Origin of the sequence: Thermus brockianus, from assembly GCF_021462505.1 — a bacterium.
GTDB lineage: Bacteria > Deinococcota > Deinococci > Deinococcales > Thermaceae > Thermus > Thermus hydrothermalis.
Map to the genome: position 1 here is coordinate 108,917 of NZ_JAKEDV010000001.1, position 105,881 is coordinate 214,797.

The 105,881-nt window shown below is 68.2% G+C and carries 126 protein-coding genes, 2 tRNA genes, 2 other RNA genes and 1 pseudogene (2 of these 131 running past the window's edge); 71 read left to right on the forward strand and 60 right to left on the reverse strand.

Annotated elements, in window-relative coordinates; genetic code table 11:
• The 16 genes from LXN00_RS00565 to LXN00_RS00640 form a co-directional block, all read right to left on the reverse strand.
• Positions 1–1,223 carry the 5' portion of a peptidoglycan D,D-transpeptidase FtsI family protein gene (locus LXN00_RS00565; protein WP_234504109.1) on the reverse strand. It extends 97 nt beyond the left edge of the window, so the window shows 1,223 of its 1,320 coding nt (coding positions 1–1,223); the start codon lies at positions 1,221–1,223; its stop codon lies off the left edge, out of view.
• The gene (locus LXN00_RS00570) at positions 1,220–1,465 is read right to left on the reverse strand and encodes a hypothetical protein (protein ID WP_234503215.1); all 246 of its coding nucleotides are present in this window, start codon (positions 1,463–1,465) and stop codon (positions 1,220–1,222) included. The genes LXN00_RS00565 and LXN00_RS00570 overlap by 4 nt, the downstream gene beginning before the upstream one ends.
• On the reverse strand, positions 1,462–2,322 hold the full coding sequence (gene rsmH / locus LXN00_RS00575; protein ID WP_234503218.1) for a 16S rRNA (cytosine(1402)-N(4))-methyltransferase RsmH: 861 nt from the start codon (positions 2,320–2,322) through the stop codon (positions 1,462–1,464). Before rsmH ends, LXN00_RS00570 begins: the two co-directional genes overlap by 4 nt.
• Positions 2,323–2,328: 6 nt before the next feature.
• Complete coding sequence (gene mraZ / locus LXN00_RS00580; RefSeq protein ID WP_234503219.1) at positions 2,329–2,763, reverse strand: division/cell wall cluster transcriptional repressor MraZ; 435 nt, start codon at positions 2,761–2,763, stop codon at positions 2,329–2,331.
• Between the two features lie 1,035 nt (positions 2,764–3,798).
• Positions 3,799–4,050 carry a hypothetical protein gene (locus LXN00_RS00585; RefSeq protein WP_124104457.1) on the reverse strand — a complete coding sequence of 84 codons (252 nt, stop codon included), beginning with the start codon at positions 4,048–4,050 and terminating at the stop codon, positions 3,799–3,801.
• An 8-nt stretch (positions 4,051–4,058) separates the two neighbouring features.
• Positions 4,059–4,475, reverse strand: a complete 417-nt coding sequence (locus LXN00_RS00590; RefSeq protein WP_234503234.1) for a hypothetical protein — start codon at positions 4,473–4,475, stop codon at positions 4,059–4,061.
• An 11-nt stretch (positions 4,476–4,486) separates the two neighbouring features.
• Positions 4,487–5,899: a DUF2586 family protein gene (locus LXN00_RS00595; protein WP_234503236.1), complete on the reverse strand. Its 1,413-nt coding sequence runs from the start codon at positions 5,897–5,899 to the stop codon at positions 4,487–4,489.
• Between the two features lie 14 nt (positions 5,900–5,913).
• Entirely contained in the window at positions 5,914–6,117 is a 204-nt protein-coding gene (locus LXN00_RS00600) for a hypothetical protein (RefSeq protein ID WP_054391861.1), read from the reverse strand.
• Position 6,118: 1 nt separating this feature from the next.
• Entirely contained in the window at positions 6,119–6,610 is a 492-nt protein-coding gene (locus LXN00_RS00605) for a hypothetical protein (RefSeq protein WP_234503238.1), read from the reverse strand.
• Positions 6,607–7,104, reverse strand: coding sequence for a phage virion morphogenesis protein (locus tag LXN00_RS00610; protein WP_071677764.1), 498 nt, complete (start codon positions 7,102–7,104; stop codon positions 6,607–6,609). The genes LXN00_RS00605 and LXN00_RS00610 overlap by 4 nt, the downstream gene beginning before the upstream one ends.
• The gene (locus tag LXN00_RS00615; protein ID WP_234503240.1) at positions 7,104–7,541 is read right to left on the reverse strand and encodes a gp436 family protein; all 438 of its coding nucleotides are present in this window, start codon (positions 7,539–7,541) and stop codon (positions 7,104–7,106) included. The genes LXN00_RS00610 and LXN00_RS00615 overlap by 1 nt, the downstream gene beginning before the upstream one ends.
• On the reverse strand, positions 7,538–8,446 hold the full coding sequence (locus LXN00_RS00620) for a Mu-like prophage major head subunit gpT family protein (protein ID WP_234503242.1): 909 nt from the start codon (positions 8,444–8,446) through the stop codon (positions 7,538–7,540). The genes LXN00_RS00615 and LXN00_RS00620 overlap by 4 nt, the downstream gene beginning before the upstream one ends.
• A complete protein-coding gene (locus tag LXN00_RS00625) occupies positions 8,447–8,830 on the reverse strand; it encodes a capsid cement protein (protein WP_054391865.1) in 384 nt (127 codons plus the stop codon). It lies immediately after the preceding gene.
• Positions 8,830–9,843: a phage protease gene (locus LXN00_RS00630; RefSeq protein ID WP_234503245.1), complete on the reverse strand. Its 1,014-nt coding sequence runs from the start codon at positions 9,841–9,843 to the stop codon at positions 8,830–8,832. Before LXN00_RS00630 ends, LXN00_RS00625 begins: the two co-directional genes overlap by 1 nt.
• A gap of 71 nt (positions 9,844–9,914) precedes the next feature.
• Complete coding sequence (locus LXN00_RS00635) at positions 9,915–10,184, reverse strand: hypothetical protein (protein WP_054391867.1); 270 nt, start codon at positions 10,182–10,184, stop codon at positions 9,915–9,917.
• A gap of 94 nt (positions 10,185–10,278) precedes the next feature.
• Complete coding sequence (locus tag LXN00_RS00640; protein ID WP_071677768.1) at positions 10,279–10,911, reverse strand: helix-turn-helix domain-containing protein; 633 nt, start codon at positions 10,909–10,911, stop codon at positions 10,279–10,281.
• A 113-nt stretch (positions 10,912–11,024) separates the two neighbouring features.
• Between LXN00_RS00640 and LXN00_RS00645 the strand changes: the two genes are divergently transcribed.
• The 26 genes from LXN00_RS00645 to LXN00_RS00770 all read left to right on the forward strand — a co-directional run bounded on the left by LXN00_RS00645 (position 11,025) and on the right by LXN00_RS00770 (position 25,786).
• The gene (locus LXN00_RS00645) at positions 11,025–11,249 is read left to right on the forward strand and encodes a helix-turn-helix domain-containing protein (RefSeq protein ID WP_267962501.1); all 225 of its coding nucleotides are present in this window, start codon (positions 11,025–11,027) and stop codon (positions 11,247–11,249) included.
• Positions 11,227–13,176, forward strand: a complete 1,950-nt coding sequence (locus tag LXN00_RS00650; protein ID WP_234503248.1) for a DDE-type integrase/transposase/recombinase — start codon at positions 11,227–11,229, stop codon at positions 13,174–13,176. The genes LXN00_RS00645 and LXN00_RS00650 overlap by 23 nt, the downstream gene beginning before the upstream one ends.
• Before the next feature lie 10 nt (positions 13,177–13,186).
• Positions 13,187–13,981 (forward strand): AAA family ATPase, encoded by a 795-nt coding sequence (locus tag LXN00_RS00655; protein ID WP_071677771.1) that lies wholly within the window; start codon positions 13,187–13,189, stop codon positions 13,979–13,981.
• Positions 13,978–14,313, forward strand: coding sequence for a hypothetical protein (locus LXN00_RS00660; protein ID WP_234503250.1), 336 nt, complete (start codon positions 13,978–13,980; stop codon positions 14,311–14,313). Before LXN00_RS00655 ends, LXN00_RS00660 begins: the two co-directional genes overlap by 4 nt.
• The gene (locus LXN00_RS00665) at positions 14,300–14,725 is read left to right on the forward strand and encodes a hypothetical protein (protein ID WP_234503252.1); all 426 of its coding nucleotides are present in this window, start codon (positions 14,300–14,302) and stop codon (positions 14,723–14,725) included. The genes LXN00_RS00660 and LXN00_RS00665 overlap by 14 nt, the downstream gene beginning before the upstream one ends.
• Entirely contained in the window at positions 14,725–14,910 is a 186-nt protein-coding gene (locus LXN00_RS00670; RefSeq protein ID WP_039456870.1) for a hypothetical protein, read from the forward strand. The genes LXN00_RS00665 and LXN00_RS00670 overlap by 1 nt, the downstream gene beginning before the upstream one ends.
• A complete protein-coding gene (locus tag LXN00_RS00675) occupies positions 14,900–15,181 on the forward strand; it encodes a hypothetical protein (RefSeq protein WP_039456873.1) in 282 nt (93 codons plus the stop codon). Before LXN00_RS00670 ends, LXN00_RS00675 begins: the two co-directional genes overlap by 11 nt.
• Positions 15,178–15,462: a hypothetical protein gene (locus LXN00_RS00680; RefSeq protein ID WP_126170797.1), complete on the forward strand. Its 285-nt coding sequence runs from the start codon at positions 15,178–15,180 to the stop codon at positions 15,460–15,462. The genes LXN00_RS00675 and LXN00_RS00680 overlap by 4 nt, the downstream gene beginning before the upstream one ends.
• A 388-nt stretch (positions 15,463–15,850) precedes the next feature.
• Positions 15,851–16,231, forward strand: coding sequence for a helix-turn-helix domain-containing protein (locus LXN00_RS00685; protein WP_234503255.1), 381 nt, complete (start codon positions 15,851–15,853; stop codon positions 16,229–16,231).
• Positions 16,228–16,611 carry a hypothetical protein gene (locus LXN00_RS00690; protein WP_039456885.1) on the forward strand — a complete coding sequence of 128 codons (384 nt, stop codon included), beginning with the start codon at positions 16,228–16,230 and terminating at the stop codon, positions 16,609–16,611. The genes LXN00_RS00685 and LXN00_RS00690 overlap by 4 nt, the downstream gene beginning before the upstream one ends.
• Positions 16,595–16,810, forward strand: coding sequence for a hypothetical protein (locus LXN00_RS00695; RefSeq protein WP_039456887.1), 216 nt, complete (start codon positions 16,595–16,597; stop codon positions 16,808–16,810). Before LXN00_RS00690 ends, LXN00_RS00695 begins: the two co-directional genes overlap by 17 nt.
• Positions 16,783–16,974 carry a hypothetical protein gene (locus tag LXN00_RS00700; RefSeq protein ID WP_234503257.1) on the forward strand — a complete coding sequence of 64 codons (192 nt, stop codon included), beginning with the start codon at positions 16,783–16,785 and terminating at the stop codon, positions 16,972–16,974. The genes LXN00_RS00695 and LXN00_RS00700 overlap by 28 nt, the downstream gene beginning before the upstream one ends.
• Positions 16,971–17,210 carry a hypothetical protein gene (locus LXN00_RS00705; RefSeq protein WP_234503261.1) on the forward strand — a complete coding sequence of 80 codons (240 nt, stop codon included), beginning with the start codon at positions 16,971–16,973 and terminating at the stop codon, positions 17,208–17,210. The genes LXN00_RS00700 and LXN00_RS00705 overlap by 4 nt, the downstream gene beginning before the upstream one ends.
• Positions 17,210–17,470 carry a hypothetical protein gene (locus LXN00_RS00710; protein ID WP_126204410.1) on the forward strand — a complete coding sequence of 87 codons (261 nt, stop codon included), beginning with the start codon at positions 17,210–17,212 and terminating at the stop codon, positions 17,468–17,470. Before LXN00_RS00705 ends, LXN00_RS00710 begins: the two co-directional genes overlap by 1 nt.
• A complete protein-coding gene (locus LXN00_RS00715; protein ID WP_234503263.1) occupies positions 17,467–18,267 on the forward strand; it encodes a helix-turn-helix domain-containing protein in 801 nt (266 codons plus the stop codon). Before LXN00_RS00710 ends, LXN00_RS00715 begins: the two co-directional genes overlap by 4 nt.
• The gene (locus tag LXN00_RS00720) at positions 18,260–18,706 is read left to right on the forward strand and encodes a hypothetical protein (RefSeq protein WP_234503266.1); all 447 of its coding nucleotides are present in this window, start codon (positions 18,260–18,262) and stop codon (positions 18,704–18,706) included. Before LXN00_RS00715 ends, LXN00_RS00720 begins: the two co-directional genes overlap by 8 nt.
• Before the next feature lie 60 nt (positions 18,707–18,766).
• Positions 18,767–19,015 carry a hypothetical protein gene (locus tag LXN00_RS00725; RefSeq protein WP_126201468.1) on the forward strand — a complete coding sequence of 83 codons (249 nt, stop codon included), beginning with the start codon at positions 18,767–18,769 and terminating at the stop codon, positions 19,013–19,015.
• 10 nt (positions 19,016–19,025) lie between these two features.
• Entirely contained in the window at positions 19,026–19,355 is a 330-nt protein-coding gene (locus LXN00_RS00730) for a hypothetical protein (RefSeq protein WP_126170215.1), read from the forward strand.
• A 2-nt stretch (positions 19,356–19,357) separates the two neighbouring features.
• On the forward strand, positions 19,358–19,540 hold the full coding sequence (locus tag LXN00_RS00735; RefSeq protein WP_071677781.1) for a hypothetical protein: 183 nt from the start codon (positions 19,358–19,360) through the stop codon (positions 19,538–19,540).
• Positions 19,537–20,070 carry a phage protein Gp27 family protein gene (locus LXN00_RS00740; RefSeq protein ID WP_052155158.1) on the forward strand — a complete coding sequence of 178 codons (534 nt, stop codon included), beginning with the start codon at positions 19,537–19,539 and terminating at the stop codon, positions 20,068–20,070. Before LXN00_RS00735 ends, LXN00_RS00740 begins: the two co-directional genes overlap by 4 nt.
• Entirely contained in the window at positions 20,060–21,343 is a 1,284-nt protein-coding gene (locus LXN00_RS00745; RefSeq protein ID WP_234503278.1) for a terminase large subunit domain-containing protein, read from the forward strand. Before LXN00_RS00740 ends, LXN00_RS00745 begins: the two co-directional genes overlap by 11 nt.
• A complete protein-coding gene (locus LXN00_RS00750; RefSeq protein ID WP_234503280.1) occupies positions 21,343–22,842 on the forward strand; it encodes a phage portal protein family protein in 1,500 nt (499 codons plus the stop codon). The genes LXN00_RS00745 and LXN00_RS00750 overlap by 1 nt, the downstream gene beginning before the upstream one ends.
• Positions 22,826–24,013, forward strand: coding sequence for a phage minor head protein (locus LXN00_RS12600; RefSeq protein WP_326491115.1), 1,188 nt, complete (start codon positions 22,826–22,828; stop codon positions 24,011–24,013). Before LXN00_RS00750 ends, LXN00_RS12600 begins: the two co-directional genes overlap by 17 nt.
• Positions 23,992–24,264: a hypothetical protein gene (locus tag LXN00_RS00760; protein ID WP_234503282.1), complete on the forward strand. Its 273-nt coding sequence runs from the start codon at positions 23,992–23,994 to the stop codon at positions 24,262–24,264. Before LXN00_RS12600 ends, LXN00_RS00760 begins: the two co-directional genes overlap by 22 nt.
• Positions 24,265–24,496: 232 nt before the next feature.
• An RNA gene (rnpB, locus tag LXN00_RS00765) (RNase P RNA component class A) lies at positions 24,497–24,868 on the forward strand.
• A 15-nt stretch (positions 24,869–24,883) separates the two neighbouring features.
• The gene (locus tag LXN00_RS00770) at positions 24,884–25,786 is read left to right on the forward strand and encodes a hypothetical protein (protein ID WP_234503283.1); all 903 of its coding nucleotides are present in this window, start codon (positions 24,884–24,886) and stop codon (positions 25,784–25,786) included.
• On the opposite strand, the gene LXN00_RS00775 is transcribed toward LXN00_RS00770, so the two are convergent.
• The 4 genes from LXN00_RS00775 to LXN00_RS00790 all read right to left on the reverse strand — a co-directional run bounded on the left by LXN00_RS00775 (position 25,746) and on the right by LXN00_RS00790 (position 27,638).
• Positions 25,746–26,216, reverse strand: a complete 471-nt coding sequence (locus LXN00_RS00775) for a DUF488 family protein (protein WP_234503285.1) — start codon at positions 26,214–26,216, stop codon at positions 25,746–25,748. The two genes, LXN00_RS00770 and LXN00_RS00775, sit on opposite strands and share 41 nt — an antisense overlap.
• 267 nt (positions 26,217–26,483) lie before the next feature.
• On the reverse strand, positions 26,484–27,059 hold the full coding sequence (locus LXN00_RS00780) for a hypothetical protein (RefSeq protein ID WP_234503287.1): 576 nt from the start codon (positions 27,057–27,059) through the stop codon (positions 26,484–26,486).
• A 10-nt stretch (positions 27,060–27,069) separates the two neighbouring features.
• Positions 27,070–27,294, reverse strand: coding sequence for a helix-turn-helix domain-containing protein (locus LXN00_RS00785; protein WP_234503289.1), 225 nt, complete (start codon positions 27,292–27,294; stop codon positions 27,070–27,072).
• A 110-nt stretch (positions 27,295–27,404) separates the two neighbouring features.
• Positions 27,405–27,638 carry a helix-turn-helix domain-containing protein gene (locus LXN00_RS00790; RefSeq protein WP_234503291.1) on the reverse strand — a complete coding sequence of 78 codons (234 nt, stop codon included), beginning with the start codon at positions 27,636–27,638 and terminating at the stop codon, positions 27,405–27,407.
• A 119-nt stretch (positions 27,639–27,757) separates the two neighbouring features.
• Between LXN00_RS00790 and LXN00_RS00795 the strand changes: the two genes are divergently transcribed.
• From LXN00_RS00795 to LXN00_RS12770, 13 genes are read left to right on the forward strand one after another with little or no spacing between them, the layout of a single operon-like run.
• Positions 27,758–28,039, forward strand: coding sequence for a hypothetical protein (locus LXN00_RS00795; RefSeq protein ID WP_234503293.1), 282 nt, complete (start codon positions 27,758–27,760; stop codon positions 28,037–28,039).
• Complete coding sequence (locus LXN00_RS00800; protein WP_234503294.1) at positions 28,026–28,787, forward strand: hypothetical protein; 762 nt, start codon at positions 28,026–28,028, stop codon at positions 28,785–28,787. Before LXN00_RS00795 ends, LXN00_RS00800 begins: the two co-directional genes overlap by 14 nt.
• Positions 28,788–28,839: 52 nt before the next feature.
• A complete protein-coding gene (locus LXN00_RS00805; protein WP_234503296.1) occupies positions 28,840–29,466 on the forward strand; it encodes a M23 family metallopeptidase in 627 nt (208 codons plus the stop codon).
• Positions 29,463–32,285: a phage tail tape measure protein gene (locus tag LXN00_RS12605; protein ID WP_326491116.1), complete on the forward strand. Its 2,823-nt coding sequence runs from the start codon at positions 29,463–29,465 to the stop codon at positions 32,283–32,285. The genes LXN00_RS00805 and LXN00_RS12605 overlap by 4 nt, the downstream gene beginning before the upstream one ends.
• Positions 32,285–32,869, forward strand: coding sequence for a hypothetical protein (locus tag LXN00_RS00815; RefSeq protein ID WP_234503297.1), 585 nt, complete (start codon positions 32,285–32,287; stop codon positions 32,867–32,869). Before LXN00_RS12605 ends, LXN00_RS00815 begins: the two co-directional genes overlap by 1 nt.
• The gene (locus LXN00_RS00820) at positions 32,869–33,537 is read left to right on the forward strand and encodes a hypothetical protein (RefSeq protein WP_234503298.1); all 669 of its coding nucleotides are present in this window, start codon (positions 32,869–32,871) and stop codon (positions 33,535–33,537) included. Before LXN00_RS00815 ends, LXN00_RS00820 begins: the two co-directional genes overlap by 1 nt.
• On the forward strand, positions 33,534–34,181 hold the full coding sequence (locus LXN00_RS00825) for a phage baseplate assembly protein V (protein WP_234503302.1): 648 nt from the start codon (positions 33,534–33,536) through the stop codon (positions 34,179–34,181). The genes LXN00_RS00820 and LXN00_RS00825 overlap by 4 nt, the downstream gene beginning before the upstream one ends.
• Positions 34,182–34,184: 3 nt before the next feature.
• Positions 34,185–34,535, forward strand: a complete 351-nt coding sequence (locus tag LXN00_RS00830) for a hypothetical protein (protein WP_234503305.1) — start codon at positions 34,185–34,187, stop codon at positions 34,533–34,535.
• Entirely contained in the window at positions 34,535–35,575 is a 1,041-nt protein-coding gene (locus LXN00_RS00835; RefSeq protein WP_234503308.1) for a baseplate J/gp47 family protein, read from the forward strand. The genes LXN00_RS00830 and LXN00_RS00835 overlap by 1 nt, the downstream gene beginning before the upstream one ends.
• On the forward strand, positions 35,568–36,218 hold the full coding sequence (locus LXN00_RS00840; RefSeq protein WP_234503312.1) for a hypothetical protein: 651 nt from the start codon (positions 35,568–35,570) through the stop codon (positions 36,216–36,218). Before LXN00_RS00835 ends, LXN00_RS00840 begins: the two co-directional genes overlap by 8 nt.
• An 11-nt stretch (positions 36,219–36,229) precedes the next feature.
• The gene (locus LXN00_RS00845; RefSeq protein WP_234503315.1) at positions 36,230–37,132 is read left to right on the forward strand and encodes a pyocin knob domain-containing protein; all 903 of its coding nucleotides are present in this window, start codon (positions 36,230–36,232) and stop codon (positions 37,130–37,132) included.
• Positions 37,132–37,428, forward strand: a complete 297-nt coding sequence (locus LXN00_RS00850) for a hypothetical protein (RefSeq protein WP_234503316.1) — start codon at positions 37,132–37,134, stop codon at positions 37,426–37,428. The genes LXN00_RS00845 and LXN00_RS00850 overlap by 1 nt, the downstream gene beginning before the upstream one ends.
• Positions 37,421–37,678 carry a phage tail assembly chaperone gene (locus LXN00_RS12770; protein ID WP_418952980.1) on the forward strand — a complete coding sequence of 86 codons (258 nt, stop codon included), beginning with the start codon at positions 37,421–37,423 and terminating at the stop codon, positions 37,676–37,678. Before LXN00_RS00850 ends, LXN00_RS12770 begins: the two co-directional genes overlap by 8 nt.
• Before the next feature lie 38 nt (positions 37,679–37,716).
• Here LXN00_RS12770 and rnpB (LXN00_RS00855) read toward each other — a convergent pair.
• Positions 37,717–38,032, reverse strand: an RNA gene (gene rnpB / locus LXN00_RS00855) — RNase P RNA component class A.
• 43 nt (positions 38,033–38,075) lie between these two features.
• Between rnpB (LXN00_RS00855) and LXN00_RS00860 the strand changes: the two genes are divergently transcribed.
• The 3 genes from LXN00_RS00860 (at position 38,076) to LXN00_RS00870 (ending at position 39,193) form a co-directional block, all read left to right on the forward strand.
• Positions 38,076–38,255, forward strand: a complete 180-nt coding sequence (locus tag LXN00_RS00860) for a hypothetical protein (RefSeq protein ID WP_234503319.1) — start codon at positions 38,076–38,078, stop codon at positions 38,253–38,255.
• Between the two features lie 78 nt (positions 38,256–38,333).
• Complete coding sequence (gene rpmE, locus LXN00_RS00865) at positions 38,334–38,549, forward strand: 50S ribosomal protein L31 (protein WP_026234242.1); 216 nt, start codon at positions 38,334–38,336, stop codon at positions 38,547–38,549.
• A 65-nt stretch (positions 38,550–38,614) separates the two neighbouring features.
• Entirely contained in the window at positions 38,615–39,193 is a 579-nt protein-coding gene (locus LXN00_RS00870) for a thymidine kinase (RefSeq protein WP_234503322.1), read from the forward strand.
• On the opposite strand, the gene LXN00_RS00875 is transcribed toward LXN00_RS00870, so the two are convergent.
• A complete protein-coding gene (locus LXN00_RS00875) occupies positions 39,187–39,594 on the reverse strand; it encodes an Hsp20/alpha crystallin family protein (RefSeq protein ID WP_071677799.1) in 408 nt (135 codons plus the stop codon). The genes LXN00_RS00870 and LXN00_RS00875 overlap by 7 nt on opposite strands.
• An 18-nt stretch (positions 39,595–39,612) precedes the next feature.
• Here LXN00_RS00875 and miaA point away from each other — a divergent pair, with 18 nt between their 5' ends.
• From miaA to LXN00_RS00895, 4 genes are read left to right on the forward strand one after another with little or no spacing between them, the layout of a single operon-like run.
• Positions 39,613–40,521 (forward strand): tRNA (adenosine(37)-N6)-dimethylallyltransferase MiaA, encoded by a 909-nt coding sequence (miaA, locus tag LXN00_RS00880; RefSeq protein WP_234503324.1) that lies wholly within the window; start codon positions 39,613–39,615, stop codon positions 40,519–40,521.
• A gap of 7 nt (positions 40,522–40,528) precedes the next feature.
• On the forward strand, positions 40,529–41,944 hold the full coding sequence (gene gatA / locus LXN00_RS00885) for an Asp-tRNA(Asn)/Glu-tRNA(Gln) amidotransferase subunit GatA (RefSeq protein WP_234503327.1): 1,416 nt from the start codon (positions 40,529–40,531) through the stop codon (positions 41,942–41,944).
• Between the two features lies 1 nt (position 41,945).
• Entirely contained in the window at positions 41,946–42,692 is a 747-nt protein-coding gene (locus LXN00_RS00890) for a PolC-type DNA polymerase III (protein WP_234503330.1), read from the forward strand.
• Between the two features lies 1 nt (position 42,693).
• Positions 42,694–43,746 (forward strand): hypothetical protein, encoded by a 1,053-nt coding sequence (locus tag LXN00_RS00895; RefSeq protein ID WP_234503333.1) that lies wholly within the window; start codon positions 42,694–42,696, stop codon positions 43,744–43,746.
• Here the strand turns inward: LXN00_RS00895 and csaB are convergent.
• The 4 genes from csaB to LXN00_RS00915 are packed head-to-tail and all read right to left on the reverse strand — an operon-like array spanning position 43,721 to position 48,214.
• Positions 43,721–44,713: a polysaccharide pyruvyl transferase CsaB gene (csaB, locus tag LXN00_RS00900; protein ID WP_234503335.1), complete on the reverse strand. Its 993-nt coding sequence runs from the start codon at positions 44,711–44,713 to the stop codon at positions 43,721–43,723. The two genes, LXN00_RS00895 and csaB, sit on opposite strands and share 26 nt — an antisense overlap.
• Positions 44,698–46,398: a DUF5693 family protein gene (locus LXN00_RS00905; protein WP_234503337.1), complete on the reverse strand. Its 1,701-nt coding sequence runs from the start codon at positions 46,396–46,398 to the stop codon at positions 44,698–44,700. Before LXN00_RS00905 ends, csaB begins: the two co-directional genes overlap by 16 nt.
• Positions 46,395–47,030: a uridine kinase gene (udk, locus tag LXN00_RS00910; protein ID WP_234504112.1), complete on the reverse strand. Its 636-nt coding sequence runs from the start codon at positions 47,028–47,030 to the stop codon at positions 46,395–46,397. Before udk ends, LXN00_RS00905 begins: the two co-directional genes overlap by 4 nt.
• Positions 47,031–47,083: 53 nt before the next feature.
• On the reverse strand, positions 47,084–48,214 hold the full coding sequence (locus LXN00_RS00915) for an ABC transporter ATP-binding protein (RefSeq protein ID WP_234503340.1): 1,131 nt from the start codon (positions 48,212–48,214) through the stop codon (positions 47,084–47,086).
• Between the two features lie 129 nt (positions 48,215–48,343).
• Between LXN00_RS00915 and mscL the strand changes: the two genes are divergently transcribed.
• Complete coding sequence (gene mscL, locus LXN00_RS00920; protein WP_234503343.1) at positions 48,344–48,715, forward strand: large conductance mechanosensitive channel protein MscL; 372 nt, start codon at positions 48,344–48,346, stop codon at positions 48,713–48,715.
• Here mscL and LXN00_RS00925 read toward each other — a convergent pair.
• Positions 48,669–49,520 (reverse strand): hypothetical protein, encoded by an 852-nt coding sequence (locus LXN00_RS00925; RefSeq protein ID WP_234504115.1) that lies wholly within the window; start codon positions 49,518–49,520, stop codon positions 48,669–48,671. The two genes, mscL and LXN00_RS00925, sit on opposite strands and share 47 nt — an antisense overlap.
• A 22-nt stretch (positions 49,521–49,542) precedes the next feature.
• Between LXN00_RS00925 and LXN00_RS00930 the strand changes: the two genes are divergently transcribed.
• The gene (locus LXN00_RS00930) at positions 49,543–50,601 is read left to right on the forward strand and encodes a pyridoxal-phosphate-dependent aminotransferase family protein (RefSeq protein WP_234503348.1); all 1,059 of its coding nucleotides are present in this window, start codon (positions 49,543–49,545) and stop codon (positions 50,599–50,601) included.
• Here the strand turns inward: LXN00_RS00930 and LXN00_RS00935 are convergent.
• Genes LXN00_RS00935 through carB form a run of 8 tightly spaced genes read right to left on the reverse strand, consistent with a single transcriptional unit; the run spans position 50,564 to position 59,007 of the window.
• Positions 50,564–51,154 (reverse strand): TIGR01440 family protein, encoded by a 591-nt coding sequence (locus tag LXN00_RS00935; RefSeq protein ID WP_234503350.1) that lies wholly within the window; start codon positions 51,152–51,154, stop codon positions 50,564–50,566. The two genes, LXN00_RS00930 and LXN00_RS00935, sit on opposite strands and share 38 nt — an antisense overlap.
• Before the next feature lie 14 nt (positions 51,155–51,168).
• A complete protein-coding gene (gene mqnP / locus LXN00_RS00940) occupies positions 51,169–52,017 on the reverse strand; it encodes a menaquinone biosynthesis prenyltransferase MqnP (protein WP_234503353.1) in 849 nt (282 codons plus the stop codon).
• The gene (gene panD, locus LXN00_RS00945; RefSeq protein ID WP_234504118.1) at positions 52,014–52,364 is read right to left on the reverse strand and encodes an aspartate 1-decarboxylase; all 351 of its coding nucleotides are present in this window, start codon (positions 52,362–52,364) and stop codon (positions 52,014–52,016) included. The genes mqnP and panD overlap by 4 nt, the downstream gene beginning before the upstream one ends.
• Positions 52,365–52,387: 23 nt before the next feature.
• The gene (locus tag LXN00_RS00950) at positions 52,388–53,938 is read right to left on the reverse strand and encodes an Rqc2 family fibronectin-binding protein (RefSeq protein WP_234503356.1); all 1,551 of its coding nucleotides are present in this window, start codon (positions 53,936–53,938) and stop codon (positions 52,388–52,390) included.
• Positions 53,923–54,687 carry a tRNA (adenine-N1)-methyltransferase gene (locus LXN00_RS00955; protein WP_234503360.1) on the reverse strand — a complete coding sequence of 255 codons (765 nt, stop codon included), beginning with the start codon at positions 54,685–54,687 and terminating at the stop codon, positions 53,923–53,925. Before LXN00_RS00955 ends, LXN00_RS00950 begins: the two co-directional genes overlap by 16 nt.
• 10 nt (positions 54,688–54,697) lie before the next feature.
• Positions 54,698–55,561: a DsbA family protein gene (locus LXN00_RS00960; protein ID WP_234503364.1), complete on the reverse strand. Its 864-nt coding sequence runs from the start codon at positions 55,559–55,561 to the stop codon at positions 54,698–54,700.
• Positions 55,558–55,887 carry a cyclic-di-AMP receptor gene (locus tag LXN00_RS00965; protein WP_234503367.1) on the reverse strand — a complete coding sequence of 110 codons (330 nt, stop codon included), beginning with the start codon at positions 55,885–55,887 and terminating at the stop codon, positions 55,558–55,560. Before LXN00_RS00965 ends, LXN00_RS00960 begins: the two co-directional genes overlap by 4 nt.
• A 6-nt stretch (positions 55,888–55,893) precedes the next feature.
• Positions 55,894–59,007, reverse strand: coding sequence for a carbamoyl-phosphate synthase large subunit (carB, locus tag LXN00_RS00970; protein WP_234503372.1), 3,114 nt, complete (start codon positions 59,005–59,007; stop codon positions 55,894–55,896).
• Between the two features lie 137 nt (positions 59,008–59,144).
• Here carB and LXN00_RS00975 point away from each other — a divergent pair, with 137 nt between their 5' ends.
• From LXN00_RS00975 to clpX, 6 genes are all read left to right on the forward strand, one after another.
• Positions 59,145–59,429, forward strand: coding sequence for a rhodanese-like domain-containing protein (locus tag LXN00_RS00975; RefSeq protein ID WP_234503375.1), 285 nt, complete (start codon positions 59,145–59,147; stop codon positions 59,427–59,429).
• Positions 59,430–59,457: 28 nt separating this feature from the next.
• Positions 59,458–59,534: transfer RNA gene (locus LXN00_RS00980), tRNA-His, on the forward strand.
• Between the two features lie 51 nt (positions 59,535–59,585).
• Positions 59,586–59,670, forward strand: a tRNA-Leu gene (locus tag LXN00_RS00985).
• Positions 59,671–59,710: 40 nt separating this feature from the next.
• Positions 59,711–60,925, forward strand: a complete 1,215-nt coding sequence (tig, locus tag LXN00_RS00990; protein WP_234504122.1) for a trigger factor — start codon at positions 59,711–59,713, stop codon at positions 60,923–60,925.
• Between the two features lie 60 nt (positions 60,926–60,985).
• Positions 60,986–61,570: an ATP-dependent Clp endopeptidase proteolytic subunit ClpP gene (clpP, locus tag LXN00_RS00995; protein WP_234503377.1), complete on the forward strand. Its 585-nt coding sequence runs from the start codon at positions 60,986–60,988 to the stop codon at positions 61,568–61,570.
• A complete protein-coding gene (gene clpX / locus LXN00_RS01000; RefSeq protein ID WP_234503381.1) occupies positions 61,557–62,753 on the forward strand; it encodes an ATP-dependent Clp protease ATP-binding subunit ClpX in 1,197 nt (398 codons plus the stop codon). Before clpP ends, clpX begins: the two co-directional genes overlap by 14 nt.
• A 2-nt stretch (positions 62,754–62,755) precedes the next feature.
• On the opposite strand, the gene LXN00_RS01005 is transcribed toward clpX, so the two are convergent.
• Positions 62,756–64,279: a nicotinate phosphoribosyltransferase gene (locus tag LXN00_RS01005; protein ID WP_234503383.1), complete on the reverse strand. Its 1,524-nt coding sequence runs from the start codon at positions 64,277–64,279 to the stop codon at positions 62,756–62,758.
• Between the two features lie 42 nt (positions 64,280–64,321).
• Here LXN00_RS01005 and metH point away from each other — a divergent pair, with 42 nt between their 5' ends.
• Positions 64,322–67,876 carry a methionine synthase gene (metH, locus tag LXN00_RS01010; protein WP_234503385.1) on the forward strand — a complete coding sequence of 1,185 codons (3,555 nt, stop codon included), beginning with the start codon at positions 64,322–64,324 and terminating at the stop codon, positions 67,874–67,876.
• A 30-nt stretch (positions 67,877–67,906) separates the two neighbouring features.
• On the opposite strand, the gene LXN00_RS01015 is transcribed toward metH, so the two are convergent.
• Positions 67,907–68,764, reverse strand: a complete 858-nt coding sequence (locus LXN00_RS01015; protein WP_234503387.1) for a sulfurtransferase — start codon at positions 68,762–68,764, stop codon at positions 67,907–67,909.
• 253 nt (positions 68,765–69,017) lie between these two features.
• On the opposite strand from LXN00_RS01015, the gene LXN00_RS01020 reads away from it, so the two are divergent.
• Together LXN00_RS01020 and LXN00_RS01025 are read left to right on the forward strand one after the other, a co-directional pair.
• On the forward strand, positions 69,018–69,698 hold the full coding sequence (locus LXN00_RS01020) for a zinc metallopeptidase (protein ID WP_234503388.1): 681 nt from the start codon (positions 69,018–69,020) through the stop codon (positions 69,696–69,698).
• Positions 69,699–69,947 carry a zf-TFIIB domain-containing protein gene (locus LXN00_RS01025; RefSeq protein WP_071677824.1) on the forward strand — a complete coding sequence of 83 codons (249 nt, stop codon included), beginning with the start codon at positions 69,699–69,701 and terminating at the stop codon, positions 69,945–69,947.
• A 165-nt stretch (positions 69,948–70,112) separates the two neighbouring features.
• Here LXN00_RS01025 and LXN00_RS01030 read toward each other — a convergent pair whose 3' ends face one another.
• Genes LXN00_RS01030 through LXN00_RS01060 form a run of 7 tightly spaced genes read right to left on the reverse strand, consistent with a single transcriptional unit; the run spans position 70,113 to position 76,849 of the window.
• Positions 70,113–70,439: a nucleoside triphosphate pyrophosphohydrolase family protein gene (locus LXN00_RS01030; RefSeq protein ID WP_234503390.1), complete on the reverse strand. Its 327-nt coding sequence runs from the start codon at positions 70,437–70,439 to the stop codon at positions 70,113–70,115.
• A complete protein-coding gene (locus LXN00_RS01035; protein WP_234503392.1) occupies positions 70,429–73,458 on the reverse strand; it encodes an AAA family ATPase in 3,030 nt (1,009 codons plus the stop codon). Before LXN00_RS01035 ends, LXN00_RS01030 begins: the two co-directional genes overlap by 11 nt.
• Entirely contained in the window at positions 73,455–73,952 is a 498-nt protein-coding gene (locus LXN00_RS01040; protein ID WP_234503394.1) for a GerMN domain-containing protein, read from the reverse strand. The genes LXN00_RS01035 and LXN00_RS01040 overlap by 4 nt, the downstream gene beginning before the upstream one ends.
• 2 nt (positions 73,953–73,954) lie before the next feature.
• Positions 73,955–75,103, reverse strand: coding sequence for an N-acetylmuramoyl-L-alanine amidase (locus LXN00_RS01045; RefSeq protein ID WP_234503396.1), 1,149 nt, complete (start codon positions 75,101–75,103; stop codon positions 73,955–73,957).
• Entirely contained in the window at positions 75,100–75,534 is a 435-nt protein-coding gene (gene smpB, locus LXN00_RS01050) for an SsrA-binding protein SmpB (RefSeq protein WP_071677982.1), read from the reverse strand. The genes LXN00_RS01045 and smpB overlap by 4 nt, the downstream gene beginning before the upstream one ends.
• Position 75,535: 1 nt before the next feature.
• Entirely contained in the window at positions 75,536–76,243 is a 708-nt protein-coding gene (locus LXN00_RS01055; protein WP_234503398.1) for a carbon-nitrogen hydrolase family protein, read from the reverse strand.
• Positions 76,244–76,849 carry a biotin transporter BioY gene (locus LXN00_RS01060; protein WP_234503400.1) on the reverse strand — a complete coding sequence of 202 codons (606 nt, stop codon included), beginning with the start codon at positions 76,847–76,849 and terminating at the stop codon, positions 76,244–76,246.
• A 173-nt stretch (positions 76,850–77,022) separates the two neighbouring features.
• Between LXN00_RS01060 and gap the strand changes: the two genes are divergently transcribed.
• The 11 genes from gap (at position 77,023) to LXN00_RS01115 (ending at position 87,623) form a co-directional block, all read left to right on the forward strand.
• On the forward strand, positions 77,023–78,018 hold the full coding sequence (gene gap, locus LXN00_RS01065) for a type I glyceraldehyde-3-phosphate dehydrogenase (RefSeq protein ID WP_234503401.1): 996 nt from the start codon (positions 77,023–77,025) through the stop codon (positions 78,016–78,018).
• Positions 78,019–79,188 (forward strand): phosphoglycerate kinase, encoded by a 1,170-nt coding sequence (locus LXN00_RS01070; protein WP_234503402.1) that lies wholly within the window; start codon positions 78,019–78,021, stop codon positions 79,186–79,188.
• Positions 79,189–79,244: 56 nt separating this feature from the next.
• On the forward strand, positions 79,245–79,997 hold the full coding sequence (tpiA, locus tag LXN00_RS01075; RefSeq protein ID WP_234503403.1) for a triose-phosphate isomerase: 753 nt from the start codon (positions 79,245–79,247) through the stop codon (positions 79,995–79,997).
• A gap of 10 nt (positions 79,998–80,007) precedes the next feature.
• Positions 80,008–81,132: a pyridoxal phosphate-dependent aminotransferase gene (locus LXN00_RS01080; protein ID WP_234503406.1), complete on the forward strand. Its 1,125-nt coding sequence runs from the start codon at positions 80,008–80,010 to the stop codon at positions 81,130–81,132.
• Entirely contained in the window at positions 81,122–82,162 is a 1,041-nt protein-coding gene (gene pdhA / locus LXN00_RS01085; RefSeq protein WP_234503410.1) for a pyruvate dehydrogenase (acetyl-transferring) E1 component subunit alpha, read from the forward strand. The genes LXN00_RS01080 and pdhA overlap by 11 nt, the downstream gene beginning before the upstream one ends.
• On the forward strand, positions 82,156–83,151 hold the full coding sequence (locus tag LXN00_RS01090; RefSeq protein WP_234503411.1) for an alpha-ketoacid dehydrogenase subunit beta: 996 nt from the start codon (positions 82,156–82,158) through the stop codon (positions 83,149–83,151). The genes pdhA and LXN00_RS01090 overlap by 7 nt, the downstream gene beginning before the upstream one ends.
• Positions 83,152–83,353: 202 nt before the next feature.
• Positions 83,354–83,947 carry a CBS domain-containing protein gene (locus LXN00_RS01095; RefSeq protein WP_234503425.1) on the forward strand — a complete coding sequence of 198 codons (594 nt, stop codon included), beginning with the start codon at positions 83,354–83,356 and terminating at the stop codon, positions 83,945–83,947.
• Positions 83,948–84,488: 541 nt separating this feature from the next.
• Positions 84,489–85,811: a tRNA (N6-isopentenyl adenosine(37)-C2)-methylthiotransferase MiaB gene (gene miaB / locus LXN00_RS01100; protein ID WP_234503429.1), complete on the forward strand. Its 1,323-nt coding sequence runs from the start codon at positions 84,489–84,491 to the stop codon at positions 85,809–85,811.
• A 9-nt stretch (positions 85,812–85,820) separates the two neighbouring features.
• Entirely contained in the window at positions 85,821–86,153 is a 333-nt protein-coding gene (locus LXN00_RS01105; RefSeq protein WP_234503431.1) for a hypothetical protein, read from the forward strand.
• Positions 86,150–87,037 carry an FAD-dependent oxidoreductase gene (locus tag LXN00_RS01110; protein ID WP_234503433.1) on the forward strand — a complete coding sequence of 296 codons (888 nt, stop codon included), beginning with the start codon at positions 86,150–86,152 and terminating at the stop codon, positions 87,035–87,037. The genes LXN00_RS01105 and LXN00_RS01110 overlap by 4 nt, the downstream gene beginning before the upstream one ends.
• 28 nt (positions 87,038–87,065) lie before the next feature.
• A complete protein-coding gene (locus tag LXN00_RS01115; protein WP_234503434.1) occupies positions 87,066–87,623 on the forward strand; it encodes a molybdenum cofactor guanylyltransferase in 558 nt (185 codons plus the stop codon).
• On the opposite strand, the gene lon is transcribed toward LXN00_RS01115, so the two are convergent.
• Both lon and LXN00_RS01125 read right to left on the reverse strand, forming a co-directional pair.
• On the reverse strand, positions 87,620–90,007 hold the full coding sequence (gene lon / locus LXN00_RS01120) for an endopeptidase La (protein ID WP_234503437.1): 2,388 nt from the start codon (positions 90,005–90,007) through the stop codon (positions 87,620–87,622). The two genes, LXN00_RS01115 and lon, sit on opposite strands and share 4 nt — an antisense overlap.
• Positions 90,008–90,066: 59 nt before the next feature.
• Entirely contained in the window at positions 90,067–90,588 is a 522-nt protein-coding gene (locus LXN00_RS01125; protein WP_234503439.1) for a hypothetical protein, read from the reverse strand.
• Positions 90,589–90,616: 28 nt separating this feature from the next.
• Between LXN00_RS01125 and LXN00_RS01130 the strand changes: the two genes are divergently transcribed.
• Positions 90,617–91,696 carry a quinone-dependent dihydroorotate dehydrogenase gene (locus LXN00_RS01130; RefSeq protein WP_234504125.1) on the forward strand — a complete coding sequence of 360 codons (1,080 nt, stop codon included), beginning with the start codon at positions 90,617–90,619 and terminating at the stop codon, positions 91,694–91,696.
• On the opposite strand, the pseudogene LXN00_RS01135 reads toward LXN00_RS01130, so the two are convergent.
• The 14 genes and pseudogenes from LXN00_RS01135 to LXN00_RS01200 all read right to left on the reverse strand — a co-directional run bounded on the left by LXN00_RS01135 (position 91,642) and on the right by LXN00_RS01200 (position 103,869).
• Positions 91,642–92,107: pseudogene (locus LXN00_RS01135) on the reverse strand (Uma2 family endonuclease). The gene LXN00_RS01130 and the pseudogene LXN00_RS01135 overlap by 55 nt on opposite strands.
• 4 nt (positions 92,108–92,111) lie before the next feature.
• Positions 92,112–93,392: a dihydroorotase gene (locus tag LXN00_RS01140; protein ID WP_234503446.1), complete on the reverse strand. Its 1,281-nt coding sequence runs from the start codon at positions 93,390–93,392 to the stop codon at positions 92,112–92,114.
• Entirely contained in the window at positions 93,389–94,297 is a 909-nt protein-coding gene (locus tag LXN00_RS01145) for an aspartate carbamoyltransferase catalytic subunit (RefSeq protein WP_234503447.1), read from the reverse strand. The genes LXN00_RS01140 and LXN00_RS01145 overlap by 4 nt, the downstream gene beginning before the upstream one ends.
• Positions 94,294–94,839 carry a bifunctional pyr operon transcriptional regulator/uracil phosphoribosyltransferase PyrR gene (pyrR, locus tag LXN00_RS01150; protein ID WP_234503449.1) on the reverse strand — a complete coding sequence of 182 codons (546 nt, stop codon included), beginning with the start codon at positions 94,837–94,839 and terminating at the stop codon, positions 94,294–94,296. Before pyrR ends, LXN00_RS01145 begins: the two co-directional genes overlap by 4 nt.
• Before the next feature lie 195 nt (positions 94,840–95,034).
• Positions 95,035–95,364 (reverse strand): SPW repeat protein, encoded by a 330-nt coding sequence (locus LXN00_RS01155; protein WP_234503451.1) that lies wholly within the window; start codon positions 95,362–95,364, stop codon positions 95,035–95,037.
• 64 nt (positions 95,365–95,428) lie between these two features.
• Positions 95,429–96,175 (reverse strand): sulfite exporter TauE/SafE family protein, encoded by a 747-nt coding sequence (locus LXN00_RS01160; protein WP_234503453.1) that lies wholly within the window; start codon positions 96,173–96,175, stop codon positions 95,429–95,431.
• Positions 96,176–96,180: 5 nt separating this feature from the next.
• Positions 96,181–97,119 carry a 2-hydroxyacid dehydrogenase gene (locus tag LXN00_RS01165; RefSeq protein WP_234503454.1) on the reverse strand — a complete coding sequence of 313 codons (939 nt, stop codon included), beginning with the start codon at positions 97,117–97,119 and terminating at the stop codon, positions 96,181–96,183.
• A complete protein-coding gene (locus LXN00_RS01170; RefSeq protein WP_234503470.1) occupies positions 97,116–98,429 on the reverse strand; it encodes a TldD/PmbA family protein in 1,314 nt (437 codons plus the stop codon). Before LXN00_RS01170 ends, LXN00_RS01165 begins: the two co-directional genes overlap by 4 nt.
• Positions 98,426–99,820 (reverse strand): TldD/PmbA family protein, encoded by a 1,395-nt coding sequence (locus LXN00_RS01175; protein ID WP_234503472.1) that lies wholly within the window; start codon positions 99,818–99,820, stop codon positions 98,426–98,428. Before LXN00_RS01175 ends, LXN00_RS01170 begins: the two co-directional genes overlap by 4 nt.
• 9 nt (positions 99,821–99,829) lie before the next feature.
• Positions 99,830–100,738 carry a DNA polymerase III subunit delta gene (holA, locus tag LXN00_RS01180; protein WP_234503474.1) on the reverse strand — a complete coding sequence of 303 codons (909 nt, stop codon included), beginning with the start codon at positions 100,736–100,738 and terminating at the stop codon, positions 99,830–99,832.
• The gene (locus tag LXN00_RS01185; RefSeq protein WP_234503476.1) at positions 100,739–101,896 is read right to left on the reverse strand and encodes an acyl-CoA dehydrogenase family protein; all 1,158 of its coding nucleotides are present in this window, start codon (positions 101,894–101,896) and stop codon (positions 100,739–100,741) included.
• 12 nt (positions 101,897–101,908) lie between these two features.
• Positions 101,909–102,118, reverse strand: coding sequence for a heavy-metal-associated domain-containing protein (locus tag LXN00_RS01190; RefSeq protein ID WP_234503477.1), 210 nt, complete (start codon positions 102,116–102,118; stop codon positions 101,909–101,911).
• Between the two features lie 4 nt (positions 102,119–102,122).
• Positions 102,123–102,548: a DUF1999 family protein gene (locus LXN00_RS01195; RefSeq protein ID WP_234503479.1), complete on the reverse strand. Its 426-nt coding sequence runs from the start codon at positions 102,546–102,548 to the stop codon at positions 102,123–102,125.
• 7 nt (positions 102,549–102,555) lie between these two features.
• A complete protein-coding gene (locus tag LXN00_RS01200; protein ID WP_234503481.1) occupies positions 102,556–103,869 on the reverse strand; it encodes a vWA domain-containing protein in 1,314 nt (437 codons plus the stop codon).
• A 34-nt stretch (positions 103,870–103,903) separates the two neighbouring features.
• Between LXN00_RS01200 and tsaD the strand changes: the two genes are divergently transcribed.
• Both tsaD and secA read left to right on the forward strand, forming a co-directional pair.
• On the forward strand, positions 103,904–104,875 hold the full coding sequence (gene tsaD / locus LXN00_RS01205; RefSeq protein WP_234503483.1) for a tRNA (adenosine(37)-N6)-threonylcarbamoyltransferase complex transferase subunit TsaD: 972 nt from the start codon (positions 103,904–103,906) through the stop codon (positions 104,873–104,875).
• A gap of 39 nt (positions 104,876–104,914) precedes the next feature.
• Positions 104,915–105,881, forward strand: partial view of a preprotein translocase subunit SecA gene (secA, locus tag LXN00_RS01210; protein WP_234503486.1) — the start only. It continues 2,030 nt past the right edge of the window; 967 of the gene's 2,997 nt are visible here — the first part of the coding sequence; the start codon lies at positions 104,915–104,917; its stop codon lies beyond the right edge, outside the window.

The following is a 105,881-nucleotide window of genomic DNA, read 5'->3' on the forward strand; positions in this document are numbered from 1 at the left end:
TCGCCCTTGGGGTGGTGCACGGCCACCACCACGGTGTAAAGGGGTTCGTCCCCGGGGACGAAGCCCGCGAACCAGGCGGTGAAGACCTCGCGGGAGTACCGCCCGTTCACCACCACCTGGGCGGTGCCCGTCTTGCCGGCCAGGCGGTATCCCGGGAGGTGGGCCCGGGGAGCAAGGCCATCCGTAAGGGCCTGGCGCACGGCCTTGGCCGTGGCCGGGGAGAACACCCTTTCCCCCTGGCGCTGGCTTCCGGCGAGGAGGATGGGCGGGCGGTAGACCCCGTCCACCAGGGTCCCGAAGGCTGCGGCCAGGTGCAGAGGGGTTACTAGGAAGCCCTGGCCGAAGGTGTGGTTGGCGTAGGCGGCCCGGCTCCACTCCCTGGGGGGCGTGACCAGGGGAGCGGCCACCCGGATCCCGGGGAGGAGTTCGGGGTCGGTGAGGTGGAGGCGCTCCATGTACCGGAAGAAAAGCTCCTTGGGCAAGGCCTCGGCCAGCAGGCTAATGCCCACGTTGGAGGAGTACTTCAGCACCTCCGCCAAGGTGAGGACGGGGGGGTGGGGAACCACGTCCCGGATGGTCCACCCCTCCACCACCCGGTACATGGGGGCCTCCACCCGGGTGGTGAGGCTTGCCGCCCCTTCCTCCAGGAGCATGGCGGCGGTGAGGGCCTTCATGGTGGACCCGGGTTCCAAGGGCACCAGGAAGGCGTGGTTGCGCCAAGAGAGGTCCTTTTCCGGGTCCTTGCGCGGGGCCAGGGGGTCAAAGGCGGGGCCGTTGGCCACGGCGAGAAGCTGCCCTTCCCGGTCTAGCACGAGGGCGGTGGCGAAGCTTCCTCGGCTCTTCGCCAGGCCCTGCCAAAGCGCCTGCTCCGCCATGGCCTGGACCCAAGGGTCTAGGGTGAGGGTGAAGGAGCGCCCTTCGGTTAGGGCTCTGTTCAGGTCCCGCTCAAGCCCTTCCAGGCCTCTCCCCGAGCCCCGCTCGCCGAAGCCCAGGAGTTGGCTTGCGCTTTCCCCTAGGGGGTAGGTGCGGCCTGCCTGGAGGGTGAGGGCCAAGGGAGTGCCGTCTTGGGCGTACAGGGCCCCTCGAGGCGGGGGCGGGGAGGGCGGGGGAGGGGCCAGGCGGGGCGGGTGGGCGAGGAGGGTGTACACCCCTAGGGCGAAGAGGAGAAACCAAAGGAAAAGCCCGGCGAAGACCAAAGGTACCCGGCTTACCCCGGTGGTCACGGCGCCCACCTCCCTTGGCTCATGGGGATGAACCCCTCCTTCTTGGCCCACTCCAGGACCCGCAAGGGGCGGCTTGCCCGCCAGGCTTCTTGGAGCAGGGCTTCCTCTTCCGCCTGGAGCTCGGCGAGCCTTTTCTGCATCTTGGCGAGCTCCTTCTGGGTGGCTTGGTTGTGGTGGCCCAGGGCAAAGAGGAGGAGGAGGGCGAGGAGGTAAAGGAGGCCAAAGCGCACCGCCGCCCTCATGCCGCCTCCTTTTCCCCTGCCCGCAGCTTGGCGCTCCTCGCCCGCGGGTTCTGGGCCACCTCCTCAGGGCTTGGGGTGAGGGGTTTTTTGGTGAGCACCTTGAGGCCGCTTTCCCTTAGGAAGCGCTTGACCAAGCGGTCTTCCAGGGAGTGGAAGGTGATGACCACCAGCCTGCCCCCGGGCTTTAGCGCCTTCTTGGCCTGGTGGAGGAAGTCTTCCAAGGCCCCAAGCTCGTCGTTCACGTAGATGCGCAGGGCTTGGAAGGTCTTGCGGGCGGGGTGTCCCGCCTTGCGGAAGCCCACGGCCCTTTGCACCACCTCCGCCAGCTGGGTGGTGGTGCGGATGGGGGCCTTCTTCCTCGCCTCCACGATGGCCTTGGCGATGCGGTAGGCCTGCTTCTCTTCCCCTAGGTCCCGCAGGATGCGGTAAAGCTCCTCCAAGGGGAAGGTGTTCACCACCTCCATGGCCGTGGGGCCTTCCAGCCCCATGCGCATGTCCAGGGGCCCTTCCTTGTGGTAGCTAAAGCCCCGCTTCGGGTCTTCCAGGTGGAAGCTGGAAACCCCCAGGTCCGCCAGGATGCCCGCCACTTGGCCCACGCCGGCTTCTTTCAGGATCTCCTCCAGGTGGCGGAAGTTCTTCTGGAACACCCTCAGCCCCGAAAGCCCCAAGGCTTCCGCCCGGGCCACGGCCTCGGGGTCCTGGTCCAGGCCGATGACCAGCCCCCCCCGTTCCAGGATTCCCCGGGTGTGGCCCGCCCCGCCCAGGGTGGCGTCCACGTAGACCTCTCCTGGTTTCACCGCCAGGAGGTCCAAGGCCTCTTGGTACATCACGGGAACGTGCGCGGTAATGCCCTCCATAAATCCCTAGCCAATAAGTCCCCGCAGGGCCTCGGGGGCCGGCGGGTTGTGCAGGATCTCCTCAATGGCCTTCCACCAGCGCTCCAGGCTCCAGATCTCCAGCCTTCCCGGCGCACCGGCGATGACCACCTCGCCCCCTTCCGTAAGCCCGGCGAACTGGCGCAAGGGGGGAGGGATGAGGACCCGGGAGGCGTTGTCCATGCGGGTTTTGTGGGCGCCCGAGTAGAAGAAGCGCACGAAAGCCCGGGCCTCCTTGTCGGTGAGGGGCAGGTTGACCAGCTGCTCCTCAATCTTGCGCCAGCGGTCGGAGGGGAATACGTAGAGGCAGCCCTCCATGCCCCGGGTGAGCACCAGGCCGTCCTCGAGGAAATCGCGAAAAGGGCCGGGGATTACCACCCGCCCTTTGTCGTCCAGGCTGTACTGGTACTCGCCGAAGGGCATCTCCCACCTGCTCCCACCTTCCGGGGCTTAGGCCCAAGGTGCCGGGGGATGTGGCCACCGTGCCCATGGAAGGCTTTGCTGGCGGCAGTATACCACGGAAGTCCCACAGTTTTCCACCACCTCCCACTTATCACCCACCTGTATCCCACCTCGCCCAAGAAAAAACCCCCGAGCCGAATGTAATGGAGCGCGCTTGTTGTAATGGAGCGCGCTTGTTGTTAGTTGGGGCGGGCCCGACTAAAGGCGAAGGAAGGCGAAGGAAGGCGATAAAGAAGGCGAAAAAAGGCGGCGGGCTCCCGAAAAAAGGCGGCGGTTTGGCGGAGGGCGGCCGATCACGCTTTCAGGACAGTAATGCGGGTCAGTGCGATGCCCATCGGAAAAGGACGCTGTGCCAGGTTGATTTTTGTTGACCTGGAGCCGCTGACCGGGGCAATCTTTGACTTAGGTGAGTCATGCTTTTGGGGCAAATCGCTCACGCTTTCAGGACACTAAAAGCAGGCCTTGGGGAAGGCAAAAACACCCCTTGATGTGAGCCTAGTTGATAAGGGACGGCGCATACTTGATGAGAGGAGGCAGGCGGCTACAGAAGCCGAAAAATGCTGTTATGCAGTCATTTGTATAGTTGGCACAGCGTGGCACGGCGTGAAAGGGGGGGTGCGGCACAGCGTGGCACGGCGTGGCACAGCGTCCGAGTGAGGCACAAAAGCCTTCGTTATCGCATTATGCATTCTTTGCATAGCTGGCACAGCGTGACGCTGTGCCAGCCCTACTGCTAAAGAGTTCTTTAGAGTATGCTAATGAAAAACTCATCTTGTCTACTACCCTCGAGGGCGCCCATAGGCTTCTGCGCTTGAAGACGCCCGCCCCCCGGGTTTCACCCGGGGGGCTTGGCGCGGAGGTAGCGCCTTTCCAGCCAGAGGGCTTGCCGCGCGAGTTCTAGGAAGGCCTCCGGATCCTCTGGAGGTTCCCGGTGGAGCCAGTAGCGGATGAGGGCGGAAAGCTGGGCGAGGGGTGGAGGGTCACGCTCCAGCTCCGCTAACCGGCCTGGAAACCCAAGGCCTCCAGGATGCCGTTGGCGGCGGTGAGGGCGAGGCCGGGCTTCTCCGCGGTGGCGCGGGCCCAGGCCTCCTGGTCCAGGGCGAGCTCGCGGGTGAAGTCCAGGGCGGCGCTCAAGGGCGCCCGGGCCATGCGGCTGGTGAAGCGGTCCACCTGGGCGATGTCGGGCCTGCGGAAGGCGAAGGTGGTCTCGCCGTGGGTGAAGGTGTAGAAGGGCTTTTCCCGTTCCATCTAGCCTCCTAGCCGTGCTGGATCTCCCCGAGCACCACGAACTCCAGCTCCACGGTGATCCGCTCCGTGTCCTGCTCCACCCCGCCGAAGGAGCGCTTGGTGAAGAGGCAGTCCTTCAGGGTGTCGGTGACGGCGGTGCCGTTGCCCTTGTCGTAGGAGATGACGATGTCAAAGGGGTCAAGCTTGTAGACGTTTCCCTTGGGGGCGGCGGCGCGGAGGCGATCGTACTCCTCCCGCAGGAGGGTGAGCTTCCCCGAGGCCTCCCAGTTGCCCTTGGTGTAGCCCCTGGGGGTGCGGCCCTTGCCGTAGATGGCGTTGACCTTCTCGGAGTCCTCGTAGTCAATGGAGAGGACGTCCGCCAGGGGCACGCCCTTCACCTGGATGCTGATGTGCTCCCAGTCGTAGTAGCGGCCGTTAATGGGCATGCTTCACCTCCTCACCCCACCAGGAAGGGGTTTTCAAAGCCGATGTCCATGACGATCTCCCGCAGGTAGCCCAGAGGGACGATGCGGATCTGGAGGCGAAGGGTCTGGGAGGCCAGGATGTCCTGGCCGGGAGGGGCCACCACGCGGCCCCGGGCGATCTCCCCGGCGGCCTGCATGAGGCGGAGGGGGGTGTTGGCCCGGGCCAGGAGGCTCGCCAGGCTGGCCTTGAGGTCGGTCGGGTCCACGTGCCACTGCACGAAGTCCAGGAGGGCCTGGCGCACCTGGAAGGTAGCCTTGTCCATGACCCGGCGGTTCTGCACCAGCTTGTAGTCGCTGGTGGGGGCGGCGGCGGTGCGGCCGTCCACGAGGAACCAGCCGTCCCGGCCGATGAGGCGGTAGACGGTGGTGAAGCCCGCCTGGTCCAGGGCCAGGGCGTGGGCGTTGTTGAAGAGGCTCTGTTTGCCGAAGGGGGTGTCCACGAAGGGGGCCACCTGCACCACCCCGCTCAGGGGCCCGAGCTGGACCCAGGCGGGGGAGACGTGGACCCGCTGGCTGGAGATGCGGGCCCCCACGCGGGAGGCGAGGCTCTGCACTTCCAGCCTGCCCGTGAGGGTGTCCACCACCTCCCCCCAGGCGGCCACGATCATCACCCGTTTGTGGCTGAAGCTCGCCTTCTCGCTCAAGCGGGCGTTGACCCAGGCGTCGGGGTCGTTCCCCGGGGGCAGGGTCTCGGTGAGGAAGAAGATGTAGCGGAAGTTCGCCTCGGCCTCGTCGGCCAGGGCGCCCAGGGCGGCCCACATGGCGGGGCCGGTGGGCTGGGCCACCTGGATGTACTCGTACTGCAGGTTGGTGTTGAGGGCGGCGCGGACGGCGGCCTGGACGCTAGAGACGCTGGCCTGGGGGGCGGTGGCCTGGAAGCGGTAGGTGGCCCCCGCGGCGTAGGTGCCGGTGGCGAAGTTCAAGGCGAGCCCCGTCCCCGGCAGGGTGTAGGTGGCGGCGGTGGCGATCTCCTGGCTGGTGGTGTCCCCGCCGTCCAGGCTGTAGGTGAAGGTGGCCGTGCCCAGGGCCCCTCCCTTGGCTATCCTTACCACGATCTCGTAGGCGTCCAGGGGGCTTCCCGTGATGGTGACGGCGGGGGAAGAGGGGTTGCCGCTGTCCGCGGCCACGCTCCCCGCGATGTCGGCTTGCGCCCGCACCGCGTAGACCTGGCCGCCCCCGTAGGCCAGCTGGTCGGCCACGGCCCGGGCCAGGGGGCCGGTGCCCAGGACGCCGGGGACGGCGGCGAGGTCGCTGAAGGCCAGGACCTGGTTCACCGGCCCCTGGCTGGAGACGCCCACCACCACCCGCTGGCCCTCGCCGCTCGGGGCCACGATGCCCAGGCCCCCGTCTTGGATCTCTGGGTAGACGCCGGGTAGCCTTGCCATCCTCTATCTACCTCCTACCTGTGGGTGGGCCCCTGGAGGAACTCCTTCAGGGCCTTCTCAAACTGGGCGCGGGAGACCCGGGTCCCCTCGGCCCAACCGGCATAGACCTTGAGCCCCGCGAAGGCCCAGGGGGGCACCCCCAGGGCCTGGGCGTGCTCTTCAATGGTGGGGAGCTCCTCTTGCGCTTCCTTCACCTCTTCTTTGGTTTCCTTGGGCATGCTATACCTCCTCTTCCAAGACGGCCTCTTCCACCTCCACCCGGACGGGCACCCAGGCGGTGTCCTCGTAGAGGGCAATCTCCACGGGGACTTCCAGGGCCAGGGCGTTTTCCCCCACCAGGAGGCCTTCCTCGTCCAGATAGGAGAGGGCGATATCGTTCAGCTTGGCGTGATAGTCCTCCCCCACGTGCAGGGGGGTGTCCCACATATAGAGGAGAACCCCAGCGAGGAGCTGGTCCAGCTCCTCGCTGGAGCGGGCATAAAGCTCCAGGCGGATACGTAAGGTGCCTCCATAGAGCCTGCGCCGGGTCTTGACGGGCCCGGCCACTATCCGGCTCCCGTCCCGCTTGAGGGCGCCGGAGAGGGGCTGGACCAGGGCGGCGGGGGCCATCCGGTAGGCCTCCTCCCGGCTCCGGCCCACCAGGACCCGGGTGGGGGGAAGGCCCGCGTGGGCGCAGGCGGCCTTGAGGTACTCCAGCACCGGGGCGATCACCGCGTCGCCTCCTTCATCCACTCCAGGAGGAGGGCCTTGGCCTCCTCGCGGTCTTCCTCGGTGAGGCCCAGGAAGGGGCGGGCGGGGATGTAGACCTTCCGCCCCCTCCCGGCGTAGCCCCCGAATTGGTGGATGCGGGCGTACTCCAGGTTAGTGCCCACGTAGATGCGGCTTCCCGCCACCTTCCAGGAGATGGAGTTCTTCAGGCGGGCCGTGACGACCAGGGGCTTGCGCAGGGCCACGCGCCTCTGGGCGGCGGCGGAGATCCCGCCCCGCTTGAGCCGGTCCCTGGGCCGCACCTCCTTCGCCAGGGTGGCGGGGGAGAGGGGCGGCCAGGGGGAGCCGTCCGGGGCCCGGCTCTCCTCAAAGCGGCGGTGGGTGCGGGCGAGGATCCCCTCGGCGATGGCCTCCTTGACCTTCTGGGGGACGCCCCGCCCGAGCTTTCTCAGGGCCTCGTTTAGCTCCCGCCAGTCCCCTTTGAGGCGCACGCCCATCAGAAGTCCTCCAGGCTCTCCCGGGAGAAGACCCGCTTCCCCCGGACGGCGGCCCCGCCCTTGGGCCTCGCGGGCTCCCCCGTGGGGGGGAGGGGCAGGGAGGCCTTGCCCACGGCCACGTCCCGAAGGAAGGCCACGGCGTCCCGGTATCGGGTGAGGGCGGCCTCGTCGGCGGTGCCGGGCCGGATGCCCCGGCGGAGCATGAGGCGGTAGACGGCGATGTCCACCGCCTTGGCCTTCAGCACCTCGGGGAGGGAGGGGAGGGGGAGGGCGTAGCGCTGGGCGAGGTAGCTCTCCACCTCGGCCCAGGCCTCCCTCAGGGCGGCTTCGGCCCGGGCCTGGCCCTCGGGCGTGAGGACCCCCGCCCCCTCCTCGTCCACCAGGTAGAGGAGGGCGTCTAGGGGGAGGGCTTGGCGGAGGTCCTCGAGGGTGATCATGCGCCGGTGCCGGTGCCGGTGGAGCCGTAGGCCAGCTGCCAGAAGAGGTAGCCCGCCGCTTTACGCTCGTAGACCCCGTAGATGAAGACGTTGCGCTTGAAGACCTCGTCGGAGGTCTCGGGGTCGTCCTTCGCCACCCACTCGGGGCGGCTCCGCCGCTGGAGGACGAAGGGGCGGATGGCCTGGCTCCCATCCACCAGGAACCAGTAGGTCTCGTACTCCTCCACCAGCCAGGGGCTGACCAGGATCTCGGCCTTCCCGTAGTCGGGGTTGGCCCCGCCCGAGGGCAGGGTGGGCACCCCCACGATCTCGTAGGCGGTGCTCTCCAGCCCGGGGCCCACCACCAGGTAGATGGGCTTTTGCAAGAAGAAGCCCAGGGGGTAGCCTCGGGCGTCGGTGAGCTGCCTCATCTGGCTCAGGGCCTGACGGAAGGCCTCCCGGGTCAGGGGAGCATTGCTCGCGTTCTGGAAGGTCCGCTTCCCCACCGTGTGGGAGCCGAAGAAGGGGCGGCCGTCGTAGCCCTTCTGCTGGAACCCCTTGCGCAGGAGGTCGGCGATGAGGAGGTCGTCGTGCTCGGCCCACCTCCGGGCGTACTGGAGGGCGGTGATGCGGATGAGGTCCATCTGGTCGTCTTCCACGTCCGTGCGGGACACGGCGAAGGTGGCCTCCCAGTCGGCGTTGGTGATGGCGAAGGTCTCGGCGGTGAGGTTCTGAACCTGCCGCTCCCCCTCCCAGAGGCGCATGGTGGGCATGTTCTCCATCCAGGCGTAGTAGTTGGCCCGGCCGTTGGACTGGACCTCCAGGGCCAGCTTCGGCCAGAGGGGGGTGTACCCCTCCTTGGCCTCAAAGACCAGGGCCTTGAGGGTCCGGCTGAGGGCGCTCAGGTTCTCGCGGTTCAGGATCATCTACCACACCTCCACCCAGACGTAGTCCGGTTCCACCTTCAGGGCCCGGCCCGCCTTGGAGCGGCCCGTGCCCGTTTTGCCCACGGTGTTGGGCCCGGTGGCGTACACGTCCCGCCCGAGCTCCGTGGGCCCCACGGGGTCGGCGGGGTCGTTCTCAAAGCGGAACACTCCCCGGCGCACCAGGACCTTCTTCGCGCCGTCCGTCCCCCCGGTGTTGTCCACCGTCTCCTGGGCCACCCCCAGGGCGATCTTCCCGGTGCCGGGGGCCGCCTCCTCGGCGTAGCCCCCGCTCACCATCACCAGGGCTCCCTGCCGGATGACGGCGTTCGCCTTCACCGGGAGGGGGATGAGGTACTCGTCCGCCCAGCGCTCGGTGTCAAACATCACTCACCTCCAAACCGCTTCAGGGCCTCCTCGGAAACCCTGAAGACCTGGGCGAGCCTGCGCAGAGGCTCGTCCTCCTCCAAGGCCTTCCGCTCCGCCTTGGGCAGCTCCACGGGCACCAGCCGGGGCATCCCCTCCAGGGCCTTGCGGGCGGCCTCGAGGTCGGCCCGGGCCTGGGCGAGCCAGAACTCCCGCTGGTGGGGGAGGATGCGCCCTTCCTCCAGGGCCTTACGCACCAGGGCCTGGGCCTTCTCCTCCCGGGTCTGGACCTTGATGGCTTCCAGCTCCTTCCGGGTGCGCTCCAGCTCCTCCAGGGCGTCCTGCGCGGCCAGGAGGCGCAGGAGCTTGGCCTTGAGCTCCGTGGGGTCCTCGGCCCCGAGCCCCACCTCCAGGACCACCCGGCCCACGGCGGCCTCTCGCTTGAGGTCCTCCAGGGCCTGGAGGGCCGCCTCCTCGGTGGCCTCCGGGTCCAGTCCTAGGGCCTGCCTGAGCTTTTCCAGCATGTCCGCCTCCGCTTCGATGCGCTTTTGGAACCGGATGCCGGGGTTGTTGGTGAGGGCGAAGGAGTGGTAGCCCAGCACCCGGTGCCTGCCCATCTCGTCCGGGGTGGGGTCGTAGTAGAAGACCGGGGAGACGTAGGCGTACTCTCCCTTGGCCACCCGCTCGCGGCCCGTTTCCGACCAGTCCACCAGGCCGTAGACGAAGCCGTCCTCCCCCACCACCAGCCCGGTGATGAACCCCGCCGCGGGGGCCTCCTGGGCCTGGCCCTCCTCCACCCGCACCGTCTGGTGGTGGAAGTCCAGGACCCAGGGCACGCCCCGGGCCCTAAGGTCCTCCAGGGCGGCCTGGAGGCTTTCCTCGTCGTAGAGGAAGACCGTCCCGTTCCCCACGAACTCCCCGAAGGGGTGGAGGGGGATGCGGTCAGGCGCCTCGGCCAAGGCGGCGCGCAGCGTGCCGGAAAAGGTCGGGGTGGAGGTATCGGTATTCTTGGGGAAGCCGGTCAAACTCGTCATAGGGCCGCCTCAGCACCACCCCCCAGTAGGCGCGGTTCTCTGCCCTCGCGGTCTCCGGGGAGAGGGGCCAGCTAGGCCCCGGCCCCTTGAGGCTGAGCGTCCGCGCCCTTGCGAAAGGTGCCGTCCCGGTTGAAGAGCGCCACGATCTGGTCAATGGCCCAGCCCAGGATGGGGTCCGGGATCCAGGCGGGCCAGAAGCCGAGGATGGCGTTCACCACCTCCTTGACCCGCTTCATGGCCTCCTCCTTCTTCTGGAGGCCCGGGACCCCGTCCATGAGGTCCTCCACCACCAGGACCGCGAGCCCGAGGGCGAAGTAGGCGATACGGATGACCTTGAGCATCTTTCCCTCCAAAAGGTTTTGCCCCCGGGCTTCCCCGGGGGCACGTTTCCCACCTTAGCCCCAGTTTAACCCAGGGGGTGGGGGGGTGTCAAATCTAGAGCCTGCTCCGCACCTCCACCACCCGGCCCACGATCTCCGCCACCTGGTCCAGGGGAATGACGGGAGGCCCGTTCTCCTCGGGGTTGGTGGAGTAGAGGGCCCCGTTCTTGAGGAGCTTCACCACGTACTCCCCGTTCTCCAGCCGGGCCACCACGATGGCCCCTGGGTGGCCCTTGTCCTCGGTGTTGACGATGATGACGTCCCCGTGGCAGATGGGGCGCTTCCCGGCGCACATGGAGTTGCCCCGCACCTTGAAGGCCGCGAGGTGCCGGGCGTCCCCCTTGACCCGCACGGGGACGGTGCGCTCCTCAATCTCCTCCAGCTGGGAGGGGCCGCCGCCTACGTAGCCCACCACGGGGACGTGAACCTCCTCCCGTTGCCCTAGGGTGGGTACCTCGTCTTCGTAAAGCTTGGCGATAAGGTCTTCCACGGGGATGTTAAGGGCCAAGGAGAGGCGGACCACGGTGTCTAAGGAGGGTTTGATCCACTTATTCCCCACTTTGCGGCCCAGGACAAGGTTGTAGACGGTGGTACGACCCAGACCGAAGGCGTCGGCGAACTCTTCCAGGCGCCGCATGCCGAGGCGCTTCATGGCGGCCAGGATTTCCTCGGCGAAGGGGCCTTCCAACCGCGCTTTCTCTTTTTTCAGTTTTGCGAGTTGGCTGTTTCGCATAGCCCCCCCTTGACGCACATGCGAGAACAGAGTAAACTTCTCGCAGGTGCGTGTAAAGGGGCACGGATATGGTGAACCGGGACCGACTCATAACCCTGATGCGGAGTAGGGGGCTGCGCCCCTCGGACTTGGCCCGCCTCAGCGGCCTTTCTACCGGACATGTGTCCCAGATCCTTAAGGGGGAGCGCACCCGCCTCGAGGTGCGTACCTTGGTGCGTTTGGCGAAGGCCCTAGACGTGCCCGTTCAGGAGTTGCTCTTGGAGGAAAGCGATGTCCTGGCTTCCCGTGGATGAGGCCGCCGCTTCGCTTGGCGTATCCCGCAGGTGGGTGGAGAAGCTCATCCAGCGCTACCGGGTCCCCACCCGCAAGGAGAAGCGCGGCCGTACCTACCGCACCCTGGTGGACGTCAACTTGCTCGCCTTGGTCTTGGGGAAGGGGCCTATCCCGGGGGCCGATGTAGAGGCTTTGCCTCTTCCCGAGAGGGCTCTTCCCACCGCTAGGCCCGCCCTCGAGGCCCACCTCTCCCGGATCGCCGCGGAGGCCCGGGACCTCCCCCGGGGGCTCAAGTGGGACCTCATCAAGGAGGAGGCGCAGCGGCTCGGCGTCACGCCCAACTACCTGGCCCGGCTCCTCCGCCGCTATGAAGCGGGGCAACTCCTGTATGCACGGCGCCCTCGGCGGGACCGGGGAACTCACCGGGTGCCCGCGGAGCTGAGGAAGCTCGTGGTGGGTCTCAAGCTCGCCCACCCCCGGGCGAGCGCCCGGAGGATCCTGCGCATCGTGGAGGCCAACGACCCGGGCCTCCTCCTCTACCGGCCCTACTCCACCGAAACCCTGTTCCGGCTCTCCGAGGCCACGGTGCGGCGCATCCTGCGGAAGGCGGAGGACAATCCCGCCTTCCGCTACGCCCTCCTCTCCGAGGAGGGGAGGCGGGAGTTCGCCCGCACCTGGGCGGGGCACGTCCTGGCCGAGTACCCCATGCAGATGGTCATGGTGGACATGACCAGGTGCGACGTTTTCGTCTACCTCCCCGAGGAGGACCGCATGGTCCGCCTCCGCATCCACGTGGCCCTGGACGTCTACTCGGGGGCGGTGCCCTCCCTCGTCTTCAGCCGGGAGGAGAGCCAGGTCCCCACGGACCAGCTCCTCATCCTCATGACCCAGGACAAGACGGCCATCGTGCCGGACTGGGACGTCCGGGGCGTGCCCGAGCGCATCTACTGGGACAACGGCAAGGTCTACCGCTCAGAGAAGTCGGAGCACTGGGCCCGAACCCTGGGGATTGAGCTCGTCTACTCCAGGCCCCACGTCTCTCACACCCGGGGGAAGGTGGAGCGCTTCTTCGGGGCCTTCCACCAGACTTTTGAGGCCCTGCTCCCCGGCTACGCGGGCTCGGACGCCACGGAGCGGGACTCCTCCGAGCTCCGCCGCCTCCTCCAGAACACCCGGCGCTGGGTGGCGGAGGGGATGCCCCCCGAGCGGGACCCCTACCCCGACCGCCTCCTCCTGGAGGAGGAGTACAAGGGCCGCGCCCTCCAGTGGCTCCTCGGCACCTGGCACCGGGAGCCCCTGGAGGACGGCCTCACCCGTCTGGACCTCTTCCGGGCCTTCGTCCCCCGGCACCGGCTCGCGGACTTCCGCCTGGAGGACCTGTACCTGGCCGCGGCCTACCAGGTGGAGCGGGTGGTGCGGGGGAACGGCACCGTGCAGTACCGGGGGCGCACCTGGTACTTGGACCCCCGCCACGGGAGCCTCCTGCCCTGGCAGGGGCAGAAGGTGGTGCTCCTGGACGTGCAGGTCCTCCCGGGCCAGCCCCTCCGGGTGGCCCTCAAGAACCCGGACGGCACCCTCAAGGTCCTCGGGGAGCTCCTCCCCGAGCCCCTGCGGGCGGACAGCCTCGAGGCCCGCGCCAAGCGGGCGGCCGACCGGGCGGCCATCCGCGCCCTGCAGGAGGAGGCGCGCCGCCTGGTGGAGGAGCTTTCCCCCGCCATGCGGCTTGAGGACATGCTGGAGCGCCTCTCCGGCCTCGCCCCCCTGCCCCGGCGGGAGCGCATCACCCTCCGGGCCCAGGAGCTCCCTGCCCCTTCCCCGGAGGAGATCGCCCGCGGGGCGGAGGAGCTCGCCGCCGAGCTGGAGGACGACCTGGTTCTGGACCCCATCGCCCTGGGGGAGCAGTGGCTCAGGGAGCGCGGCCTGCTGCCCCGGGGCGAGGAGGAATAGGAGGTAGCGCATGGGAAGGAAGGCGAACGGCGACCAGACCTTGGCCCTCATTGACGAGGCCCTGGGCATCGTCATGGGGGAGGCGGAGCTCTGGAAGGACCCCCGGGACGGGTTCATCCCCACGGAGGGGGCGAAGGCCCTCTTGGGGCACCTCCACCTGGTGGCCCAGGAGGGCTTCCCCCTGGCCCTGGTGGTGGGCCCGGCGGGGGTGGGGAAGACCCTCACCTGCCGCTACTGGGCCCGGGAGCACGAGGCCCCCTGGGTGCGGGCCCAGCCCAGCTACTCCCCGGCGGCCCTCCTGGAGGACCTGGCGGTGGAGCTCCGCATCACCCGCACCAAGACGTTCCGCGTCCTCCTCAGCATGGTGCGGGACGCCCTCCTCATGAGCCCCAGGGTGATCTTCGTGGACGAGGCCCAGCTCCTGGACCGCCCAACCCTGGAGACGGTGAAGTACCTGGCGGACGAGACCGGGAGCTCCTTCGTCCTCATCACCTCGGAGGAGTTTGAGGGACAGATCCGGCGCCACCGGGACATTGAGAGCCGCATCGGCACCGTGGCCCGCATAGGCCCCATCTCCCTCCAGGAGACCCAGGCCATCTACAAGGACTCCGGCTACTCCCCGGAGGTCCTGGCCGAGGTCCACACCCTCACCGGGGGGATCCTCCGGGACATCGTGCGGCTCATGCGGCAGATGGACCGGGTGGTGGAGTGGAGCGGCGAGCGGGGCCTCACTAAGGCCGCCTTCACCCCGGCCCACGTGCGCCGGGTGGCGAGCCGCCTGAACCTCGCGGGGGGTGCGCGGTGAGGTCCAAGAAGCCCCCGGAGATACCTGCCGTTAAAGCGGAGGGCACGTACATCTACGTGGCGGAGGAAGGGAAGTGGCCGGAGAAGCCCTACGTCATCCTGACCACGGCCCTCTTCTGGCTCCAGGAGGGGATGCTTTTGGAGCTTCAAGACCTGCGGCCTTCTTCGGTGATGGGCACACTCATGCGTGTAAGAGTTTTGGAAGTTCGCCCGCAAGTGCGTGTCTTCCCCGGCTGGTACGGGCAGGTGGTGGTGCACGTTCTGGTGGAGCCCTTCCCGGAAGGGGAGGAGGCCCTTCGGCTCGTTGAGGAGGTCCTTCGTGAACAGGGTTGATTACACCCTCGAGGCCGCCCGCCTGGTCATGCGCATCCTGGAGCTGCCCGGGCTCATCGGGGAGGTGAAGCGGCAGATGACCGCGCTCCGGGCGGAGAGGCGGGAGCTGGAGCGGTGGATGGAGGCCCGGGAGGCCCAGGCCTACCTCGAGGCCCCCGGCAAGACGGAGCGGGAGCGCCAGGCCCGCGCCAGGGTGCTTCTCGCCCAGGACCTGAAGTGGCAGAAGGCGGGAAAGAGGCTGCAGCAGATTTTAACCCAGCTGGACAAGCTCCAGGCGGAGCTTGAGGTCCTGGAGCACGAGCGAAAGGCGGTCTACGGGGCGCTGGTGGCCCGGCACGCGGAGGCCCTGGAGGCGGCCCTCGCGGCGGGGCTCTTCGGGGCGAAGCCCCCGGCGCCCCGGGGAGGGAACTGATGACGCGGGAAGAGCTCATTCGGCTCCTCAGGGAGGACCCGGAGGTCCGGGCCGCCCTTGTGGAAGCCCTCCGGGGGGCGCGCCCCCGCCCCCTGGAGGAGGCGGGAAGGGGCATCCAAGCCGTCCTTGCCGAGGCCGAGCGGGAGTGGCTGGCCCGGCACGAGGAGGTGCGCCGTGAAGGGTAAGCGGACCAAGCTGGAGGAGTTGGTGGACGAGCTGGCGGAGGAGGGGCTTCCCCGGCACATGCGGGTGGCCTACGCCCTCTACGACCTGGCCCGGGACATGGTGCGGGCCGCCAACGAGGCCCGGGACACGGAGGCGGTGGACCAGGGGGAGCTGGAGCGCCTGGCCCGCAGGGCCCTGGCGGTGGTGGCCGCCGCCCAGGCGGAGAACGACGCCAAGGCGAGGGAGCTCCTCTCCCACCCGCACCGCATGAAGGGGGTGGCCTGTCCATGAGGCCCCGGCCGTTCCGTAGCGTCCTGGACACCATCCGGGGCCACGGCCTCACCCCGGCGGAGCTCCGGGAGCGGGCCCGTTTGGCCCTGAGCCACAAGCAGGCCTTCCTGGCCCAGCTCTACCTGGACGAGGCCGAGGCCCAGGAGGCGGCCCTGCGGGCCTCCCGCTCCCAGGCCTGCGACCTGTGCGGGGGGCGGGGGATGCTGGACGACATCCCCTGCTGGCGGTGCGATCCCGAGCTTTTGGGGCGCCGCCTCGTGGAGGTGCGCCGTGAGGCCTGAGGCCGTGATCCGCCTGGCCCGGGCGAACCCCGGGACCCCCCCCCCCCCCCCCCCCCCCCNGCCTCAAGTTCTGGCTGAGGCCCCTGCGCCTCTGGGACGGGCCCAAGGCGGAGCCCGAGGCCCTTCGCGTCATGGAGCCCTGGCGGATCCTGGAGGCCTGGCTGGAGGGGGAGGATGGGGGAGCGGTCTAAGGGACCGGTGCTCGTGCCCTGCCCGGTGGAAAGGTGCGAGAGGGCCCTCACTGTTCCAGCCCTGGCTCCTGACGGAGCGGTGGGGCTTTGCGTCTGCCTGGCCGTGCGGCTCCGGCTCACGTGGATCTACGGGGGGCCGCCCGAGTACGGGCGCACGCCGCACTTGACCGTCGTGGGGCCTGCAAGGGGGAGGACGTATGATCCGGGAGCGGCTTAGGGAGATGGGCCTGGACCGCCCCCTCCTCACCCCCGCCCCCGCGGCGGCGGTGCTGGAAGTGGGGCGGCCCGCCGTGGAGCGCCTCATTAGGGAGGGGCGGGTCCGCACCGTGCGCGTGGGGCGCAAAGTCTACATCACCGCCGCCAGCCTGGAGCGCCTGGTGGAGGGGGGTGTGCCCGCGGCCCAGGCCGCCTGGCTCGCCCTCCGCCTCATGGAGCGGGCGGGCCTGCGGGTGGAGCTTTTCACGGACCCAAAGGGTGGCTTCCGCGCTTCGGCCGGGGGGAAGGAGGCCCTTGGGGTCTCCCCCGAGGAGGCCCTCCTCGCCCTGGCCGAGGCCTTGGCGAAGGAGGAGGAGGCATGAAGGTCCCCAAGATCACGGACGGGGAGCTTAGGGCCGCGGTGGACCTCCTGCTCATGCGGGGGGCGTGGGGGGTGCCGCGGGAGGAGTTTGGGCGCCACTTCGGCGGGGATCGCCGGGGCCGGGCCATCATCGCCGAGCTCCGCAAGCGCGGGGTGCTCCCCGTGGTGGTGGCCGAGTCCCCCGCCGGGGACGAGGTCTACAAGGTGGCGGACTCGGAGGAGGAGCTTCGCGCTTACCGCCAGAGCCTCCTCTCCCGCATAGAGGAGCTGCACGCGGCGGTGCGGGGTCTGGACCTGGCCTGGCGGCACTGGAAGGCCCACCGCTCCCCCCGCTGGGCCCAGCCCGGCCTGTTTGAGGTGGCCGATGGAGGAGGGCGATGAGGTCCTGGCCGTCCTGGAGGGGCTGGTGGCGCGCTACCCGCGCGAGCGCGGGGGGCTTCTGGTGTGGGCCTTCCTGGACGAGGAGGGGCGCTGGACGCTGGCCCTCTTCCGGGGGGAGGACCTTTTGGAGCTGGACTGGGGCTACGACCTCGAGGCGGTAGAGGAGGCCCTGTGGCGGCGCTACTCAAGCTCACGCTGATCTACGTGGCGGCGGCCCGGGTGGGGCTTCTCCTCCTCCTCGCCTACCTGGCCCTTTCCCGGCGGGGCCCCCTCCCCGAGGGGGCCTCCGTGGGCCTCCTGCTCCTGGCCTCCCTCTTCGGTCTTCTGGGGGTCGTTCTGGCCCTGGTCTGGAGGTGGGTATGAGGCGCGAAGACCATTTCCGCCCCTTTTCCTCGTGGCTTTCGGACCTAGAGCGCGAGGTGGCCCGCCGCACCCAGGCGGTGCCCCTCTTCTCCGGCATCACCGCCCAGGGGTGGCCCTACTGCCCCGGGGTGGGGCGGCTTTCCGCCTCCTTCCGGGTGCCCGGGGGGCTGGTGTGGTGGGGAGAGCAGAGGGGGCGGGCCTACTGGATGTGGCAGCCCTTGAAGCCGGAGGGGTGATGGAGCCCAAGGATGCCCTGACCATCCTCACACAAGCCGCCCTCGAGGGGGCGGCGGGCGGGGAGATCCTGCGGGTCTACCAGGCCCAGGAGACCCTGGCCGAGGCCCTCAGGCTTCTGGAGGAGCGCAGCCGGGCCCTGGAGGCCCTGGAAGCCCGCCACCGGGCGCTGGAGGCCCGCTTCCGCCAGCTGGACGAGGCCCGGGGCCGGGCCCTCCTCCTGGTCCTGGAGGCCCACAGCCTGCTCAGGAGGCAAGCATGAGGAACCTTTTGCTTTTCCTGCTGATCCTGGCCTATCTCAGCACCCTTTCCATGAGCACCGGACATTTGGCCCAGTGGTACGCCCTTTCCCTGGGGGGGCTCCCCCCCTGGCTCGCCTGGGGCCTGGCGGCGAGCCTGGAGTTCACCGCCTTCCTCCTCTCCCTCCTCTCCAACTCCCTCCTTCGGGGCTCGGCCTGGGCGGGGGGTGGGGCGGTAGCCGCCCTGGCCCTGGTGTGGCTCGGCAACGCCCTCTCCATGCACCGGGCCGCCCCCGGGGTGGCCCTCTGGGAGACCCTGGCCATGAGCCTCTTCGTCCCCGTGGGGACCTACGTGGTGGGGAAGGTGGTGGGGGAGATGGTGGCCGTTCAGCCCGGGGGAAGGGGTGTTCAGGGAGCGGCCGAACAGTCCCGGATGACCCCCCTCGCTGTTCGGCCCAAGCCTGAACATGGCCCCCCCCTTGTTCAGCCTTCCGTTCAGGAACTTAGAGCGGTCGTTCAGGGGGGAGTCCCGGAAGCCGAACAAGGGGAGGGAGCTCGTCCGGTCCCTTCCGGCGTCCGGTACCGGGAGCGTCAGGTGGAAAGGGAGCGCACCCTGGAGGTGGACCTGGACGAACGGGGCCTGGCCGTCCTGAACGCCCTGCGTTCGGCGGAAGGGGCCCTCTCCCTTTCCGAACTCTCCCGGCGAACGGGCATTCCCAAGTCCACCCTGGCCGGGAAGCTGAACGGCCTGGCGGAGGCCGGGCTGGTCGTTCGTACGGAACAGGGGTGGACCCTGAAGGAGGAGGGCCGCTATGCATGAACCCCTGGACCTCTGGCGGGCGGCCTGGGTGGCCCTGGCCCTCTGGCGGGTGGAACACGGGGAGGCCCGCTGGGTCCCGGTCCACCCCCAGGACCCCAGGCCCGGGACGTTCGGGGGCCGCGCGGACCTCCACGCCCGCCCCCCCGAGGCCCCGGCCTTCTTGCCCATTTACGTCCCCCCGGTCCCGCCCCTCGGCATAGAGGGGCACAACCTGCGCCTGTGGCGGCACGACGCCCGGGCCTTCGTCCGGGGGCTGGGATACGGGGAACGGCAGCTCATGGAAGCCTACCTGGGCAAGGGGAAGCCCCAGACCCTGGTGAGCTTCAACCCCTCGGCGGGGCGGCTCCAGACCCACGCCCCCCTGGACCTCTTGGACCTCTTCGTGCGCCTCGCCCGCCGGGCCGAGGTAGACACCCCCCCACCCCCCGGGGTAGAATAGGCCTAAGGTGGGAAACCTGCCCCCCGGAAGGCTCCGGGGGGCCAAGCTTTTGGGGGTGCCGTGGATGAGCGCGATCTGGAGCTGGAGCTCTGGGCGGGGGCCCTGGACCTCCTCGCCCGCATGGGGGCTCCGGAGGAGGAGCTCCGCCCCTTGCGTGAGCGCCTCTGGGCCCTGCGCCTTTTCCGCATGATGCCCAAGCCCCAGCCCCCCTCCCTCTGGAGCCGCCCCCTCTTCTGGACGGTTCTGGCCCTCCTCCTCGGCATCGTGGCCAGCCTCCTGGGCCTTCCCGTCCACAAGCTCTTCCCGTGAAAGGAGCGCCATGTTCAGGGATCCGAACCGCCAGCGCTTGATCCGAGGCACGATCCTCCAGGCCCTGTACCTGAACGCCTTCGGGGTGGACGCCCCCGTCAACATCCAAGACCCCTACGCCATGCCGAGAGGGGTCCTGGCCCGGGTCCTGGAGCTCTCTCACGTCCTCCCCGCCCGCTCCGAGATGAACGCCGCCGTGCGCTACCTGCAGCAGAAGGGCTACGTGGAGGCGGTTTGGGACGAGGACGGGGAGTTCACCCTGGTCCGCCTCACCACCCAGGGCATGGACCTGGTGGAGGGGAACCTGAAGGACCCCGGGGTCCTCCTGCCCAGGAGGTAGCCGTGGAGCTCAGGGAGGAGATCCACGCCCTCGCCGTGGCCTTCCGCCGCCACCACGAGGAGATCCTCGCCGAGCTCCGCCTCCTCCGGGAGGAGTTGGAGAGGGAGCGCCGGGCCCGGTTCTGGGAGCGGGGACTCCTGGCCCTGGCCCTGGTGGCGGCCCTGGTGGGCTGGGTGCGGCCGTGAAGGGCTACAAGCGCCACCGCCTCTGCAAGGTCTGCACCCTCCCGGAGGACCTTCGCGACCGGGTGGACGCCATGCTCCTGGGGGAGGAGACGGAGGAGGACGGCAGGCCCTACAGCATGGAGGGGATCGCCCTCTGGCTCAGGGCCCAGGGGCACGAGGTGAGTCCCTCCAGCGTCCGCCGCCACGCCCGCCACCTGGCCCCTGCCTTGGATCAGGTCCTGCAGATGGAGCGCCTGGTGGAGGCGGTGGAGGAGGCCACGGGCAAGCGCCTCTCCTACGCCGCCGCCTTGGCCAACATCGTGGTGCACAAAGCTCTCCGCTACCTCCAGGACCTGGAGCTCGGGGAGGAGGTGGATCCGGAGAAGGTGGTGCGGCTCGGCCTCGAGGCCGCCCGGGTGGCCCTGAGCCTGGAGAGGCTGGACCGCTCCCTGCGGGAGGAGGCGGCCCAGAAGGTGGAGGAGAGCCTCCGGGCCCGGCAGATTGAGCCCGAGGTCATAGAGGCCATCAAGCGGGACATCTATGGACTCTGAGCGCCTCCTCCTCCCGTACCAGCGGCGCTGGGTGTGGGACCAATCCCGCTTCAAGATCGGCCTCTGGGCGAGGCAGACGGGGAAGAGCTTCGCCGGGACGCTGGAGGTGGTCCTGGACGCGGTGGAGCGCCCCGGCACCCTCTGGGTCCTCCTCTCCGCCGGCGAGCGGCAGAGCCGGGAGCTCGCGGAGAAGGCCAAGCGCCACCTCGCGGCCCTGAAGCAGGCGGCGGAGACCCTGGAGAGCCGCTTCTTTGAGGCGGGGGAGGAGGTGACCCAGCTGGAGATCCGCTTGCCCAACACGTCCAGGCTCGTCTTCCTCCCCGCCAACCCCCGCACCGCCCGCGGCTACACCGGGAACGTCTTCCTGGACGAGTTCGCCTTCCACCAGGACTCCGAGGCCATCTGGGCCGCCATGTTCCCCATCATCACGCGGAGGCCCGATCTCAAGATCAGGATCATGAGCACCCCCAACGGCCCCCGGGGCAAGTTCTACGAGCTCTGGGAGAAGGGGGGAGAGGTCTGGAGCCGGCACCGGGTCACCCTCCTGGACGCGGTGGCCGAGGGCCTGCCCATAGACCCGGAGGAGCTCCGGGCGGGCCTCGCCGACGACTTCATCTGGCAGCAGGAATACCTCTGCGAGTTCGTCTCCGAGGAGGAGGCGTTCCTCCCCTGGAGCCTCATCCTCGCCGCCGAGGCCAGGGAGGACCCCCGGGGGGAGTGGGACCCCGAGCGGGCCTACCTGGGGATGGACGTGGGCCGCCACCGGGACCTCACCGTCTTCGTGGTCCTGGAGCGGGTGGGGGACGTGTACTGGGCGCGCCTCGTGGAGGCCCTCCACCGGGCCCCCTTCGCCGAGCAGGAGGCCCGCCTCCACGCCCTCCTCCCCCGGGTGCGCCGGGCCTGCCTGGACGCCACGGGCCTCGGGGAGATGCTGGCCGAGAACGCCCGCCGGGCCTTCGGCTACAAGGTGGAGCCGGTGAAGTTCACCCTCGAGGTGAAGGCCGACCTGGCGCAGCGCCTCCGGCTCTTCTTTGAGGACCGCCGGGTGCGCATCCCGAGCGACCGCGCCCTGCGGGAGGACCTCCACAGCGTGCGGCGGATCGTGACCCCGAGCGGGAACGTCCGCTACGACGCCGAGCGCTCCGAACGGGGGCACGCCGACCGCTTCTGGGCCCTGGCCCTCGCCCTCCACGCCGCCGAGACCCGTAGGGGCCCCGTGGAGTACCGGAGCGTGGCCCGGCGGCTCTTCGCCGGCTGGAAAGGAGCCTTCTGATGCCCATCCTGGACCCTTACGGGAACCCCATCCCCAAGGAGCCCCCGCCCGCCGCCCGCGGCGCTCTGGCCCTGGAGGCCCCCTTCCGGGTGTACCCCGCCCGGGGCCTCACCCCCGAGCGCCTGGCCCGCATCCTGCGGGAGGCGGACGCGGGCGACCTCAGCGCGCAGGCCGAGCTCTTTGAGGAGATGGAGGAGCGGGACGCCCTCCTCTTCTCCCTCCTGCAGACGCGCAAGCTGGCGGTGGTGGGCCTGGACTGGCGCCTGGAGCCCGCCGAGGAGGGCCGGGACGCCCGGCGCATCCTGCGGGCGGTGGAGGAGGTCTGGTGGGGCCTGCCCCTGGAGGACCTGATGACCGACCTCCTCTCCGCCATCCCCCAGGGGGTGAGCGTGGTGGCGGTGGCCTGGGAGTGGGACGGCCTCCTGTGGCGCCCCAAGGCCTTCCGCTGGGTCCATCCCGGCCTCCTGGCCTACCGCGAGCCCGAAGACCGCTTCTACCTGGTGTTGGGCCCCGGCCGGGAGGAGGCCTTCCCCTACGGCGGGGCCATAGAGCACCGCTACCGGGCCCGTTCGGGGTTGCCCACGCGGGCCGGGCTCATGCGGAGCCTGGCCTGGCTCTATCTCTTCAAGCACTTCGCCCTCAAGGACTGGGTGGTCTTCGCCGAGGTGTACGGGCAGCCCTACCGCATCGGCAAGTACGACCCCGCCGCCGGGGAGGAGGAGCGCCGCCGTCTGGAGGAGGCGGTGAGGAGCCTGGGGGCGGACGCCGCCGGGGTCATCTCCAAGGACACCGAGATAGAGATCGTGGAGGCCGCCAAGGGCCAGGGCCCCGACGTTTACGAGCGCCTCATCCGCCTGGCCAATCGGGAGATGACCCAGGCGGTCCTGGGCCAGACCCTCACCTCCTCGGAGGGGGAAGGGGGGAGCTACGCCCTGGCCAAGGTCCACGAGCGGGTTCGTATCGATCTCCTCAAGGCAGACGCCCGGGCCCTGGCCCGGACCCTGCGGGAGGGCCTCCTGAAGCCCTTCGTGGCCTTCAACTTCGGCCCCGAGTACCTGGACCTGGCCCCCCACGTGGTCCCCGAGGTGGAGGAGGAGAAGGACCTCGAGGCCCGGGCCCGCGTCCTCCAGACCCTCCTGCAGATGGGGCTTTCCATCCCGGAGGCATGGCTCAGGGAAGAGTTCGGCGTCCCCGCCCCCGAGCCGCAGGCCCCGGTTCTGGCCCCCCAGGAGAGGAAGCGAAGGGGGCTGGTGGCCGGCCAGGCCTTCGTGGACGCCCTGGGGGACCGCCTCCTGCGGGAGGCGCCCATGCCTGGCCTCCCGCAGCTCCTGAAGGCGATTGAGGAGGCGGCGGACTACGAGGACCTCCGCCGCCGCCTCCTCGCCCTCTTCCCCAACATCCCCTTCGCCGAACTGGCGGAGCTCTTGGACGCCGCCCTGACCCTCGCCGAGCTGGCGGGCCGCCTCGCCCAGCGCCAAGACAGTGGCCTGGACGGTTGAGCCCAACCCCCTGAACCCGGACGAGGCCATCGCCTGGTTCCGGCGCCGCCTCTCCCTGCCGGACCCCGCCTTTCGGGCCCTGCGGGAGGAGGCCCGGAGGCGGGCCTTCTGGGTGGCGGGCCTCGCCGCCTTGGACATGGTGCAGGAGGCGAAGGACGCCCTGGAGGAGGCCCTGGCCAAGGGCCTGCCCTTTGAGGACTTCCGCCAGCGCCTCTCCGAGCGGGTGAGGGGCGCCTGGGGGGAGGGAACCCGGCACCGCCTGGACACCGTCTTCCGCACCAACCTGCAGCTCGCCTATGGGGCGGGGCGGCACCGGCAAGCGGAGGAGACCAAGGCCCTCAGGCCCTACTGGGGCCTCTCCGTGGTCCTGGACGGGCGGACCTCCGGCGTCTGCCGCCCCCTGGCGGGGGTGGTCCTGCCCGCCGACCACCCCTTCTGGCGCAACCATATCCCGCCCCTCCACCACAACTGCCGCACCGCCCTGGTGACCTACACCCGCGAGGAGGGGGAACGCCGGGCCTGGAAGGAGGCGCCGGAGCACGAGCCCCAGGCGGGCTTCGGCCGGCCCCCGGGCCAGGAGGAGTGGAGCCCGGACCCTAGGGACTACGACCCCGCCCTGTGGCGGGCCTACGTGACCGCCTTGCCCCAGGCGCATCCTGAGGCGCTGGCCCGCTTGCGGGCCATAGCCGAGGGGCAGGCGGAGCCCGAGCCCCGCGACTGGCTTTGGGCGGCCGGGGCAATGGGCCGGGCTCCCTTCAACCGCTGGACCCGGAAGGTGCCCGAAGAGGAACGGGAACGCTTGGGTATCACTTGGGGGAGCTCCTTGGAGGTCCACAGGCTCAAGCGGATTGCCGACGGGCAACTGGCTGGAGACGCCACCGCCGAGGACTACGAGCGGATCTGCCAGCACGCTCCTCTTTCCCCCGAAGCGGCGCTCATGGCCTACCGGCGGGCCCCAGGGCCCGTTTTGGCGGCGCTCCTCCCTGTGGAGTGGGCCGTGCCCGAGCCCCTGCGCGGCCCCACGCTCAGCGGGTATTGGTTCGTGGTATACTCGTTTTGGAGCGGAACTTTGGTCACGGGATACGCCGAGGAAGACCTCTCCAAGCTGGACATACCCTGGAACGAGGTGAAATGGCTCAGGAAACCCGCTTGGTTGAATTTACCCCCTTAGAGCTGGCCTCCTGGTCGTGGTCGGAGCTCAAGGATTTTCTGGGCAATCCCGAGGACTACAACCCCGATGAGGTCCTGGCCCTCATAGAGGAGTTCCCCTGCCTGAAGCGCTACCTGAGGCGGGCTTATCAGGATGACCCTGAGCCCGCCCTAGCCTTGGCGCGGGAAATCCTGGCCGAGCGGGAGCGCCTCTCGGCTCATGGCATCCGCGTGCCCGAGACCCTGGAGGCCCTGCTGAGTCTTACGGGCTAGGGATGGCGTCCCCGGAAGGGGTCTCTGAGCCCCTGTAACCCCCCTAGAAGGCTTTGGCGGGGGGTGCCACGGATTTCCCCTTTGCGCCTCGGACCCCCCGCCTTATCGGCCGTTTTAGGGCCCGTTTTGGGGTGCGTTCGCAGGTGCTTGGGCTTTGGGGATGGGGAAAATGGCCCATTTTTGTCCCTGAACTTGACCGAAACGCTCAATGCTTTCACAATAGGAAGTGCCCCGGGTCAGGGGTGCGGTCGCGCTCAAGGGTCCGAACCCCCTTGGGTGAGGAAAGTCCGGGCACCATAGGGCAGGGTGCCAGCTAACGGCTGGGCGGGGTAACCCGACGGAAAGTGCCACAGAGAAGAGACCGCCAGCGGCCGGGCCCAAGGCCCGGTGCGGGCAAGGGTGAAACGGTGGGGTAAGAGCCCACCGCCTGGCCTGGTAACAGGCTGGGGCACGGCAAACCCCACCCGGTGCAAGGCCCAGTAGAGGGGAAGGGCTTGCCCGGCCCGCCAGAACCCCTGGGATGGGCCGCTTGAGGCCGGTGGCGACACCGGTCCCAGAGAGATGACCGCAGAAACAGAACCCGGCTTACGCCCTGTCCCGGGGCTTATAAAGCGCTGCTATGACCGAGCGGGTCTTGATGGTTGTTAAAACCTACCCTAGCCCGAGCCGGAAGTACGGTGAGATCACTTGTACGGCAGGAATAAGGCTCAGGGATGGACAGTGGGTGCGTATTTATCCCTACCCTTTCCGTTTGTTAGAGGGAGACTATAGGTTCCAAAAGTATGACATCTTAGAGATGCCTTTAGAGCGGGCTCAAAACGACCCCCGCCCTGAAAGCTTCCGACTGGTGGACCATCGGAGCATTCGGAAAGTAGATCACATCGGCACGGATGAGGGGACTTGGCACAGAAGAATGGAGTTTATCCGCCCCACCCTATTTCCCAGCTTGGCGGCTTTTGAAGAACAAATGATCCGTAGGGAAAGAAAGCCGATCCAGGAACAAAGCCTCTTCGCGGGGGAACAAAGGGAGGTAGTTTGGCGACGGGTTTGGGGGCGTACGATCGGGGTTGTAGCGGCTGTGCCGGGTAGTGCCGAGCTGGTAGCTCAGTACCGAGGGGAAGATTGGAGCGAAAAGGAGAAGGCAAAGTTGGCTGTGCCTCAGATACTCGCCGAGGGGCTTTTTGAAGATATAGAGCCGGCTTTTTCTTTGCCTAAAACACCACTGCGCTTTTGCCCTTACCAGTTTCGCCTTTCCTTTCTGGACGCCACCGGGAAAAGGTATGAGAAGGTGGTTTTGGACTGGGAGATCTACCGGCTTTACTTCAAAGAGGAGCAACGCCTTGGTAGCAGGGAAAGGGCGGTCAATAGCGTGCGCCAAAAGGTTGAGCGGGAAATCTTCTCCTTAGAAAGGGAACCTTACCTTGTGGTAGGGAGTATCCACTACCGATATGCTCGCCCAACCCTCTACGCGGTGATTGGGTTCATCTGGCCGAAGAAGCAAGCTTGTACGCCTCTTTTCTGAGGTCTAGGGCCTCCTGAACCCAACCAGTGGCTAGCAATGCTTCGGCAATAATGGACCGATGGCAAGTCGCTGGGTCTGCTTCAAAGCACAAGAGCGCGGTTGGGTATTCGCACGCGAGCATCCCCAACTCCTCCAGCACACCGGGGCGCTGTTGGAGTAACTGGAGGTAATTCTGACGATAAGTGGGCCAGTCTCCCGTCCTCTTGAGATAGTCCCTTAGAGGTTTCGGAGCACCGAGCTCGCGGATATGGCGGTAGTAGATGCCGGCGTCTTCAAGGGCGGCTCTCAAGCTGACTTTGGAAAAACCGGGTTTTCGGCTCAAAGGGAGTTCCCGCACATCGGCTACGACAACGATCCCCTTCCCGCGAAGAAAGCTGATAAACTCCGGAAGTTTCAGGCCCTCGTAGCCGATGGTATAAACAACCCTCATTGTGGGGAAATCCTACTCCTCCAATACGGAGGTTGGCAAGCCCTTGACGCCTGATGGTTCAGTTCTTGCCGATACCATTTGAGCACTTTCTTGTGGGGTCGGTCTTTTTCGCTATAATGACCGTTCCCGAGAAGATGGCCAGTTTCCTAAGCGGGTTGTTGGGTTGGCTTGGGGGCTTTCTGAGCCGGAAGTAGGCGCATAGCGCTTCTCCTCGTTGAAAGGAGCTCCCCGGCCATATGACCGGGGGTTCGCTTTACTGGCGAAAACTCAGGGTATGCACCACTTGGGCCAGGTTTTGCCTGGCGTGCCGTGTCGGGTGAAGGCGAGAAGCATACTTCCAAACCCCGTGATGTCTTTATAGCCCGCGAGATCTACGGTCACAGGGCCAAAGTTCCGGTTGAACTGACCGGTGCCTTCGCTCCTGATCCGCTCAGTCCTGTCGGCCAGCCAGTACATGATGTTGTCACTGGTCTGCTTGGCCAGCCCCAAACACAATACCTCAACGATCCCGGAGAGGTAGGCGACGCCATAAAGCGCCTCGTCAAAGTTAGGTGCTTCTTCAAAGCGGATGCTCAGGAGGTTGAAGTAGCGCCCGCCCTTCGGGGCTCCAAAAAAGACTATGTACTCCGTAACGCGGTCTGTTTCGGGGTTTCTCACCCAGACGCGGTATTTCCGTTCGGCGGAACGTTCAGGCGGAGGCGGAGGGAGTTTTTCCTCCACCACCTGGACTATGTGGTCCACCTTCTTAAGTTTGGCCATCGCGTCGCTTATCTTCGTGGCCTGAGCCTGTACCGTGCCGATAAGCGTACCCGCCAAGACCAGGATCCAGGGTGCCTTTTGCATGACTTTGAGTTTACTCCCGAATCACCTCAATCAACTCATCCAGCTCCACCCGGCGCCCGAGGAGGACCTCGAGGGCGCCGTGGATCTTGGCCAGGGTTTCTAGGGTGGGCTGATGGCGTCCTTCCGCTGCGTTGTACACGGTGTTCGTCAATAGGCCACTAGTCCGCGCGATGCGGTATAGGGTGATGCCATTGGCGTCTGCGAGCTCTTTGATGCGGACCCGGTACCTAATCATGCGTGAAGCATATACCAATTCATCTGACCATCTGAAAAGACAAAGGTCTTGACCTCCTATAGACAAAGCCCAAGAAGGTTGGCCCCAACACGCATCCCTGGCAAGGAGGCTTATTCTTCCTCGTATTCCAAAAGGTCACAGACGTCATAGGGTTTTCCCGTGAGCTTGCGTAGCCCCCAGATGACCCAGGCGAGGGCCTCGAGGTCGGGGCGTGCCGGGGCACTTCGTACCCACCGGTATACCGTGGCCCGGCTAATCCGGTCGCCAAGAAGCCTCTCCAGGCGGTAGGCGCTCAACCCCTCCTGTTCAAGGACCTCCTTCAGTTTGAAGCGCACCCGTGGCATGCCTCAATAGTAGCAGATATATAGCCCTATTGACTGATAGTCGCAACTATGCTACCCTAAGGGCACCTAGGGGCCCCCCTACCAAGCAAGCCCCTAGGGCACCGGAGGTACTGGAGGTAGTGGAGGTAGTGGAGGTGCTTATGCATCGTACCACAAGTTTCGCGGCGATAATAGCGGCCTTTAGGACCACCCCCGGGTTGACCCTTTCTCCGGGTCAGGGGATTTTGTTCAACCGGCTGGCCCCATATCTGGAGGCCATCTGGGACGCGGCCCGTCAGGATGACTGGCCCGCTTTTGTTGAGGCGGTGCGGGAGGTGTACCTCGCCGGCCTGCTGGACGGCCCCCTGCCCCTCTCCGTGCTCCTAGCAAGCGCTCTGGAGGAGGACGATGACGACGCCTGAGGCCAAAATCATCCGGATGCGGGACCTCGAGGCCCCCGCCGGCACCCACCTGCCCGTGGCCTGGCTGGACGTGGGGGGGCGGACGGAGGTGGCGGTGCCCCTGGCGCGGTTGGCGGAGGCGGTTGGCTACGATCTGGGGCCTTTGAGGGGCATTGTCAAGCGGGATCCCGTTCTCGCTTCCTACCAGAGTATCGTAACGATCCTCCGGGACGGAGTGCCCCACAAAACGGCCTTCCTCCAACGCCCGGGCGTCCTTGGGGTCTTGGTCAAACTCTCCGCCTCCCGCATCCAGGATCCCGCCAAGCGGCAGAGGGTGATCGCCTTCCAGCGCTGGGCCTTTGAGACCCTGGACAGGCTCCTCTTTGAAGGGGCGGCCCCAGCCCCCGCCCAGCCGCCTCTTTTCCCAGTGGGGCAGGGCAGGGGAGACCGGGCTCTGGCCGTGCGCATGCTCACCGGTGAGGTGCGCGCTCCAGACGGCTCCTTGCTCTCGTACGGGGCCATTGAGCGGGCCACCGGGGTACCCAAGACCACGCTGGGCCGCTGGGCTCGCCGCCTAGGGGTCTTCCACCTGCGCAAGAGCCCCTACCCGACGAAGCGGGCCAAGAAGAAGCCTTTGAGGGCACAGGAGAAGGCGCCCGAGAAGGAGCGGGCCTCGGAAACCGACCTGGCCCGGCTCCTCATGGAACAGGCTAGGCTCCTGGGGGAGATCGCCCGCCGGCTACTGGACAAGCCCCAAGCTCTGGCGTAAACTTGGGCTAAGGTGCCAAACTGCCCCCCGGGCAACCGGGGGGCAAACCCTTATGCGCCTCATCTGGCCCTTTCCCGAACCCGACAAAGTGCGTGTGGACGCGGGTTTCCTGGACCCCGCCTACCCCACCTGGCGCCGGAACGCGGGGCTTCCCCCCGCCGAGCACCCCGGGGCCGATCTAAACCTGAAGGGCACCTCGGGGGACGGGGACTTGGGCTACCCGGTGGTGGCCATCGCCGAGGGGGTGGTTCGGCACGCCAGGCCCCACCGGGTCTGGGGGAACATCGTGCTCTTGGAGCACGACCTGCCGGGCCTGGGGCGCTTTTACACGCAGTACGCCCACCTTCTCTTCATGACCGTCCGCGAGGGGGACTGGGTCATGGCGGGCGAGCCTGTGGGGAGCGTGGGCAAGGGCGATCCCGCCCGCCCCTTCCTGGCCCACCTGCACGTGGAGGTGCGCCGGTCCCCCATCCCCCCCGACGCCTGGCCGGGCATGGACCGGGGCTACATCCAGGCCCACTACCTTGACCCGGTAGCCTTCATCAAGGAGAACTACGCCCCCGCGCGGCGCTACTACCGGGTGGGCGTCCTCTTCAACCCCACCCGGCAGGAGCTCGGCCCGGTGGTGCTGAACCTGGAGCGCCCTGACCTGGCGCAAATCGCCGTGAGGAAGCTGTGAACGCCTTCTTCCGCCTCCAAGTCCTCATGGAGCTCGTGGACCGCATGACGGGGCCCCTGGGCCGGGTAGGGGAGAGCCTGCGCCGGGTGGAGGAGCTCACCCACCGGGCGGACCTCGCCCTCCAGCGCATGGGGGCGGGGCTCAGCGTGGCGGGAGCCGGGGCCGCCCTGGCCACCCCCCTCGTCCTCGCCACCCGGGCGGCGATGGATTTTGAGGACGCCTTCGCCGACGTGCGCAAGGTGGTGGACGCCCCGGCCCCGGCCCTGGCGGCCCTGCAACGGGAGCTCCTCGGCCTGACCCGGGTCATCCCCATGACCGCTCGCGAGCTCACGGAGATCGCCGCCGCCGCCGGGCAGGCGGGCATCCCCATCGCCGAGCTCACCCGCTTCACCCAGGACGCCGCCCGGGTGGGGGTCGCCTTCGGCATTTCCGCGGGCGCCGCGGGGGACGCCCTGGCCAAGCTCCGGAACATCTTGGGGGTCTCCCAAGAGGGCGTCATGCGGGTGGCCGACGCCATCAATACCCTGTCCAACAACCTGGCGGCCACCGCCCCCGAGATCCTGGAGGTGGTCCGCCGCGTGGGGAGCACGGGGAAGCTCATCGGCCTCACAGGCCAGCAGGTGGCGGCCTTCTCCGCCAGCCTCCTGGCCCTGGGCACTGCCCCCGAGGTGGCGGCCACGGGGCTCAACGCCCTCTTCCAGCGCCTGGCCACGGCCCCGGCCCAGCCCAAGGCCTTCCAAGAGGCCTTGGCCCGGCTCGGGCTTTCCGCCACTGCGCTACAAGCCGCCCTCAAGCGGGACGCCACCGGGGCCATCCTGGACTTCTTGGGCCGGCTCAGGGCGGTCCCTGACCAGCTCGCCGTCCTCTCGGACCTCTTCGGCATGGAGTACGCGGACGATATCGCCAAGTTGGTGGGCTCCCTGGACGTCCTCCGGCGGGCCTTCGGCTTGGTGGCGAGCCCGGCGGGCTACGCCGGTAGCGTCATGGCCGAGTTCCAAAACCGCTCCGCCACCCTGCGCAACCAGCTCATCCTCCTCAGGAACGCCCTGGAGCGCATCTGGATCACCCTGGGGAACGCCCTCATCCCCGTGGTGAAGCCCGTGGTGGAGCGCCTCGCCGCCCTCGCCAACCGGGCGGCGGACCTCTTGGACCGCTTCCCCGCCCTACGGGTGGCGGTGGTGGCCGTGGGCGCTGGGTTGGGCGGGCTCCTGGTCGTGGGCGGGCTTTTGGTGGCGGGCCTCGGGGCCTTGGGCTTCGCCCTGGCCAACGCCCGGATGGGCCTCTTGGCCCTCCAAGGAGCCCTCGTGGGCGCCAGCCGCCAAGCCCGCCTCTTCGGCCTGGGGCTGGCCCTGTTGCGGGCCCAGGTGGCGGGGATGGGTGGGCCTTTGGCCGCCGCCCGGGCCGGGCTCCTGGCTTTGGAGCGGGGGGCCATCGCCGCCGGGCGGGGGGTACTCCTCCTGGGGAGGGCCATCCTCCTGAACCCCATCGGCCTGATGGCCACCCTGCTGGCGGGTCTGGCCTGGGCCTTCTGGCGGGCCTGGCAGGCCAGCGCCCAGTTCCGGGAGGGCGTCATGGGCACTCTGGGCGTCATCCGTGGCGCCTTCGCTCCCGTGGTGGCGGAGCTTCGGGGCGTGGGCGCCGCCTTGGCCGAGGCGTTCCGCCCGGTGGCGGGCGCGGTGCGGGCCTCCTTGGCGGCTATCCCGCAGGCCCTAGACCGGGTCCTCTACCACGTGGCCTTCGGGTTGGGCTTCATGGTAGGCCTCGTGGAGCTCCTGGCCCGCCGCCTCGCCCCCATCCTCGGGGAGGGGCTGGCCGGGGCCGTGCGGGTGGTGCGGGGAGCGGTGGACGTTCTGGTGGGCCTCTTCACCCTGGACCTGGACCGGGCCCGCCTGGGGGCTCTCCGGGTGTGGGAGGGCATCCGGGCTGTGCTGTCGGTGCCCATCCGGGTGGCGGGGGTGGTGGTGGACCTGGCTATCGCCGCCCTAGAGCGCCTGTGGGACGTGGCCAGCCGGCGCTTCCCCGCCCTGGCAGCTTTGGGCGAAGCGGTGGGGAGGGCCTGGCAGGGGCTCGTGGGCCTGGCCCAAGCCGTCTTTGGCTCCTTGCGGGCGGTGGTGGCCTCTGTCGTTCAGGCCATTTCCGCCCTCCTCCGAGGCGACCTTTCCCAGGCCCTGGGGTGGGCACGCGAGGCGTGGGGTTCCCTGGTTTCCCTCCTTTCCGCGCCCCTGCGGCTGGCGGGGGTGGTGTGGGAGGCGGTGCGGGGCTCCCTTTCCCAGGCCCTGGGATGGGTGCGTTCCCTCGCCGCTCCCTTCGCTGAGGCGGGCCGGGCCATCGTGCAAGGGCTCGCCGAGGGGATCCGGAGCTTGGCGCTGGCCCCGGTGAACGCCGTGAAGGGGATCGGCCAGAGCGCCCTCGCCACCCTCAAGCGCCTTCTGGGCATCCGCTCGCCCTCTCGGGTTTTCGCCCAGTTGGGGGCCATGACCGCCCTGGGGATGGCGGTGGGTCTGCAGGGCATGGCCCCCGCGGTGCATCGGGCGGCCCAGTCCCTGATTTCCCTGCCCCAGGTGGAGGTGCCCGCTCCTCGCCTGCCCGAACTCCCCGCCTTGCGCCTGGGCCTCGAGGGCGCCCCCGCCCTCCAGCCCCCCACCCTTGCGGCTTCCCCCGCCCAGGCCCCTGGGGCCTCCGCCCCGGCGTCCCCCCGGGAAGGGAGGGTGGTCCAGGTGGTGCGCATTGAGCGCATTGAGCTCCCCTCGGTCCAGGATCCCGAGGGGTTCCTGGAGGCGCTCAAGCGCCTCATGCTCCCCTACCTGGAGGAGGCCTGATGCCCTACTTGCGCTTCGCCACCGGCGACCGCCTGCGTCTGGACGGGGAGGAGATGCCCGGGATCGTGGTTTCGGTGGAGGTGGAAGGGGAGAACGCCGTGGAGAGCCTGCCCCGGGAGGGGAAAGCGGCGGACATCCACGTGCTCAGGGGCTACCGCGACCACCGGGTGCGCATTCTCCTCCGCCTCGTGGGGGGCGACCCTCTGGCGGAGGTAAAGCGGCTTCAGGCCAAGTTCGCCAAGAGCAAGACCGAGCCCCTGCGGGTGGTCCACCCCCACCTGGCGGCCCGGGGGATAGAGAAGGCCCTGTTCGCCCGGCTCACCACCCGGGAGGAGGGCGGGGAGGACGGCCTCTACGCCGTGCTGGAGCTCACCCAGACGGAGCCCCGGGAGGCCCTCAAGGAGGGAAACGCCCGGGAAGAAGCCGCCCTCCAGGCGGCCGTGCAAAGGGGGCCCGTGGCCGGCCCTCCCAAGGGGAGCGCCCAGGCGCAGCGCAACCCCCCCACGCCCCCCAAGCCGCCCGCGTTCGTCCAGGGCTTCGTGGACGGGCGCCAGTCCGCCCTGGCCCTCGGAGGAGGCCGGTAATGGTTCACCTGCCCCAGCCCAAGACCCCCTACGGGGTCCCCTCCCGGGTGGAGCTGTGGGAAGGCCTCTTCGTCCCCTGGCGCACCTGCCTCCTGGAGGGGGTGGAGGCCCCCGTGGGCGGCGAGGTTTCCGTGGAGCTGGAGGGTCTCCTCTTCCTGGGGGTGGCGACCGCCTCCCCAAGCCCCCTGGAACGGGTCTGCTGGGGGCTTCCCGCCTGGCGAAAGGAGGTGGGGCCGATGGGCTTCCAGGACGTGGACGCCGCCACCCTCCTCCGCTGGATCGCCGGCCAGGTGGGGGCAAAGATCCAGGTGGACCTGCAGGCCCCCCAGCGCCGGCACTACGCCCTGCCCCGCCTCCCCGCCTACCAGGCGGTGGAGCGGATCCTATCCCCCTGGGGCGCCGGGGCGGTGGCCCACGAGCTGGATGGGGGCGTGCTCTACGTGGGGCCCGCCTCCCGGAGCCCCCACTACGGCGTGCTGCACGTCTTGCGGGAGCAGGAGGTGGCGGTGGCGCGGGACCTGGGCGGGCGGACCTACCTCAAGATCGCCCCCCTCCCTCGCCTCCGCCTCCTCCACCGGGTGCGCTGGCCCGAGGGGGAGGGGAGGGTGGTGGAGCACCGCCTGGTCCTCGCCCCAAAGGGTTCGTACCACGAGGTGTACCTGGTATGAGGAGCGAAACCCTCAAGCACGCCCTGCGCCGCATCGTGGAGAGCCTGTGGCCGGAGCTCGCCCACCGCACCCACCTGCCCCACAAGGCCAGGGTTCTGCGGGTGCGCTCCGAGGCGGGGGTGGCCGGGCCCCCGGGGAGCGTGCGCTACAGCGTGGACCTGGAGCCCCTCACCCCCGACGGCCGGCCCGATCCCAGGCGCCCCGTCCTGCGGGACGTCCCCCTGGACGTGCCGTGGGCCGGCCCCGGGCGGGGGGTCTTCGCCCTGCCCGCCGTGGGGAGCGTGGTGCGGGTGGCCTACTACGACGGGGACCCCGCCTATCCCTATGTGGACGGGATCCTCCCCGAAGGCCAGGCGGTCCCCCAGGTGGAGGAGGGGGAGTACCTCCTGCAGAAGGACCCCGACACCTGGGTGAGGCTGAAGGCGGACGGGGGGGTGGAGGCCCAGGCGGCCCCCGGGGTGGTGTTGCGCCTGAAGCCGGACGGCACGGCGGAGCTCCGGGGCACGGCGGTGGTGCGCGTGGACGCCCCCCGGGTGGAGCTGGCGGGGGGAGGCCCCGCCGTGGCCCGGGTGGGGGACCCCGTGCAGGTGGGGGCCTCCATCGGGGTCATCGTCGGGGGCTCGGGCAAGGTGTTCTCGGGGTGAGGGATGTACCGGGATTGGCTTTGGGAGGATGGCGACTTCCGTTTTTCGCCCCGGGGCGATGCGGTCCTGGTGGAGGGGCTCGCGGTGGTGCGGCAGGACCTCTTGGCCCGCCTCGTCTCTCCCCGGGGAAGCCACTGGGCCTTCCCCGCGGAGGGGAGCGACCTGCTGGACTTCGTGCAGGCCGCCGCGGACGAGCTCACCCGCGTGGAAGCCCAGCAGGAGGCGGAGCGAACCTGCCTGGAGGACGCCCGGGTGCGGGAGGCGGCCTCGGAGTGGCAGGGGGACCGCCTGCGCCTCGTCCTCACCCTGGAGGAGGGGACGCTCGTGCTCCTGCCTGAGCTAAGGAGGGCCTGATGCCGGATATCCCAGTCCCTACCCTGGAGGAGGTCACGGAGGAGCTCCTCGGCTATCTGCCGAGCAATTTCCCCGTTCGCAACCCGGACGCGTTTAGCGCCTTCGGCACCTACCTGCGCCTGGCCGCCCAGGTGGGCCTGGACGTGCGGGCCACCCTCCGGGCCCTCCTGCCCCAGCTCTTCGTCACCACGGCCACGGGGGAGTGGCTGGACGAGCACGCCCGAGGGCTCGGCCTGGCGCGCAAGGTTGTCCGGCCCGCCCGCCTGCGGGCGCGGGTGGAGGCGAGCGGCGCGGGCACCTTCCCCCCCGGGGCCCTGGTGGGCCTAGACGACCTGCGGTACCGGGTGGAGGGCCCCTTCGCCCCCGGGGCGGAGGTGGTCCTCACCTCCGAGGGGGTGGGGGCCCGTTACAACCTTCCCGAGGGGACCCGCCTGTACCCCGTGACCGTGGTCCCTGGGGTAGAGCACCTCCAGGTCCTCGCCGTGGAGGAGCCGGGGCTGGACCGGGAGACGGACGAGGAGCTGCGGGCCCGGTGCCTCCTCTCTTGGCCCGCCCTGGGCCTGGGGAGCACGTACCACGCCTACATGAGCTGGGCCCTCGAGGACCCCGAGGTGCGCAAGGTGGTCGTCCTGGATGACCACCCCCGGGGCCAGGGGACCGTGGACGTGGTCATCGCCCCGGCCCAGGGCCTGCCCTCGGCGGAGCTCATCGCCCGGGTGCAGGCCGTGGTGGACGCCCGACGTCCCCTCACGGTGAACGCCCTGGTGCGGGGGCCGAGGGCAAGGACCTTGGACCTGGCCCTCCGCCTCTACCTGGAGCCCGGGGCCCCGGCCCCCGAGGTGTGGGCGGGGCGGGCGTCCGCCTTCCTCCACAGCCTGGGCATTGGCGAGGCGTTTTGGCCCTCGAGGCTCATGGACACCCTGCACGGCTACGGGGGCCTGAGGGCGGTGGAGCTCCTCTCGCCCGCTGGGAGCGTCTCCGTGGCCCAGGACGAGCTCATCGTCCCCGGGTCCGTGGCCGTGGAGGCGGTGAATGCTTAAAGAAGCCGCCTACCGCCACCTCCTCTCCCTCCTCCCTCCCGGGCGCTACCCCCGGGAGGGAGGGGCGGCGGATGGGATGGTCCGAATGTTGGGGGGGGTGGAGGGGCGGCTTCTGGAGGAGCTTTTCGCCCTCCTGCGGGAGGCCTTCCCCCACCAAGCCTCAGAGGAGGCCTTGGCAGAACATGCCAAGGCCCGGCTGATCCCTACGTTGGCTGGTGAACAGCCAGAGGCGTTCCGGGCGCGAGTAGTTCACGCCCGTACATTCTGGCTCCTCGCGGGTACCCTCTCGGGAGTCCAGCAAGGCCTCCTGGTTGCCGGCTACCGTGCGCACGTGCGGGAGCACTACCTGGACGACCCTACCCTATGGGCGGAGTTCAGCGTGTGGCTCTGGCCGGAGGTAACCGCCTACATCTCGGACTGGTGGGACGACGGGGCGGGGTCATGGGACGATGGGACGCCTTGGGACTATACGCTCGGAGCCACCGAGCTTAGGCGTATCCCGAACCTCATCAGGGAGCTTAAGCCGGCCCATGCCAAGCTTTGCGGCCTGTACTACACGCCCTCACCCTACGATGCCTGGGATGACGGGGCCGCCTGGGACGATGGCGGAGTGTGGAGTCCAGATGCCATTCAAATCCTTTAAGGAGGTAGACCATGCCTAAGAACCTGACACCGCAGAACCGGTGGGAAGACGAGTTTCAGGTACCCCTCCCTGGCGAACCGCGCAACATCGGGCCGTTAGAGACCTTGTTCCAACGCCTGCTCAACCGGACCGAGCGCCTGAAGAACCGCATCGCGGATATCCTGGGGGTGGCGTGGGACGCCACCCCACCGGACACCCTCGCCGGGGTCCACAACCGCGTGGCGCGGCTAGAGAACCCCTCCTCCCTCCCCGCCCTCACCCCGGTCGTGGGCGGGCTAGTGGTCGCTCTGGGGACGAGCGGCCTGGGGAGGGTCAGCCTGGGGACTCATGTCCCGGTGTCCGTTGACGGCGAGGTGGGCTTCAACGGGGTGGATTGGAATACCCTAGGCACCCACGGGGTTTACCGGGTGACGGATGCGGGCACGGGCGGTGCGAACCCACCCCCCGCGGCGTACCGGCATGGGGTACTCATCGTCGCCAGAGGGGGCCAGGACGCAGTAGCGCAGATATACGTACCCCACGATAGCGGGATTGACCCCTTTATCTACGTGCGACAGCGGTGGGTATGGGGTGGGTGGTGGTCTGGTTGGGTGCGGCTGGGCGTCCAGTACGGCCAAAACACGAACGGGCGCTTTGCGCGTTTCGGGGACGGGACGCAGGTTGCGTGGTTCTCCGTGGATGACGCCGACGGGGGTATATACACATGGGTATTCCCGGCGGCCTTCTCCGCGGCACCAACCATACTCGCGACGGCCAGCGTGATTGGTGGGAACGAAAACTGGTCGGGCAAGATGCTCCTGGCGACCAGCAACACAACCTCCGCCTCCATATACCCTTACAACAACACGAATACCGCCGCTCTGTTCACGGGCGCCATCCGGTATCACCTCATGGCCATCGGGAGGTGGCTCTGATGATCCACGTAGTGTACATACCCCAGGTCGCTTTGCCTGGGCACACGTTGACGTACTCGTGGGCAGCACGGGTCCTGACTGCCCGCTTGCAACGCGGTGAGGAGGTTTTGGAAGAGGTTTACGACCTAAGTGGGCTGAGTCCCGGGGATACGGTGATCGGGGTAGAGCCAGAGGTGATGTCCTTTTCTCCGCTCATCTCCGTGTGGGTAGACGACGATCATACACTGCACGTGCGCTTGCTGCGCTGGTACGAGGGCCCAGAACCCGACGTACTAGAGGAGGTCCTAGATGGCTAGGCTTAGGGTTCGTACACTGGCTGACCGCCTACACGAGGCATGGGCGGCCTTTCGAGCAGAACGTGACCGGAGGTTGGCAGCAAGCGACTGGGTGGTGGCTAGGGCCTACGAACGCGGTGAGCCCGTGCCGCCGGAATGGGCGGCCTACCGCCAGGCCCTCCGGGACCTGCCGGGCCAACTCACGGACGAGCAGGTGTTAGCTGGAGAGATACCCTGGCCTCAGTTGCCAACTAACGAACAATCCAGTTAGCCCATAGGGACTCATATAAAGTGTGCATAAAGACTCACATTACTGCCTCGGAACTTGACTGAACTCAGTCAAACTATCTAAAAACGTGATCAAAAATTGTCCTCTGAATGCGACGCATGACAGTGGGGTTTGCCGTGCCCCAGCCTGTTACCAGGCCAGGCGGTGGGCTCTTACCCCACCGTTTCACCCTTGCCCGCACCGGGCCTTGGGCCCGGCCGCTGGCGGTCTCTTCTCTGTGGCACTTTCCGTCGGGTTACCCCGCCCAGCCGTTAGCTGGCACCCTGCCCTATGGTGCCCGGACTTTCCTCACCCAAGGGGGTTTGGCCCCTTGAGCGCGACCGCACCCCTATCCCGGGGCATCCTTTAGTTTAGCGGTTCTTTCTGGTAAGGTGAAGGGGTGGGCCTGCGTCTGCCCTGGTATGTGCCCTTCCTGCTCCTCTTCCTGAGCTTGGTGGGCCTTGGGGTTTTGGCCACCCTATGGTTTTTGGGCGTGCTTTTCCTGCTTGGGGGCGCCGCCTACTTGGCCCTTAAGCGGCTATCGGGTCCCCGCTGGCGCCGCTTGCCCCCGCCCCGCTAGGCCTTGCCTTAAGGGCTTATGGGCCCTAAACTAGGAAGCGGTTTTCGCACGGCCAAGACCGTGCGGGAGGAGGCGAGCGTGAAAGAGGGCATTCATCCCAAGCTGGTTCCTGCCCGCATCATCTGCGGGTGCGGCAACGTGATCCATACCTACTCCACCAAACCCGAGATCCACGTGGAAGTGTGCAGCAAGTGCCACCCCTTCTACACGGGCCAGCAGAGGTTCGTGGACACCGAGGGGCGGGTGGAGCGCTTCCAGCGCCGCTTCGGCGACTCCTACCGCAAGGGGCGCTAGCGGTAAAGGGCCGGGCCGGGGGCTTCGGCCCCCGGTTCTTTTTAAAATGCCCCCTGGAGGAAAGGATGCCCCCCGTACTGCACCGTCAAGGGTGGATTGAGGTCATCGCCGGGCCCATGTTCTCCGGAAAGAGCGAGGAGCTCATCCGTAGGGTGCGGCGGGCCCTTATCGCCAGGCAGAGGGTTTTGGTCTTTAAGCCGAGGCTGGACGACCGCTACCACGCAAGCCACGTGGTGAGCCACGACGGGGAAAGGGTGGAAGCCATCCCCGTGGAGCGTGCGGCGGAGATGGAGGCCCACCTTGCCCCCTTGCCCCAGGTGGTGGCGGTGGACGAGGTGCAGTTCCTGGACCGGGGCTTCCTGGACCTGGCGGAGCGGCTGGCCCAGGCGGGGGTGAGGGTCATCGCCGCCGGGTTAGACCTGGACTTCCGAGGAGAGCCTTTTGGCATCATGCCCGAGCTGCTCGCCCGGGCGGAGTTCGTGGAGAAGCTCACCGCCATCTGCCCCCGTTGCGGGGCCCCTGCTACCCGGACCCAGCGCCTGGTGGACGGGAGGCCCGCCCGTTACAGCGACCCCGTGATCCTGGTGGGGGCCAAGGAGCACTACGAACCCCGGTGCCGGGCCTGCCACGAGGTGGCTTACTGAGCTAAGGGTAAGGGCGTTCCCTTCTTTTTCCTAAAGCGCACCTCCAATACCCCCTGGCGGAGGCTGGCCTGGGCGGTGCCCTCCTCAATGGGGCCGGGGAGGTCCAGGGTGCGGCGGAAGGTGCCCATGGGCCTTTCCTCCAGCAAGTAGGTTCCGGGAAGGGGGTGGCGCACCCCAGCCAGGGTGATGCGGCTTCCCTCTTCCAAAAGCTCCAGGTCCTCGGGGCGCACCCCGGGGAGGTCCACCAGGAGGACGTAGTGGTCCTCGTCCTCCAGGAGGTCCACCCGGGGGGTCCAGGCGGCGGGCTCCTCGCCGGTGAGCTGGTAGGCCAGCTCGGCGATGCGCTCTTGCAGCTCCTTTAGCTTGCGCAGGGTTTCCAGGCGGTCCAGGCGCTCCAGCATGCCCTTAGCATAAGGGATGTGGAAGCGGTGCCGGTGCTGGCGGGTCCCACGGGAAGCGGCAAGACCCTCCTCGCCTTGCGCCTGGGGGAGGAGGTGCCCCTCGAGGTCATCTCCGCCGACGCCACCATGGTCTACCGGGGCCTGGACATCGGGACGGATAAGCCAAGCCCAGAGGAGCGGCAAAGGGTGCCCCACCACCTGGTGGACGTGCTCGAGCCCTCCGAGGCCATGAGCGTGGCCCGTTTCGTGGAGATGGCGGAGGCGGCCATTGGGGACGTGCTCGCCCGGGGCCGCCTGCCCCTGGTGGTGGGGGGAACGGGCTACTACATCCGGGCCCTTTCCGAGGGGCTTCACGACCTGCCGCCGCCGGAGCCTGCGGTCCAGGCTGCCCTTTGGCAAGAGCTAGAGGAGCGGGGGCTTGCCCCCTTGTGGGCGGAACTTTTTCAGGCAAGCCCCCGGGATGCGGCCCGGGTAGGGCAAAACCCCAGGCGGCTCGTGCGGGCCCTGGAGGTCCTGCGCCGCACCGGAAAGCCGCCTGCCTGCTTTCCCAAACGCCCCCCGCGCTTTCGCTACAAGAAGCTCGTGCTCTGGCCGGAGCGGGCCTGGCTTTGGCCGAAGCTAGAGGAGAGGGCCCGCTCCCAGTTTGCCCGCGGGCTCGTGGAGGAGGTCCGAAACCTCCTCGCCCGCTATCCCGAGATCCCCACCGCCCTTCAGGCCATCGGCTACAAGGAGGTGGTGGGTTACCTGAAGGGGCAGTATTCCTTGGAGGAGGCCCTTTTGCGGGACATCCAAGCGGTGAGGGCCTACGCCAAACGGCAGTACACCTGGTTCCGCCACGAGCCGGGGGACGTCACCTACCTGCCCCGTGGGGGGGAGGCGGCCTACACGGGCTTTCGCGACTGGCTTGGCCTTCACTTCGGGCTATAGTGGGAGCATGTTGGCCTATGAGATCCGCGCCCGGGTGGCCCGGGGGGAGCTTACCCCAAAGGAGGTGGTCCAGGCGTACTGGGAACGGGTCCAACGGCTTGACCCAAAGCTCGGCGCCTTCCTCACCCTCAACGAGGCCATTGGGGAGGAAGCAGAGCGCCTAGACCCACGCCTTCCCCTGGCCGGGGTGGTGGTGGCGGTGAAGGACAACATCGTCACCCGAGGCCTGCGCACCACGGCGGGGAGCCGGCTTTTGGAAAACTTCGTTCCTCCTTACGAGGCCACGGCGGTGGCCCGGCTGAAGGCGCTTGGGGCCTTGGTCCTGGGCAAGACCAACCTGGACGAGTTCGGGATGGGCTCCTCCACGGAGCACTCCGCCTTCTTCCCCACCAAGAACCCCTTTGACCCGGGCCGGGTGCCGGGAGGGTCCAGCGGGGGAAGCGCCTCCGCGGTGGCGGCGGACCTGGCTCCCGTGGCCCTGGGCTCGGACACGGGGGGTAGCGTGCGCCAGCCTGCGGCCTTTTGCGGCGTCTACGGCCTGAAGCCCACCTACGGCCGGGTGAGCCGGTATGGCCTGATCGCCTACGCCTCGAGCCTGGACGGGATTGGCCCCATGGCCCGCTCCGTGCGGGACCTGGCCCTCCTCATGGACGCCATGGCGGGCCCAGACCCCTTGGACGCCACGAGCCTGGACCTTCCTCCCCGTTTCCAAGAGGCCCTGGGGGAGCCCTTGCTCCCTTTGCGCCTCGGGGTGGTGCGGGAGGGGCTAGGGGGCAACAGCCCGGGGGTGGAGCGGGCGCTGGCGGAGGCCTTAGAGGTGTTCCGGGGCCTGGGGTTTCGCATCCAAGAGGTTTCCTGGCCCTCCTTGCCCTTGGCCCTCAACGCCTATTACATCCTGGCCCCGGCGGAGGCCAGCTCCAACCTGGCCCGCTACGACGGGACCCTCTACGGCTACCGGGCGGAAGGGGAGGAGCTTTGGCCCGTGGTGGAGGCCACGCGGGCCCGGTTTGGCCTCGAGGTCAAGCGCCGCATCCTGGTGGGCACCTTCGTCCTCACGAGCGGCTACTACGAGGCCTACTACGGCCGGGCCCAGGCTTTCCGGAGGAGGCTTAAGGCGGAGGCCAGGGCCCTTTTCCAGGAGGTGGACCTCCTCCTCCTCCCCACCACCCCCCACCCTGCCTTCCCCCTCGGGGGGCGGCAGGACCCCCTCGCCATGTACCGGGAGGACCTCTACACCGTGGGGGCGAGCCTTTCGGGGCTACCCGCCCTCTCCTTCCCCGCCGGGTTTGAGGGGAACCTTCCCGTGGGGCTCCAGCTCCTCGCCCCTTGGGGCCAGGACGAGGGCCTCTTGCGGGTGGCCTTGGCCTTTGAAGAGGCCACGGACCGCGCTTTCCTGAAGACGCCTTTGGGAGAGGCCCTGTAGCATGCAGGACCCCTTCCTGCGCTACCGCCTGGCCACCCGCCTGGCCCGCGCCCTCAGGGAAGCGGGCCGGCCTTTACCCCTCCCTGCCTTGGGCGAGACCCTGGGCCTCCGGGGCCCGGTGGAGGGGGTGGTGCGGCCCCTCTTGGACGGGCGCTTCGTATTGGAGGAGGAGGTGGGGCTATGGGAGTGGCGCTATCCCTTTCCCCCCAAGGGGGAGGCGGTGGTGGTCCTGGACCTGGAAACCACGGGCCTGGCCCCCGGCTTGAACGAGATCATTGAGGTGGCCCTGGTGCGCCTGGAGGGGGAAAGGCGCATCCCCTTCCAAAGCCTGGTCCGGCCTGAGCGCCCGCCGAGCCCCTTCATTGAGCGCCTCACGGGCATCCGGGCGGAGATGCTGGAGGAGGCTCCTCCTTTGGAGGCGGTTTTGGAGGGGGTGTATCCCCTCCTTTCCGGGGCCACCTTGGTCATCCAAAACGCCGCCTTTGACCTCTCCTTCCTGCGCCCGGCCCTGGAGGGGATGGGCTACCGGTTGGAAGGCCCCGTGGTGGACTCCGTGCGCTTGGCGAGGCGCGCCTTCAAGGGGCTAAAGCGCTACGGCCTGGACGCCCTTTCCGAGGTGCTGGAGCTCCCCAAAAGGGAGGTGCACCGGGCCCTTGGCGATGTGGAGCGGACCCTTGCCGTGGTCTACGAGGTGTATTATATGCTCACTTCAGGGAGCCCCCGTCCCCTCGAGGACCTTGGGAGGTGATATGACCGCGCGCTATGTCCTCACCAGTGCGTGTATTCAAACGGGAACGATGGCCCTCACCGTCTCCTTGCGCCAGAGGCTATTGGGCAAGGAGCGGGTCCGCTTCGTGGACGAGGATGGCGAGGTGTACGAGGCGGAGGTGGACTGGAAGGCGGGGGTGGTCCGGGGGCTCGGCCCGTATTACGCCAAAAGGCGTTTGGCGGTGAACGAGGCCATTCTCCTCCACTTCCGGGGCGAGGAGGTGGCGCTTCAGGCGGCCCCCAGGGGGCAGGTGCGGCCCCCCGAGCCCCGCTCCGAGCGAAGGGAAGAGAAGGAGGAGGGCAAGGAAAAGCGCCGGGTCCGGGTGACCCCTTACCCCAAGGAGGTCCTCTTCCCCCACGAGCCCCAGGTCCTGGAGCCGCCGGGGGTCACGGAGGACCTGAGGCGGCTTGGCTTCGTCCTGGAGGGGGGGCTTCCCTGGGTCTACAAGGCCCCCTTGGGAAGGCGGCAGGTGGTCTTGGCCCTCCTGCGCTTGGGGGAAGGGGAGCCGGCCCTATTAAAGCCTTACCGCCGGGAGGGGAGTTACCCCGCCTACCTCGCCCCCGAGTCCCACAAGGACGAGGTGCCTGAGGGCTTCGGCCACGTTTCCCCCGAGGCCATCGGCCGCTTGGTCCGCCTGAAGGCCCGCTTCCCCGTTTCCGCCTTGGACCTGGAGGACCTCCTGCGCCAGGGCCGGGTGGACCTGGAGGCGGTGGAGGCCCTGGAGGACCGCCTCGTGGCGGAGCTCGCCGAAAGGGGGGCCTTTGCCGCCTTGCTCCTCCTCCTGGCCAAGAGGCCTTTGGGGCAGGTCTTCTTGCTTTCGGACCTCGAGGCCGAGGCCCTGGAGGAGGGCCTCATCCCCGAGGTGGTGCGCAAGGGGGTGGAGCTTTTGGCAAGCCCGCCCTTCCTCGTCCTAAAGAGGCTTTCCCCGGGGGAGTTCCTCTTAAGGCAGGAGGTGGAAGAGGCCCTAAGCGACCTCCAGGCCTTTGCCGAGGGGCTTAAGGCCAGGCTTAGCCGCGTCCGTGAGGGCGCTTGACCCGGGTGGTTTCCCCGAGGGCCAGGTCAAAGCTCTGCCGCGCCCGCTCCTTGAGGGCCGCCACCTTTTCCCAGTCGGGGCTACGGCCGTAAAGGGCCGCCTTGGATAGGGTGGTGGGGTCCCCGGGGAGGTCTTGGTAGTAGGCCCCCGTTTCCTTGGCGAAGGCGGCCACCTTGGGGTCGTAGGCCACCCCGGCGAAGGGGGTTCCCGCCGCCGCCGCCAGGATGAGGCCGTGGAGGCGCATGGAAATCACGTACCCCGCCTGGGCCGTTAGGTAGAGGAGGCGGCGGGGGTCCGAGGTCTTTTCAATCCGGTGGAGATAAAAGACGTTCGCCACCTCGTCGTCGTAACCGGGCTGGAGGAGGAGGACGATCACCTGCTTCCCCTCGTGCACCAGGTTGTTGGCGGTGATGTAGAGGTTCTTCAGGGCCTCCGGGTCCACCCCGGCCCGGGGGATGACCAGGACCAGGTCCTCCTCCCGCTTCACCGGGGGAGGGGTGAGGAGGAGGGCAGGGTCGGCGCCCAAGAGGGGGTCTAGGCCCAGTTCCCTGGCGTAGGCGTAGGAGTCCTGGTCCCGGACGATGAGGGGTACCCCCTTGAGGGCCCGGCGCACCTGGGCCTCGCCCCAGGGGGAGAGAGGGCCCAGGGACTGGTTGAAGACCACCACCTTCTTGCGGAAGAACCGGGCCAGGCGCAAGACGGAGAGGTAGTAGAGGAGGCTTAGGGAGCTCGTGGCGTCCTGCAAAAGCCCCCCGCCTCCCAAAAGCCAGAGGTCCGCCCGGAGGAGGGCCAAGGGGTTCAAGCGGTGGTAGGCGCGGATGCCGTGTTCCTCCCGGGTGCGCTTGGGGTCTCCGGAGAGGGCCGCCACCTGGTGCCCCCGGGCCTTGAGCTCCCGGGCGATGGCCTCGAGGATGGCCTCGTCCCCCGTGTTCCTAAAGCCGTAGTACCCCGCTACCCCAACCACCATGCCCTTAGCCTCCTTACCAGGATAACCCCGATTAGCCCCAAAAGAAGGCCCAAGATGGCCCCGTTCACCACCCGGAAAAAGGAGATGGGAAGGGGGGTGTGGAAGTGGCTAAACGTGTTCAGAATGGAGGCCATCCCCAAGGCGGCCAGAAAGAGGAGGCCGTTTTGCACGAAGCGGGGCCAGGGGAGGAGGAGGGCCAGGGGGAAGAGGGCGTGGCCGAAGACCTCCTTGAAGCGGGGGCGGACCATGAGGTCTTGAAGGAGGCTTCGCAGCTTAAGCTCAAGCTCCGGGACCAGGGGGGCCTCGTTCCCCCGGCGGAGGAGGGCGAGGGCCAGGAGGAGGAGGGCAAGCCCCGCCAAGGCCACCTCCCCGAGGCGCAGGGGGTGTTGGTAGAGCCGGGCCAGGGCCTGCTTGAAATCCTTCTCTAAAAAGCTATAGGCCACCAGGAGGGGCGGCACCAAAAGGGTCAAGGAAACGCCCTTGAAGGGGGTTAGCCCTTGCACCGTGGCCGGGGTGGAGCCCAGGGCGGAGAGGAAGACCACCCCCGCCAAGGCGTAGCCCAGGGTGCGAAGCCACATCCAAAGGCCGTTCCTCGGCCCCAGGAAGCCCAGCACGGGGAAGACCAGGGCGGCGAGGAGGGCTCCCGCCTGGCTTCCGGCATAGCCCAAGGCCAGAAGGAGGAGCCCGAAGGCCACCAGGGGTCCGTAGACGGGAAGCCCCAAGGCGAGAAGGCCAAGCCCCGCCAGCACCCCCACCCAGGCGGCGTGGCGCAAGGGGCTTGGGGCGAAGTCCCGGGGGGCGGGGCGGCCTAGGGGGATGCCGCTTGCCCTAAGCTCTTCCGTGAGCCGTTTGAGGAAGCGTTCCGTGTCCTCTCGGTAGGGGTAGGGCCTCAGGTAGAGGAGCTGGTGCCCCCGCTCCCGGGCCGCCAAGGCGTACTTGTCCGCCGCCTCCTCGGGGCTTAGGGTGAGCTGCCACTCGTAGCGGAGGCTAAAAAGCCGGAGGACCCCCTTTTCCCTATAGGCCTGAAGGCCCGGCTGGGGCGTGCCCTCAATGAGGGCCACGGGGACCCCCACCAGGGCCTTGGCCTCCTCCAGGCGGTAGGGGTAGCCCAGGGCCTCGAGGCCGGCGAAGACCACGGCGTCCGCCTCCTTGGGCACCAGGGGGAGGCGAGGGTCAAGGAGGCGCAGGCGGTGGTTGATGGGCCGCACGGCCACGTAAAACCCCGCCGCCTTGGCCTGGCGGACCTCCTCAAAGGGGTAGAAGGCGGGGAAGGCCTGCACGTCTAAGGGAAAGCCCAACCATTCCCCGAGGCGGTGGGTGGGGAGGGCGTACGCGTTTGCCAAGAGGTCCAGAAGCCCCTTTTCCCCCTTCACGTAGTACCAGCCCCTCCGGGCGGGAAGCCCTGCCTCCAGGAGCTCGCTTCCCGGCCGGTAAAGGAGAACCCCTTCGTCCACCCAGTCCTTGAGGAAGCGCTCGGGGAAGGCCACCCCCTGGACGCCCAAGGCCCTATAGCCTTCCAGGACCTCCAGGAGGCTTTTCCCCTCCACCCTGGCCTCCTCGCGGACGGACTCGGCGTCCAAAAGGAGGACCACGGGCCCAGGCCGTTCCGCCCTTAGGCGGGGCTCGAGGGCGAGGAGGGAGGGGAAAAGGGCCAGGAGGAGGAGGACATGGAAGAAGGTCCTCACGCTACCCCCATCTCCGCCAGGCGGGAAAGGGCCTTGGCCTTGAGCATCTCCAGGGCCACAGCGTTCTGTCCGCCACCCGGTAGGATCACGTCCGCATGGCGTTTGCTGGGCTCCACGAAGGCCAGGTGCATGGGTTTCACCTTCTCCAGGTACTGGGCCACCACGCTCTCCAGGCTCCGCCCCCTTTCCCGCACGTCCCTCTCCAGGCGGCGGATGAAGCGCTCGTCGGCGTCGGCGTCCACGAAGACCTTAAGGTCCATGAGGGCGCGGAGCTCGGCGAAGTGCAGGACCAGGATGCCTTCCAGGATCACCACCGGGGCGGGGGCGACCCGCACCGTCTGGCCCCCCCGGGTATAGGCCTTGAAGTCGTACGTGGGCCTTTCCACCGATTTCCCCGCCAGGAGGGCTTGGGCGTGGGCCAGGTAAAGGGGGAGGTCAAAGGCCTCGGGGTGGTCGTAGTTTAGGGAAAGCCTTTCGGGAAAGGGCAGGTGGGAGAGGTCTCGGTAGTAGTGGTCCATGGGCAGGAGGGCCACCCGCTCCCCCAGGGCTTCCGCCAGGGACCGGGCGAGGGTGGTCTTGCCGCTCGCCGTACCCCCGGCGATTCCGATGACAAAGGGCTTGGTCAAACCCACCACCCCTCCATCATAAAGGCGGGGGGCCATCCCCCCGCCCAGACCCCCACGGCCTACCGGGCCACCGCCGCCTTCTCCTGGGCGTGGCCGATGGTCCTGTCGGTGTCCACGTCAAAGGCGTGGAGGCGGGAGGTGTCCGCCAAGAGCTCCACCTTGTCCCCGGGCTTCACGGGGGCGTGGCCGTCCACCTTGGCCACCAGCACGGTGCCGTCCACGCTCACGTGGATTTCCGTTTCCGCCCCCAGGGGCTCGGCCACCTCCACCTCCCCCCGGATGACGTTCTCCTCCTCGGGGATCACCGTGTAGCCCTTGAGGCCCAGGTGCTCGGGCCGGATGCCCATCCAGACCTCTTTCCCGGCGTAGGGGCGCAGGGCTTGGGCCAGGACGGGGTTGGTGCGGATGCGGAAGCCCGGGGCGAAGAGGTAGACCTTCTCCCCTTGGGCCTCCACCCGGGCGCGGATGAAGTTCATGGAGGGGCTACCGATGAACCCGGCCACGAAGCGGTTGGCGGGGAAGTCGTAGAGGTTTAGGGGGGTGTCCACCTGCTGGATCTCCCCGTCCTTCATCACCACGATGCGGTGGCCTAGGGTCATGGCCTCCACCTGGTCGTGGGTCACGTAGATGGTGGTGACCCCAAGCCGCCTTTGGAGCTTGGCGATCTCGGCCCGCATCTCTACCCTTAGCTTGGCGTCCAGGTTGGAAAGGGGCTCGTCCATGAGGAAGACCTTGGGCTCCCGGACGATGGCCCGTCCCATGGCCACCCGCTGGCGTTGCCCGCCGGAGAGCTCCCGGGGCTTGCGGTTTAGGAGGTGCTCAATCTTCAGGATGCGGGCCGCCTCCTTCACCCTGCGGTCAATCTCGTCCTTGGGGTAGCGGCGGAGGCGGAGCCCGAAGGCCATGTTCTCGTAGACGTTCATGTGGGGGTAGAGGGCGTAGTTCTGGAAGACCATGGCGATGTCCCGGTCCTTGGGGGGGACGTCGTTCACCAGGCGGTCGCCGATGTAGATCTTCCCCTCCGAGATCTCCTCGAGGCCCGCAATCATGCGCAGCGTGGTGGTCTTGCCGCAACCGGAAGGCCCCACGAAGACCACGAACTCCCCGTCCTCGGTTTCCAGGTTGAAGTCCTTGACCGCCACCACCTTGCCGAAGCGCTTCCACACGTGCTCCAGCTTGACCTTGGCCATCCTAACCTCCTTGGCCCCGCGCTTTGAGCCCTTTGGCCCATCGGGGGTTCGCCGCCATTTTAGCAGGCCTTTCACAGGGGCGCGGTATAAAGACCTCGTGGCTTCCGCCACAAGGTTTGGGAGGTGGGTATGCTTCAAGGGTTTAAGAACTTCCTCATGCGGGGCAACGTGGTGGATTTGGCGGTGGCGGTCGTCATCGGCGGCGCCTTCGGCCAGGTGGTGAACTCCTTAGTGGCGGACGTCCTCACCCCCTTGATCGGGGCTATAGGGGGTGCGCCGGACTTCTCCGCCCTCAAGCTTGGGCCCATCGCCCTCGGCAAGTTCATCAACGCCCTGGTGAACTTCGTGGTGGTGGCGGCGGCCATCTACTTCCTGGTGGTGGTGCCCATGCAGGAGGCGCAAAAGCGCCTGAAGAAGGAGGAGGCGGCGGCCCCGCCCGAGCCCCCCGAGGAGGTCAGGCTTCTTCGGGAGATTTTGGAGGAGTTGCGGAAGAAGGCCTAAGCCGGTTCCAGAAGAAAAGGGCCAGGTACCCAAGGCCCAGTTCCGGCCTTGGGTTAAGGCTTACGGAAAGGGCGAAGGCGTGGAAGAGAAGGCTTTCCAGGGCGTGGCGGGGGCTTCTTCGCAAGAGGTCCTTGAGGGCGGGGCCCTGCCGGAAGGCCACCAGGGCGAGGTAGGGAAGGTAGGGCCAGGGCCCCGTGGGGAAGCCCAGGGCGGAAAGCCCCAAGGAGGCGAAGGCCATGGCCCTTAAAGGGGGTAAGGGGTCGGGCCTGAGGGAGCGGAGCTCTTGCCAAAGGAGGCCCTCCTCCCCAGGCCAAGGAGCCCGAAGGAGGAGGAGGCGCTTTCCCTCGTGCCCTCCCAGGTAGACCCCGGGGTCGGGGGCCACGCCCAGGGGGAGGAGGTGGGCGGGGTTTTCCTGGAGGGCCTGGTGGAGGAGGGGGTCTAGGGGGACGCCGTCCACTAGGAACCAGGTGTGGGGCCTTCCCGAGAGGAGGAAGCCCAAGGCCCTTTCCACCCTGTGCCCCCGGTGGGCCAAAATCCCCGGCCAAGCCTCCGGGGGCTCGCGGAGGAGGGCCTTGCGCCACGGGGGGCTTTCCCGCACGGGATACGTCTTCAGGCGGAACCTTAGCTCCAGGGCCTCCCCCTCCCTCAGGGCAAAGCGGGCCCAGAGGGTTCCCCGGGCCTCGTAGGCCTCGAGGGGCTTCTGCGAGAGGAAAAGGCCCTCCACCTCCTGCCCGGGAAGGCTTTGGGGGAGGGGCAGGAGATAGGTGTCCGGGGCGGGGGCGAGGAAGCGGAGGGCAAAGGCCACGGGACTACGATACACTTTTCCCATGGAGTGGCTCCTTACCCCAGGTCCTGTGCGGCTTCACCCCAAGGCCCTGGAGGCCCTGGCCCAGCCCCAGCTCCACCACCGCACCGAGCCCGCCCGCGCCCTCTTTTTGGAGGCCCGTTCCCTCCTCAAAAAGGCCTTCGGCACGGAAGGGGAGGTCCTCATCCTTACGGGCAGCGGCACCCTGGCCATGGAGGCCCTGGTACAGAACCTCTTTGCCCCCGGGGAGAGGGTCCTGGTCCCCGTCTACGGCAAGTTTTCCGAGCGCTTTTACGAGATCGCCCTGGCGGCGGGCCTAGAGGCGGAGCGCCTGGACTTCCCCTATGGCCGGGTCCCTCGCCCCGAGGACGTGGCCAGGAAGGGGTTTCAAGGGCTTCTCCTCGTGCACTCCGAGACCTCCACGGGGGCTTTGGTGGACCTCCCCGCCCTGGCCCGGGCCTTCAAGGAGGCGAACCCCGAGGGCCTGGTGGGGGTGGACATGGTGACGAGCCTCCTCGTGCGGGAGGTGGCCTTGGAGGCTTACGGGGTGGACGCCGCCCTCTCGGGAAGCCAAAAGGGCCTCATGTGCCCTCCGGGCCTTGGCTTCGTGGCCCTTTCCCCGAGGGCCCTGGAGCGCCTGAGGCCCCGGGGCTATTACCTGGACCTCGCCCGGGAGCTCAAGGCCCAGCGGGAAGGGGAGAGCGCCTGGACCCCCGCCATCAACCTGGTGGGGGCGGTTAGGGCGGTGCTGGAGGCGGTCTTGCCGGACCTGGAGGCGCACCTGGCCCTCAAGGCCTGGCAGAACGCCCTCCTTTACCAGGTGGGGGAGGCGCTTGGGCTAAGGCCCGTGCCCGAGGTGCGAAGCCCCGCCGTGGCCGCCTTTTACCTGCCCGAGGGGGTGCCCTACCGGGCGGTCAAGGAGGCCTTTGCCCGGCGGAAAGCGGTCATCGCCGGCGGGCAGGGGCCCTTAAAGGGCAAGATCTTCCGCCTCTCCCTCATGGGGGCTTACGACCGGTACGAGGCCTTGGGGGTGGCGGCCCTCTTCAGGGAAGCCTTTGCCGATATTCTTCCACCTTCTTGAGCATCTCCTCCCGGGTGTAGACCGCCCGGGCCCCCCCGATGAGCTTGGGCCGGGTCTTGGCAGCGAGGAGTACCGCCTCCCCCAGCTTGCGCACGGAAAGGCGCACGGGCACGGCCACGGGCCTTAGGTGCATGCCGATGAGGACCCCGCCGATGTCCATCCCCCCGTGGGCTTGGGCCTTTAGGCTTTCCACCACCACGGGCTCCCGGAAGCGGAGGAAGGCCGCCGTGGCCAAGGCCCCCCCGGCCTTGGGGTGGGGGAAGACCGTGACCTCCTCTAGGCCATAGGCTAGGGCCGCCTCCCTTTCCACCACCAGGGCGCGGTTCAGGTGCTCGCACCCCTGCACGGCCACGTGGATGCCCCGCTCCAAGAGGGGCGGCAGAAGCCCTTCCAGGATGGCCTCGGCGGCCTCGAGGCTCGGCCTCGTGCCCACCCTTTCCCCCAGGACCTCGCTCGTAGACCCCCCGAGGACGAAGAGGCTTCCCCTGGGCATAGGGAAGAGCTCCAAGAACTCCCGGATGGCCGCCTCCGCCTGCCGCTTTAGGCCCTCCATGCCCCAAGCCTACCCTAGCGGAGGAGGTCCAGGAGGATGAAGAGGAACATTCCCAGGCTCACCCCCACGTTGGCCTGGAAGAAGGCCACCTCCACCTTGGAGAGGTCCTCGGGGGATACCAGGCGGTGCTCCCAAAGGAGAAGCCCCCCCACCAGGAAAAGCCCTAGGTAAAAGGCCCACCCCGCCCCGTAGCTCAGCCCGGCCATCAGGAAGGCGAGCCAGGCGAGGAGGTGGGTGGCCCGGGCCACACTGAGGGCCTTGGGGATGCCGAAGCGGGCCGGGATGCTTTTTACCCCGTAGGCCCGGTCAAAGGCGTAGTCCTGGGTGGCGTAGAGGATGTCAAAGCCGGCGATCCAAAGCCCCACCCCCGCCCAGAGCCAGTAGGCGGTGGGGGCGAAGCTCCCCGTGACGGCGATCCACCCCCCAGGGGCGGCGGCCCCGATGGTGAGCCCGAGCACGTAGTGGCAAAGCCAGGTGAAGCGCTTGGTGTAGCTATAGGCGGTGAGGAAGAAGACGGCCACCGGGAGGAGCCTGGCCGTGAGGGGGTTTAGGGCGAGGCCCGCGTAGACCAAGAGGCCAAGGCCGAGGAGGGCGAGGAGAAGGGTCTCCCAGGGCTTCACCAAGCCCTTGGGCAGGTGGCGGTTTTGCGTGCGGGGGTTTAGGGCGTCAATCCGCCAGTCTATGAGGCGGTTTAGGGCCATGGCCATGGTCCTCGCCCCCACCATGGCCAGGGTGACGAGGAGGAAGGTGCGCCCACCCGGCCAACCCCCCGCCGCCAGGAGCATCCCGGCGTAGGCGAAGGGGAGGGCGAAAAGGGTGTGCTCAAAGCGCACGAGCTCCAGGTAGAGCTTGAGGCGGCTCACCCCTTCCTGACCTCCAGGATGCGGTTTTGCCCGTCCACCAGGACCACCGTGGGCTTGAGGGCCCGGGCCTCCTCCTCGTCAAAGATCCCGTAGGCCACAAGGATCACCAGGTCGCCGGGCTTCACCAGGTGGGCGGCGGCCCCGTTGATCTGGACCACCCCCGAGCCCCTGGGGCCTGGCAGGGCGTAGGTGGTGAGGCGGGCCCCGTTGGTGATGTCGTAGATGTCCACCTGCTCGTAGGGCAGGATGCCGGCGGCGTCCAGGAGGTCTTGGTCCACGGTCACCGAGCCCACGTAGTGGAGGTCGGCCTGGGTCACGGTGGCCCGGTGGATTTTGGCGTGGAACATCACCCTCTTCACGGGGTCTAAGTTTATCCCGCCTCGAGGCCCTCGGGAAGCGCCCCTTCCACGAAAAGGGTCTTGGCCTGGGTGTAGAGGACCTGGCCGGGTGGGGCTTTGCGGGGCCGCCAGACGTGCTTCTTGCGGGTGTAGTCCACGGGCACCTGCCGCTCTCCCCGGGCCTTGGAGTGGTAGGCGGCGAGCCTGGCGGCGAAGAGGAGGTCCTCCAGGGGGGGGTTCTTGCCCTCCGCCTTTAGGATCACGTGGCTCCCCGGCACCCCTTGGGCGTGGAACCAGAGGTCCTCGGAGTGGGCCATGCGGGTGAGGAGGTCGTTCTCCTTGGCGTTCCGCCCCACCAGGACGGGAAAGCCTGAAGGGGAGGTGTAGCGGAGGCCAAGCCTCGGGCCCTTTTCCCCCTTGGGCCTTTGGGTGAGGGCGAGGAGTTCCTGTAGGTCTGCGCTGGCGATGCGGGCCATCTCCCCTTCCAGTTCCGCGATGCGGGCTTCCGTCTTGGGGATGAGGTCCAAGGCCCTTTCCGCAAGCTCCTCCAGGCGCCGGGCCCTTTCGTAGAGCTTCTTGGCGTTTTCCTGGGGGGAGAGGGCGGGGTCCAGGGGGATTTCCACGGGGTGGCCGTCAAACCCCTCCAGGACCACCTTTGCCTCCCCCTTGGGCACCTCCTTGAGCCGGGCGAGGAGGAGGTCGGCCTTGCGCCTGTGGGTCTCCGCCTCCTCCAGGCGGGCGAGGGCCTGGTGGTAGTCGGCAAGCCGGGCCCTAAGGGTGCGCACCTCCCGGGCCAGGGCCTCGAGGAGGGGCTTCCTCAGGGCCTCCTTCTCCTCCTCCTGCCACTTCGCCCTGAGCTCCTCGGAAAGCGCCGTGCGCAGGGTGGGGTCCTCCACCAGGCCCTTGAGGGCCCGGTGGAGGCGGGCAAGCTCCCCTTCCCCCAGGACGCTTTCCGGGGTGAGCCCGGTCCGGCGGGCGAGTTCCCGCATGAGCTCAAGCCCCACCCCGTCCACGTGGCGCACCACCTCCTTGAGGGGCTTCCCCAGGAGGACCCTAAGGTCTTCCTCCTTGAGGGTTCTCGGGTCCAGCTTGGCGTAGGGGGGGGGTGGGGTGTAGGGGAGGCCGGGCTTGAGCTCCCGGTAGCGGTTCACCTCCCGGGTGATGACCCGGTCCACCCCCAGGATGGTGCCCTTCTCGTCCAGAAGGAGGAGGTTGGCGTTCCGCCCCGTGGCCTCAAAGACCAGGACGGAGGGCGGGGTGTCCACGAAGCCCTTCTCCCCAGCGAAGCGGAAGAAGACCACCCGGTCCAGCTTCCACTGCTCCGCCGCCACCAAGGGCCCCTTGACCCGGGCGGCGAGCTGCCGCTGGAAGGGGGTCTTGGGCTCCCCCAGGAGGCTCCCCTCCTCCAGGACCAGGCTGGGGTTTGGGGGGCGGTAGTGGAGGACCAGGTTGAAGATCCGCCCCGTCTTCCCCTTGAGGAGCACGGCCAGGGTGCCCTCGTCGGGGAAGGCGAGGCCCAGGTTCAGGGCGGGAAGCTCCGGGAAAAGCCCCCGCAAAAGGGCGTGGATCAGGAGGCCTTCCATCTGCGAAACGCCAGCAAAAAGGCGGTGTGCCCCACCTGCTGGAAGCGGGGATGGGCCACGGGAAGCCTCACCTCCCACTCCCGCCAGCCCACCTCCAAGACCCTCTCCAAGCGCAAGGGAAGCCCCTCTGCCGCCCGCACGGTTTCCAGGACCTGGGTGATGTTGGGGAGGTAGGCCACCAAAAACCGGTCCGGCATCAGGGCCTCCGCTGCCTTGGGGAGGACCTTCCAGGGCTCCATGAGGTCCAGGGCCACCCCGTGGAAGCTTTCCGGTTTTAGCTCCGCCTCCTCCAGGCCCTGGGCGTGGAAGCGCACGTTTTCCACCTGCCAGAAGGCCTTGACGTTTTCCTCCGCCTGCCTTAGGTGGTGGGGGCGCTTCTCGTAGCTTTCCACCAGGCCCTCTTTCCCCACCGCCCGGGCCAGGAAGAGGGTGAGGCCCCCCGAGCCCGTGCCCGCCTCGAGGACCCGCATCCCCGGGGCCAGGTCCAGGAGGGTCACCATGGCGCTGGCGTCCTTGGGGTAGGTGGGGGTGGCGCTCCGCCGCATGTGGAGGACGTACTCCTCCAGGGTGGGCCTGTGGACGGAAAGGGGTTCGCCCAGGTGGGTCGCCACCACCCCCCCGGGCCCTGCCTGCAGGATGGCCTCGTGGGGGACGCTCCCCTTATGGTGATGGAAAACCCCCCCGGGCCGCAGGCGCACCAGGAAGGCGCGGCCCTTGGTGTCTTTGAGGAGGAAAAGCTCGCCTTCCACCCCGCCCACTTTAGCGGGCGAGTTCCAGGTAGTCCAGTACCTGGGTGAGGCTAAAGGGGTTGGGCACCAGGTAGGGTCCGGCCAGGACCGTGGGGGTGCCACGGAAGCCAAGCCGGAGCGCCAAGGCCCGGTCCTCCTCCACGAGGGCCTTGGTCTTTGGGTCTTCCAAGCACCGGCGAAAGGCCTCCAGGTCCAAGCCCAGTTCCCGGGCCAGGGCCAGGTAGTTCCCAAGCCGCCCCGCCATGAGGCGGTCATGGTAGGGCCAAAAGGCCTTTTGCGAGGCAGCGCACTCGCTGGCTAGAGCGGCGGGGAGGGCCTCGGGGTGGATTTCCGTGAGGGGAAAGTGGCGGTAGCTTATCCGAAGCTCCCCCTGCGCCGCCCGGGCCTTGAGGGAGGGTAGCACCTCCCGGGCCAGGCGCTGGCAGTAGGGGCACTGGAAGTCGGAGAAGATCCGCAACATGGGCCCCTTTTCCCCCAGGACGAGGCGGTCTTGGTCCAAGGCGGTGGCCTCCACCCTCCTGGGGGCGAGCCGGGCGCGGAAGGGCTCGGAAAAGGCGAGTTCTAAGAGGAAGGCTCCTTCCAGGTTCAGGGTAAGGGCGCGCCCCTTAAGGCCGGGGGCGTTTTCCTTGTACCAGGTGAGGAAGGCTTCCGAGAAGGGGAGGCCTGTGGCCCGGTCCAGAAGCCGCCCCAGGAAGGCGGCGTTTTCGGGACCTTGGTAGCGCACGGCGAGGAGGCGGTTGTTTCGGGTTTCCACCTCTACCTGGGCGCCCGGGGGAAGGGGGCCCAGGGCTTTTTGAAAACCTTCCGGCGGCTTGGCGATCTGGGCTAGGGCCAGGCCCCCAAGAAGGCCAAGGAGGGCCCCTAGCCTCCTCATACCTTGAAGAAGCCTTCCACCGGCAGAACGAAGACCACCGCCCCTCCCACCTGTACCTCCACGGGCTGGGCCAGGAAGGGGTCGGGAGCCTCGGAAAGGGGAAGGCCCCGGGTCACCAGCCGGGTGCGGGTGCGGCACTTCTCCCGGATGAGCTCCAGGACCTCCTCCACCCGCCCGTCCTCCACCCCGATGAGCAGGGTGGTGTTTCCTTCCCTTAGGAAGCCTCCCGTGGAGGCCAGCTTGGTGGACTGGAGGCCCCGCTCCAAAAGGGCCTTGGTGAGGCCGGGGGCGTCCGTGTCCTGCACGATGGCGATGATGAGCTTCATTGCCGCCTATTGTACACCCGCCTTTAGGCGGGCGTGCCACTCCTGGAGGCTCTTCGCCTCTTGGGCCCTCTCCCGGGCCTTGAGAATGGCCTTGAGGCTCCACCAGGCCCCCTCCAGGGTGGTGATGAAGGGGAGCCCTTTCTCCACCGCGCGCCGGAGCTCGGGGTGGGGAACGGGGCTAATGAGGAGGTCGTACTCCCCTTCGCTCAGGCTAAACCCCGCCTCCTCATAGGCCTTTTTGAGCGCCTCCAGGTGTTCTAGCGCCTCCTTGCGGAGCCCATCGCCGATGAAGCGCACCCTGCCCTCCAGGGGAAGCCGCTGCCCGGCGCCCAGTTCCGCCTTGTAGTAGGCCAGGTAGGGGTCCTCGTCTATCCCCATGCTCTCCCCCGTGGAGCGCATCTCCGGCCCCAGGACGGGGATGACCCCGGGGAACTTGAGCCAGGGGATCACCACCTCCTTCACAGCGTAGTAGGGGGGCACGGGCTCCAGGTCCTTGACCCCAAGCTCCTTCAGGGTCTTCCCCACGGCGATGAGGGCGGCAAGCTTGGCCAGGGGCACGCCGATGGCTTTGGACACGAAGGGCACGGTGCGGCTCGCCCGGGGGTTGGCCTCGAGGACGTACACCTCCTCCCCCAAGACGGCGTACTGGACGTTCAAAAGCCCCTTCACCCCCAAGGCCAGGGCCAGGCGGCGGGTGTAGTCCTTCACCTTGGCCAAGGCCTCGGGGGAGAGGTGCACGGGGGGGAGGACCGTGGCCGAGTCCCCCGAGTGGACCCCGGCCCGCTCCACGTGTTCCATCACCCCGGCGATCATCACCGTCTCCCCGTCGGAAAGGGCGTCCACGTCCAGCTCCAAGGCCCCTTCCAGGTAGCGGTCCAGGAGGATGGAGGGCTTTTCCTCTAGAGGCGCATAGACCTCCTCCAGGTAGCGCGCGAGTTCCCCCTCGTCCCACAGGACCCGCATGGCCCGCCCTCCCAGGACGTAGCTGGGCCGGGCGAGGAGGGGGAAGCCGAGCTCCTTGGCCAGCCTCAAGGCCTCCTCCGGGGTGGCCGCCACCCTTCCCTCGGGCTGGGGGATGCCCAAGGCCTGGCAGAGCTCGTGGAACGCCTCCCGGTCCTCCGCCTTGTGGATGGCGGCGTAGGGGGTGCCGAGGAGCTTGACCCCGTGGGCCTCGAGGCCCTGGGCGAGCTTTAGGGGCGTCTGCCCTCCCAAGGTGGCGATGACCCCCAGGGGCTTCTCGTGCTCCACCAGGTTGAGGATGTCCTCGAGGGTCAGGGGCTCAAAGTAGAGGCGGTCGGCGGTGTCGTAGTCCGTGGAGACCGTCTCCGGGTTGGAGTTCACCATGATGGTCTCGTACCCCGCCTCCCTTAAGGCCCAGACGGCGTGCACCGTGGCGTAGTCAAACTCCACCCCTTGCCCGATGCGGATGGGCCCCGAGCCCAGGATCACCACCTTGGGCTTTTCCGAGGGCCAGACCTCGTCCTCCTCCTCGTAGGTGGAGTAGTGGTAGGGGGTGTAGGCCTCAAACTCGGCGGCGCAGGTGTCCACGGTCTTGTAGACAGGCACCACCCCGAGGGCCTTGCGCGCGGCGCGCACCTCCGCTTCCCCCTTTCCGAGGAGCTCCCCTATGCGCCGGTCGGGGAGGCCTAGGGCCTTGTAGAACCGCCAGTCCTCCCGGTCCTTGGGGGGGTGCTCCTTTAGCCAGGCCTCCGCCTCGGCGATCTCCTTCATCTGGTGGAGGAACCAGGGGTCTATGCGGGTGGCCTCGTGGAGTTCCTCCACGGGCATGCCCCGCCTCAGGAGCTCCAGCACGGCGTAGATGCGGTCCGGGTTGGGGTAGAGCTTCTTCTCCAGGTCCTCCGTGCGCACCCCCGCCAAGGCCCGCACGTCCCGCTCTAGCCCCCGGAGGGCCTTAAGGAGCGCCTCCTTGAAGGTGCGGCCTATGGCCATCACCTCGCCCACGGACTTCATCTGGGTGCCGAGCTCGTCCTTAAAGCCTCCTAGGGTGTTGGGGAGGTCTTGGAACTTCTCAAAGGCGAAGCGGGGGATCTTCACCACCACGTAGTCAATGGTGGGCTCAAAGGAGGCGGGGGTTTTGCGGGTGATGTCGTTGGGAAGCTCGTCCAGGCGGTAGCCCACCGCCAGGAGGGCGGCGATCTTGGCGATGGGGAAGCCCGTGGCCTTGGAGGCGAGGGCCGAGGAGCGGGAAACCCGGGGGTTCATCTCAATGACCACCTGGCGGCCCGTCTTGGGGTCCACGGCGAACTGGATGTTGGACCCGCCCGTGTCCACCCCGATCTCCCGGATCACCGCCTTGGCGGCGTCCCGCATCCTCTGGTACTCGGCGTCGGAGAGGGTCTGGGCCGGGGCCACGGTGATGGAGTCCCCCGTGTGGACCCCCATGGGGTCCAGGTTCTCAATGCTGGTGATGATGACCACGGTGTCGGCGTGGTCCCGCATCACCTCCAGCTCAAACTCCTTCCACCCCAAGACCGATTCCTCCACCAAGGCGGTGTGCACGGGGGAGAGGGCGAGGCCTCGCCCCAGGACCTCCCTAAGCTCCCCTTCGTTCCGGGCGATGCCGCCCCCCGTGCCCCCCAGGGTGAAGGAAGGGCGCACCACCACGGGGTAGCCCACCTCCCGGGCGAAGTGGAGCCCCTCCTCCACGCTCCCCACCATGAGGCCCCGGGGCACCTCGAGGCCGATCTTCCGCATGGCCTTCTGGAACTCCTCCCGATCCTCCCCTTTTTTGATGGCCTCCGCCTTGGCCCCGATGAGCTCCACCCCGTAGCGCTCCAGGACGCCCTCCTCGTGGAGGGCCATGGAAAGGTTGAGGGCGGTCTGGCCCCCCAGGGTGGGGAGGAGGGCGTCGGGGCGCTCCTTGGCGATGACCTTTTCCAGGTACTCCAGGGTCAAAGGCTCCACGTAGGTGCGCTCGGCGAGCTCGGGGTCGGTCATGATGGTGGCGGGGTTGGAGTTCACCAGGATGGCCTCGTAGCCCGCCCCCCTTAGGGCCTTCACCGCCTGGGTGCCGGAATAGTCAAACTCGGCGGCCTGGCCGATGGTGATGGGTCCAGAACCGATGATGAGGATCTTCTTGAGGTCTCTTCTCGGCGGCATCGCGTACCCGGTGGAAGAGCTTACCACAGGCTTGGGTTTCGGCCAAGGGTTGGTGCGAAGTCTATGCACAAGGGGCGGGTCTAAATGCATAGACTTGCGGCCAAGCCCCCGGCGCCCCCGCCCGCTATACTCAAGCCATGCGCAAGGTGCGCCCCGAGGAGCTTCCGGCCCTTCTGGCCCAGGGGGTCAAGGTGGTGGACGTGCGCCCCGCCGACCGGAGGACCACCCCCTTGCCCTTTCCCGCCGAGTGGGTACCTCTAGAAAAAATCCAAAAAGGAGAGCACGGCCTCCCCAAAGTCCCCCTCCTTTTGGTGTGCGAGAAGGGGCTTTTGAGCCAGGTGGCGGCCCTCTACCTGGAGGCGGAAGGGTACGAGGCCATGAGCCTGGAGGGCGGGCTTCAGGCCTTGACGGAGGGCAAGTAGCTCCTTAGAATGGCGGATGCTGAGCGTGGTGAGCGTAGCTCAGCTGGTTAGAGCACCGGACTGTGGATCCGGGGGTCGTGGGTTCAAGTCCCATCGCTCACCCCAAAACCACCACCCCGCAAGGGGTGGTATTTTGAAGGGGGGCCTCGCCCCCATGCGAGGATGGCGGAACCGGTAGACGCGCCGGACTTAGGATCCGGTGGGGCAACCCGTGCGGGTTCAAGTCCCGCTCCTCGCACCAACCGGGCGGGGCCCCTCCCTAGATGCGTGCGAGGTGTGGCGTGGCGGAGATCCTGGAGCGTTCCGGCTATCGGGTAAGGGTTCGGGTGGAGGTCCCGGCGGAGAAGGTGGAGGAGAGCTACCAGGCCCTCCTCAAGGACCTGGCCAAGCGGGTGAGGATCCCGGGTTTCCGCCCGGGAAAGGCCCCTTTGAAGGTGGTGGAGGCCCGTCTGGGCCGCGAGGAGCTCCTCGCCGACCTTAAGGAGCGCCTGGTGGAGGAAACCTACCCCGAGGCGGTGCGGGAGCTGGGCCTGACCCCCGTGGCCGCCCGGGTGGTGGAGGAGGAGCTTAAGGAGGGGGAAGGCTTCCGTTACGTGGCGGAGGTGGAGAACTACCCCGAGGTGAAGCTCCCCGACTGGCGCTCCTTTACCCTCGAGGTGCCCTCGCCTGAGGTCACGGAGGAGATGGTGGAAAAGGCCCTGGAGGAGCTTCGCCACCGCTATGCCGAGCTCGTGCCCGTGGACCGGGAGGCCCAGGAGGGGGACCACGTCTTCGTGCGCACGGAGGAGGGGGCGGAGTTCCCCATTGACCTTTCCAAGGCCCTGCCCCACGTGAAGGAGGCCCTTTTGGGCAAGCGGGCGGGGGATGTGGTCATGGTCCCCGTCCTGAACGAGCAGGGGGAGAAGGTGCGGGAGGTGAGGACCGAGGTCCTGGAGGTGAAGACCCTGGAGCTCCCCGAGCTGGACGAGGAGTTCGCCAAGACCCTGGAGGCGGAGAGCCTGGAGGACCTCAAGGCCAAGGTGCGGGAAAGCCTAAAGCGCCAGGCGGAGGCGGCCTACCAGGAGGCCCGGGAGCGGGCCTTTTTGGAGAAGCTCGCCGAGGGGCTAGAGGCGGATATCCCGCCTTCCATGTTGGAGGCGGAGGAGCGCCACCTCCTAGAGCACCTGGCGGAGGACCTTTACCGGCAGGGGATTGGCCTCGAGGCCTACCTCAAGGCCTTGGAGGAGCGGGGCGAGCTTGCGAAGTTCCAGGAGGACCTGCGGCAGGAGGCCCTCAAGCGGGTGCGCCGTTCCTTGGCCAAGGAGCGGCTTGCCGAGGAGCTCAAGCCCGAGCTCACGGAGGAGGAGTGGCAGGCTTACCTGCAGGCGGTGGCCCGCTCCTACGGCCTTTCTGTCCAAGAACTCAAGCGGCAGTTTGGCGAGCGGGGCCTGGCCCGGCTTAGGGCCGCTTACCTCCAGGACAAGGCGGTGCGCCAGGCCCTGGCGGCCCTGGCCTAACGGGGCATGGTGGCCCAGGGGGGATTTCCCCCTGGGCTTCCCCTTAGAATGGGAAACGGTATGGTCATACCCTACGTCATAGAGCAGACCGCCCGCGGCGAGCGGGTCTACGACATCTATTCCCGCCTCCTCAAGGACCGGATCATCTTCCTGGGCACCCCCATAGATGCCCAGGTGGCCAACACCGTGGTGGCCCAGCTTCTCTTCCTGGATGCGCAAAACCCCAACCAGGAGATCAAGCTCTACATCAACTCCCCTGGGGGGGAGGTGGACGCCGGGCTCGCCATCTACGACACCATGCAGTTCGTCCGGGCCCCGGTTTCCACCATCGTCATCGGGCTTGCGGCCAGCATGGCGGCGGTGATCCTGGCCGCCGGGGAGAAGGGCCGGCGCTACGCCTTGCCCCACTCCAAGGTGATGATCCACCAACCTTGGGGCGGGGTCCGGGGCACGGCCAGCGACATCGCCATCCAGGCCCAGGAAATCCTCAAGGCCAAGAAGCTTCTCAACGAGATCCTGGCCAAGCATACGGGCCAGCCCTTGGAAAAGGTGGAGAAGGACACGGACCGGGACTACTACCTCTCGGCGCAGGAAGCCTTGGCGTACGGCCTCATTGACCAGGTGGTGACCCGTGAGGAAGCCTAGGCCCCACTGCAGCTTCTGCGGCCTGCGCCCGCCCGACACGGGAAGGCTTCTGGAAAGCCCTATAGAGGACGTCTTCATCTGCGAGGACTGCGTGGCGCGGGCCCAAGAGGTCCTCCGCGGGGAAAGCCATCGGCCCAAGGGGCCAAGCCGCCTGCCCAAACCCCAGGAGATCAAGGCCCACCTGGACCAGTACGTGGTGGGCCAGGAGGCGGCGAAAAGGGCCCTAAGCGTGGCGGTTTACAACCACTACAAGCGCCTCCTCCACCCCGAGGCGGAGATCGGCAAGGCCAACATCCTCCTCATCGGCCCCACGGGCACGGGGAAAACCCTCCTGGCGGAAACCCTCGCCCGCTTCCTGGAGGTGCCCTTCGCCATCGCCGACGCCACCACCTTGACCGAGGCGGGGTACGTGGGGGAGGACGTGGAGAACGTCATCCTCCGCCTCCTCCAGAACGCCGACTTTGACGTGGAGCGGGCGGAGATGGGCATCGTCTACATAGACGAGATTGACAAGATCGCCCGCAAGTCGGAAAACCCCTCCCTCACCCGGGACGTCTCCGGGGAAGGGGTGCAGCAGGCCCTCTTGAAGATCATTGAGGGCACCATCGCCAACGTGCCCCCGCAAGGGGGCAGGAAGCACCCCCACCAGGAGTTCATCCCGGTCAACACCAAGAACATCCTCTTCATTCTGGGCGGGGCCTTTGAGGGCCTGGAAAACATCGTCAAGGCCCGGGTGGGCCGCACCGCCATCGGCTTCACGGGGGACAGGGAGAAGCGGGAAGAGCCCCTGGAGGTCATCCCCGAGGACCTGGTGAAGTTTGGCATGATCCCCGAGTTCGTGGGCCGGGCCCCCCTCATCGTCCAGCTCCACCCCCTCACGGAGGAGGACCTGGTGCGCATCCTCACCGAGCCCAAGAACGCCCTGGTACGGCAGTACCAGGAGCTTTTCCGCATGGAAGGGATTGAGCTCCGCTTCACCCCTGCCGCCCTCAAGGAGGTGGCCCGCAGGGCCCTCAAGCGGGGCACGGGGGCCCGGGGCTTACGGGCCATCCTGGAGAAGACCATGGTGGACCTGATGTTTGAGGCCCCGGGGAGCGGGGTGAAGGAGCTCGTCATAGACCTCCCCCACCTGGACAACCCCCTAAAGGCCCTGGAGGAGGCCCGGCTAAAGCAGGCCTCCTAGGCCTATCCGGCGAGCCGGGCCACCAGGGCTTCTTTTAGGGCGAAGAGGCGCTCGGTGAGGGAAACGTGGTAGACGTGGGGGTTCACCAGGCGGCGCACCCCGGGGTCTAGCCGGGACACGTCCTTGTGGCGCCTTTCCCGCAGGACCTCGAGGGGTAGGGGCGGGAAGAGGCGCTTGCCCCGGAAGGCTTCTTCCAGGAGGGGCTCGAGGGTGAACTCCCCGGGCCTTAAGGTGCGGCGCTTGGTGGGGTCGGTGGGGTGGCGGAGGTGGAGGGGGGTGTCCGCCCGCACCTCCTCGTCAAAGGTGGCGAGGAGGTCCGCCGTGGCCAGGCCCCGGTGATCGTAAACCCGGTAGACCTTCTTGTGCCCGGGGTTGAGCACCTTTTCCAAGGAGTCCGAGATCTTGATGGCCGGGGCCCAGGTGCCGTTTTCCCGGATGGCCACCAGCTTGTACACCCCCCCTAGGGCCGGGTACCCCCAGGAGACCACCATCCGCGTCCCCACCCCGTAGACCAGGCGTTTGAGGAGCCTTTCCGGCTCCACCCCGTAGCGGGGGGCCTCCTCCAGGATCTGGCTTTTGATCTGCCAAATCACGAGCTCGTCCAGGTCCCCGGAGAGCACGATGAGGGTGTCGGCAAAGCCCGCCTTGTCCAGCTCCTTGGCCACCTGGATGGCCAAGTAGGCCAGGTCCCCGGAATCAATCCGCACCCCCACGGGCCGGTGCCCCTTGCGCCTTAGCCTTTCAAAGACCTTGAGGGCGTGGGGTAGGCCGGAGTGGAGGGTGTCCACGGTGTCCAGGAGGAGGATGGTGTCGTCGGGGAAGACCTCGGCGAAGGCTTGGAAGGCGTCCTCCTCGGAGTAGCCCAGGGCCAAAAAGGCCTGCACCAGGCTGTGGGCGTGGGTGCCGGAGGAGGGGAGGCCCAGGAGGTGGGAGAGGCTTACGGCGCTGGAGCGGTTGGCGCCGCCGATGAGGCTTGCCCGGGTGGCGCTTTCCCCTCCCTTGCCCGGGGCCCGGCGCAGGCCGAACTCCAGGACGATGGCCTCCTCCCCCGCCGCCTCCCGCACCCGGCTCGCCTTGGTGGCGATGAGGGTCTCGTAGTTGATGCGGTTCAGGAGGGCGGTTTCCAGGAGCTGCGCCTGGAGGAGGGGGCCTTCCACGCTGAGGAGGGGCACCTGGGGGTGGGCCACCCGGCCCTCGGGGAGGGCCCTCACCGTCAGGCCGGAAAAGCCGCCCATCTCCTTTAGGTAGCGGAGGTAGTCCTCCGCGAAGAGGGGCTTGCCCGAGCGGCCCTTGAGGGCCCTGAGGGCCTCCAGCTCCTCGTTCCCGAAGCGGGCGCTTTCCATCCAGGAAAGCAGGGGGTCCAGGCCGGCGAAAACGGTATAGCCCGCCTGGTGGGCCCCGTAGTCCGGGTTTTTGCGATAGAAGGCCTCAAAGAGGGCCTCCTTTTCGTGAAGCCCTAGGCGGAAGTAGACCTGGCCCATGGTGAGCTGGTAGAGGTCAGTGTAGAGGATGCCGAAGGGGTCCATGGGCCTAGCATAGCCCTCCGCTTTTGGCTACACTAGCGGGATATGGTGGAGGTCCACACCTGCAGTCCCGGTTGCCGCCACCACCTGGGGGGGGCGGGGTGGGGGGATGCCCCTTTGGTGCGCCTGGGCTACAACAAGGAGGCCCGGGCCAAGAAGTTCCCCTACCTAAAGGCCCTTCTGGAGCGCCCCCTGGTCTTTGACGGGGCCATGGGCACCGAGCTGCAAAAGAGGGACCTCACCCCCGAGGACTACGGGGGGGAGGCGTACTTCGGCTGCCCCGAGGTGCTCAACCGCACCCGGCCCGAGGTGGTGCAGGAGGTCCACCGGTCCTACCTCGAGGCCGGGGCCGAGGTGATTGAAACCAACACCTTTGGGGCCTTGCGGCACGTGCTGGCGGAGTACGGGCTCGGGGAGGAGGCGGAGGCCCTCGCCTACCTTGGGGCCAAGCTGGCCAGGGAGGTGGCGGAGCCCTACGGGGCCTTCGTGGCGGGGGCCCTGGGCCCAGGGACCAAGCTCATCTCCTTGGGCCAGATCTCCTGGGACGAGCTCTTCGCCGCCTACAAGGAGGCGGTGCGGGGGCTACTCCGGGGCGGGGTAGACCTCATCCTTTTGGAAACCGCCCAGGACATCCTCCAGGTGCGCTGCGCCGTCCTGGCGGCGCGGGAGGCCATGGCCGAGGTAAAGCGGGAGGTGCCCCTGCAGGTCCAGGTGACCTTTGAGGCCACGGGCACCCTCCTGGTGGGCACGGACGAGCAGGCGGCCTTGGCCGCTTTGGAGAGCCTGCCCGTGGACGTGGTGGGCATGAACTGCGCCACGGGCCCCGACCTCATGGACAGCAAGGTGCGCTACTTCGCCCAGAACAGCACCCGCTTCGTGGCCTGCCTGCCCAACGCCGGCCTGCCGCGGAACGAAGGGGGGAAGGTGGTCTACGACCTCACCCCCGAGGAGCTCGCCCGGTGGCACCGCAAGTTCGTCCTGGAGTACGGGGTGAACGCCGTGGGGGGGTGTTGCGGCACGGGGCCCGAGCACATCCGCAAGGTGGCGGAGGCGGTCCAGGGGGTTCCCGTCAGGGAGAGGCCCAAGGCCTTCCCGCCCCAGGTGGCCTCCCTCTACCAGGCGGTGCCCCTCCGGCAGGAGACGAGCCTTTTCCTGGTGGGGGAGCGCTTGAACGCCACGGGGAGCAAGCGCTTCCGGGAGATGCTTTTCGCCAAGGACCTCGAGGGCATCCTGGCCCTGGCCCGGGAGCAGGTGGCGGAGGGGGCCCACGCCCTGGACCTCTCCGTGGCCTGGACGGGGCGGGACGAGCTTGCCGACCTCAACTGGCTTCTCCCAGGCCTCGCCACCGCCGTCACCGTGCCTATTATGGTGGACTCCACCTCCCCCGAGGCCATGGAGCTCGCCCTCAAGTACCTGCCGGGCCGGGTCCTCCTGAACTCCGCCAACCTGGAGGACGGCCTGGAGCGGTTTGACCGGGTGGCCTCCTTGGCCAAGGCCCACGGGGCGGCCCTGGTGGTCCTGGCCATTGACGAGAAGGGCATGGCCAAGACCCGGGAGGAGAAGGTCCGGGTGGCCTTGCGCATGTACGAGCGGCTCACGGAGCACCACGGCTTCCGCCCGGAGGACCTCCTCTTTGACCTCCTCACCTTCCCCATCACCCAAGGGGACGAGGAGAGCCGCCCCCTGGCCAAGGAGACCCTTTTGGCCATGGAGGAGCTAAGGGAGCGGCTTCCCGGGGTGGGGTTCATCCTGGGGGTTTCCAACGTGTCCTTCGGCCTAAAGCCCAGGGCCAGGCGGGTCCTCAACTCCGTCTTCCTGGACGAGGCCAGGAAGCGGGGCCTCACCGCCGCCATCGTGGATGCGGGGAAGATCCTCCCCATCGCCCAGATCCCCGAGGAGGCCTACGCCTTGGCCCTGGACCTCATCCACGACCGAAGGAGGGAAGGGTACGACCCCCTCATGGCCTTCATGGCCTACTTTGAGGCCCACCAGGAGGACTTGGCCCAAAAGGAGGACCTTTTCCAGGCCCTGCCCCTCTTGGAAAGGCTCAAGCGGCGGGTGGTGGAGGGGAGGAAGGTGGGCCTCGAGGCCGACTTGGACGAGGCCCTAAGGCAAGGGCATAAGCCCTTGGACCTCATCAACGGCCCCCTCCTTGCGGGCATGAAGGAGGTGGGGGAGCTCTTTGGGGCGGGAAGGATGCAGCTTCCCTTCGTCCTCCAGGCCGCCGAGGTGATGAAAAGGGCCGTGGCCCACCTGGAGCCCCACATGGAAAAGCGGGGTGCGGGCAAGGGCCGGATGGTCCTGGCCACGGTGAAGGGGGACGTGCACGATATCGGCAAGAACCTGGTGGACATCATCCTCACCAACAACGGCTACCAGGTGGTGAACCTGGGCATCAAGGTGCCCATTGAGGAGATCCTAAGGGCGGTGGAGGAGCACAAGCCCCACGCCGTGGGCATGTCGGGCCTCTTGGTGAAGAGCACCCAGGTGATGAAGGAAAACCTGGAGTACATGCGGGATAGGGGGTATACCCTCCCCGTCATCCTGGGCGGGGCGGCCCTTACCCGGAGCTTCGTGGAGGAGGAGCTTCGGGCCATCTACCCCAACGTCTACTACGCGGAGGATGCCTTTGAGGGCCTGAAGCTCATGGAGGAGCTCACGGGCCACGCTCCTCCCGAGCTCACCCGGAAGGCTCCGGCCCGCCCCAAGCGGGAGGCGCCCAAAGTGGAGGCCCGCCCCAAGCCCGTGGGCGAGCCCCCCGCCATCCCCCGCCCCCCCTTCTTCGGGGTGCGGGTGGAGGAGAACCTGGACCTGGCCACCATCGCCCACTACGTGAACAAGCTCGCCCTTTACCGGGGGCAGTGGGGGTATAGCCGAAAGGGCATGAGCCGGGAGGAGTGGCGGGCCTTGGTGGAGCGGGAGGCGGAGCCCGTGTTCCGCCGCCTCCTCAAGGAGGCGCGGGAGGAAGGGTGGCTTCGGCCCAGGGTGCTCTATGGCTTCTTCCCCGTGGCCCGGGAGGGGGAGGAGCTTTGGGTCTATTCCCCGGAAACGGGGGAGGTTTTGGAGCGCTTCCGCTTTCCCCGGCAACGGGGCGGGGGCCTGAGCCTCGTGGACTACTTCCGCCCCCGCTACGCCCCGCCCCTAGGAGACGAGGAGGCGTGGCTTCCCGCCTTCAGCGAAGGGGCCCGGGATGTGCTTGGGGTGCAGCTCGTCACCATGGGGGAGGAGCCTGGCAAGAAGGCGCGGGCCCTCTTTGAAGGGGGGGCGTACCAGGACTACCTCTTCGTCCACGGCTTCGCCGTGGAGATGACGGAGGCCTTGGCGGAGTACTGGCACAAGCGCATGCGGCAGATGTGGGGCATCGCCGGCCAGGACGCCACGGAGATCCAGAAGCTCTTCCAGCAGGGCTACCAGGGGGCCCGCTACTCCTTCGGCTACCCCGCCTGTCCCGACCTCTCGGACCAGGCCAAGCTGGACCGGCTTATGGGCTTTGCCCGCATCGGCGTGCGGCTCACGGAAAACTTCCAACTGGATCCCGAGCACGCCACCAGCGCCCTGGTGGTCCACCACCCCGAGGCCCGCTATTTCAGCGTGGACTGAAAAGGCCCCGGGATGCCCCGGGGCCTCCCCTTACTCCTCCCCTTTGGCGATGGGTACCCCCACCAGGTTGCCCCACTCCGTCCAGGAGCCGTCGTAGTTCTTCACGTGGGGGTAGCCCAGGAGGTACTTGAGGACAAACCAAGAGTGGCTGGAGCGCTCGGCGATGCGGCAGTAGACCACCACGTCCTTGTCCTTGGTGATGCCCAAGGGCTCGTAGAGGGCCTTTAGCTCCTCAGCGCTTTTGAAGGTCCCGTCGGGGTTCACCGCCTTGGCCCAGGGGATGTTCTTGGCCCCGGGGATGTGCCCGGCGCGCAGGGCCCCTTCCTGCGGGTAGTTGGGCATGTGGGTGAGCTCGCCCCGGTACTCCTCGGGGCTCCGCACGTCCACCAAGGCCCCCTTCCCCTCCTTGACCTTGAGGATGTGCTCCAAGACGTCGTCCCGGTAGGCGCGGATGGACTCGTCCCGGTAGGGGACCTCGTAGCGGCCCGGGGGGTAGCTCGGGACCTCGGTGGTGAGGGGCCGGCCCTCTTCTACCCACTTCTGCCGTCCCCCATTCATGAGGCGCACGTCCTTGTGCCCGTTGTACTTGAAGAACCAGAAGGCGTAGGCGGCCCACCAGTTGTTCTTGTCGCCGTAGAGGACCACGGTGGTGTCGTTGGAGATGCCGAGCCTTTCCATGAGCTGGGCAAACCCTTCCTCGCTGATGAAGTCCCGCACCACCGGGTCCCAGAAGTCCCTCTGCCAGTCAATCTTCTGGGCCCCTGGGATGTGGCCCGTCTCGTAGAGGAGGATGTCCTCGTCCACCTCGAGGATCCGTACCCCAGGGTCCTCCAAGTGCTCCTGCACCCATTGGGTGCTGACCAGAACCTCCGGATGCGCGTATCCCATAGGCACCTCCCGCTCCCAATATACCCTTGAGTGTCTGAATGCAAAGAACAGGGGACACAATTCCCATAACCTCCTTGTTCCCCAGGGCGGGGTCTGGTATAAAGGTACCTGCGGGGAGTAGCCGCCCCCATTCGGGGGCCAGCCGGTCGTCAGTACGGGAGGTTTCCCCGGTCGGCTGGGGCGCTTTAGGCGCATGGCGAGACCACCTAAAAGGTGGCCTCGGTTTTTGCTACGTCCCGCAAGGAGGTGAAGCATGGACTTACTGGCGATCGCGCTCATGGCCGTGGTTTTCGTGGCTAGCCTGGCCATTCAAGGGGGTCTGCAGGCCACCTTCGCCCGCTTCAGCCGGGTGGCCAACGCCCGGGGGCTCACCGGGGCCCAGGTGGCCCGGGCCATCCTGGACGCACACGGGCTCACCCACGTGCGGGTGGAACCGGTGCCCGGGGCCTTGACGGACCACTATGACCCGCACGCCAAGGCGGTGCGGCTATCCGAGCCCAACTACGCTTCGCCAAGCCTCGCCGCTTTGGCGGTGGCGGCCCACGAGGTGGGGCATGCGGTGCAGGACGCCCAGGGCTACGCTTGGCTCAGGGTGCGGGCAAGCCTTTGGCCCGCGGCGAGCCTCGGGAGCAACCTGGGGCCCATCCTGGTGGTGCTCGGGCTCATGGTGGGGGCCTTGGGCTTGGCGAAGCTCGGGCTTTACCTCTACCTGGCGGTGGCCTTCTTCCAGCTCATCACCCTGCCCGTGGAGTTTGACGCCTCCCGGAGGGCCCTGGACTTCCTGAAGCGCATGGGCTTCCTGGACGCCCGGGAGATGGGCCCGGCGCGGCAGGTGCTCACCTGGGCGGCCCTGACCTACGTGGCGGCCCTGGCCAGCTCCCTGGCCACCATCCTCTACTACGCCAGCCTCCTCATGGGGCGGAGGGAGGAGTAGATGCCCCTTCTCCTCTGCCCCCAGTGCGGCGTGGGCATGAAGGAGGTGGAGCGCCGGGGGGTGCTCATAGACGTCTGCCCCCAGTGCGGGGGGGTGTGGTTGGACCGGGGGGAGCTGGAAAAGCTCCTCGCCGAGGCCCGGGCGGTGGAGAGGGCCTACGAGGAGGAGCGGGAGGCCTACTACCGCAAGGAGGGCAAACCCTACAAGAAAAAGAAAGGCTTCTTGGAATTCTTTGACCTTTTTGACTGAGGGAACACCCCCTGGGTCCTTACCCCAGGGGGTTTCCCTTAGTCCGCCCGCTTCAGGCGCAGGTACCAGCGGCGGTATTCGGCGTACGCGTCCTTCCTAGCCTCATCGGCGTTGAGTTCGTCCCAGGTGGCGGGGGGCTTGACGTAATTGTGCAAGCAACTCTCGTTAGCGATTATCCCCAGACCCCGAAAGCTTCCCACGCGCCTTGCGGGAGCGGAGCTTCTCCAGGTTGGCCTGGGCCACCGCCTCGAGGCGCACCTCCAGGTCCGTGGCCACCTGGGCCACGTACCAGAGTACGTCCCCAAGCTCCTGCAAGAGGGCTTCCCGGATCTCGGGGGTAAGCCTGCCCCCGTGGTCGCGGAGGACCTTCTTCACCTTGTTGGCCAGTTCCCCCGCCTCCCCCGCCAGGCCCAGGGTGGGGTAGAGGAGGCGGTAGGCCTCGGGGTAGAGGGCGGTCTTCTTGGCCTCTTCCTGGTACGCGTCAAAGGTCATGGGCCACCTCCTTGCGGATGGCGTACACCCGGCTCACGCCCCTGTCCGAGGTGACGCCGTAGAGGGCGTGGCAGGCTTCCATGGTGCGCTTTTGGTGGGTGACGAGGATGAACTGGCGCCCCGAGGCCAAAAACCGGGCGAAGCGGAGGAGGTTGGCCTCGTCCAGGGCGGCGTCCACCTCGTCCAACACCGCCAGGGGAAGCCCCCCTTGGAGCTCCCCCAGGGCGAAGAGGAAGGCCAAGGCGCCGAGGGTTTTCTCCCCCAGGGAAAGGAGGCGGAGGTCCTGGGTGCGCTTGCCCTGGGGCACCAGGAGGAGCTTTAGCCCCCGGCCCTCCCGCCTCACCTCCGCCTGGGCCCCCAGGAGGGCCAGGGCCTGGGTGCGGAAAGCCTCCTGGAAGCGGAGGAAGCTTTCCTTGAGGCGCTCGGCGTAGGCCCTTTCCACGGCTTGGGTTTCCGCCTCCAGGCGCAAAAGGGCTTCCTTGGCCTCCGCCACCTCCCGCTCCCGCAGGGCGAGTTCCTCCAGGAGGGGCGCTAGCTCCCTTTCGGCCAGGGCGTTCACGGGGCCCAGGCTTTCCCGCTCCTTGAGGACCTGGGCTAGACGGGCTTGGAGCGCTCTTGGGGAGCCCGGTATCCTCTCCGCCTCGGGTAGGGGGGCGAGTTCCCGGGATAGCTCCTCCAAGGTGGCTTCCCGCCTTGCCAGGAGGAGGCGGAGGCTTTCCCGTTCGGCCAGGAGGGTGTTGGCCTGGGTGAGGGTGCGGGCCTCCTGCTCCTGCAGGGCTTGGCGCTCCTGCCGGAGCTTGGATAGCTGGGCTTCCAGGACCTTGGCCTCCTCCAGGAGGGGAAGGGTGGCCTCGAGGCGCTCCTTGAGCTCGGCGAGGCGTTCCCTTACCCGGGCCGCTTCCTCCGCTGCTTTCTGCCAGGCGGCGTGGGCCTCGGCCAGGAGGCGCCAGCGGGCGTGGGCCTCCGCCTGGGCCAAGAGCCCCTCCAGGGCCTGCCGCTCCTCCGCCAAGGCCTTGAGCTTCCCCTCGTCCCAGGCGGCCTCGGGCGGGGTGGGGGGCTTGGGGGCTGGGGGAAGGGGGGCCTTGAGCCTGGCCTGGAGGGCCGCCACCTTGGCCTTGGCCTCGGCGAAGGCCTGGGCGGGGGGGAGGGGCTTAAGGGCCTCCTCTAGGGCGTGGATGCGTTCCCGAAGCCGGGTTTCCTCCTCGGCCAGGTCCTCGAGGCGGCGGCGCAGGAGGAGGGTTTCCCCGCCCCCCTTGACCCGCCCCCCGGTGAGGGCCCCGAGGCGCTCCAGCACCTCGCCTTCCCGGGTCACGAGCCGCTCCCGGCCCCCGGCGCGGCGGTAGGCCAGGGCGGCCTCCAGGTCGGCGAAGACCAGGGTATCCCCCAAAAGGGCGAGGAGGATGGCCTCGGCGGGAAGCCCGGGGGCGCGCAAGGAGGCCAGGCGGTAGGCGGGGCCGAGGAGCCCGGGGGCGGGCTTGGGGTTGGGGGCGGGGGGTGGGTGGAGGAGGGTGAGGGGCAGGAAGGTGGCCCGCCCCCCTTCCCGCTTGAGGAGGGCGATGGCCGCCTTGGCCGCCTCCTCGTCCTGGGCCAGGACCCACTGGAGCCTGGGGCCTAGGGCCACCTCCAGGGCCACTTCCAGCCCGGGCTCGGGCCGCACCAGGTCCGCCACCACCCCCAGGATCCCCCTTAGCCCCCGCACCCGCTTGGGGCCCTCGTGCAGGTCCATCCCCGCCTCCAGAAGGCGGCTTAGGCGTTCCCGCTCCCGGGAAGCGGCCTTGAGCTGGGCCTTGGCCTCTTCTAGCTGGGCTTCCAGGGACTTCCTTTTTTCCCAAGCTTCCTCAAGCCTGGCCAGGGCCGCTTCCTTTTCGGCAAGCTCCGCCTGGAGGCGCTCCCGTTCCGCCAGGGCTTCTTGGTACTGGCGTAGGCGCTCCTCGTGGCGGGCGGCTTCGGCCTCGTAGCGGCGCCAAGCTTCCTCCAGGCGGCGCCTTTCCGCAAGGAGCTTGGCCTCCTCCGCCTTCAGCCGGGCGAGGCGGGCCCGGACCTCCTTCGCCTCCACCGGCGGGGCGGGGATGGGGGGTCCAGGGTCCTCCGGGGGCGGCCGGTCCAGGGCCTTGAGGACCCGGGAAAGCTCCCGCTCTTCCGCCTGAAGCCCCTCCCGTTCCTTGAGGAGGAGGCGCACCTCCTCTAGCCGGCGCCGCAGGGTTTCCTCCTCGGCGCGGAGGGCTTCTTGGCGCTCCTTGAGGGCCCGTTGCGCCTCCTTGAGGAGGGCTTCCTCCTTTGCCAGGTCCTCGAGGCGGGCCCGGGCCTTGGCCATCTCCGCCTCCGCCTCCTCCATGCGGGCCAGGAGGAGGCTTCGCCGAAGCCTCAGCGCCTCCAGGTCCAAGGCCCGGGCCCGGGCCGCCCTTTCCGCTTCCCCTTGGAGCCGGCTGGCCTCCGCCTTTAGGCGCCCCAAGGCCTCCTCCCGCTCTTTTAGAAGGGCAGAGGCCTCCTTAAGCCGCTCCTCCGCCATCTTGGCCGCCTCCGCCACGGGCCTGAGCCCGGCGGCCTCCTCCAGGTGGGCGAGGAGCACCTCCTCGGGGGCTTCCAGCAGGGCCCCGATCTCCCCTTGGCCCACGATGGCGTACCCCCCCCGGCCCAGGCCGGTGCCCGCCAGGGCGAGGGCCAAGGCCTTGGCGCTGGCCGGGCGGCCGTTCACCTTGAGGAAGGTGCGCTCCCCCTCAAGCCGCCTTTCCACCACCAGGCGCTCCTTCCCCCGGGAAAGCTCCAGCCGTACCTCGGCGTAGCCCAAGGGCGGGCGGCCCTCCGCCCCGTGGAAGAGGAAGGCGGCGAGCTCCTGGCCTCTTAGCTCGTGGGCCCGGGCCCCGGTGACGAAGCGCAAGGCCTCCACCAGGTTGCTCTTGCCCGAGCCGTTCGGGCCGATGATCCCCGTGACGGGGTCGGGGAAGTCCAGGGTGGTGCGCTCGGCGAAGGACTTAAACCCTTGAAGCGTCAAGCGGTCAATGCGCCAGGCTTCGCTCATGGCAGGCGGATGGGTTTTTGCAGGTCCAGGTGGGCCAGGCCGGGGGTGGGCTTCCCCTCCACCAGAAAGCGCACCTCCTCCGCCTCGGGAAAGGTGGCGAGGAGGGTGTAGGCCAGGCTATAGAGCCGGAAGGCCTCCCCGGTGGCGTCCAGCCCTTGGGCGAAGTTGGCGGGCAGGTCCACCACCAACGTTTTGCCCGTGCGGAAGAGGGCCCTGGGCCTGGGGGACTGGGTGGCCTCGGCCCAGGCGGCGAGGGCCCGGCCCTCGGGGCTTTCCCCGGGGGCGAGGGTGAGGGTTTCCGTTTCCTTCAGGAAGCCCCGGGGTGGGTCGGGGCGGTGGAGGACCAGGACGAGGGCGTTCGCCTTGGCCTCGCCTTCCGAGGGCAGGGGCAAGGCCCCCGTGGCCTCTTTCCCGGCGCTTTTCCAGTAGACGAAGGCCCCCAGGGCGAAGATGAGGAGGCCGAGCACGTTCCAAAAGGTAAATAACCCGCGCACGCTCATTCCTCCAGGTAGGCTTGGATGCCCCGGGCGATGGCCTCGGCCAGGGCCTCCCGGTCTTGCGGGTTTTTGAGGCGCTCTACGCCGACTTCCAAGAGGACCGCCGCCCCCGGCAGGTCCGTGAGGGCATAGGGCCCCTCCGCCCGCGCCAGGACCAGGCCCAAGGTGGAAAAGGACCGTTCCAGGGCGGCGGCAAGACGCCTGGGATCCCCGGCGTAGGTTTTGAGGAGGGCCCGCTCCTCGGCGGGGGCGGTGGCGAGGAGGCTTTCGGCGTTTTGGGCCAGGGCTAGGGAGCGCTCCTTGGGCAGGTAGAGGTTGAGGGCGCTTCCCCGGATGGCGTGCAGGGATAAGAAGACCGCTGCCCCTTGCGCCTGGGCCATGCGGGCCTCGAGGGGCAGGCTTTGGTCCCGGGTCCGGGTGAGGCGGCTTCCCGGGAGGCGGGCCGCCACCCGGCGGGCCAGGTCCAGGGTGAGGTCCTTTTCCGGGAGCCCCCCGAGGTCTACCCCCCGGTCCTCGCCCCCGTGCCCGGGGTCCAGGAGGACCAGGGGCTTGGCCCTGGGCAAGGGCCCCCACTCCAGGGCCACCTGGCCTCCCCCCGGGTAGTAGAGGCGGTCGGGGGGAGCGCTAAGGGGCAGGAAGAGCCCTAAGGGTTCCTGCCTTAGCCCCGCTCCCTCCCCCTTGGCGAGGAGGAAGAGGACCCCGCCCTCCTGGAGGCGGGCGTTCACCTCTCGGGAAAAGCGGAAGACCATGCGGCCATGGCCCTGGTCCACGCCCTGGAGCTCCGCCCAAGGCAGGTCCAGGAGAATGCCCTCCTGGGCCCGGTAGGTGAGGCCGAGGGCCTCGGCCAGGGGGCGGAGGGGCACGTAGACCTCGCCCCCCCGCCGCCAGGCGGCCAGGCGGGAGACGGCCTGGGCCTCCTGGTCCAGGATGGGGAAGACCTTCTGCCGGCTCCCTAGGCCCAGGGCCAGGCGGCCTTCCCCCTGCCAAAGGGCAAGCCCCAGGCCCTGGGCCACCAGGCGGGCGGGCCCGTAGGCCACCCCCCGCCCCCCAGGGTAGAGGGCCTCCCCCGTGAGGCCGCCCACCCTTAGGGGCTTGGGGGCCTGGGCGAAGGCCAAGGCGGCGAAGAGGACCAGGGCCCAAAGCCTCATAGCTCCTCCAGGGCGCGGCGCACCGCCTTCTTCTTATCGTCTTCCTTCTTCTGGTAGGCCTTCTTGCCCCGGGCGAGGCCCAGGAGGACCTTGGCGTAGCCCCGCTCGTTGAAGTAGATCTTGAGGGGGACCAGGGTGAGCCCCTTCTGCTCCACCTTGCCCCGCAGGCGGTTGAGCTCGTGGCGGTGGAGGAGGAGCTTGCGCTTGCGGCGGGGGTCCACGTTGGTGTAGGAGCCCTTTTCGTACGGGGCTATGTAGAGATTTTCCAAATAAAGCTCCCCATCCTCAAACTTGGCGAAGCTCCCGGTGAAGTCCACCTTCCCCGCCCTCAGGGACTTCACCTCCGTCCCCTTGAGGACCAGGCCCGCCTCGTAGGTCTCCAGGATCTCGTAGTCGTGCCGCGCCCGGCGGTTCTCCAGCACAGGGGCTATCTTACCAGAGGCGGTAGGCCCCTTCCCGGCGGTGCTTCAGGAGGGGATACCGGGCCCGGTAGGCCTCGAGGAACCCCCAGTCCGGCTCGGCAAGGAGAAGGCCCTCTTCCTCCCTCCGCCCGAGGACCCGGCCGTCGGGGCCCACGAAGAGGCTTGGGCTTCCCGTGTCCGCCCGGCTCGCCAGGAGGAGGTAGGCCTGGTTCTCCGCCGCCCGGGCCCGGGCCAGGACCTCCATGAGCTCGGCGTAGGCCCCGGGCCAGGCAGCCCCCACCAGAAAGCCCTGGGCGCCCTCGAGGGCGTAGGCCCGGAAGAGCTCGGGGAAGTCCAGGTCGTAGCAGAGGGCGAGGCCGAAGGTGCGGCCCCCGTGGACGAGGGGTACGGGACCCTCCCCTGGGCGGAGCCCCATGTCCCCCTCTTCCTCCTCCGTCAGGTAGAGGTGGACCTTGGCGTAGGCGGGGCCGTGGGGAAAGACCTGGAGGCGGTTTTCCCCTTCCAGGAGGAGGCCCGCCGCCACCTTTAGGCCCTCTTCCCCCGCCAGCTCCTCCAGGGCCTGGGGCAGGTCCGGCGCTTCCCGCTTGCCCAGGAGGAGCTCGGGAAGGAGCAAAAGCCCCGCCCCCTCGGCCCGCGCCTCTTGGGCCAGGGGGCGGAGGGCCCTAAGGAGCGCTTTCGGGCTATCCCGCCTGGCGAGGTGGGCCAGGGCGAGGCGCATCTACCGCCGGCCCAGGAAGCGCCAGGCCGTGGGCAGAAGGAGGGCGGCGAGCACCGCCTTCACCAGGTCGCCGGGGATGAAGGGGAAAAGCCCCATGGCCAAGAGCCCCCCTATCCCCGTGAACTTGCCCACCCCCATGAGCCAGGCCCCAAGCCAGGGGAGGCCCACCAGGTAGAGGAGGGCGTTGCCGGCGAGCATGGCGAGAAGGGTGCCGAGGAAAGTGCGGTCCAGGCCGAACCGCTCCACCAAGAGCCCCGCGAGCCCCGCCGCCAGGGGGAAGGCGAGGAGGAACCCCCCCGTGGGCCCGAGGATTTTGGCCACCCCGCCCGTGCCCCCGGCGAAGACGGGAAGCCCCATGGCCCCCTCCAGGAGGTAGGCCAGGAGGGCTAGGAAACCGAGCCGGCTCCCCAGGGCCGCCCCCACCAGGAGGAGGCCCAGGGTCTGGAGGGTGATGGGCACCGGGGTGAAGGGGAGGGGGATGGCCACCTGGGCGGTGAGGGCCACGAAGAGGCTTCCCGCCAGGACCAGGCTTAGGTCGCGGGCCAAGGTGCGCTTGGGCCAAAGGGTCTTGGCCAAGGGGGTGTAACTCAGGGCTTCCGTCTTCATAGTCGTCAACCAAGTTATTGCTTGGCGGTTTACATGTCAAGGCCTTAAAGGTGTGGGCCGGGAGGCTTAAGGATCTAGGGGTATACTGGAGCCGTGCCTTCTTCCCCTTGGCCTCCCATGCCTTTCGCGGTGGGGCGGTGAGGGTGGAAGGGTTTCCATATAGGAGGTGAACCATGAAGGTAGGGATTAACGGGTTCGGCCGCATCGGGCGCCAGGTCTTCCGCATCCTGCACACCCGGGGCGTGGAGGTGGCCCTAATCAACGACCTCACGGACAACCGCACCCTGGCGCACCTTTTGAAGTACGATTCCGTCTATCACCGCTTCCCCGGCGAGGTGGGCTACGACGAGGAAAACCTTTACGTGGACGGCAAGGCCATCCGGGCCACCGCCATCAAAGACCCCAAGGAGATCCCCTGGAAGGCGGTGGGCGTGGACCTGGTGGTGGAGTCCACCGGCGTCTTCACCGACGCCGAAAAGGCAAAGGCCCACCTCGAGGCCGGCGCCAAGAAGGTCATCATCACCGCCCCCGCCAAGGGGGAGGACATCACCATCGTCATGGGGGTGAACCACGAGGCCTACGACCCCGCCAAGCACCACATCCTCTCCAACGCCTCCTGCACCACCAACTCCTTGGCCCCCGTGATGAAGGTCCTGGAGGAGGCCTTCGGGGTGGAGAAGGCCCTCATGACCACGGTCCACTCCTACACCAACGACCAGAGGCTTCTGGACCTGCCCCACAAGGACCTGCGCCGGGCCCGGGCCGCCGCCATCAACATCATCCCCACCACCACGGGGGCGGCCAAGGCCACCGCCTTGGTCCTGCCCTCCCTCAAGGGGCGCTTTGACGGCACCGCCCTAAGGGTGCCCACGGCCACGGGGAGCATCTCCGACATCACCGCCCTCCTCAAGCGGGAGGTGACGGCGGAGGAGGTGAACGCCGCCCTCAAGGCCGCGGCGGAGGGGCCCCTAAAGGGCATCCTCGCCTACACCGAGGACGAGATCGTCCTCCAGGACATCGTCATGGACCCGCACTCCTCCATCGTGGACGGCAAGCTCACCAAGGCCATCGGCAACCTGGTGAAGGTCTTCGCCTGGTACGACAACGAGTGGGGCTACGCCAACCGGGTGGCGGACCTGGTGGAGCTCGTCCTGAAGAAGGGGGTCTAGATGCGCACCCTGCGCCAGTTGGACCCCAAGGGGAAGCGGGTCTTGGTGCGGGTGGACTACAACGTCCCCATCCAAAACGGGGTGGTCCAGGACGAAACCCGCATCCAAGAGAGCCTCCCCACCCTGCGCCACCTCCTGGAAGGGGGGGCCTCTTTGGTCCTCCTCTCCCACCTGGGCCGGCCCAAGGGGCCCGACCCCAAGTACTCCCTCGCCCCCGTGGCCGAGGCCTTGGCCCGCCACCTCCCGGGGGTCCGCTTCGTGCCCCACAGCCCGGGCTCGGAGGAGGCCTACCAGGCGGTGCGGGCCTTGGGGGCAGGGGAGGTGGCGCTTTTGGAAAACGTCCGCTTTGAGCCGGGGGAGGAGAAGAATGACCCCGAGCTCGCCGCCCGCTACGCCCGGCTTGGCGACGCCTTCGTCCTGGACGCCTTCGGGAGCGCCCACCGGGCCCACGCCAGCGTGGTGGGGGTGGCGCGGCTTCTCCCCGCCTACGCCGGCTTCCTCATGGAGAAGGAGGTGCGGGCCCTCTCCCGCCTCCTCCACGAGCCCGAGCGGCCCTACGCCGTGGTCCTGGGCGGGGCCAAGGTTTCCGACAAGATCGGGGTCATTGAGAGCCTTCTGCCCCGCATTGACCGGCTTCTCATCGGCGGTGCCATGGCCTTCACCTTCCTCAAGGCCTTGGGGGGTGAGGTGGGGAAGAGCCTGGTGGAGGAGGACCGCCTGGACCTGGCCCGCGACCTCCTCAAGCGGGCGGAGGGCCTGGGCGTCCGGGTTTACCTTCCCCAGGACGTGGTGGCGGCCACGGAGATCGCCACGGGGGTGGAAACCCGGGTCTTTCCGGCGGACGCCATCCCCGTGCCCTACATGGGCTTGGACATCGGCCCCAAGACCCAGGAGGCCTTCGCCGAGGCCCTCAAGGGGGCCAAGACAGTGTTCTGGAATGGGCCCATGGGGGTCTTTGAGGTGCCCCCCTTTGACCAGGGGACCTTGGGCGTGGGCCGGGCCGTGGCCGCCCTCGAGGGCGCCTTCACCGTGGTGGGCGGGGGCGACTCCGTGGCGGCGGTGAACCGCCTGGGCCTGAAAGAGCGCTTTAGCCACGTTTCCACCGGGGGCGGGGCCAGCCTGGAGTTCTTGGAAAAGGGCACGCTCCCCGGGATTGAGGTCCTGGAGTAGGCCCCCTTCCTTCCCGCCCCCCTCGAGGGGGGCGGGGTTTTCGTTATGATGGCCCCATGCGCCGGGTACTGGTGGCGGGCAACTGGAAGATGCATAAAGTCCCTTCGGAAGCCCGGGTTTGGTTCGCCGAGCTCAAAAGGCTCCTTCCCCCCTTGCAATCGGAGGTGGCCCTCCTTCCCGCCTACCCCATGCTCCCCGCCGCCAAGGAGGTTTTCTCGGGGAGCCAGGTGGCCTACGGGGCCCAGGACGTCTCCGCCCACCGGGAAGGGGCCTACACGGGGGAGGTTTCGGCCCGGATGCTCGCCGACCTCGGGTGCCGCTACGCCATCGTGGGCCACTCGGAAAGGCGGCGCTACCACGGGGAGACGGACCGCCTGGTGGCGGAGAAGGCCAAGCGGCTTCTGGAGGAAGGTATCACCCCCATCCTCTGCGTGGGGGAGCCTTTGGAGGTGCGGGAAAGGGGGGAGGCGGTGCCCTACACCTTGGCCCAACTCCAAGGAAGCCTGGAGGGGGTGGAGCCCCCTTCCCCGGACGCCCTCGTCATCGCCTACGAGCCCGTCTGGGCCATCGGCACCGGGAGGAACGCCACCCCGGAGGACGCCGAGGCCATGCACCGGGCCATCCGCCAAGCCCTGGCGGAGCGGTACGGGGAGGGCTTTGCGGGGCGGGTGCGCATCCTCTACGGGGGAAGCGTGAACCCCACGAACTTCGCCCAGCTCCTCTCCATGCCCAACGTGGACGGGGGTTTGGTGGGCGGGGCGAGCCTGGAGTTGGAGAGCTTCCTCGCCCTCCTGCGCATGGCGGGCTAAACTCATATTTATGCGGCTCCACCCCCGGACCCAGGCGGCGAAGGAGAGCATTTTCCCCAAGATGAGCGCCCTGGCGAGGGAGCTCGGGGCGGTGAACCTGGGGCAGGGCTTCCCCTCCAACCCCCCGCCCCCCTTCCTCCTGGAGGCGGTGGGGCGGGCCTTGGGGCGGTACGACCAGTACGCCCCCCCAGCGGGCCTTCCCCTTTTGCGGGAGGCCTTGGCGGAGGAGTTCGGCGTGGCGCCCGAGGGCGTGGTGGTGACCTCGGGGGCCACGGAGGCCCTCTACGTCCTCCTCCAAAGCCTGGCGGGGCCGGGGGAGGAGGTGGTGGTCCTAGAGCCTTTTTTTGACGTCTACTTGCCCGACGCCTTCCTGGCGGGGGCGGAGGCGCGGCTCGTGCGCCTGGACCTGACCCCAGAGGGCTTCCGCTTGGACCTCGCCGCCCTGGAAAGGGCCATTACCCCGAGGACCCGGGCCCTCCTCCTCAACGCCCCCATGAACCCCACGGGCCTGGTCTTCGGCGAGGGCGAGCTCAAGGCGGTGGCCGAGCTCGCCCGGAGGCACGGCCTCTTCCTCATCTCCGACGAGGTCTACGATGAGCTTTACTTCGGGGAGCGGCCTAAGCGCCTCAGGGACTTCGCCCCCGAGCGCACCTTCACCGTGGGGAGCGCCGGGAAGCGCCTCGAGGCCACGGGCTACCGGGTGGGCTGGATCGTGGGCCCGCCCGAGTTTATGCCCACCCTGGCGGGGATGCGCCAGTGGACGAGCTTTTCCGCCCCCACCCCCTTGCAGGCGGGGGTGGCGGAGGCCTTGAGGGTGGCGCGGCGGGAAGGGTACTACGAGGCCTTGCGGGAAAGCTACAGGAAGCGGCGGGACCTCTTGGTGGAGGGCCTGAGGTCCTTGGGGCTTAGGGTTTTCCTCCCCCAGGGGACCTACTTCCTCATGGCCGAGCTTCCGGGCTTGGACGCTTTTTGGCTCGTGCGGGAGGCGAAGGTGGCCCTCATCCCCGCTTCCGCCTTTTACCGGGAAAATGCCCCTCAGGACCTCTTCCGCTTCGCCTTCTGCAAGAGCGAGGAGGAGCTTGCCCTGGCGCTGGAGCGGCTTGGGCGTGTGGTAAACTCCCCCCGTGAAGCCTAAAGTGGTCCAGTACCTGGAAAAGGGGGAGTTCCCCTTGGGGGCCGAGGAAGCCCTCGCCCTCTACCGGGCCATGCGGCGGGCCCGGTTCTTTGACGAGAAGGCCCTGACCCTGCAACGGCAGGGGCGGCTTGGGGTTTACGCCCCCTTCATGGGGCAGGAGGCGGCCCAGGTGGGGGTGGGCCTGGCCCTGGGGGAGGGGGACTGGGTGGTGCCGAGCTACCGGGAAAGCGCCCTGCTCCTCACCCGGGGGCTTCCCATCCACACCCTCATCCTCTACTGGCGGGCCCACCCCGCCGGCTGGCGCTTCCCCGAGGGGGTGCGGGCGGTGAACCCCTATATCCCCATCGCCACCCAGATCCCCCAGGCGGTGGGGCTCGCCCTGGCGGGCCGTTACCGGGGGGAGGGCTGGGTGGTGGCCACCAGCATCGGGGACGGGGGGACGAGCGAGGGGGACTTCCACGAGGGGCTCAACTTCGCCGCCGTCTTCCAGGCCCCGGTGGTCTTCCTGGTGCAGAACAACGGCTACGCCATCAGCGTCCCCAAAAGCCGGCAGATGCGGGTGGAGTACATCGCCCAAAGGGCCGAAGGCTACGGCATGCCCGGGGTGGTGGTGGACGGGAACGACGCCATCGCCGTCTACCTGGAGGCCAAGAAGGCGGTGGAGAGGGCGAGGCGAGGAGAGGGGCCCACCCTCCTCGAGGCCCTCACCTACCGCCTCGCCCCCCACACCACCTCCGACGACCCCTCCCGCTACCGCTCCAAGGAGGAGGAAGAGGCTTGGCGGCAGAAAGACCCTGTTTTGCGCCTGCGGAGGGCCTTGGAGGAAAGGGGGCTATGGGACGAGGGGAAAGAGGAGGCGCTTTTCCAGGCGTTGGAGGAGGAGTTCCAGAGGGAGCTCGCCCTGGCGGATAGCGTCTCCGAGCCCCGGCCCGAGGAGATCGTGGAACACGTTTATGCCGAGATGGGGCCTGACCAAAAACGGGCCTGGGAGGCCTTGCGCCAAGGCCTGCACGTGGAGGAGGTATGGTGAAGGAAAAGGCGCGCGTCCTCAACATGGTCCAGGCCATCAACGAGGCCCTGGACCTGGCCCTCGCCCGGGACGAGCGGGTCCTGGTCTTTGGGGAGGACGTGGGGCGGCTTGGGGGGGTGTTCCGGGTCACGGAGGGCTTGCAAGGAAAGTACGGAGAGAACCGGGTCTTTGACACCCCCTTGGCGGAAAGCGGCATCCTGGGCCTGGCCATCGGCCTGGCCATGGGCGGCATGCGCCCCGTGGCGGAGATCCAGTTCGCCGGCTTCCTTTACCCCGCCTTGGACCAGATCCTCTCCCACCTGGGGCGTTGGCGGCACCGCAGCCGGGGCCGGGTGGGGTTGCCCGTGGTGGTGCGGGCTCCCTATGGCGGGGGCGTGCACACCCCCGAACAGCACGCCGACTCCCCGGAGGCCATCCTTTGCCACACGCCGGGGGTGAAGGTGGTCATCCCCTCGAGTCCCGAAAGGGCCAAGGGGCTTCTCCTCGCCGCCATTGAGGACCCGGACCCCGTGTTTTTCCTGGAGGCCATCAAGCTCTACCGGGGCGCGAAGGCCGAGGTGCCCGAGGGCTACTACACCCTTCCCCTGGGCAAGGCCCGCATCCTGAGGGAAGGAAAGGCGGCCACCCTCATCGGCTACGGGGGTATGGTGGAGGTGATGCTGGAGGCGGCGGAGGTGGCGAAGAGGGAAGGGGTGGAGGTCATGGTGGTGGACCTGGAAACCCTGGTGCCCCTGGACGAGGACACCCTCCTTTCCGCCGTGAAGGAAACGGGCAGGGCCATCGTGGTCTACGAGGCCATGCGCACCGGGGGCTTCGGGGCGGAGATCGCCGCCCGCATCGCCGAGGGGGCCATAGACTACCTGGAGGCCCCCGTGGTGCGGGTGGCGGGGTACGACGCCCCCTACCCGCCCTTTAGCGCCATTGAGCACCTCTACCGCCCCAACGCGAAAAGGGTTCTCGCAGCTTTGCGCCGGGTGATAACCCATTAGGCCCGGCGTAACCCCACGGAAGGCTTGATGGCCTTCCGTGGCTATTCTTGTGTGCAGAAAAGGCACATTCTGCCCATGGATGGGCTATAAAACTCGGCAGTAAAAGCCTAGTGTAATAGGTTAACTTGACATATGGTCAATGCTATCCCATCATCAAGCTATGAGTTGGGGACCCATGGGCGCTCCACTACTCAAGGATCTCATGCGGACCGAGCTGGTGGTGGCTGGGCCCCAGATGTCCCTAGAGGAGGCCCACCGCCTGATGGCGCAGACGGGGGTGCGCTACCTACCCGTGGTGGAGGGGCAGCGCTATTTGGGGCTTTTGGGGGAGCGCCAGCTCCGCTTGCTCCTGGCTCCTTGGGCTCCCATGCACCATCGGGCGGACCTGAAAGCTCCGTTGGCTCGCTTTCTCCAGACCGTTCCCGTGGCCCATCCGGACGAGCCCCCGGAGGAGGTGGCCTTGCGCATGGAGAGCGTTCGCATCGGGGGCATGCCGGTGGTGGAGGAGGGGCGTCTTCTGGGTATGGTTACCGCCTACGACCTCCTGCGGGGTCTTCTGGCCCTCCTCCGTCCGCAAGCACCGGCAAGCCGGTTAGAGCTCCTGGTGCCCGACCTGGAAGGGATTGTGACCGTTCTCCAGGCTTTGCGGGCCACCCGTACTCCCCTGGTGGGTCTTCACGTCTATCCGGAAGCGGGGAGGCTCGGGTTCAGGCTTCTCCTGCAGGTGGGAGCCTTGGACACAAGACCCCTGCGGCAGCGCCTTCTCGCCTCGGGCCTGCATCTTCTTCGGCCCTAGGACCCGGTTCTCCTCTAGAGGTCAGCGCTAAGTCCCCATGCCCTATCATTCCAACCTCGGCGCTCCTTAGGACTCGCCTTAAAACCAAGCGCTCCTGCGCCTTTCCCAAGACGCCAAGGCGCGGGAGAAGATCCGGCTTTGGGGAGACCTCCTGGAGAGGCCTACCCCCGAGGTGGTGGAGGCGTGTTGGAGGAAGAGGGAAAGGGTCTCAATCTGTGGAGGTATAAGGGTGGCCTATCTAGACGAGGGTTGCTTTACCCTGGGCCCGCTACTAGGGTGCGCTGGGTGCCGAAGGGAAGTGGGGTGCCTGCCAGCATCCGGTCCGTACCGCCATCCCGTGGAGGGGGTGTGGCGGTGGTGAAGGGGCATGGGATGCCGCGGCGGTGCTATGAGCGTTTCAGACGTTACGGGAGGCGGTGGTGGGAGTGCTGCGGGCTTTTGGAGAGGACTGGCCTGAAAGGCTAAGGGGAGGCACTTGGTAAGGGCTTGCTACACTAGATAGCGCAGGGTCCGGGATCCCCCCGGTAGCCCTAGGAGGCGTATGCGCGCGCACATCATTACCTACGGTTGCCAGATGAACGAGTACGATTCCCACCTGGTGGCGAGCGAGTTGGTGAGCCTGGGGTGGGAGCTGGTGGACTCGGTGGAGGAGGCGGACTTCGTCCTGGTGAACACCTGCGCCGTGCGGGGCAAGCCGGTGGAGAAGGTGCGCTCCCTTTTGGGCCAGCTTCGCAAGGAGAAGGAGAGGCGGGGCCTTCTCGTGGGCATGATGGGCTGTCTGGCCCAGCTGGACGAGGGCCAGCAGATGGCCAAGAAGTTCGGCGTGGACATCCTCTTGGGCCCGGGGGCCCTCACCTCCTTGCCCGAGGCCCTGAAGCAAAACGAGCGCTTCTTTGACCTCACCTTCCGGGACGACCTCCTGGACTACATTCCCCCACCCCCCAAGGGGGCCCTTTCCGCCCACGTGACCATCATCCGGGGGTGCAACCACCACTGCACCTACTGTATCGTCCCCACCACCAGGGGTCCCGAGGTCTCCCGCCACCCCGACCTCATCCTGAAGGAGATTGAGCTTCTGAAGAAGGCGGGGGTGGTGGAGGTTACCCTTCTCGGCCAGAACGTGAACTCCTACGGCAAGGACCAGCCGGGCTACCCGAGCTTCGCCGAGCTTTTGCGGATGGTGGGGCAGATGGGCATCCCCAGGGTGCGGTTCCTCACGAGCCACCCGGTGAACTTCACCGACGACATCCTCGAGGCCATCGCCGAAACCCCCGCCATCTGCCGCTACATCCACCTCCCCGTGCAGTCAGGCTCGGACCGGGTGCTTAGGCGCATGGCCCGGGAGTACCGCCGGGCCCACTATCTGGAAAGGATCCGGCGCATCCGGGAGCTGTTGCCCGATGCAGTTCTCTCCACCGACATCATCGTGGGCTTCCCCGGGGAAACGGAGGAAGACTTCCAGGAAACCCTCTCCCTCTACGATGAGGTGGGCTATGACCAGGCCTACATGTTCATCTACTCCCCCCGCCCCGGTACCCCCGCCTACAAGCACTTCCAGGACCTGCCCCGGGAGGTGAAGGTGGAAAGGCTGATGCGCCTCATTGAGAAGCAGAAGGAGTGGAGCTACCGCCGCAACCTGGAGTGGGTGGGGAAGACCGTGGAGGTCCTGGTGCGGGGCCAGGCCAAGGAGGAGGGCTTTGCCCAGGGGCACGACCGGGGGAACCATCCGGTCCTCATCCCCGCCGCCCAAGCTCCCACCCCGGGCCTTTACCAGGTGGAGGTCAAGCAGGCCACGCCCCACCTCCTCTTCGGCGAGGTGGTGGGGGCCAGGGAGCCCGCGCCCATTCCCCTGCCGGTGGCCTAAGGAGGCGGCGTGGCCCGGGTCCTTCCCCTAAGCGCCGCCTTGGCCCTTTTCCTCCTCCTGTGGGCGGGCTTAGGGTTTTCCGCTTTTGGCCTTGTCTTGGCCTTGGGGGCGGCCTTTTTGGGCTACCTGGGCGTGGCCCGCTGGCAGGGGCGGGTGCTTTCCCAAGGGCCTTCCCCAGCGGCTTTAGAGCGGCTTGCCATGAAGGAGGCCTGGCGGCGGGGCGGCTTCTTGCGCCCGGAAGACCTCTCCCCTTACATGGGGGAAGGGGAGGCCCAGGCGCTCTTGGAGGGCCTGGCCGCCCGGGGGCTTTGCCGGAAGGAGGGGGAAGGGTTCCGCTTTTGATGCGGGAAGCGGAGCTGGTGGTCCTGGGGGCCGGGGTGGCGGGGCTTACCCTGGCCCGCCTCCTTTGGGAGGCGGGGCGTTCCGTGCTGGTGGTGGCGGAGGCCCTAGGGGAGGCGAGCCGCCCCCCTGTGGCCCTGGTGAACCCCCTAAGGGGGCGGCGCTTCACCTTGGCGGAAGAGGGGGAGAGGGCCTTGGAAGCAGCCCTCGCCTTCTACGGCCGCTTTGCTCCCCTTCACCTCGGCGTTTACCGCCCCGTGCCCGAGAAGGACCGGGATAGGGTGGCGGAGCGGCTTGGGGGGCTTAGGCACCGCTGGGAGGGCGGGGGCGTGGTGCTGGAAGAGGCCTTTTGGCTGGAGCCCAGGCCCCTCTTGGAACGCTTGGCCCAGGGGGTGCCCCTCCTAAAGGGGCGGGTTTTGGCCTGGGAGCCCCCTTACCTACGCTTGGAAGGCGGGGAGAAGGTGCGGGGTGAGATCTTGGTCTACGCCGGGGGTGGGCGGGGGGCGCACCTCCTTGGCCTCCTGGGCCGGCACATCCCGGGCCTGGTGCTCACCCTTTTGGACTACTTCCCCCGGGCCCTAAGCTACCGGGTCTATCTGGCGGGAAGCGCCCTTGGGGGAAGCTACCTGCCCGAGGGGGAAGGTCCAGACCCTCCGCCCCCCACGGAGGGGGAGGTGGCGTGGCTCTTGGAAGGGGCGGAGGCCCTGGTGGGCTACCGGCCCCAGGTGGCCTCCGCCTGGCGGGGGGTGCGCTTCCGTCTTTCTGGGCCAGGGGAGGGTCTTCCTTACCTCTTTCCCGTGGAGGGAGGGTATGCCCTCACGGGCTTTGGCTCCACGGGCTTTCTGTATGCGCCCCTTCTGGCAAAGGGGCTTGCGGCAAGGCTTTAGGGGCGGTGGGGGGCGGTAAACTGGGGGCGTGTACAGCGGGGCGGTCCTTGCCGGGGGAAGGTCTAGGCGCTTTGGGGAAGACAAGGCCCTTTTCCCCTACCGGGGAAAGCCCCTGTTGGCTTGGGTTCTGGAAAGCCTTTCGGGGGCGAAGGAGCGCTTTATCGTGGCGAACCGCCCCTACGAGGGCTTTGGCGTGCCCGTATACCCGGACCTCCTTCCAGGGGCGGATAGCCTCTCTGGGCTCCACTCGGCCTTGGTCCACGCCCAAAACCCTTGGGTGGCGGTGGCGGCCACGGACCTTCCCTTCCTTTCCCAAGCCTACTGGGACTTCCTCTATGAAAAGGCCCTAGAGTCCTCCTACCCCGTGGTGGTGCCGGTGAACCCGGAAGGCCACCTGGAACCCCTCATGGCCTTTTACCACAAGGACTGCCTGCCCCAGGTGGAAGGGCAGATCCGGGAGGGGGACTTCCTCCTGCGGCGGGTAGTGGAGGCCCTGGGGGCTACCCTCGTGGCGCCAGAAGAGGTGGTGGCCCGGTTTGGCCGGGAGGTGTTTGTGAACGCCAACCGAAAGGAGGCGTTGCCCTAGGCCCCTGCGCCCGGTTGCGGCCGGTCCCCTGCGCCCACGGGCGGGGGAGGAGGGGGCAGGAGGAGGAGCCTCAGGACCTCTCCCACCTCCTCCACGAAGGTAATCTCAAGGTCCTTGAGGATTTCCTCCGGCACCTCCTTGAGCTCGGCTTCGTTTTCCTTGGGCAGGATCACCCTATGGATGCCCGCCTGGTGGGCGGCGAGGAGCTTTTCCTTGACCCCCCCGATGGGGAGGACCTTGCCCCTTAGGGTGATCTCCCCGGTCATGGCGATGTCCATGCGCACCGGGCGGCCCGTGAGAGCGCTGGCCAGGGCGGTGGCCATGGTGATGCCGGCGGAGGGGCCGTCTTTGGGCGTGGCCCCTTCCGGCACGTGCACGTGGAGGTCAAAGTCTTTGTGGAAGCCCTCAGGCAAGCCCCACTCCTCCCGGTGGGCCCTTAGGTAGGTAAGGGCGGCGTGAGCGGACTCCTTCATCACCTCCCCCAGGTTGCCCGTGAGGTTCAACTTGCCCGTGCCGGGCACGGCCACCGCCTCAATGGTGAGGAGGGCGCCCCCGTAAGGGGTCCAGGCCAGGCCTTGGGCCGCCCCCACCTGGGGGACCTTTTCTGCCCGGTCGGGGCGGTACTTGGGCACGCCCAGGTAGGCCTCGAGGTCCTTCGCCTCCACAACCCGCACCCCCTCCCAAGGGGCCTCCAGGTAGTCCTTGGCCGCTTTGCGGGCCACCTTGGAGAGCTCCCGGTCCAGGTTGCGCACCCCCGCCTCCCGGGTGTACTCCTGCACGATGCGGTCAATGGCGGCATCGGTGATTTCCAGCTTCCCCTCGAGCCCCGCCTCCTTCACCTGGAAGGGCCAGCGGAAGTGGCGGGCGATGGCCCGCTTTTCCGGCAGGGTGTACCCGGGGATCTCAATCACCTCCATCCGGTCCAGAAGGGGCCTGGGGATGGTGGCAAGGGTGTTGGCGGTGGTGATGAAGAAGACCTTGGAGAGGTCGTAGGGCACGTCCAGGTAGTGGTCGGTGAAGGTGTGGTTCTGCTCGGGGTCCAAGACCTCCAAAAGGGCCGAGGCCGGGTCCCCCCGCCAGTCGGAGGAGAGCTTGTCAATCTCGTCCAGGAGGAAGACGGGGTTCACCACCCCCACCTGCTTCATCCCCTGGATGATCTTGCCGGGAAGCGCCCCGATGTAGGTGCGGCGGTGGCCCCGGATCTCCGCCTCGTCCCGCACCCCGCCCAGGGAGATGCGGTGGAACTTGCGGTTCATGCTCCGGGCGATGCTCTTGCCCAAGGAGGTCTTGCCCACCCCGGGCGGCCCCACGAAGCAGAGGATGGGGGCGTGGCCCCGCACCTCCTTGCCCTGGGTGAGCTGGCGGACCGCCAGGTACTCCAGGATGCGCTCCTTGACGTCCTTGAGGCCGTAGTGGTCCTCGTCCAGGACGCGCTTGGTGACGGCGATGTCCAGGACCTCGGGGTCCGCTTCGGTCCAGGGCACGTCCAGGAGCCAGTCCAGGTAGGTGCGGCTTACCGTGGCCTCGGGGGAGCCAGGCTGCATCCTTTCCAGGCGCTTGAGCTCCTTGAGGGCTTTTTCCTTCACCGGCTCAGGCATGCCCTTCTTCTCAATGCGCTCCCGGAGCTCTTCAATCTCGGTTAGGAAGTCCTCCCCGCCCCCGAGCTCCTTCTGGATGGCCTTCATCTGCTCCCGGAGGTAGTACTCCCGCTGGTTCTGGTCCATCTGTTCCTTGACCCGGGCGGCGATCTTTTTGTCCAGCTCAAAGCGCTCCAGGTCGCGCAGGAGAAGGGCCAGGACCTTCTTCAGGCGCTCTTCCACCTCCGGGGTTTCCAGGAGGTCCTGCTTCTCCTCGAGGGACCAGGTGGCGTGGTGGGCTACCAGGTCCGCCAGGATAGCAGGGTCCAGGGTGCTCCTGATGGCCTCCTGCTGGTAGCGGTCCAGGCGCAGGGTCTTGTGGTTTTGCAGGTAGCGCTCAAAGGCCTCCTGGACCTCGTTCACCAAAACGCGGGCGAGCCCAGGGTCCGCCAAGGGGGGCTCGGGGAGCACCTCGCCCAAGGCCCTGAGGTAGGGGGCGGCCACGAACCCTTGGAGGCGCACCCGGTTCCGGGCCTCCACCATCACCTGCAGGGTGCCGTCGGGGAGGCGCATGGCCTGCTTGACCACCGCCAAGGTGCCCACCCCGTAGAGGTCTTCGGGCGTGGGGTCGTCCACCTCCGGGTCCTTCTGGGCCACCAGGAAGATGAGGCGGTCAGCGGCCAAGGCCTCCTCCACCGCCTTCTTGCTCTTGGGGCGGCCCACGTCCACCCCGGTGGTGGTGTGGGGGAGGATTACGGTGTTCCTCAAGGGGAGAACGGGAAGTTCCAGGCGCAAGACGTCCTTCATCTGCCTTCCATGATAAGGCAGGGGGCGGGCGCTTTAGCGCCCGAGGGCACAAAGGAGGCCTAGAGTCCCACGGTGACGTGGGCCTTCATCTCCTCCAAACGGATTTCACCAAGGCCGGGCGGCACGTTGCCCTCCACGGCCACGCCCAACCAGAGTCGCCCATGGCGTAGGCCCTGGAGCAGGGTATCCCCCGCGAGGGTAAAGGGGGTTTCTGCCCGACCTCCGAAGTCCAGGGTTCCCACCCTCTCCCCGGCCTTGCTGGCGGGGCAAAGAACAAACTGGCTCGTGGCGTAGCATTCGGATCCGGGTTCTTGGGCGCGGGCGTAGACGAGGACACGCGCCTTTAGGGCCAGGTTAGCCCTGGCTATCCCTTTCACCTCCAGGGCCCGCACCGCATCCAAGGGAGGGGGGGTTAGGGTGAGGGGCGTTGTGGGGTAGACCACGTAGGGCTCCCCAAAGGGGTTTGTGGGAGGGAGGCCGTCTAGGTTGAGTTTTGTGGAGCCCAGGTCCACGGTGAAGGTGTAGCTACAGGCGGCGAGGAGGGTAGCCAGGATGAGAAGGGAAAAGCGCGTCTTCCGCACGGGGCCATTCTACCGGAGAATGGAAAGGATGCACCGCCTCCTCTTCGCCCTGGACCCGGAAACGGCCCACGAGGTTGCCCTGAAGGCCCTCGCCTGGTGGTCGGAAAGGGGGCCCCTTTTGGAGGCGCCGGCGAGGCTTCTTCGGGTGGAGGACCCGAGGCTTACGGTGGAGGCCCTGGGCCTCACCTTTCCGAACCCCTTGGGCCTGGCGGCGGGCATGGACAAGGACGCTCGCGCCCTGGGAGCCTGGTGGGCCTTGGGCTTTGGCTTCGCCGAGGTGGGGACCCTCACCCCAAGGCCCCAGGAGGGAAACCCAAGGCCGAGGCTTTTCCGCCTCCTCGAGGACCACGCCCTCATCAACCGCATGGGCTTCAACAACCAGGGGGCTTTAGAGGCGGCCAAGCGGCTAGAGGCCTTCCGGGCGCGGGGGCTTCCTTTCCCGGTGGGGGTGAACCTGGGGAAGAACCGGGAAACCCCCCTGGGAAGGGCGGCGGAGGACTACCTGGAGGCCCTTCGCCTCTTGGAGCCCCACGGGGACTACTTCGTGCTCAACGTGAGTTCCCCCAACACCCCGGGCCTGCGCACCCTGCAGGAGGGCCCCTTCTTGGACGAGCTCCTCTCCCGCCTCCGCCCCGCCACGGCCAAGCCCCTCCTCCTCAAGGTGGCCCTGGACCTTTCCTTTGCGGCCTTGGACCAGGTGGCGGCTCTGGCCCTAAAGCACCGCTTGGAGGGATTGGTGGCGGTGAACACCACCCTAAGCCGGGAAGGGCTCCGAAGCCCCCTTGCCCGGGAGGCGGGAGGGCTTTCGGGGAGGCCCCTTAAGGGGCGGGCCCTGGAGGTGCTCAAGCACCTGGCCCAGGTCCCGGGCTTAACCCTCGTGAGCGTGGGGGGGATAGAAACCCCCGAGGACGCCTGGGAAAGGCTTCGGGCGGGGGCAAGCCTCCTTCAGGTCTACACGGGCTTCGTGTACGGTGGGCCCCTTTTCCCGAGACGGCTTCTAAAGGGGCTCCTTTCCCTCATGGAGGCGGAAGGGCTTAAAGCTTTGGGAGAGCTTCAGACGGTGAGGACGCAGCCGCAGCGCAACGCCAGCTCCACGGGGGAAACGTAGCGGAAAGCCCCGTCCTGGCGCAGGTGGAGGACGAGGAGGGTATAGGGGTCAAAGACCACCACGTCCTTGACCCATTGAAAGGTAGAAGCGGGGGCCGATCTCCAGGTCCTTGGCCTCGTAACCCCGGCGCACCGCCTCGGGGAGAAGGGTGATGGCCTCGTCCAACTCCTCGGGCTCCCGGCAGAAAAGGGCGATGTCTGGCCGCTTGTAGGAGCCATCGGGAAAGCGCACGTAGACGTCGGCCACGTGGATACAAGGGCAGGGCGAGCCCTCCTTGGGACGAATGCTTTGGCGGATCCGGTCCACGGCCTTTTGGTGGCGGTAAGTGGGCTGGGCCTCCCAAAGGGGAAGCCCACCCACCCATTCCAGCCGGAGGCCGATGGCGTCCGCCTCCAAAAGCTTCCTCAGCACCCCTTCATTCTAGCGCCTCGTGGGCCACCCTTCCCGCCACCAGGGTGAGGACGGGCCACCCCCCGAGGACCCACCCCGCCCAAGGGGAGAAGCGGGCCTTGGAGGCGAAGGCCTTGGGGTCCACGGGCTTTTCTTTGGGGGAGAGGAGGACAAGGCTCGCCTCCGCTCCCGCCTCCAGGTGGAGGGGCTTTAGGCCCAGAACCCTCCTTGGCCCGTCCGTGAAGAGGGCCACCAGCCGGGGGAGGGGGAAGCCCCGCTTGAGGTGGAGCTCGGTGTAGAGGAGGGGGAAGGCCACCTCGAGGCTCGGGATGCCAAAGGGAGCCCTCAGGAGGTCCATCTCCTTCTCCGCCGGGGTGTGGGGGGCGTGGTCCGTGGCGATGGCGTCCAGGGTGCCGTCCAGAAGCCCCTCTAGAAGGGCCTCCTGGTCCTCCTTGGTCCGGAGGGGCGGGGCCACCTTGAAGAGGGGGTCAAAGCCCTTTAGGGCCTCCTCCGTGAGGGTGAGGTGGTGGGGGGTGGCCTCGGCGGTCACGGGAAGCCCGGCCCGCTTGGCCTCCCGGACGAGCTCAAGCCCCCGCCGGGTGGAGAGGTGCTGGATGTGGAGGTGGGGCCTGGCCTGGCCTCGCCTTAGGGCGTAGCGGAGGACCTCGAGGTCCCGGGCGATCCGGGCCGCCTCGGCTTCCGGGGGGTTTCCGGGAAGGCCCAAAAGGTCCGCAAGCGCCCCGTCGTTCATCACCCCGCCCCGGCGCAAGGTGGCGTCCTCCGCATGCACCGCCACGGGAAGGCCCAAGGGAGCGGCCTGGAGGAGCCCTAGGGCCAGGACCCCTGCGTCCTCGTTGGTGCGGCCATCGTCCGTGAGGAGGGCGGCCCCCGCCGCCTTAAGGAGGCCCGCCGGGGCGAGGTGCTTCCCCTCCTGCCCCAGGGTGAGGGCGGCGGCGGGGTGGAGCCGGGCGAGGCCCAGGGCTTCCGCCTTCTCCTTCAGGGCCCGCACCGCCTCCGGGGCGTCCACGGGGGGCTTGGTGTTGGGCATGCTCACCACGTCGGTGTACCCGCCCCGGACCGCCGCCAAGAGCCCCGTGGCGAGCTCTTCCTTCACCTCCTCCCCCGGCTCGCGAAGGTGGGCGTGGAGGTCCAAAAACCCGGGGGCCAGGAAGAGGCCCGTCCCGTCAATGACCCGCTCGGCCTCCCCGCCCTCCAGGGAGAGGATCCGGCCTTCCCCGATGAGGACGTCCGCAGGGCCCCGCTCCCCACGGGCGTCCACAAGCCGCACGTTCTTGATGAGTATCATGCCCCCTCCCTTCCCACCAGGAGGTGGTAGAGCACCGCCATGCGCACCGCCACGCCGTTTTGCACCTGCCGGTTCACCAGGCTCCTTTCCGAGTCCGCCAAGGCCCCCTCCAGCTCCACGTCCCGGTTCATGGGGCCCGGGTGGAGGAGGGGGGCCTGGGGCTTCGCCAGGCCTAGCCTCCTTTCCGTCACCTGGTAGCGGGCGATGTAGTCGTCCAGGTGAACCAAGCCCGTTTCCATGCGCTCTTTCTGGAGCCGAAGCACCATGACGGCGTCCGCCTCCCTCAGGGCTTCCTCCAGGCTAGGGGTGAGCCTCGCCCCGGGCAGGGCCTCGGGCAGGAGGCTTGGGGGCCCGGCGCACCACACCTCTGCCCCCAGGAGGGAAAGGAGCTCGGCGTTGGAGCGGGCGACCCGGGAGTGGAGGATGTCCCCCACGATGGCCACCTTCTTCCCCTCCAAGGTGCCCAAAGCCTCCAGGAGGGTGTAGGCGTCCAGGAGGGCCTGGGTGGGGTGGGCCCGGCGCCCGTCCCCCCCGTTGATGACCGCCCCCTTCACCCAGCGGGTGGCCTGGTGGGGTACCCCGGCGGCGTCGGCGCGGATGACGTAGGCGTCTATCCCCATGGCCTCGAGGGTGAGGAGGGTGTCCTTGTAGCTCTCCCCCTTCTGCAGGCTGCTGGTGGCGGCGGTGAAGGAGACCACGTCCGCCGACATGCGCCGGGCCGCCAGCTCAAAGGAGATCCGGGTCCGGGTGGAGGGCTCAAAGAAGACGGTGGCCACGGTGAAGCCCTGGAGGGCGGGCACCTTTTTCACCGGCCTCTCCAAAACCTCCCGCATCACCTTGGCGGTGTCCAGGAGGCTTTCCACCTGGGCCCGGGTCCAGCCTTGGAAGTCCAGGAGGTGCCTCATAGGCCCTCCCTTTCCCAAAGCTCCACCCGGTCCTCCCCGTCCACCTCCTGGACCTTCACCTTCACCACCTCGCTTTTGGCGGTGGGGACGTTTTTGCCCACGAAGTCCGCCCGGATGGGAAGCTCCCGGTGGCCCCGGTCCACGAGCACCGCCAGGTAGATGCGCTTGGGACGGCCCAGGTCCATGAGGGCGTCAAGGGCGGCCCGGGCGGTGCGGCCCGTGTAGAGGACATCGTCCACCAGGACCACCGCCTTGCCCGTGAGGTCAAAGGGGATGCGGGTTTCCCGCACCTTGGGCCTCACCCCGATCTCCGTGAGGTCGTCCCGGTAGAGGGTGATGTCCAGGGTGCCCACGGGCACCTCCTTCCCCTCAAACCCGAGGATGTACCGGGCGATGCGTTCCGCCAAGGGGATACCCCTGGTGTGGATGCCGATGAGGACCAGGCCCTCCACGCCCTTGTTGGCCTCCACGATCTCGTGGGCGATGCGGTAAAGGGCCCGGCGCATCTCCTCGGCGTTCATCAGTTCCGCCTTAAAGCGCACGGCCTACCCCCCTAAAAAAGCGGGGGCGAAACCCCCCGCGCCGTTTTCCTTTTGCCGCTAGCCCTTTGCGCTTCATGTTTCCCCCTTTCCGGCCTCGCTGGACCGGTTTAAAGGCCACCCCCACCTTACACCTTGGGCCTTTTGGGCGCAAGGGAAACCCGCCCAGGAGGTCCTGGGCGGGAAGGGGGGTAGTTCTTAAGCCGCCTTGGGCTTTTCCCGGGTGACGCTTAAGGCCAAGGCCCCCACCAGGACGCCCACGATGAGGGCGTTCCACAGGGCGTTGGCCTCCCCGCTAAACCCCAGGATCCAGGGGGAGAGGATGAGCCAAACGCCCAAGAGGACGTTAACCCACTCCTCCCACAGGGGGCCGCCCCTCAGGTGCATGAGGGCCATAAGCCCCACCACCACCCCCACGATGACGGCGTTCCACATGGCCGCAGGGGTACCGCTAAAGCCGAGAAGCCACGGCGAGAGGATGAGCCATACGCCCAGGACGAGATTGGCCCAGTCCTGCCAGCGCGTCATGGTTGCCCACCTCCTTTCACCCCTTATTGTGAAAGGGCTTGAGCGTGGCGAATAGTGCAAAAGGTTACTTTCGCCCCCCCGAGGGGCGAACGTACCGCCACCCCGTCCAGAGGAGGACGGCGGCGAAGACCACCCGCAAGGCCCCTTCGGGCAGGAAGTGGGCGAGCTCCCCCCCAAAGAAGGTCCCCACCAAAACCCCGGGCACGAGGCCCAGGGCGAGCTTCTCCTCTACGTTCCCCAGGCGCAGGTGGGTGTAGGCCCCCACCAGGCTTGCCGGCACCATGGCGAGGAGGCTCGTCCCTTGGGCGGTGTGCTGGGGCATGCCCAGGAGGAGGACCATGGCCGGCACCATGATGGTCCCCCCGCCCACCCCCATCATTCCCGAGAGGAAGCCGGTGAGGGCCCCCGCCAGGAGGAGGGTGAGGTCCTCCAAGACCTCGCCCCGCACCAGGCCCATGGGGGCCAGGTAGGGCCTGAGGAGAAGGAGGAAGCTCACGGCCACCAAAAACCAACCGAAGGCCCGCTTGAGCTCCCTCTCCGGGAGGCCGTGGGCGTAGCGGGCCCCCAGGCGGGCGGTGAGGATGGCGGTGAGGGCCAGGAAAAAGGCGGCTTTGAGGTCCAAGGAGCCCTGGAGGCCATAGGTGAAGGCCCCCACCAGCCCGGTGAAGAAGACGGCCACGAGGCTCGTGCCGTGGGCCTTGTGTTGGGAAAGCCTGAGGACGCCCACCATGAGGGGGATCATCACCGTGCCGCCCCCAAGGCCCACCAAGCCCCCAAACGCCCCGCCCAGGAAACCGATGAGGAGGCTCATGGGGCTCATACTACCGGGTTTGGCGGCTTGCGGCCTTCCAGGACCGAAAGCAGGTTTTCCACCGCCACCTCGGCCATGCGCTCCCTTGTGCGCCTGCCCGCCGAGCCGATGTGGGGGGTGATGACGGCGTTTTTGAGGGCGTAGAGGGGGTGGCCAGGGGGCAGGGGCTCGGGGTCGGTGACGTCCAGCCCCGCCCCGAAAAGGTGGCCCTTTAGGGCCTCCACCAGGGCCTCCGTGTCCACCAGGCCCCCCCGGGCGGTGTTGATCAGGATGCTCCCGGGCTTCATGGCGAAAAGCCTTTCCCGGTTGAGGAGGCGGTGGGTTTCCGGGGTAAGGGGGGCATGGAGGGAGACGATGTCCGCGGTGGCGAGGAGGTCTTCCAGGGGAAGGAAGGGGTGGGGGAGGGGCTTTGGGGTGCGGCTCGTGTAGACCACCCGCATCCCGAAGGCCAGGGCCCTCTTGGCCACCGCCTGGCCGATGCGGCCCATCCCCACCAGGCCCAGGGTGAGGCCCTCGAGGTCCAGGCCCAGGAGGAGCTCGGGGTGCCAGGCCCGCCACCGGCCCTCCCGGGCGTAGTCCACCCCCTCCACCACCCGCCGGGCCACGGCGAGGAGGAGGGCGAGGGTGAGGTCGGCGGTGGCCTCGGTGAGGACGTCCGGGGTGTGGGTGACCCGGATGCCCCTTTGCCGGGCGGCCTCGAGGTCCACGTGGTCCACCCCCACGCTGTAGCAGGCGATGACCTTGAGGGTTTTCCCCGCCCGGTCCATGACCTCGGCGTCAATGCGGTCCTCCACGGTGGGGATGAGGCCGTGGACGCCTTCCACCTTTCTCAGGAGTTCCTCCCGGGGGAGGAAGAGCCCCTCGTGGACCTCCACCTTCAGGCCCCGCTCCCGAAGGCGTTCCAGGGCCTTTCCCGGTAGGGTGCGGGTGACGAAGACCCTCATGCCCCGGCGAAGGAGAGCTCGGCCACGGCCACCAGGGGGCTACCAAAGGCGCTTGGCCCCATGGGAAGCCACTCCAGCGCTGCCCCTAAGGCCTCTATCCCTTGCAAAAGCTCCAGGAGGTTGCCGCTTACGGCGAAGTTCTCCACGGCGTACTGGGGCTTCCCTTCCTCCACCCAAAGCCCCAGGGCCTGGAGGGAGAAGTCCAGGGTGATGGGGTTGGCCCCGGCGTGGAGGCCCATGAACTCCGTGACCAGGACGCCCTCCTCGAGGGCCAGGTTCCCCAGGGGCTTGAGGTAGAGGTTGCTCGGGGCCACGTCCAGGGCGGAGCGGTAGCCCCGGTGGGCGTGGCCGGTGTTCTCCTGACCCAGGGCCCGGGCGGTTTCCGTGTTGTGGAGGAAGGTGCGGAAGACCCCCTCCTCCATGAGGGCCACGGGCCTGGCCGGGGTGCCCTCGGCGTCAAAGGGGCGGGAGGCGAGGCCCTGGGGCAGGGTGGGGTCGTCCAGGAGGGTGACGAGGGGGCTTGCCACCCTTTCCCCTAGGCGCCCCAAGAGGCGGCTTTTCCCTTCCAGGGCGTTCTTTCCGGAAAGGGCCTGGGCCAAGACCGCCAGGAGGCTCGCCATGGCCTTGGGCTCCAGGTAAGCCCGGTAGCGGCCCGTCCTCAAGGGTTTGGCGTGGAGGAGGCGGGCGGTCCTTTCCCGGAAGTCCAAGGCGGTGCGCCCGGGGTCCAGGGCGTGGAACTCCTTGCTGGGGGCGAGGTCAAAGCCCTGCTTGAGGCTATCCCCTTCGGCCAGGACGAAGCTCGCCATGAGGGCGGCAAGGCCCGTGCGGTAGCCCCCTTCCGCCCCCAAGGTGCTGGCCAGGCTGAGGCGGCGTTCCCGCTCGCTGTAGGCGGCGAAGGCGAGGGCTTTCGTGCGGGGGTCTTGGCGGAGGGCGGCGTCCAGGGCCAAGGCGGCCTCCTTTTTGGCCTCCAAGGGGGCGGAAAGCCCCTCTCCCAAAAGGTCGTGCTCCCCCAGGGGCCTCCCCGGGGGCAGGTGGGCGGGTCTTCCCCCGAGGAGGGCGTTTTCCCGGGCCTCCTCCAGGGCCCAGTCCAAGGCCTTTGGGGAGAGGTCCTCCGTGTAGGCGTACCCCACCCGGCCTTGGGCCAGGACCCTCAGGCCCAAGCCCCCTTGCCGCGCCTCCTTGATCTCCTCCAAGGCGCCTTCCCGGGCCCGCAGGGAAAGCTCCCTGTCCTCCAGGAAAAGGAGTTCCGCCTCGAGGCCGAGCTCCTTGGCCCGCCGGAGCAGGTACCGCTTCGCCTCTTCCAGGGTCATGCCCGTCCTCCCACCACCATCTCCGAGACCAGGACGTGGGGCTGGCCCACCTCCACCGGGACGAAACCGGAAAGGCTGCCGCACATCCCAGGGGCGTTCTCCCAGTCCTTGGCCACGGCCACCACCCGCTTGAGGGTTTCCGGCCCCTTGCCCACCAGCATGGCTCCCCGCACCGCCTCCTCTATGCGGCCCTTGCGGATGATGTACCCCTCCTGCACGGCGAAGTTGTACTCCCCGGAGCCCGGCTTCACCTGGCCGCCCCCCATCTCCTTGGCGTAGAGGCCGAAGGCAATCCCCTGGAAGAGGTCTTCCACCTCCGCCTCCCCGGGGGCGATGAAGGTGTTGCGCATGCGGGAGGTGGGGGCGAAGGTGTAGTCCTGGCGGCGGCCCGAGCCCGTCATGGGGTAGCCGGTGAGGAGGTGGCCGAGCCGGTCCACCATATAGGCCTTGAGCACCCCCTTTTCTATGAGCACCGTGCGCTCCGTGGGGCGGCCTTCGTCGTCCACCTCGCTGGAGCCCCAGGCGTGGGGCAGGGTGCCGTCGTCTATGTAGGTGACGGCGGGGCTCGCCACCGCTTCCCCAAGCCGGTCCGCCAGGACGCTCGCCTTCTTGGCCACGCTGGTGGTTTCCAGGAGGTGGCCCACCGCCTCGTGGAAGAGGACCCCGCCGAAGCCATTTCCCACCACCACGGGGAAGGTGCCCGCGGGGGCGGGCCTGGCCCGGAGGTTGGTGAGGGCCTGGCGGGCCGCCTTCTCCCCCACCGCCTTGGGGGGAAAGAGCTCAAAGAGCTCCAGGCCCACGCCCTTCCCGGGGGCGCTCACCCCGGTCTGGACCTCGGCCCCGTCCTGGGCCACGGCGAGGACGTGAAGCTGCGTTCGGACCCGCTTTTCCTCCGCCCAGGTCCCCTCGGTGTTGGCGATGAGGACCTCCTGCTCCCACTCCAGGAGGCTCGCCTCCACCTCCTTGATCTCCGGGGCGATGCGGGCCCCCGCCTCCGCCTCCAGGAGGCGTTCCAGGCGGTAGCTCTTGTCCTTGGCGGAGAGGGGCACCTGGGGGGCGTGGAGGCCTTGGGGGGCGCGCCTGCGGAAGTCCAAGCCCCCCTGGCCCCGCTCGTCCACCTGGCCTAGGGTCCCCCTGGCCCTAAGGAGGGTTTCCAAGGCCTCCAGGAGGCCTTCCTTCGTGAGGTGGTTGGTGTAGGCGTAGACCACCTGGGTGCCGAAGAAGAGCCGGATACCCGCCCCGTAGTCCAGGCCCGAAAGGGCCTCTTCTAAGCTTCCCGAGCGCACCCGCATGCGCCGCCTCAGGGAGCGTTCGGCGTAGACCTCGGCGAAGTCCGCCCCGCCCCTCAAGGCGCGCCGGAGCACTCCTTCCACCAGTTCGGGTGGGAGCATGGCAAGACTCTACCGCGTGGCTGACCGGCCGGTCAAGGCGCTATGGAGGAGGGCGAAGACCGCCCCCTCCAGGGCGAGCCAGGGGTCCTTCCCCTCCTTGGCCCGCCTTTCCGCCTGGATCAGGGTGTCCAGGGCCTGGCGGAGAAGGCCTTCCTCCAGGGTCCGGGCGAACTCCAGGGCCTTCTTGGCGGCGTAGGGGTGGGCCTCGAGGCGGTGGAGGTCCTCCTCCTTGGGCCTCGGGTTCTCCTTGAGGAGGAGGTGCGCCCGGGCGAGGAGGGCAAACTGCCAGGAAAGCGCCCCCAGCACCCGCAAGGGCTCTTCCCCCTCTTCCCGTAGGGCCTTCAGGCGGCGGAAGGCCTCCTTGGCGTTCCCCTCCAGCACCGCCCGCACCAGGTCAAACCCCGTGACGGGGGGCTTTAGGGCCACCACCCTTTCCACCTTTTCCAGGGTGAGGGGCGGGGTGAGGAGGGCGAGCTTCTCCAGCTCCCTTTCCAAGGCCTCCAGGTCGGCCTCGAGGCCCGCCAGGTACTGGGCCACCCCGGCGGGCAGCTTTAGGCCAAGCCGCTTGGCCCGGTTTTCCAGGTGGCGCACCAGGTCCTTGCCCTTGGGGGTGGGGAAGTCCCGCCTTTCCCGGCCCCGGTAGAAGGCGGCCCGGGCGGGGGTCGGCTTGGGGTCTAGGAGGAGGACCGGCACCCCCTCGGGAACCCCCTCCAGGAGGGGCTTTAGGGCCTTCCACTCCCCCTCGCCCACCTCCCTTAGGTCCAAGAGGGCCCCCGCCCCCCCGAATAGCCCGGGGGAAAGGGCCTCGGCCAGGGCCTCGGGGGTGGGCTCGGTGAAGCGGGATAGGCCCCGAAGCCTGGCCTCCTCCAGGAGGGCCTCCTTGGCCAAAAAGGGGTCGCCGGTGAAGGCGATGACCATTTAAAAGGCGCTAAGCCCCGTGGCCTCCCGGCCCAGGACCAGGGTGTGGATGTCGTGGGTGCCCTCGTAAGTGTAGACGGTTTCCAGGTTGAGCATGTGCCGGATGGCGTGGTACTCCAGGGTGATGCCGCTTCCCCCGAGGATGTCACGGGCGAGCCGCGCGGCCTCCAGGGCCTTTTTGACGTTTTGCCGCTTGGCTAGGGAGACCTGGGCCGGGGTGAGCTTCCCCTCGTCCTTGAGCCGGGCAAGCCGCCAGGCCAGGAGAAGGCCTTCCGTGTGCCAGGCGAGCATGTCCGCCAGCTTGGCCTGCACCAGTTGCTTCTGGGCGATGGGGGTGCCGAAGGTGGCGCGGCTTTTGGCGAAGGCCACCGCTTCGGCGTACACCGCCTCCAAAGCCCCCAAGACCCCCCAGGCGATGCCGAAGCGGGCTTGGGTGAGGCAGGAAAGGGGCGCCTTAAGCCCTTCCGCCCGGGGCAGGCGCAAGGACTCGGGCACCCGAACCTCCTCCAGGACGAGCTCGCTCGTCACCGAGGCGCGGAGGCTCATCTTGTGCTTCACCTCGCTGGCCTGGAACCCTGGGGTGTCCGTGGGGACGATGAAGCCCAAAACCCGCCCCTCCTCGTCCTTGGCCCAGATGATGGCGATGTGGGCCAGGTTGCCGTTGGTGATCCACATCTTGGTGCCGGAAAGGACCCAGGTGTCCCCCTCCCGGCGGGCTCTGGTCTTCATGTTCCCGTAGGGGTCCGAGCCCCCATCCGGCTCCGTGAGGCCGAAGCACCCTACTAGCTCCCCCCGGGCGAGCCTAGGGAGGAACTCCCGCTTTTGCGCCTCGCTCCCAAAGGCGTAGATGGGGTACATGACCAAGGAGCTCTGCACGCTTACGAAGCTCCTTAGCCCCGAGTCCACCCGTTCCAGCTCGTAGCAGATGAGGCCGTAGGCGGCGCTAGACACCCCTGCCCCCCCGTACTCCGGGGGCAGGGTGGGGCCTAGGAAGCCGAGCTCGGCGAAGCGGGGGATGAGGTGGGTGGGGAAGACCCCTTCTTCCCACCAGTCCCGGATATAGGGCAAAGCCTCCTTTTCCAGGAAGCGGCGGGCGGCCTTTTGCACCTCCTTCTCCTCGGGGGTGAGGAGGTCTTCCAGGGCGTAAAGGTCCAGCATGGGGCACCTCCCCTAGAGCATACCCGCCAGGAAGCCCTCTTCCCGGATGGTGCGGATCAGGTCCATGACCGTGAGGGACTGGGGGTCGTACTCCACCAGGACCTGGGCGGGGCCCGTGGCCTGGGCCTGGGCCACCCCTTCCAGGGCCTTCAGGGCCTTGAGGATCCGCTCCATCCCCTCTGGGGTGGGCTCCCCCCGGATGCCGATGAGGACGCGGTTCATGCCCCTATTCTAAGACGCCCCGGGTCTCGCCCCTGGCCCCCCGGCTCCCCAGGACCCGCACCGCCAGGACCAGGGGGCCGATGGCGAAGCCCTGGGCCCTCAGGGCCTCCTCCAGGTCCTTCCGCTCGGGGTCCAGGTGGAGGGCCACCTCGTAAACCCCGGCGTCGTAGGCGCTTTTCACGATGGCGGCGAGGAGGCCTTCCAGGACCTCTGGGCTTTTCCCTTCTATCCGGGTAACGAAGACCGTGGCCCTTTCTCCCTGCCAGACGGCCTGGGCCAGGGCGAAGCCCAGGGGCTCTTCCCCTTCCTCCGCCAAAAAGGAGTGGCCCGTGCGGGCGAAGTGGCGCACGGCCCCCAGGCTTAGGGGGCGGTTTCCCGCCACCCGGTTCAGGGCCTCGAGGTCTAGCTCGCTAAAGGGGCGAAAGCGCATGGCCCCATTATCGCCTTGGGAAGAGGAGGGCCTCCAGGAGGAGGACCAGGGCGGCGAGGAGGGCGAAAAACCGCCCCCCGCCCCCCGGGGTCTTGGGGAGGAAGCTCCCTTCGGGGGTGGGCAGGAGGGTTTCCTCCGGGGCGAGGAGGCCTTGGCGCACCTCCCGGTAGGGCTTGAGGAAGTTGTAGACCAAAAGGGGGAAGAAGGGCCTATCCTGGATGGCCTCGAGGGGGGGAAGGTAGAGCCCCTTTTCCGCCGCGTAGAGGAGGCCCACGCCCCCTTCTCCTTCCGCCAGGGGCTTCCAGGGGCCTTGGGGCTTTGGGGGTGGGGGAAGGCTTTCCCCGAGGAGGGCCACGCCCTCCAGGAGGGGGTGGAGGGCGGTGAGGAGGACGGGGGTGGGGGGGCCAGATGCGGGGGCGAGGAAGAGGGTGGGGGTTTCCGGCGCCCCCTCCGGCACCCCGAGCCGCACCCGGACCTCCCCCCCAGGGCCCACCCCGAGGAGGGCGAAAAGCCTCTCCAGGGCGGGAAGCCTGGGGTAGTCCGCCCCAAGCCGCCTTAGGCCAAAGGCCGCCCCGTCGTCCAGGGCCAGGGCGTCCTCCCCAAGAAGCCGGGCGGAGAAGGTGGAAGGAAGCCCCTCCAGCCGGGCGAAGCCCCGCGCGGGCACCGCCACCTCCAAGACCCTTCCCGCCACCTCCACCCGGGCGGTGAGGGGCCGGCTTGCGCTATTGCCCAGGGCCAAAAACCCCCTGGCCACCGCCACCAGGCCCAGGTTCTCCTGGGGGCTTCCCACCCCGATGTACCCCTCGGCCCCCTTGGGCGGGGGGCCGTCCGTGGCCACCACCACCGGGGCCTTAAGGAGCCGCCTCCCGAGGGCCATCCCCCCCTCCAGGTCCGCCCTGGGGTCCCCCGCCTCCAGGGCCAGAAGCCTTCCCTTGAGGGCCACCCCGGGGGCGGGGCCGTGGGCCTCGAGGGCCTCCCCCGCCCGCACCAAGACCGCCTCCGGGGCCCTTTCCAAGAGGGGAAGAAGCCTCTCCTTGGCCAGGTCCAGCCGGGTCTTGGCCCCCTCCTTGGCGCCCATGCTGGCGGAGGCGTCCACCACGAGGACCAGGGGAGAGGGGCCCATGGGGGGGTTGTCCAGGGCCAGGACCAGGAGGCTTGCGGCGAGGAGGAGGAGAAGAAGCCTTAGGTCCAGCCGGGGGCGGAAGCGGCGCCCCTTCCCCTTCCGCCAAAGCCACACCCCGGCCCAGGCCCTGGGCCTCGGCCTTAGGGCCCGGTAGAGGAGGTAGACGAGGAGGAGGGTGGGGAGCAAAAGCCAGAGCACCTTCCCCCTAGCCTAGCCTTGGTAGGGTGGAAGGGTGTGGGTTTTGGGGATTGACACCTCTTGCGACGACACCGGGGTGGGCCTGGTGAGGGACGGGCAGGTGGTGGTGAACCTGGTGGCGAGCCAGGTGCGCCTCCACGAGGCCTACGGCGGGGTGGTGCCGGAACTGGCAAGCCGCGAGCACCTGAAGGCCATCCGCCCCCTCACGGAGAGGGCCCTGGCCGAGGCGGGGCTTCGCCCCAAGGACCTGGACCTGGTGGCGGCCACCCGGGGTCCGGGGCTCATCGGGGCCCTCCTCGTGGGCTACACCTTCGCCAAGGGCCTGGCTTGGGCCTTGGGAAAGCCCTTCTACGCCATCCACCACCTCGAGGGCCACATCGCCGCCGCCTGGCCCGAGGGGCTAGACCCCCCCTTTTTGGCCCTGGTGGCCTCGGGGGGGCACACCCACCTCTTTGAGGTCCAGGCCCTGGGCCGCTACCGCCTCCTGGGCGCCACCCGGGACGACGCCGCCGGGGAGGCCTTTGACAAGGTGGCGCGGCTTTTGGGCCTCGGCTTTCCCGGGGGGCCGGAGGTGGAGCGGCTTGCCCAGGAGGCGGAGGAGGCCATCCCCTTCCCCGTGCCCCTGCGGGAGCAAAGGGGCTATGACTTTAGCTTCTCGGGGCTCAAGACCAAGGCCCTCCAGCTCGTGGAGCGGGGCCTCCCCAGGCCCGCCCTGGCCAAGGGCTTCCAGGAGGCGGCCATCCTCCACCTGGCGGAGGTGGTGCTAAGGGCGGCGGAGGACACGGGGCACAGGGTCCTCCTGGTGGCGGGAGGGGTGGCGGCGAACCAGGCCCTCCAGGCCCGCTTTAGGGAGGCGGGGCTTCAGGTCTACTTCCCCCCCAAGGGGCTTTCCCAGGACAACGGGGCCATGATCGCCCTCGCCGCCTACCGCCGCCACCGGGCGGGTTTTCCCCCAAGCCCCCTCGCCCTAGGGGCCACCGCCTACTGGCCCCTGGAGGAGGCCTAAAGGGGTTTCTCATCCCCAAGGAGTACAATCGGCCCTAGGATGCTAGGCCTTTTGCGGAAGCTCTTTGACAACAACGAGCGGGAGATCGCCCGCTACTACAAGCAAGTGGTGGAGCCCACCAACCGGCTAGAGCCCGAGGTGGAGAAAATCCCCGACCTGGCCGCCGCTTACCGGGAACTCAAGGAGAAGCACCAAAAGGGAGCCTCCCTGGACGAGCTCCTTCCCATGGCCTTCGCCCTCACCCGGGAGTCCGCCAAGCGCTACCTCGGCATGCGCCACTTTGACGTGCAGCTTATTGGCGGGGCGGTCCTCCACGAGGGCAAGATCGCCGAGATGAAGACCGGGGAGGGGAAGACCCTGGTGGCCACCTTGGCCGTGGCCTTAAACGCCCTCACCGGCAAGGGCGTCCACGTGGTCACGGTGAACGACTACCTGGCCAAGCGGGACGCCGAGTGGATGGGGCCCGTCTACCGGGGCTTGGGCCTGAGCGTGGGGGTGATCCAGCACAGCTCCACCCCGGAGGAGAGGCGCAAGGCCTACCTGGCCGACGTCACCTACGTGACCAACGCCGAGCTCGGCTTTGACTACCTCCGGGACAACATGGCCATCAGCCCGGACCAACTGGTCCTCCGCCACGACACCCCCTTGCACTACGCCATCATTGACGAGGTGGACTCCATCCTCATTGACGAGGCCCGCACGCCCCTCATCATCTCCGGCCCGGCGGAGAAGGCCACGGACCTCTACTACAAGATGGCGGAGATCGCCAAGAAGCTAGAGCGGGGCCTGCCCGCCGAGCCTGGGGTGCGCAAGGAGCCCACGGGGGACTATACCATTGAGGAGAAGAACCGCTCCGTCCACCTCACCCTCCAGGGCATCGCCAAGGCGGAGAAGCTCCTTGGGGTGGAGGGGCTTTTCAGCCCCGAGAACATGGAGCTCGCCCACATGCTCATCCAGGCCATCCGGGCCAAGGAGCTTTACCACCGGGACCGGGACTACATCGTCC

Coding starts and splice junctions, on each gene's coding strand:
- LXN00_RS00570 (WP_234503215.1), bottom strand. CDS start 1,465: ATGAGGGCGGCGGTGCGCTTTGGCCTCCTTTACCTCCTCGCCCTCCTC.
- rsmH (WP_234503218.1), bottom strand. CDS start 2,322: ATGGAGGGCATTACCGCGCACGTTCCCGTGATGTACCAAGAGGCCTTG.
- mraZ (WP_234503219.1), bottom strand. CDS start 2,763: ATGCCCTTCGGCGAGTACCAGTACAGCCTGGACGACAAAGGGCGGGTG.
- LXN00_RS00585 (WP_124104457.1), bottom strand. CDS start 4,050: ATGGAACGGGAAAAGCCCTTCTACACCTTCACCCACGGCGAGACCACC.
- LXN00_RS00590 (WP_234503234.1), bottom strand. CDS start 4,475: ATGCCCATTAACGGCCGCTACTACGACTGGGAGCACATCAGCATCCAG.
- LXN00_RS00595 (WP_234503236.1), bottom strand. CDS start 5,899: ATGGCAAGGCTACCCGGCGTCTACCCAGAGATCCAAGACGGGGGCCTG.
- LXN00_RS00600 (WP_054391861.1), bottom strand. CDS start 6,117: ATGCCCAAGGAAACCAAAGAAGAGGTGAAGGAAGCGCAAGAGGAGCTC.
- LXN00_RS00610 (WP_071677764.1), bottom strand. CDS start 7,104: ATGGGCGTGCGCCTCAAAGGGGACTGGCGGGAGCTAAACGAGGCCCTG.
- LXN00_RS00615 (WP_234503240.1), bottom strand. CDS start 7,541: ATGATCACCCTCGAGGACCTCCGCCAAGCCCTCCCCCTAGACGCCCTC.
- LXN00_RS00620 (WP_234503242.1), bottom strand. CDS start 8,446: ATGATCCTGAACCGCGAGAACCTGAGCGCCCTCAGCCGGACCCTCAAG.
- LXN00_RS00625 (WP_054391865.1), bottom strand. CDS start 8,830: ATGTTTGACACCGAGCGCTGGGCGGACGAGTACCTCATCCCCCTCCCG.
- LXN00_RS00630 (WP_234503245.1), bottom strand. CDS start 9,843: ATGACGAGTTTGACCGGCTTCCCCAAGAATACCGATACCTCCACCCCG.
- LXN00_RS00635 (WP_054391867.1), bottom strand. CDS start 10,184: ATGCTCAAGGTCATCCGTATCGCCTACTTCGCCCTCGGGCTCGCGGTC.
- LXN00_RS00645 (WP_267962501.1), top strand. CDS start 11,025: ATGGTGAACCGGGACCGACTCATAACCCTGATGCGGAGTAGGGGGCTG.
- LXN00_RS00650 (WP_234503248.1), top strand. CDS start 11,227: ATGTCCTGGCTTCCCGTGGATGAGGCCGCCGCTTCGCTTGGCGTATCC.
- LXN00_RS00655 (WP_071677771.1), top strand. CDS start 13,187: ATGGGAAGGAAGGCGAACGGCGACCAGACCTTGGCCCTCATTGACGAG.
- LXN00_RS00670 (WP_039456870.1), top strand. CDS start 14,725: ATGACGCGGGAAGAGCTCATTCGGCTCCTCAGGGAGGACCCGGAGGTC.
- LXN00_RS00680 (WP_126170797.1), top strand. CDS start 15,178: ATGAGGCCCCGGCCGTTCCGTAGCGTCCTGGACACCATCCGGGGCCAC.
- LXN00_RS00685 (WP_234503255.1), top strand. CDS start 15,851: ATGATCCGGGAGCGGCTTAGGGAGATGGGCCTGGACCGCCCCCTCCTC.
- LXN00_RS00690 (WP_039456885.1), top strand. CDS start 16,228: ATGAAGGTCCCCAAGATCACGGACGGGGAGCTTAGGGCCGCGGTGGAC.
- LXN00_RS00695 (WP_039456887.1), top strand. CDS start 16,595: ATGGAGGAGGGCGATGAGGTCCTGGCCGTCCTGGAGGGGCTGGTGGCG.
- LXN00_RS00705 (WP_234503261.1), top strand. CDS start 16,971: ATGAGGCGCGAAGACCATTTCCGCCCCTTTTCCTCGTGGCTTTCGGAC.
- LXN00_RS00710 (WP_126204410.1), top strand. CDS start 17,210: ATGGAGCCCAAGGATGCCCTGACCATCCTCACACAAGCCGCCCTCGAG.
- LXN00_RS00715 (WP_234503263.1), top strand. CDS start 17,467: ATGAGGAACCTTTTGCTTTTCCTGCTGATCCTGGCCTATCTCAGCACC.
- LXN00_RS00720 (WP_234503266.1), top strand. CDS start 18,260: ATGCATGAACCCCTGGACCTCTGGCGGGCGGCCTGGGTGGCCCTGGCC.
- LXN00_RS00730 (WP_126170215.1), top strand. CDS start 19,026: ATGTTCAGGGATCCGAACCGCCAGCGCTTGATCCGAGGCACGATCCTC.
- LXN00_RS00745 (WP_234503278.1), top strand. CDS start 20,060: ATGGACTCTGAGCGCCTCCTCCTCCCGTACCAGCGGCGCTGGGTGTGG.
- LXN00_RS00750 (WP_234503280.1), top strand. CDS start 21,343: ATGCCCATCCTGGACCCTTACGGGAACCCCATCCCCAAGGAGCCCCCG.
- LXN00_RS00770 (WP_234503283.1), top strand. CDS start 24,884: ATGACCGAGCGGGTCTTGATGGTTGTTAAAACCTACCCTAGCCCGAGC.
- LXN00_RS00775 (WP_234503285.1), bottom strand. CDS start 26,216: ATGAGGGTTGTTTATACCATCGGCTACGAGGGCCTGAAACTTCCGGAG.
- LXN00_RS00780 (WP_234503287.1), bottom strand. CDS start 27,059: ATGCAAAAGGCACCCTGGATCCTGGTCTTGGCGGGTACGCTTATCGGC.
- LXN00_RS00785 (WP_234503289.1), bottom strand. CDS start 27,294: ATGATTAGGTACCGGGTCCGCATCAAAGAGCTCGCAGACGCCAATGGC.
- LXN00_RS00790 (WP_234503291.1), bottom strand. CDS start 27,638: ATGCCACGGGTGCGCTTCAAACTGAAGGAGGTCCTTGAACAGGAGGGG.
- LXN00_RS00800 (WP_234503294.1), top strand. CDS start 28,026: ATGACGACGCCTGAGGCCAAAATCATCCGGATGCGGGACCTCGAGGCC.
- LXN00_RS00805 (WP_234503296.1), top strand. CDS start 28,840: ATGCGCCTCATCTGGCCCTTTCCCGAACCCGACAAAGTGCGTGTGGAC.
- LXN00_RS00815 (WP_234503297.1), top strand. CDS start 32,285: ATGCCCTACTTGCGCTTCGCCACCGGCGACCGCCTGCGTCTGGACGGG.
- LXN00_RS00820 (WP_234503298.1), top strand. CDS start 32,869: ATGGTTCACCTGCCCCAGCCCAAGACCCCCTACGGGGTCCCCTCCCGG.
- LXN00_RS00825 (WP_234503302.1), top strand. CDS start 33,534: ATGAGGAGCGAAACCCTCAAGCACGCCCTGCGCCGCATCGTGGAGAGC.
- LXN00_RS00830 (WP_234503305.1), top strand. CDS start 34,185: ATGTACCGGGATTGGCTTTGGGAGGATGGCGACTTCCGTTTTTCGCCC.
- LXN00_RS00835 (WP_234503308.1), top strand. CDS start 34,535: ATGCCGGATATCCCAGTCCCTACCCTGGAGGAGGTCACGGAGGAGCTC.
- LXN00_RS00840 (WP_234503312.1), top strand. CDS start 35,568: ATGCTTAAAGAAGCCGCCTACCGCCACCTCCTCTCCCTCCTCCCTCCC.
- LXN00_RS00845 (WP_234503315.1), top strand. CDS start 36,230: ATGCCTAAGAACCTGACACCGCAGAACCGGTGGGAAGACGAGTTTCAG.
- LXN00_RS00850 (WP_234503316.1), top strand. CDS start 37,132: ATGATCCACGTAGTGTACATACCCCAGGTCGCTTTGCCTGGGCACACG.
- LXN00_RS12770 (WP_418952980.1), top strand. CDS start 37,421: ATGGCTAGGCTTAGGGTTCGTACACTGGCTGACCGCCTACACGAGGCA.
- LXN00_RS00870 (WP_234503322.1), top strand. CDS start 38,615: ATGCCCCCCGTACTGCACCGTCAAGGGTGGATTGAGGTCATCGCCGGG.
- LXN00_RS00875 (WP_071677799.1), bottom strand. CDS start 39,594: ATGCTGGAGCGCCTGGACCGCCTGGAAACCCTGCGCAAGCTAAAGGAG.
- gatA (WP_234503327.1), top strand. CDS start 40,529: ATGTTGGCCTATGAGATCCGCGCCCGGGTGGCCCGGGGGGAGCTTACC.
- LXN00_RS00890 (WP_234503330.1), top strand. CDS start 41,946: ATGCAGGACCCCTTCCTGCGCTACCGCCTGGCCACCCGCCTGGCCCGC.
- LXN00_RS00895 (WP_234503333.1), top strand. CDS start 42,694: ATGACCGCGCGCTATGTCCTCACCAGTGCGTGTATTCAAACGGGAACG.
- csaB (WP_234503335.1), bottom strand. CDS start 44,713: ATGGTGGTTGGGGTAGCGGGGTACTACGGCTTTAGGAACACGGGGGAC.
- LXN00_RS00915 (WP_234503340.1), bottom strand. CDS start 48,214: ATGGCCAAGGTCAAGCTGGAGCACGTGTGGAAGCGCTTCGGCAAGGTG.
- mscL (WP_234503343.1), top strand. CDS start 48,344: ATGCTTCAAGGGTTTAAGAACTTCCTCATGCGGGGCAACGTGGTGGAT.
- LXN00_RS00930 (WP_234503348.1), top strand. CDS start 49,543: ATGGAGTGGCTCCTTACCCCAGGTCCTGTGCGGCTTCACCCCAAGGCC.
- LXN00_RS00935 (WP_234503350.1), bottom strand. CDS start 51,154: ATGGAGGGCCTAAAGCGGCAGGCGGAGGCGGCCATCCGGGAGTTCTTG.
- panD (WP_234504118.1), bottom strand. CDS start 52,364: ATGTTCCACGCCAAAATCCACCGGGCCACCGTGACCCAGGCCGACCTC.
- LXN00_RS00950 (WP_234503356.1), bottom strand. CDS start 53,938: ATGGAAGGCCTCCTGATCCACGCCCTTTTGCGGGGGCTTTTCCCGGAG.
- LXN00_RS00960 (WP_234503364.1), bottom strand. CDS start 55,561: ATGAGGAGGCTAGGGGCCCTCCTTGGCCTTCTTGGGGGCCTGGCCCTA.
- LXN00_RS00965 (WP_234503367.1), bottom strand. CDS start 55,887: ATGAAGCTCATCATCGCCATCGTGCAGGACACGGACGCCCCCGGCCTC.
- carB (WP_234503372.1), bottom strand. CDS start 59,007: ATGCCGCCGAGAAGAGACCTCAAGAAGATCCTCATCATCGGTTCTGGA.
- LXN00_RS00975 (WP_234503375.1), top strand. CDS start 59,145: ATGCGCAAGGTGCGCCCCGAGGAGCTTCCGGCCCTTCTGGCCCAGGGG.
- clpP (WP_234503377.1), top strand. CDS start 60,986: ATGGTCATACCCTACGTCATAGAGCAGACCGCCCGCGGCGAGCGGGTC.
- LXN00_RS01005 (WP_234503383.1), bottom strand. CDS start 64,279: ATGGACCCCTTCGGCATCCTCTACACTGACCTCTACCAGCTCACCATG.
- metH (WP_234503385.1), top strand. CDS start 64,322: ATGGTGGAGGTCCACACCTGCAGTCCCGGTTGCCGCCACCACCTGGGG.
- LXN00_RS01015 (WP_234503387.1), bottom strand. CDS start 68,764: ATGGGATACGCGCATCCGGAGGTTCTGGTCAGCACCCAATGGGTGCAG.
- LXN00_RS01020 (WP_234503388.1), top strand. CDS start 69,018: ATGGACTTACTGGCGATCGCGCTCATGGCCGTGGTTTTCGTGGCTAGC.
- LXN00_RS01025 (WP_071677824.1), top strand. CDS start 69,699: ATGCCCCTTCTCCTCTGCCCCCAGTGCGGCGTGGGCATGAAGGAGGTG.
- LXN00_RS01030 (WP_234503390.1), bottom strand. CDS start 70,439: ATGACCTTTGACGCGTACCAGGAAGAGGCCAAGAAGACCGCCCTCTAC.
- LXN00_RS01035 (WP_234503392.1), bottom strand. CDS start 73,458: ATGAGCGAAGCCTGGCGCATTGACCGCTTGACGCTTCAAGGGTTTAAG.
- LXN00_RS01045 (WP_234503396.1), bottom strand. CDS start 75,103: ATGAGGCTTTGGGCCCTGGTCCTCTTCGCCGCCTTGGCCTTCGCCCAG.
- LXN00_RS01055 (WP_234503398.1), bottom strand. CDS start 76,243: ATGCGCCTCGCCCTGGCCCACCTCGCCAGGCGGGATAGCCCGAAAGCG.
- LXN00_RS01060 (WP_234503400.1), bottom strand. CDS start 76,849: ATGAAGACGGAAGCCCTGAGTTACACCCCCTTGGCCAAGACCCTTTGG.
- gap (WP_234503401.1), top strand. CDS start 77,023: ATGAAGGTAGGGATTAACGGGTTCGGCCGCATCGGGCGCCAGGTCTTC.
- LXN00_RS01070 (WP_234503402.1), top strand. CDS start 78,019: ATGCGCACCCTGCGCCAGTTGGACCCCAAGGGGAAGCGGGTCTTGGTG.
- tpiA (WP_234503403.1), top strand. CDS start 79,245: ATGCGCCGGGTACTGGTGGCGGGCAACTGGAAGATGCATAAAGTCCCT.
- LXN00_RS01080 (WP_234503406.1), top strand. CDS start 80,008: ATGCGGCTCCACCCCCGGACCCAGGCGGCGAAGGAGAGCATTTTCCCC.
- LXN00_RS01090 (WP_234503411.1), top strand. CDS start 82,156: ATGGTGAAGGAAAAGGCGCGCGTCCTCAACATGGTCCAGGCCATCAAC.
- LXN00_RS01095 (WP_234503425.1), top strand. CDS start 83,354: ATGCGGACCGAGCTGGTGGTGGCTGGGCCCCAGATGTCCCTAGAGGAG.
- miaB (WP_234503429.1), top strand. CDS start 84,489: ATGCGCGCGCACATCATTACCTACGGTTGCCAGATGAACGAGTACGAT.
- lon (WP_234503437.1), bottom strand. CDS start 90,007: ATGAAGGACGTCTTGCGCCTGGAACTTCCCGTTCTCCCCTTGAGGAAC.
- LXN00_RS01130 (WP_234504125.1), top strand. CDS start 90,617: ATGCACCGCCTCCTCTTCGCCCTGGACCCGGAAACGGCCCACGAGGTT.
- LXN00_RS01140 (WP_234503446.1), bottom strand. CDS start 93,392: ATGATACTCATCAAGAACGTGCGGCTTGTGGACGCCCGTGGGGAGCGG.
- LXN00_RS01145 (WP_234503447.1), bottom strand. CDS start 94,297: ATGAGGCACCTCCTGGACTTCCAAGGCTGGACCCGGGCCCAGGTGGAA.
- LXN00_RS01155 (WP_234503451.1), bottom strand. CDS start 95,364: ATGACGCGCTGGCAGGACTGGGCCAATCTCGTCCTGGGCGTATGGCTC.
- LXN00_RS01160 (WP_234503453.1), bottom strand. CDS start 96,175: ATGAGCCTCCTCATCGGTTTCCTGGGCGGGGCGTTTGGGGGCTTGGTG.
- LXN00_RS01165 (WP_234503454.1), bottom strand. CDS start 97,119: ATGAGGGTCTTCGTCACCCGCACCCTACCGGGAAAGGCCCTGGAACGC.
- LXN00_RS01170 (WP_234503470.1), bottom strand. CDS start 98,429: ATGACCCTGGAAGAGGCGAAGCGGTACCTGCTCCGGCGGGCCAAGGAG.
- LXN00_RS01175 (WP_234503472.1), bottom strand. CDS start 99,820: ATGCTCCCACCCGAACTGGTGGAAGGAGTGCTCCGGCGCGCCTTGAGG.
- holA (WP_234503474.1), bottom strand. CDS start 100,738: ATGGTCATCGCCTTCACCGGCGACCCCTTTTTGGCCAAGGAGGCCCTC.
- LXN00_RS01185 (WP_234503476.1), bottom strand. CDS start 101,896: ATGCTGGACCTTTACGCCCTGGAAGACCTCCTCACCCCCGAGGAGAAG.
- LXN00_RS01190 (WP_234503477.1), bottom strand. CDS start 102,118: ATGAACCGCGTCCTCATCGGCATCCGGGGGGAGCCCACCCCAGAGGGG.
- LXN00_RS01195 (WP_234503479.1), bottom strand. CDS start 102,548: ATGCGCTTTCGCCCCTTTAGCGAGCTAGACCTCGAGGCCCTGAACCGG.